At 42.9% G+C, this 85,686-nt stretch carries 82 protein-coding genes, 1 tRNA gene, 5 riboswitches and 1 other annotated feature; of the genes, 55 read left to right on the top strand and 28 right to left on the bottom strand.

Annotated elements, in window-relative coordinates:
* The first annotated feature begins 37 nt into the window (after positions 1-37).
* The 6 genes from TV75_RS18910 (at position 38) to TV75_RS18885 (ending at position 8,900) form a co-directional block, all read left to right on the top strand.
* A tRNA-Glu gene (locus TV75_RS18910) sits at positions 38-109 on the top strand.
* Positions 110-956: 847 nt separating this feature from the next.
* Complete coding sequence (gene glgB / locus TV75_RS18905) at positions 957-2,819, top strand: 1,4-alpha-glucan branching enzyme (protein ID WP_374054712.1); 1,863 nt, start codon at positions 957-959, stop codon at positions 2,817-2,819.
* Positions 2,820-2,835: 16 nt separating this feature from the next.
* A complete protein-coding gene (locus TV75_RS18900) occupies positions 2,836-3,993 on the top strand; it encodes a glucose-1-phosphate adenylyltransferase (protein WP_044340367.1) in 1,158 nt (385 codons plus the stop codon).
* 41 nt (positions 3,994-4,034) lie between these two features.
* Positions 4,035-5,063: a sugar phosphate nucleotidyltransferase gene (locus TV75_RS18895; protein WP_044340366.1), complete on the top strand. Its 1,029-nt coding sequence runs from the start codon at positions 4,035-4,037 to the stop codon at positions 5,061-5,063.
* Entirely contained in the window at positions 5,060-6,505 is a 1,446-nt protein-coding gene (gene glgA, locus TV75_RS18890) for a glycogen synthase GlgA (protein WP_044340365.1), read from the top strand. Before TV75_RS18895 ends, glgA begins: the two co-directional genes overlap by 4 nt.
* Positions 6,495-8,900, top strand: a complete 2,406-nt coding sequence (locus TV75_RS18885) for a glycogen/starch/alpha-glucan phosphorylase (RefSeq protein WP_044340364.1) — start codon at positions 6,495-6,497, stop codon at positions 8,898-8,900. Before glgA ends, TV75_RS18885 begins: the two co-directional genes overlap by 11 nt.
* Before the next feature lie 33 nt (positions 8,901-8,933).
* Here the strand turns inward: TV75_RS18885 and TV75_RS18880 are convergent, their stop codons facing one another.
* A complete protein-coding gene (locus tag TV75_RS18880) occupies positions 8,934-9,698 on the bottom strand; it encodes a TraR/DksA C4-type zinc finger protein (RefSeq protein ID WP_437176723.1) in 765 nt (254 codons plus the stop codon).
* 113 nt (positions 9,699-9,811) lie between these two features.
* Positions 9,812-10,735, bottom strand: a complete 924-nt coding sequence (locus TV75_RS18875) for a 1,4-dihydroxy-2-naphthoate polyprenyltransferase (RefSeq protein WP_156142533.1) — start codon at positions 10,733-10,735, stop codon at positions 9,812-9,814.
* A 305-nt stretch (positions 10,736-11,040) separates the two neighbouring features.
* Between TV75_RS18875 and TV75_RS18870 the strand changes: the two genes are divergently transcribed.
* From TV75_RS18870 to TV75_RS18840, 7 genes are all read left to right on the top strand, one after another.
* Positions 11,041-12,447 carry an isochorismate synthase gene (locus TV75_RS18870; protein WP_044340361.1) on the top strand — a complete coding sequence of 469 codons (1,407 nt, stop codon included), beginning with the start codon at positions 11,041-11,043 and terminating at the stop codon, positions 12,445-12,447.
* On the top strand, positions 12,440-14,179 hold the full coding sequence (gene menD / locus TV75_RS18865) for a 2-succinyl-5-enolpyruvyl-6-hydroxy-3-cyclohexene-1-carboxylic-acid synthase (protein ID WP_044340360.1): 1,740 nt from the start codon (positions 12,440-12,442) through the stop codon (positions 14,177-14,179). The genes TV75_RS18870 and menD overlap by 8 nt, the downstream gene beginning before the upstream one ends.
* Positions 14,176-14,985, top strand: a complete 810-nt coding sequence (gene menH / locus TV75_RS18860) for a 2-succinyl-6-hydroxy-2,4-cyclohexadiene-1-carboxylate synthase (RefSeq protein WP_044340359.1) — start codon at positions 14,176-14,178, stop codon at positions 14,983-14,985. Before menD ends, menH begins: the two co-directional genes overlap by 4 nt.
* A 15-nt stretch (positions 14,986-15,000) precedes the next feature.
* Entirely contained in the window at positions 15,001-15,819 is an 819-nt protein-coding gene (menB, locus tag TV75_RS18855; RefSeq protein ID WP_044340358.1) for a 1,4-dihydroxy-2-naphthoyl-CoA synthase, read from the top strand.
* A gap of 97 nt (positions 15,820-15,916) precedes the next feature.
* Positions 15,917-17,407: an o-succinylbenzoate--CoA ligase gene (locus TV75_RS18850; protein ID WP_044340357.1), complete on the top strand. Its 1,491-nt coding sequence runs from the start codon at positions 15,917-15,919 to the stop codon at positions 17,405-17,407.
* Positions 17,391-18,503, top strand: coding sequence for an o-succinylbenzoate synthase (gene menC, locus TV75_RS18845; protein ID WP_044340356.1), 1,113 nt, complete (start codon positions 17,391-17,393; stop codon positions 18,501-18,503). The genes TV75_RS18850 and menC overlap by 17 nt, the downstream gene beginning before the upstream one ends.
* Positions 18,504-18,581: 78 nt before the next feature.
* Entirely contained in the window at positions 18,582-18,953 is a 372-nt protein-coding gene (locus TV75_RS18840) for a VOC family protein (protein WP_044340355.1), read from the top strand.
* A 53-nt stretch (positions 18,954-19,006) separates the two neighbouring features.
* Here the strand turns inward: TV75_RS18840 and TV75_RS18835 are convergent, their stop codons facing one another.
* The 5 genes from TV75_RS18835 to yidD form a co-directional block, all read right to left on the bottom strand.
* Positions 19,007-19,729 (bottom strand): 3-ketoacyl-ACP reductase, encoded by a 723-nt coding sequence (locus tag TV75_RS18835; RefSeq protein ID WP_044340354.1) that lies wholly within the window; start codon positions 19,727-19,729, stop codon positions 19,007-19,009.
* A gap of 122 nt (positions 19,730-19,851) precedes the next feature.
* The gene (locus tag TV75_RS18830) at positions 19,852-20,883 is read right to left on the bottom strand and encodes a cytochrome d ubiquinol oxidase subunit II (protein WP_044340353.1); all 1,032 of its coding nucleotides are present in this window, start codon (positions 20,881-20,883) and stop codon (positions 19,852-19,854) included.
* 24 nt (positions 20,884-20,907) lie between these two features.
* Entirely contained in the window at positions 20,908-22,266 is a 1,359-nt protein-coding gene (locus TV75_RS18825; RefSeq protein WP_044340352.1) for a cytochrome ubiquinol oxidase subunit I, read from the bottom strand.
* 555 nt (positions 22,267-22,821) lie between these two features.
* Complete coding sequence (locus TV75_RS18820; protein WP_253275571.1) at positions 22,822-23,838, bottom strand: metal ABC transporter solute-binding protein, Zn/Mn family; 1,017 nt, start codon at positions 23,836-23,838, stop codon at positions 22,822-22,824.
* A 141-nt stretch (positions 23,839-23,979) separates the two neighbouring features.
* Positions 23,980-24,225 carry a membrane protein insertion efficiency factor YidD gene (gene yidD / locus TV75_RS18815; RefSeq protein WP_044340351.1) on the bottom strand — a complete coding sequence of 82 codons (246 nt, stop codon included), beginning with the start codon at positions 24,223-24,225 and terminating at the stop codon, positions 23,980-23,982.
* Between the two features lie 230 nt (positions 24,226-24,455).
* Here yidD and TV75_RS18810 point away from each other — a divergent pair, with 230 nt between their 5' ends.
* Positions 24,456-24,929, top strand: coding sequence for an S-ribosylhomocysteine lyase (locus TV75_RS18810; protein ID WP_044340350.1), 474 nt, complete (start codon positions 24,456-24,458; stop codon positions 24,927-24,929).
* Between the two features lie 40 nt (positions 24,930-24,969).
* On the opposite strand, the gene ytzI is transcribed toward TV75_RS18810, so the two are convergent.
* Both ytzI and TV75_RS18805 read right to left on the bottom strand, forming a co-directional pair.
* Positions 24,970-25,143, bottom strand: a complete 174-nt coding sequence (gene ytzI, locus TV75_RS21985; RefSeq protein WP_156142531.1) for a YtzI protein — start codon at positions 25,141-25,143, stop codon at positions 24,970-24,972.
* Between the two features lie 707 nt (positions 25,144-25,850).
* Positions 25,851-26,096 (bottom strand): DUF6154 family protein, encoded by a 246-nt coding sequence (locus tag TV75_RS18805; RefSeq protein WP_044340349.1) that lies wholly within the window; start codon positions 26,094-26,096, stop codon positions 25,851-25,853.
* Between the two features lie 229 nt (positions 26,097-26,325).
* On the opposite strand from TV75_RS18805, the gene TV75_RS18800 reads away from it, so the two are divergent.
* The 3 genes from TV75_RS18800 to ytkD all read left to right on the top strand — a co-directional run bounded on the left by TV75_RS18800 (position 26,326) and on the right by ytkD (position 27,680).
* The gene (locus tag TV75_RS18800; RefSeq protein WP_253275570.1) at positions 26,326-26,715 is read left to right on the top strand and encodes a phage holin family protein; all 390 of its coding nucleotides are present in this window, start codon (positions 26,326-26,328) and stop codon (positions 26,713-26,715) included.
* A gap of 56 nt (positions 26,716-26,771) precedes the next feature.
* Positions 26,772-27,110 (top strand): hypothetical protein, encoded by a 339-nt coding sequence (locus tag TV75_RS18795; protein ID WP_044340347.1) that lies wholly within the window; start codon positions 26,772-26,774, stop codon positions 27,108-27,110.
* Between the two features lie 96 nt (positions 27,111-27,206).
* On the top strand, positions 27,207-27,680 hold the full coding sequence (gene ytkD / locus TV75_RS18790; protein WP_044340346.1) for an RNA deprotection pyrophosphohydrolase: 474 nt from the start codon (positions 27,207-27,209) through the stop codon (positions 27,678-27,680).
* Here the strand turns inward: ytkD and TV75_RS18785 are convergent.
* The 3 genes from TV75_RS18785 to TV75_RS18775 all read right to left on the bottom strand — a co-directional run bounded on the left by TV75_RS18785 (position 27,670) and on the right by TV75_RS18775 (position 30,300).
* Positions 27,670-28,470: an ABC transporter permease gene (locus tag TV75_RS18785; protein WP_044340345.1), complete on the bottom strand. Its 801-nt coding sequence runs from the start codon at positions 28,468-28,470 to the stop codon at positions 27,670-27,672. The genes ytkD and TV75_RS18785 overlap by 11 nt on opposite strands.
* On the bottom strand, positions 28,451-29,227 hold the full coding sequence (locus TV75_RS18780) for an ABC transporter ATP-binding protein (RefSeq protein ID WP_044340344.1): 777 nt from the start codon (positions 29,225-29,227) through the stop codon (positions 28,451-28,453). The genes TV75_RS18785 and TV75_RS18780 overlap by 20 nt, the downstream gene beginning before the upstream one ends.
* 71 nt (positions 29,228-29,298) lie before the next feature.
* Positions 29,299-30,300, bottom strand: a complete 1,002-nt coding sequence (locus tag TV75_RS18775) for an ABC transporter substrate-binding protein (RefSeq protein ID WP_044340343.1) — start codon at positions 30,298-30,300, stop codon at positions 29,299-29,301.
* A gap of 222 nt (positions 30,301-30,522) precedes the next feature.
* On the opposite strand from TV75_RS18775, the gene TV75_RS18770 reads away from it, so the two are divergent.
* Complete coding sequence (locus TV75_RS18770; protein WP_044340342.1) at positions 30,523-31,305, top strand: alpha/beta hydrolase family protein; 783 nt, start codon at positions 30,523-30,525, stop codon at positions 31,303-31,305.
* Between the two features lie 44 nt (positions 31,306-31,349).
* Positions 31,350-31,592, top strand: a complete 243-nt coding sequence (locus TV75_RS18765) for a DUF2584 domain-containing protein (protein ID WP_044340341.1) — start codon at positions 31,350-31,352, stop codon at positions 31,590-31,592.
* Between the two features lie 39 nt (positions 31,593-31,631).
* Here the strand turns inward: TV75_RS18765 and TV75_RS18760 are convergent, their stop codons facing one another.
* Positions 31,632-31,964: a hypothetical protein gene (locus TV75_RS18760; protein WP_044340340.1), complete on the bottom strand. Its 333-nt coding sequence runs from the start codon at positions 31,962-31,964 to the stop codon at positions 31,632-31,634.
* 131 nt (positions 31,965-32,095) lie between these two features.
* Positions 32,096-32,282: riboswitch (cobalamin riboswitch) on the top strand.
* A 168-nt stretch (positions 32,283-32,450) separates the two neighbouring features.
* Here TV75_RS18760 and TV75_RS18755 point away from each other — a divergent pair.
* The 8 genes from TV75_RS18755 to TV75_RS18720 all read left to right on the top strand — a co-directional run bounded on the left by TV75_RS18755 (position 32,451) and on the right by TV75_RS18720 (position 40,993).
* Complete coding sequence (locus TV75_RS18755; RefSeq protein WP_044340339.1) at positions 32,451-32,972, top strand: hypothetical protein; 522 nt, start codon at positions 32,451-32,453, stop codon at positions 32,970-32,972.
* Positions 32,973-32,992: 20 nt separating this feature from the next.
* Positions 32,993-33,931 carry an ABC transporter substrate-binding protein gene (locus TV75_RS18750; RefSeq protein ID WP_044340338.1) on the top strand — a complete coding sequence of 313 codons (939 nt, stop codon included), beginning with the start codon at positions 32,993-32,995 and terminating at the stop codon, positions 33,929-33,931.
* Between the two features lie 218 nt (positions 33,932-34,149).
* Positions 34,150-34,842: a copper homeostasis protein CutC gene (locus tag TV75_RS18745; RefSeq protein WP_044340337.1), complete on the top strand. Its 693-nt coding sequence runs from the start codon at positions 34,150-34,152 to the stop codon at positions 34,840-34,842.
* A gap of 81 nt (positions 34,843-34,923) precedes the next feature.
* Positions 34,924-35,040, top strand: a riboswitch (TPP riboswitch).
* 148 nt (positions 35,041-35,188) lie between these two features.
* Positions 35,189-36,946: a phosphomethylpyrimidine synthase ThiC gene (gene thiC / locus TV75_RS18740; protein WP_044340336.1), complete on the top strand. Its 1,758-nt coding sequence runs from the start codon at positions 35,189-35,191 to the stop codon at positions 36,944-36,946.
* Complete coding sequence (locus tag TV75_RS18735; RefSeq protein ID WP_044340335.1) at positions 36,924-37,121, top strand: hypothetical protein; 198 nt, start codon at positions 36,924-36,926, stop codon at positions 37,119-37,121. The genes thiC and TV75_RS18735 overlap by 23 nt, the downstream gene beginning before the upstream one ends.
* 95 nt (positions 37,122-37,216) lie before the next feature.
* A riboswitch (SAM riboswitch) is annotated at positions 37,217-37,327 on the top strand.
* Positions 37,328-37,396: 69 nt separating this feature from the next.
* A riboswitch (cobalamin riboswitch) is annotated at positions 37,397-37,581 on the top strand.
* Positions 37,582-37,734: 153 nt separating this feature from the next.
* Complete coding sequence (gene metE / locus TV75_RS18730) at positions 37,735-40,035, top strand: 5-methyltetrahydropteroyltriglutamate--homocysteine S-methyltransferase (RefSeq protein ID WP_044340334.1); 2,301 nt, start codon at positions 37,735-37,737, stop codon at positions 40,033-40,035.
* Positions 40,036-40,154: 119 nt separating this feature from the next.
* Positions 40,155-40,337, top strand: a complete 183-nt coding sequence (locus tag TV75_RS18725; RefSeq protein ID WP_044340333.1) for a hypothetical protein — start codon at positions 40,155-40,157, stop codon at positions 40,335-40,337.
* Positions 40,338-40,426: 89 nt separating this feature from the next.
* A complete protein-coding gene (locus tag TV75_RS18720) occupies positions 40,427-40,993 on the top strand; it encodes a biotin transporter BioY (RefSeq protein WP_044340332.1) in 567 nt (188 codons plus the stop codon).
* A gap of 41 nt (positions 40,994-41,034) precedes the next feature.
* Here the strand turns inward: TV75_RS18720 and TV75_RS18715 are convergent, their stop codons facing one another.
* Positions 41,035-41,823, bottom strand: a complete 789-nt coding sequence (locus TV75_RS18715) for a GNAT family N-acetyltransferase (protein WP_044340331.1) — start codon at positions 41,821-41,823, stop codon at positions 41,035-41,037.
* A 232-nt stretch (positions 41,824-42,055) separates the two neighbouring features.
* Here TV75_RS18715 and TV75_RS21980 point away from each other — a divergent pair, with 232 nt between their 5' ends.
* Entirely contained in the window at positions 42,056-42,205 is a 150-nt protein-coding gene (locus TV75_RS21980) for a lmo0937 family membrane protein (RefSeq protein ID WP_156142529.1), read from the top strand.
* Between the two features lie 52 nt (positions 42,206-42,257).
* Here TV75_RS21980 and pckA read toward each other — a convergent pair whose 3' ends face one another.
* Positions 42,258-43,847 carry a phosphoenolpyruvate carboxykinase (ATP) gene (gene pckA, locus TV75_RS18710; protein ID WP_044340330.1) on the bottom strand — a complete coding sequence of 530 codons (1,590 nt, stop codon included), beginning with the start codon at positions 43,845-43,847 and terminating at the stop codon, positions 42,258-42,260.
* Positions 43,848-44,176: 329 nt separating this feature from the next.
* Positions 44,177-44,321: riboswitch (SAM riboswitch) on the top strand.
* Positions 44,322-44,532: 211 nt separating this feature from the next.
* Here pckA and metK point away from each other — a divergent pair.
* The gene (metK, locus tag TV75_RS18705) at positions 44,533-45,735 is read left to right on the top strand and encodes a methionine adenosyltransferase (protein WP_044340329.1); all 1,203 of its coding nucleotides are present in this window, start codon (positions 44,533-44,535) and stop codon (positions 45,733-45,735) included.
* A 228-nt stretch (positions 45,736-45,963) separates the two neighbouring features.
* Here the strand turns inward: metK and TV75_RS18700 are convergent, their stop codons facing one another.
* Positions 45,964-46,479 (bottom strand): gamma carbonic anhydrase, encoded by a 516-nt coding sequence (locus tag TV75_RS18700; protein ID WP_044340328.1) that lies wholly within the window; start codon positions 46,477-46,479, stop codon positions 45,964-45,966.
* 85 nt (positions 46,480-46,564) lie between these two features.
* On the opposite strand from TV75_RS18700, the gene TV75_RS18695 reads away from it, so the two are divergent.
* From TV75_RS18695 to TV75_RS18680, 4 genes are all read left to right on the top strand, one after another.
* Positions 46,565-47,368, top strand: coding sequence for an alpha/beta hydrolase (locus tag TV75_RS18695; protein ID WP_044340327.1), 804 nt, complete (start codon positions 46,565-46,567; stop codon positions 47,366-47,368).
* Positions 47,369-47,382: 14 nt separating this feature from the next.
* Positions 47,383-48,456, top strand: a complete 1,074-nt coding sequence (locus tag TV75_RS18690) for a tetraprenyl-beta-curcumene synthase family protein (protein WP_044340326.1) — start codon at positions 47,383-47,385, stop codon at positions 48,454-48,456.
* Between the two features lie 344 nt (positions 48,457-48,800).
* The gene (locus tag TV75_RS18685; protein ID WP_437176722.1) at positions 48,801-51,176 is read left to right on the top strand and encodes an immune inhibitor A domain-containing protein; all 2,376 of its coding nucleotides are present in this window, start codon (positions 48,801-48,803) and stop codon (positions 51,174-51,176) included.
* Between the two features lie 111 nt (positions 51,177-51,287).
* A complete protein-coding gene (locus tag TV75_RS18680; RefSeq protein ID WP_044340324.1) occupies positions 51,288-52,289 on the top strand; it encodes an LLM class flavin-dependent oxidoreductase in 1,002 nt (333 codons plus the stop codon).
* A gap of 47 nt (positions 52,290-52,336) precedes the next feature.
* Here TV75_RS18680 and TV75_RS18675 read toward each other — a convergent pair whose 3' ends face one another.
* Positions 52,337-52,909 carry a class I SAM-dependent methyltransferase gene (locus TV75_RS18675; RefSeq protein WP_044340323.1) on the bottom strand — a complete coding sequence of 191 codons (573 nt, stop codon included), beginning with the start codon at positions 52,907-52,909 and terminating at the stop codon, positions 52,337-52,339.
* Positions 52,906-53,871, bottom strand: coding sequence for a TIGR01212 family radical SAM protein (locus TV75_RS18670; RefSeq protein WP_082051356.1), 966 nt, complete (start codon positions 53,869-53,871; stop codon positions 52,906-52,908). Before TV75_RS18670 ends, TV75_RS18675 begins: the two co-directional genes overlap by 4 nt.
* Before the next feature lie 201 nt (positions 53,872-54,072).
* Here TV75_RS18670 and TV75_RS18665 point away from each other — a divergent pair, with 201 nt between their 5' ends.
* The 3 genes from TV75_RS18665 (at position 54,073) to TV75_RS18655 (ending at position 55,868) form a co-directional block, all read left to right on the top strand.
* Positions 54,073-54,366: a YtzC family protein gene (locus tag TV75_RS18665; RefSeq protein WP_044340369.1), complete on the top strand. Its 294-nt coding sequence runs from the start codon at positions 54,073-54,075 to the stop codon at positions 54,364-54,366.
* Complete coding sequence (locus TV75_RS18660) at positions 54,363-54,527, top strand: hypothetical protein (protein WP_044340322.1); 165 nt, start codon at positions 54,363-54,365, stop codon at positions 54,525-54,527. Before TV75_RS18665 ends, TV75_RS18660 begins: the two co-directional genes overlap by 4 nt.
* A 153-nt stretch (positions 54,528-54,680) precedes the next feature.
* Entirely contained in the window at positions 54,681-55,868 is a 1,188-nt protein-coding gene (locus TV75_RS18655; RefSeq protein ID WP_044340321.1) for an MDR family MFS transporter, read from the top strand.
* A gap of 343 nt (positions 55,869-56,211) precedes the next feature.
* Here the strand turns inward: TV75_RS18655 and TV75_RS18650 are convergent, their stop codons facing one another.
* Positions 56,212-56,721 carry a cupin domain-containing protein gene (locus TV75_RS18650; RefSeq protein WP_044340320.1) on the bottom strand — a complete coding sequence of 170 codons (510 nt, stop codon included), beginning with the start codon at positions 56,719-56,721 and terminating at the stop codon, positions 56,212-56,214.
* Positions 56,722-56,894: 173 nt separating this feature from the next.
* Between TV75_RS18650 and TV75_RS18645 the strand changes: the two genes are divergently transcribed.
* The 3 genes from TV75_RS18645 to TV75_RS18635 all read left to right on the top strand — a co-directional run bounded on the left by TV75_RS18645 (position 56,895) and on the right by TV75_RS18635 (position 60,668).
* The gene (locus TV75_RS18645) at positions 56,895-58,256 is read left to right on the top strand and encodes a sigma-54 interaction domain-containing protein (protein WP_044340319.1); all 1,362 of its coding nucleotides are present in this window, start codon (positions 56,895-56,897) and stop codon (positions 58,254-58,256) included.
* Between the two features lie 297 nt (positions 58,257-58,553).
* Positions 58,554-59,876 (top strand): GntP family permease, encoded by a 1,323-nt coding sequence (locus TV75_RS18640; RefSeq protein WP_044340318.1) that lies wholly within the window; start codon positions 58,554-58,556, stop codon positions 59,874-59,876.
* 15 nt (positions 59,877-59,891) lie between these two features.
* Positions 59,892-60,668, top strand: coding sequence for a 3-hydroxybutyrate dehydrogenase (locus TV75_RS18635; protein ID WP_044340317.1), 777 nt, complete (start codon positions 59,892-59,894; stop codon positions 60,666-60,668).
* A gap of 98 nt (positions 60,669-60,766) precedes the next feature.
* On the opposite strand, the gene TV75_RS21975 is transcribed toward TV75_RS18635, so the two are convergent.
* Positions 60,767-60,916, bottom strand: coding sequence for a hypothetical protein (locus TV75_RS21975; RefSeq protein WP_156142525.1), 150 nt, complete (start codon positions 60,914-60,916; stop codon positions 60,767-60,769).
* A gap of 304 nt (positions 60,917-61,220) precedes the next feature.
* Positions 61,221-61,442 (top strand) — a binding site (T-box leader).
* 91 nt (positions 61,443-61,533) lie between these two features.
* On the opposite strand from TV75_RS21975, the gene leuS reads away from it, so the two are divergent.
* Together leuS and TV75_RS18620 are read left to right on the top strand one after the other, a co-directional pair.
* A complete protein-coding gene (leuS, locus tag TV75_RS18625; RefSeq protein WP_044340315.1) occupies positions 61,534-63,948 on the top strand; it encodes a leucine--tRNA ligase in 2,415 nt (804 codons plus the stop codon).
* Between the two features lie 289 nt (positions 63,949-64,237).
* Complete coding sequence (locus TV75_RS18620; protein WP_044340314.1) at positions 64,238-64,552, top strand: rhodanese-like domain-containing protein; 315 nt, start codon at positions 64,238-64,240, stop codon at positions 64,550-64,552.
* A gap of 61 nt (positions 64,553-64,613) precedes the next feature.
* On the opposite strand, the gene TV75_RS22420 is transcribed toward TV75_RS18620, so the two are convergent.
* Both TV75_RS22420 and dacB read right to left on the bottom strand, forming a co-directional pair.
* Positions 64,614-64,997, bottom strand: a complete 384-nt coding sequence (locus TV75_RS22420; protein WP_253275569.1) for a D-alanyl-D-alanine carboxypeptidase — start codon at positions 64,995-64,997, stop codon at positions 64,614-64,616.
* An 11-nt stretch (positions 64,998-65,008) separates the two neighbouring features.
* Entirely contained in the window at positions 65,009-66,127 is a 1,119-nt protein-coding gene (gene dacB / locus TV75_RS18615; RefSeq protein WP_253275568.1) for a D-alanyl-D-alanine carboxypeptidase/D-alanyl-D-alanine endopeptidase, read from the bottom strand.
* Positions 66,128-66,654: 527 nt separating this feature from the next.
* Here dacB and TV75_RS18610 point away from each other — a divergent pair.
* Complete coding sequence (locus TV75_RS18610) at positions 66,655-66,837, top strand: sporulation protein Cse60 (protein WP_044340313.1); 183 nt, start codon at positions 66,655-66,657, stop codon at positions 66,835-66,837.
* Positions 66,838-66,885: 48 nt separating this feature from the next.
* Here TV75_RS18610 and TV75_RS18605 read toward each other — a convergent pair whose 3' ends face one another.
* Positions 66,886-68,148 carry an NAD(P)/FAD-dependent oxidoreductase gene (locus TV75_RS18605; RefSeq protein ID WP_044340312.1) on the bottom strand — a complete coding sequence of 421 codons (1,263 nt, stop codon included), beginning with the start codon at positions 68,146-68,148 and terminating at the stop codon, positions 66,886-66,888.
* 199 nt (positions 68,149-68,347) lie between these two features.
* On the opposite strand from TV75_RS18605, the gene TV75_RS18600 reads away from it, so the two are divergent.
* Complete coding sequence (locus TV75_RS18600) at positions 68,348-69,967, top strand: putative polysaccharide biosynthesis protein (protein ID WP_044340311.1); 1,620 nt, start codon at positions 68,348-68,350, stop codon at positions 69,965-69,967.
* A gap of 138 nt (positions 69,968-70,105) precedes the next feature.
* Here TV75_RS18600 and TV75_RS18595 read toward each other — a convergent pair whose 3' ends face one another.
* Positions 70,106-70,330: a hypothetical protein gene (locus tag TV75_RS18595; RefSeq protein ID WP_082051358.1), complete on the bottom strand. Its 225-nt coding sequence runs from the start codon at positions 70,328-70,330 to the stop codon at positions 70,106-70,108.
* A 172-nt stretch (positions 70,331-70,502) separates the two neighbouring features.
* Here TV75_RS18595 and TV75_RS18590 point away from each other — a divergent pair, with 172 nt between their 5' ends.
* Positions 70,503-71,207 carry a pseudouridine synthase gene (locus tag TV75_RS18590; RefSeq protein WP_374057060.1) on the top strand — a complete coding sequence of 235 codons (705 nt, stop codon included), beginning with the start codon at positions 70,503-70,505 and terminating at the stop codon, positions 71,205-71,207.
* 204 nt (positions 71,208-71,411) lie between these two features.
* On the opposite strand, the gene TV75_RS18585 is transcribed toward TV75_RS18590, so the two are convergent.
* Positions 71,412-71,633, bottom strand: a complete 222-nt coding sequence (locus TV75_RS18585; protein ID WP_044340309.1) for a DeoR family transcriptional regulator — start codon at positions 71,631-71,633, stop codon at positions 71,412-71,414.
* Positions 71,634-72,367: 734 nt separating this feature from the next.
* Here TV75_RS18585 and pepV point away from each other — a divergent pair.
* Genes pepV through TV75_RS18570 form a run of 3 tightly spaced genes read left to right on the top strand, consistent with a single transcriptional unit; the run spans position 72,368 to position 74,942 of the window.
* Positions 72,368-73,774, top strand: a complete 1,407-nt coding sequence (gene pepV, locus TV75_RS18580; protein ID WP_044340308.1) for a dipeptidase PepV — start codon at positions 72,368-72,370, stop codon at positions 73,772-73,774.
* A 21-nt stretch (positions 73,775-73,795) separates the two neighbouring features.
* Positions 73,796-74,650: a D-amino-acid transaminase gene (dat, locus tag TV75_RS18575; protein WP_044340307.1), complete on the top strand. Its 855-nt coding sequence runs from the start codon at positions 73,796-73,798 to the stop codon at positions 74,648-74,650.
* 13 nt (positions 74,651-74,663) lie between these two features.
* The gene (locus tag TV75_RS18570) at positions 74,664-74,942 is read left to right on the top strand and encodes a hypothetical protein (RefSeq protein ID WP_044340306.1); all 279 of its coding nucleotides are present in this window, start codon (positions 74,664-74,666) and stop codon (positions 74,940-74,942) included.
* 73 nt (positions 74,943-75,015) lie between these two features.
* Here the strand turns inward: TV75_RS18570 and cysK are convergent, their stop codons facing one another.
* A complete protein-coding gene (gene cysK, locus TV75_RS18565; protein WP_044340305.1) occupies positions 75,016-75,945 on the bottom strand; it encodes a cysteine synthase A in 930 nt (309 codons plus the stop codon).
* Between the two features lie 166 nt (positions 75,946-76,111).
* On the opposite strand from cysK, the gene thpR reads away from it, so the two are divergent.
* The 5 genes from thpR (at position 76,112) to TV75_RS18540 (ending at position 81,704) form a co-directional block, all read left to right on the top strand.
* Positions 76,112-76,672: an RNA 2',3'-cyclic phosphodiesterase gene (gene thpR / locus TV75_RS18560; RefSeq protein WP_044340304.1), complete on the top strand. Its 561-nt coding sequence runs from the start codon at positions 76,112-76,114 to the stop codon at positions 76,670-76,672.
* Positions 76,673-76,686: 14 nt separating this feature from the next.
* Positions 76,687-77,655, top strand: coding sequence for a nuclease-related domain-containing protein (locus tag TV75_RS18555; RefSeq protein ID WP_044340303.1), 969 nt, complete (start codon positions 76,687-76,689; stop codon positions 77,653-77,655).
* A complete protein-coding gene (locus tag TV75_RS18550) occupies positions 77,652-78,605 on the top strand; it encodes a diacylglycerol/lipid kinase family protein (RefSeq protein ID WP_044340302.1) in 954 nt (317 codons plus the stop codon). Before TV75_RS18555 ends, TV75_RS18550 begins: the two co-directional genes overlap by 4 nt.
* The gene (gene pulA, locus TV75_RS18545; RefSeq protein ID WP_044340301.1) at positions 78,599-80,743 is read left to right on the top strand and encodes a type I pullulanase; all 2,145 of its coding nucleotides are present in this window, start codon (positions 78,599-78,601) and stop codon (positions 80,741-80,743) included. Before TV75_RS18550 ends, pulA begins: the two co-directional genes overlap by 7 nt.
* Positions 80,744-80,930: 187 nt before the next feature.
* Positions 80,931-81,704, top strand: a complete 774-nt coding sequence (locus TV75_RS18540) for a phosphotransferase family protein (protein ID WP_044340300.1) — start codon at positions 80,931-80,933, stop codon at positions 81,702-81,704.
* Positions 81,705-81,708: 4 nt separating this feature from the next.
* Here TV75_RS18540 and TV75_RS18535 read toward each other — a convergent pair whose 3' ends face one another.
* Positions 81,709-81,987 (bottom strand): YtzH-like family protein, encoded by a 279-nt coding sequence (locus TV75_RS18535; RefSeq protein WP_044340299.1) that lies wholly within the window; start codon positions 81,985-81,987, stop codon positions 81,709-81,711.
* Positions 81,988-82,228: 241 nt separating this feature from the next.
* On the opposite strand from TV75_RS18535, the gene trmB reads away from it, so the two are divergent.
* Positions 82,229-82,873, top strand: coding sequence for a tRNA (guanosine(46)-N7)-methyltransferase TrmB (gene trmB, locus TV75_RS18530; protein ID WP_044340298.1), 645 nt, complete (start codon positions 82,229-82,231; stop codon positions 82,871-82,873).
* Positions 82,874-83,015: 142 nt separating this feature from the next.
* Positions 83,016-83,858: a YtnP family quorum-quenching lactonase gene (locus TV75_RS18525; RefSeq protein WP_044340297.1), complete on the top strand. Its 843-nt coding sequence runs from the start codon at positions 83,016-83,018 to the stop codon at positions 83,856-83,858.
* Between the two features lie 93 nt (positions 83,859-83,951).
* Here TV75_RS18525 and TV75_RS18520 read toward each other — a convergent pair whose 3' ends face one another.
* A complete protein-coding gene (locus TV75_RS18520; RefSeq protein WP_044340296.1) occupies positions 83,952-84,266 on the bottom strand; it encodes a PepSY domain-containing protein in 315 nt (104 codons plus the stop codon).
* 262 nt (positions 84,267-84,528) lie between these two features.
* On the opposite strand from TV75_RS18520, the gene TV75_RS18515 reads away from it, so the two are divergent.
* Positions 84,529-85,602, top strand: a complete 1,074-nt coding sequence (locus TV75_RS18515) for a M42 family metallopeptidase (RefSeq protein WP_044340295.1) — start codon at positions 84,529-84,531, stop codon at positions 85,600-85,602.
* The last annotated feature ends 84 nt before the right edge of the window (positions 85,603-85,686 follow it).

Raw genomic sequence — 85,686 nt, 5'->3', positions numbered from 1 at the left:
CGCGAGGGTTCAAATCCCTCCTTCTCCGCCATATTATGGCCCATTGGTCAAGCGGTTAAGACACCGCCCTTTCACGGCGGTAACACGGGTTCGAATCCCGTATGGGTCATCTGAAAAAAGACTATCATTTTGATAGTCTTTTTTTTATTGTATAAAGAAGAATTGGTGGTCATTTTATTAAAAATAAAATGAAAATATGACTAAATAAAGAGATTTAGTTGAATATGAAGCCAGATCGGGGCTAGATTAATCGGTTTTACATGAGAAAGCATGCTTCTACTTCTGTACGAGGGATATATTATCGACATTGACCATTATATTATCGACTTTCCGCCATATATTATCGACATTGACCATTATATTATCGACTTTCCCCATTATATTATCAACTTCTACACTCCTCTTTTCAGTTCACATTTTAATTACAATAAAAGGAGGATACGAGGGAACATTAGTCAGTGATCTTCAAAGAGTAAAAGGCTTATACCACCTTTTAAATTTCTCCATTATTCATATCCAGTATTCCATCACCTAACCCCGATTCCTCCAAAGATTACACTATGTAGGGGTTCTCCATTATTGTACTTTAAGACAGGTTTCATCCATCCTAAGAATGCAAATGCCAGATCTATTATCCATTATTAATCACCCCTCCATTCGACACCGCCCAGGCCTCCCACAACAAACCAAAAACCATACAAAATACCGGAATCCTTCTGCTTTTTCATCAAATTTCACTTTTTTTAATTAAAAAACTTTCGACAAATTTCGCTATGGATTCAACACGATTCCCCTATGTTCTTCCAATGTAAACCCTATCATTTAGTAAGACTTTCCAATAGTGTACCTTTTTAATAAATGTATGTAGGAAATTGTCGTAATTGAGCGACGATAATAAAAAGGATTTTGATGAAGTTGAAAGAAAGTAGTAAGTAGATTGAAAAAATGTAGGTGAGATGATGAACGCAATGACCATATCAGATTATGATGTTTTTTTGTTTCATGAGGGAAATTTGCAGCAGGCCTATCAGTTTATGGGTTCACATGTGAGAAGAGATTCCACAGGGACCTATACAGAATTTTGCGTTTGGGCACCGAAAGCAAGACATGTTTCATTGGTTGGATCTTTTAATGATTGGAATGGGACCGGGTATGAACTTACAAGGCGGAATAACGAAGGTTTATGGACAATTCGCATTGATGGGGATCTATCGGGAGAAACGTATAAGTACGAGATTACGACTCTATCGGGATCCAAGAAGCTGAAGGCGGACCCCTATGGATTTGCTTCCGAGAAGCGTCCAAATACTGCAAGCGTGGTGTATGAGCTGCAGGGATTTTCATGGGAAGATGAGGAGTGGCTTGAACATCGAGCCAGTTCGACGGTCTATGACAAGCCTATGGCGATTTATGAAGTGCATTTAGGCACATGGAAAAAGAAAGCGGGGAAGTTTCTTTCTTATAAGGAATTGGCACAGCAATTGATTCCTCATGTGAAAGAACAAGGATTTACACATATTGAGTTGCTGCCTGTCACGGAGCATCCGTTTGATCGTTCTTGGGGGTATCAAGGTACTGGCTATTATTCTCCGACTAGTCGCTATGGCTCACCTCATGAATTGATGGCGTTCGTGAATGAATGTCATTTACATAATATTGGCGTGATTTTGGATTGGGTCCCTGGTCATTTTTGTAAGGACGCTCACGGGTTATACGAATTTGATGGTTCTTTTGCTTATGAGTATGGAGAGGAAAGGGATCGTGAGAATTATACCTGGGGAACGGCGAATTTTGATTTAGGTAAGGGAGAAGTGAGAAGCTTCCTGATTTCGAATGCCCGTTTCTGGATGGATCTTTATCATATTGATGGATTCAGGATTGATGCAGTTGCCAACATTATTTACTGGGCTAACCAGGGAGAGCTTGCTCCCAATGAAGGAGCCATACAGTTTTTGAAAAACTTGAATAAGGCAGTGTTCGAGTATGATTCTTCGATTCTGATGATTGCGGAGGATTCTACAGACTGGCCTCAGGTGACGTCTCCAGTTCATTACGGAGGACTTGGCTTTAATTATAAGTGGAATATGGGATGGATGAATGACGTCCTTAAATATATGGAAACAGACACGTCTGAAAGAAGGCATGTACATTCTCTTATCACATTTTCATTGTTATATGCGTACTCAGAGAATTATGTGCTTCCCTTTTCCCATGATGAAGTGGTGCATGGGAAGAAGTCATTATTGAATAAAATGCCAGGTGATTACTGGCAGAAATTCGCTCAATATCGTCTGCTCCTGAGCTATATGATGGCTCATCCAGGGAAAAAGCTTCTGTTTATGGGAAGTGAACTTGCCCCGTTTTCAGAGTGGAAGGATTTAGAGGAAATAGATTGGCATTTATTGGATTACGAATATCATCACAAATTCAACTCATATTTTAAAGAACTTATGCATTTATATAAAGGTGCTGAACCATTATTCCAAATGGATCATCGTTCAGAGGGATTTGAATGGGTGGATGTGGATAATAGGGAGCAGCAGATTTTCTCTTTTATCAGGAATGGGAAAGAGGAGGGTGATCATCTTGTGGTGATCTGTAATTTCAGCCCTCATGTGTATCATCAGTATAAGGTGGGAGTCAATAAAGTTTCTTCTTATGAAGAAATTTGGAATAGTGATGATGAACGATTTGGCGGATCACATCAGGTGAACCCTATGCCTCTTACAGTACACAGCGAGCCGTACCATGGAAGAGAAGGATATGTGGAAATGACGATTCCACCATACGCAGCCGTTTATTTAAAACCAATAGATTGAAAGGGGAGAGAGCAAGATGGCAAAAGGTAGATGTGTGGCCATGTTATTAGCAGGTGGAAAAGGGAGCCGTTTAAGCTCATTGACGAAGAGTCTGGCGAAACCAGCCGTACCGTTTGGAGGAAAATATCGCATTATTGATTTCACATTAAGCAATTGCACAAATTCAGGGATTGATACGGTGGGTGTCCTTACCCAGTACCAGCCATTAGTATTAAATTCTTATATCGGAATCGGAAGTGCATGGGATCTTGACCGTAAAAATGGGGGAGTCACCGTTCTGCCGCCTTATGCAGAATCATCTGAGATGCGCTGGTATACAGGAACGGCCAGTGCCATTTATCAAAATATGAATTACCTTGAGCAATATGATCCAGAGTATGTACTGATACTTTCAGGAGATCACATTTACAAGATGGATTATAGTAAAATGCTCGACTATCACATCGAGAAGAAAGCGGATGTCTCTATCTCCGTCATTGAAGTAGGCTGGGATGAGGCGAGCAGGTTCGGTCTGATGAACACGAATGAGGATATGAGAATTACTGAATTCGAGGAAAAGCCGGCTTTCCCTAAGAGTAACCTTGCTTCTATGGGAATCTATATTTTCAATTATTCTGTACTGAAGGACTATTTGGAGATGGATGAGCGTAATCCTGATTCCAGCCATGACTTTGGGAAGGATGTTATTCCTTTACTGCTTGATGAGAAGAAAAAGCTGATGGCCTATCCGTTTAAAGGGTACTGGAAGGATGTCGGAACAGTTAAGAGCCTATGGGAAGCGAATATGGACTTGATTGATGAGAAAAATGAGCTGAATCTGTTTGATCATGACTGGAGAGTGTATTCGGTGAATCCGAATGAGCCGCCTCAATATATTTCTGAAGAAGCACTTGTTGAGGGGTCCCTTGTGAATGAAGGGTGTACGATTGAAGGGACGATTCGTAAATCCGTCCTGTTTCAAGGAACAACGGTAAAAAGAGGAGCACATGTAAGCCGATCAGTCGTCATGCCGGATGCAGTCATTGGGGAAAACGCCTATATCGAGCAGGCAATCGTACCGTCGAATGTCAAGGTTCCGAACGGCCTGTGCATCATGCCGGAAGAAGGATCGGATGAAATCATCCTGGTTACGGAATCATTCATTGAAACACTACTGGAACAAGAAAAAGTGTAAAGGTTAAAGACCCACATTACAACTTAAGAGGAGGAAGTGTTTTGAAAAATTCAATGCTTGGCGTTATTGATGCTACTAGTTACTACGATTCGTTGGAGGATTTACTGTTACATCGTTCATTAGCTGCTCTGCCGATTGCAGGGAGATACCGCTTGATCGACTTTGTACTCTCCAATATGGTGAATTCAGATATTGGCTCCGTTGCGATTTTCCCTAAGTTTCAATACCGTTCCCTTATGGACCATCTTGGATCAGGGAAGAACTGGGATCTGAACCGGAAGCGTGACGGGTTGTTTTTCTTCCCTGCACCAGGATTAGAGGCGAATGAAGAGGGTGTGGGTTCATTTAATCACTTCGCCCATCACTTGGACTATTTTTATCGCAGTACCCAGGAATATGCATTGATCAGCAATTGCTTTACCTTATGCAATATCGACTATCAACCGGTGCTAGAACGCCATATCCATATCGGTTGTGATATAACGGAAATGCGTCATAACGGAAACTCTTTAGATATGTACCTGGTGAAAACGTCTACACTCATTGATTTGATAGAGAAGCGACGTGAAACAGGCTATACGTGTATGCAGGATGTTGTGGATGATATGGATAGCGGCTTTAAGGTGTGCGGCTATGAGCATGAGGGATTTGTTCAGACGATTGATTGCATTGAAGAATACTATGATGCCAGCATGAAACTTTTGAATCTATCTTATTGGAAAGAGTTGTTCAAAAAGGATTCACCAATCTACACGAAGGTGAAGGATGAGCCGCCAACACGCTACACTTCAGCTGCAAGTGTGAAAAATAGTATTATCGCCAATGGATGCTTCATAGAAGGCCAAGTGAAGAATTCTACCATGTTCAGAGCGGTCAAGGTAGGAAAAAATACGATGATTTCGGACAGCATCATTATGCAGAAGAGCCAAATTGGAGATAACTGTGTACTAGAGAATGTAATCTTAGATAAAGATGTGAGAATCGAGGATGGCGTCAAGCTTATCGGAGATCCAAACAATCCAATAGTCATTCGCAAAGGGATGATTCAAGGAGCGCTGATGAATTCGTGAAAGTGTTATTTGTAGTATCTGAGTGTGTCCCTTTTATTAAATCTGGAGGCTTGGCAGATGTTGCAGGCGCTTTGCCTAAGGAATTAAGGAGTTTAGGGACGGATGTCAGGGTGATCCTGCCTAAATATGGTGGGATCCCTCATGAGTTTCGTTCAAAAATGAAAAAGAAGAAAGAGTTCTTCGTGTCAGTTGGCTGGCGGAATCAGTATTGTGGAATTGAAGAGTACAGTGAAAATGGTGTAACGTATTATTTTATCGATAATGAATACTATTTTAATCGGGATCGTTTATACGGGTATTTTGATGATGGTGAGCGCTTTGCGTATTTTACGAGAGCGGTGTTGGAAAGTATCGCTGTTCTTGATTTTTATCCAGATGTGATTCATTGTCATGACTGGCACACGGGAATGGTTCCATTTTTATTAAGAACCGAATACCAGGAGAGACCGGGTTATTCGTTTATCCGCAGTGTGTTCACCATTCACAATCTTCAATTTCAAGGGATTTATCCTAAACAGGTGATGACTGACTTATTAGGCATTCACGATAAGTATTTTCATCACGAATACCTTGAGTTCTATGGAAATATCAATTTTATGAAGGGCGCTTTGATTTCGGCGGATTTTGTTACCACGGTGAGTCCTACATACAAAGAGGAGATTCTGACGCCATATTACGGGGAAAAGCTTCATAATATCCTGGGACAGCGATACAACCAATTATTAGGTATTTTAAACGGTATTGATGATGAAGTGTACAATCCTGATGACGGAGAGTTTCCTTACTTTAGCGGCAACCTTCATGGAAAGAAGAAAGCGAAGCTTCACCTGCAAAAAAGCTTGGGATTAGAAGAAAATGAAGGAATCCCTCTTGTGTCCATCATTTCAAGGTTAACGAATCAAAAAGGGCTTGAACTAGTAAGAGGAGTATTTCATGAAATGCTCCAGGAAGAAGTTCAATTTGTCCTTCTGGGAACAGGGGATTGGGAGTTTGAACAATTCTTCAGGGAGATGGAATGGACGTATACGGATAAGGTCAGGGTACAAATCGGATTTAATGAGGACCTGGCAAAGCAGATCTATTCTGCCAGTGATTTGTTCCTGATGCCTTCTAAATTCGAACCGTGCGGACTGGGGCAACTGATTGCCATGAGATATGGAGCCCTGCCGCTTGTCCGGGAAACGGGGGGATTGAACGACACAGTTGAATCCTATAATGAAGAAACGAAGACAGGAAACGGTTTTTCGTTTAAGAACTTTAATGCCCATGATATGCTCTACACCTATCAAAGGGCTCTATCGTATTTCTACGAAGATCCGGAAACATGGAATCATATTGTACGAACTGCAATGAATAAGGATTATAGTTGGGCACAATCGGCCTTTAAGTATAATCAACTATATGCTGACCTGGTATCAAGGAGTGAAAGCCATGTTTTCTGATCCAATTGAATTTAAAGAAATGTTTCTGAAGAAGCTTGAAATGATGTATGGGAAGACCTTTCCTGAGTCTACGAGTCAGGATCAGTTCTTCACATTAGGTCACCTTATAAGGGAATACATCTCGATGAACTGGATTCATACGAATGAGCAGTACCGGTTCAGTAAACAAAAGCAGGTGTATTACTTATCGATTGAATTTCTCTTGGGACGCCTGCTTCGCCAGAACCTGATGAACTTAGGAATCTACGATATTGTGGATAAGGGATTAAAGGATTTAGGTATTGACCTTGCTGAAATGGAAGAGGTTGAGCACGATGCGGGACTAGGAAACGGTGGCCTGGGGCGCTTGGCTGCATGTTTCTTGGACTCATTAGCTTCCCTTAATTTACCTGGACATGGCTATGGGATCCGTTACAAGCATGGATTGTTTGAACAAAAGATCGTCAACGGTTTTCAGATGGAGCTTCCGGAGCAGTGGCTGCGTCATGGGCATGTATGGGAGGTTCGAAAGTCAGATCTTACCGTCGAAGTGCCTTTCTGGGGAAAGGTGGAATCCTATACGGAAAATGATGTTTTGAAGTTCCGTCACGTGGATGCAGAAGTAGTAGCGGCCGTACCTTATGATATGCCTGTAGTAGGATATGAAACGTCGACGGTTAATACTCTTCGATTATGGAGTGCTGAACCTGCTGCTTATAAAGCCGGGAAAGATATGATGAAATACAAGCGTGATACTGAAGCGATCACAGAATTTCTTTATCCAGACGATACCCATGATGAGGGAAAGATCCTGCGTCTGAAACAGCAGTATTTCCTTGTATCAGCGAGCATCCGTTCCATTCTTGATTCCTATCTTTACCGGAATGGTGACCTGAAGGAACTGCATGAGAATATATCGATCCATATCAATGATACTCATCCGGTCCTTGCGATACCGGAACTGATGAGGGTCCTTCTTGATGAGTATTCCTTTGAATGGGAGGAAGCGTGGGAAATCACGACGAACACATTCGCCTATACGAATCATACAACTCTTTCGGAGGCACTGGAAAGATGGCCGATCCGTATTTTCAAGCCGCTGTTCCCCCGCATCCATATGATTGTGAATGAAATCAATGAGAGATTCTGTCAGGAGTTGTGGAAGGAGTATCCCGGTGAGTGGAAGCGGATAGAGGATATGGCGATCATCTCCCATGATGAAGTGAAAATGGCTCATTTGGCTATTGTAGGAAGCTTTAGTGTGAATGGAGTAGCCAAGATTCATACAGAAATTCTAAAGCTCAGAGAAATGAACTTATTCTATCAATATTATCCTGATAAATTTAATAGTAAAACGAATGGCATTACCCATAGAAGGTGGCTGCTGAATAGCAATCCGGCCCTTTCGAACTTGATAACCTCTTCCATCGGGGATGGGTGGATCAAAGATCCCGATAAGTTAGCGGATTTGAAGGACTATCATCATGATACGGCGTTTCTTAAGGACCTTCATGATGTGAAACAGGAAAATAAACGGAAGCTCGCCGATCGAATATTTGAAAGCAATGGAATCATCGTCGATCCCTCTTCGATTTTTGACATTCAAGTGAAGCGGCTCCATGCGTATAAACGCCAGCTGATGAATGTTTTACACATTCTCCATCTCTATAATCGCTGTGTGGAAGATCCGAGTTTTGATTTTCATCCGCGAACATTCATTTTTGGTGCGAAAGCATCACCGGGTTACTACTATGCGAAGAAAATCATTAAGTTGATCCACTCTGTAGCGGATCTGGTGAATGACCACCCGCTTGTAAAAGGGCGGATTAAAGTCGTATTCCTGGAAAACTACCGGGTATCATTAGCTGAAGAAATCATTCCCGCAGCTGATCTGTCAGAACAGATTTCAACAGCCAGCAAAGAAGCATCGGGTACAGGAAATATGAAGTTCATGATGAATGGTGCCTTGACCATTGGAACATTGGACGGGGCGAATATTGAGATTCTTGAGCAAGTGGGGAAAGACAATATCTTTATATTTGGATTAACGGCTGATGAAGTAATGAAATATCAGCATCACGGTGGATACTATGCCATGGAGTATTTCCACTATGATACCCGTATTAAGAAGGTGTTGAATCAATTGATCGATGACACACTTCCTGATGCAGGCGACCATTTTGAAACCATTTATGACTCCTTACTGACTGAGAACGATCAATTCTTTGTTTTAAGGGATTTCGATTCCTATGTGAGGGCTCACGAACAAGCAGGAAAAGCGTATGAAAATAAAGAGCATTGGTCCCGAATGTGCTTACAGAACATTGCCAATTCCGGCTATTTTTCGAGTGACCGGACGATTGAGCAGTATGCGAAGGATATATGGGGCATTACACAGGGCAGTTTAATAAAGTAGAAAAAAGCTTGGGGAAAGTTCCCCCAAGCTTTTTTATTTGTTTTTCTTATCAGAAATATAACTGTCGCCATCTTTATACGGAATGTCGCCCAATGTGGATTCCATATTGTTTTCATCCAGCATATCCTCATATTCTTCATGAGTCTTTGAAGGATATGCCTTGCGATTGGAGCCTTCCATGTCGGTTCCGACAAAGGATTCGAAATCCTCGGTAAATCCTTCTGAAGTGTCCTCATCCTGATACAATTCCGAATAGTCTTCATAATCACCTTCGAAGTCAGAAGGTGTTTCGGATGTGCCGAAGCGTCCTACTTCCTGAAAGCTGTCTTGATCATCCCGCACATTTCCGTCTGTTTCATGCCTGAATTCGTTATCAACAGGCGGCTGCAGTACATCTTCCTCTACGGGTCTATCCTGAGGTGTCGATTGTTCAGGTGAATGATCTTTACAATAAAGTGTTGTTGGAATGACTTCCAAACGCTCATAAGGAATCTCCCCACCACATTCTTTGCATTGTCCATAAGTTCCTTGTTCGATCGCCTCAAGGGCATTGTGAATTTTATTTAGTTCAAGTTTGGCGTGGTCATCTATGGCGAAATCCTTCTCTCGTTCATATAACTCTGTTCCCATGTCGGCAGGATGGTTATCGTAAAGGGAAAGTTCACCTGAGTTATCACGTTCATTTGTATGGTGAAGATTATCTAAATCCTGATGAAGATGTTCCTGAAGCTGTTTTTCCTGTTGAACCAATTCTTGTTTCAGTGTCTGTTTTTGGCTGTCTGTTAGCAATTTCTTCACATCCTTCATTATGTTCGCTTAAATAATGTACTAACCATACTTTATCCGAAAGTGGGGTTGTTAAAACATAAAAAAAAGCCGAACCCTAAATGAAGGGGGCGACTCACGTTTTTTTACAGCATATAAGCAAGTAATAGTCCAATGGATAGCAGGAATCCGAAGATGGTGTTTGTTTGTGCGGTTGCTTTCATGGCGGGCATCATTTCGATCGGCTGTGATTTGCCGATGAATCCTGTCGTTGCCTTGACGGCTTTCGGAATGCTTAGAAAGGCAACAAATAGCCAAGGTGATGAAACGCCTGCAAGGACCAAACCGATAATCCAGCCATAGGATACGACAAACATGCCGCCCAAAAGGATGATCGCTCCTTTTCTTCCTAAAAGGATTGCGATGGTTTTTCGGCCGTTCTCTTTATCCCCGTCCAGGTCGCGGATGTTATTCGCTAATAGAATGGCGCCGACTAAAATGGATACTGGAACAGACAATAGAATGCTGTCACCATTGATATATCCAGTTTGAATGTAGAACGATATGAGTATGATCACAAGTCCCATAAAAAAACCGGCTACAATTTCCCCAAAAGGTGTGTAAGCAATTGGCATAGGTCCGCCAGTATAAAAGTACCCTGCTGCCATGCACACTATACCTATGAGTGCAAGCCACCATGTGCTATTAAGACAAATATAAATTCCTAATAAAAGTGCGATTCCGTACAGTGAAAAAGCAAGGTTTATGACCGTGGATGGCTTAACCCCGTTCCGGACGATTGCTCCGCCGATACCGACAGAATGCTCTGTATCCAAGCCTCTTTTATAGTCATAATATTCATTGAACATATTGGTAGCAGCCTGGATGAGCAAGCAGGCAATGAGCATGGCTGCAAACAGTGATAAACTGACCTTGGTAAATTGCAGAGCTAGTACAGTCCCCAGTAAGACAGGTACAAATGCAGCTGTAAGAGTGTGTGGCCTTGTAAGCTGCCACCAGATCTTCCACCCTTTATCTGATTCCAACACGTTGGATGCTTGTTGTTCCATCATATTCTCTCCCTTACGCAATAAGGAATTTTTCAGAAAACATTACAATTCCTTTACAGATTAAAGTGTAGGTAAAGGGAAGAAGACTGTCAATCATTTTTTAAAAATCTGTGAAGGTGCTATTTTCCAGTAATTGAGGACTTTTACAACGCTTTTGGTTTCTCAAAAGGGGAAAAAGGGTTTATTATATATAATAAGGATAAATATTGTTAACATGTCTTAAACTTCGTTGACACACCTTAAAGACAGGTGTATCTTAAAATAAGTTTGAATATCGTACGTGATTTTTGTTTGGGGGAATTCAATTGGTTACCATCCATAAAACCAATATTGAAAAAGCATATGATACAGCCAAAATGAAGGCTAAACAATTACATCACCCCGTCCTTCTCAGCATAGTGGAGGAAGTCGATGCAGTCGATCCTCTTTCTTTTTATTATGGAGGAAGCTCTTTTGTTGGTGAGCGTTTCCTATGGAAGGACCGTGATCATACCATCTCGCTAGTAGGGCTTGGAGCGGCTCATATACTGTCTACGAATGAGATTGAAGAACGATTTTTTACGGTAGAGAAAGAGTGGAAGCGCTTAATTGAAGAGTCTGTCGTTTTGACCGGGGAGGAAATTGCAGGCACAGGACCTTTGTTATTTGGCGGCTTTAGCTTTGATCCGCTTAAATCTATCGGAGAAGAGTGGGGGCAATTCTCGAACGGAACGTTTCAATTACCTATGTTCATGCTGACAAAGCCGGGAAAAACCAATTATTTAACGGTTAATTTCATTTGTCATCCCGATGAGGAAGAAGCCCTATTCTATGATCGTATCAGAGTCAAGGATGAACTGCTTGCAAACGCGAGGATGCCTATTATTCCTGAGCAGCCCCAGTGGCTGCAAAATCGGGATATGAAGCCTGAAGAATGGAAGGATTCTGTTCAAAGTGTGGTGAGCCGTTTAAAACAGGGTGAAATGGAAAAGGTAGTGCTTGCCAGAAAATGTGAAGTGTCGTTTGATGCGCAAGTGTCATCTGATTTTGTATTGGATAATTTGTGGAAGCAGCAGCCGGACAGTTTTGTCTTCAGCTTTGAAAGGGAAGATAGCTGCTTTATCGGAGCTACGCCCGAACGCCTCGTGAAGAAATCGGGGGAAGAAATTCTTTCCACCTGTTTAGCAGGCTCGATTGCCCGCGGGGAAACGCTGGAGAGTGATGAGAAGCTGGGCGAAGAGCTCCTTGAGGATGAAAAGAACCGTTATGAGCATCAGCTTGTGGTGGAGAGCATTCAAGACGCTCTTGCACCTTTATGTGAAACATTGACGATCCCATCTTCGCCTCAGTTGATGAAGCTGAAAGACATTCAGCATTTATATACGCCTGTCATTGGACAGGCGTCTGAACATACATCTCTTATCAATCTGGTGGAAAAATTACATCCGACACCTGCATTGGGTGGGGTACCAAGGGATAAGGCATTGCATGTGATCAGGGAAGAGGAGGACATGGATCGCGGTCTGTATGCGGGTCCTGTCGGCTGGATCGATGCTTATGGAAATGGTGAGTATGCCGTTGCCCTTCGCTCAGGTCTTCTTCAAAGGGATAAGGCTTATTTATATGCAGGATGCGGGATAGTGGCAGACTCTCAGCCTGAAAGTGAATTTAAGGAAACACAAATGAAATTTCGACCGATGCTAAGGGCATTAGGGGGAAACATACATGATTGATGAACATCAGCAGAATTTAACACATTATTTAGCGGCTTTTATTGAAGAATTAGTTGGAAATGGAGTAGACGAAGTAGTCATTAGCCCTGGCTCTCGATCTACTCCTTTGGCGTTATTATTTGCCCATCATCCTAATGTGAAAACATATGTTAATGTAGATGAACGATCGGCTGCTTTTTTTGCATTGGGAATCGCGAAAGTAAAAGAAAAGCCGGTTGTCCTTCTCTGCAGTTCGGGAACTGCAGGGGCCAATTACTATCCAGCTATCATTGAAGCCCGTTATGCCAAAGTGCCGCTTATTGTCCTGACGGCCGATCGTCCTCATGAATTAAGAGAGGTGGGGGCACCGCAAGCCATTCATCAGATTGATCTTTACGGGAAACACGTGAAATGGTCAATTGACATGGCCCTGCCGGAAAATCTCCCATCCATGATTCAATATGCACAATCATCTGCTGTCAGGGGTGTAGCCGTATCCACAGGTCATCCTCAAGGACCTGTCCACTTTAATTTTCCTTTTAGAGAACCTCTCATACCCGATCTAAACCAGGTTGAATTTTCAAGGGACACACCTTTGAAAAGAGTCCATCAGGGAGACCGGCAATTATCTCCGGATCTAAAAGAGGAACTTCAGGAGGAATTGATGAAGTCCGAGCGTCCCCTTGTTGTATGTGGACCAGGGTTAAATGGGGATGCTGCACTTCCTATTGTGCAATTTGCAGAGTATTATGGTCTGCCCGTTGTGGCTGATCCTCTTTCCTTTATCCGGAGTGGAAACCATTCAAAAGAAAATATTATTGATGCCTATGATACTTTCTTAAGGATTGATGAATTGAAGGGTACATTGAGACCCGATCTCGTCATCCGTTTCGGTGCTATGCCTGTATCGAAAGCCCTTATGATTTTCCTGAGGGAGTTGCCTGAAATCCCGACTTGGATCGTTAGTAAGTCTGAGGAATGGCAGGACCCAACGGCTAAAGGAACGAATTATATTTATTGCGAGGAAAAATGGTTTTGTGAGAGCTTTATGAATCAAGAATATACAAGTAATCACGACTGGTTAAATCGTTGGTTGGGTGCAAATAACGATAGCAAAGATCTTCTGTTAAAAGGCCAACATGAGTGGGATGAAGGGGTAGCTGTACATCAGCTGGTACAGCACCTTCCTAAGGGAGCGACTCTTTTTTCAAGTAACAGTATGCCTATTCGTGATCTTGACACCTATTTCTTTACAAATGACCGTTCTCTTCGCATCTTTGCGAATCGGGGGGCTAATGGAATTGACGGAGTGGTATCTACTGCTCTTGGCATGAGTACAAGAGCACGGCCGATGTACCTATTAATTGGGGATTTGGCATTTTTCCATGATCTAAACGGTTTATTGATGGCCAGGAAATATCAACTCAATATGACGATTGTTGTGATGAATAATAACGGCGGAGGAATCTTTTCTTATTTACCGCAGGCGAACGACCAGAATCATTTTGAAGACCTTTTTGGCACCCCGATGGATTTGGAGTTTGTCCACGCAGCCAAGCTATTCGGCGCGGGTTATTTCCATGTCACTTCACAGGAGCAGTTTTTTCCGGCCCTTCAGGAAGCTGATCAAAGAATGGGAATCAACATCATTGAGGTCATGACGAACCGTGAAGAAAATGTAGCAAATCATCGTAATTTGTGGGATTTTGTTTCCCGGGAAATGGTGAAGAAATTGAAGGGTGAAAATCAGTGATCCTTCAAGTGAATGATATTCGTTATTTTGTAGAAGTTAAAGGAGAAGGAGAGCCTTTGGTTTTTCTTCATGGATTTACCGGGGATACGACGACATGGTCACGGATCACCGATCGGTTATCTTCCACCTTTACATGCGTAAGCATTGATTTGATCGGTCATGGCCGCACAGAAGCCCCTGAGGATTTCTCACGTTATACAATGGATCATGTATCAAATGATCTTGATTCCATTTTGTCTGCATTGGAAGTAGACCAGGCGATCTTCATCGGCTATTCCATGGGTGGTCGGACGGCCCTTCACTTCGCCATGAGGTATCCTCAAAAGGTGAAGGCCTTGATTCTCGAGAGTGCCTCTCCCGGATTGAAAACGGGTGAAGAAAGAATGGAACGGCGGAAAAAAGACCATGCGTTAGCCGACAGGATCATGAGAGAAGGAATGGAAGCCTTCGTCGACTTTTGGGAAGAGATTCCCTTGTTTGCTTCTCAAAAGAGACTGAATGATGAGGAACGTGCCGAGATTCGGAAGCAGCGCCTGGGTCAGTCCCCTTTAGGGTTGTCCAATAGCTTAAAAGGAATGGGGACAGGGGCTCAAGACTCATGGTGGGACAAGTTGGCCGGGCTTTCTATACCAGTCCATTTACTTGTCGGAGAGATGGATCAGAAGTTTGTTCAAATTGCAAAAGAAATGAAAAAGCTTAATCCGGACTTTCAAATCACGACAATTTCCAACACAGGTCATGCAATTCATGTGGAAGAACCGCGAAAGTTTGGTACAATAATAGAGGAACTATTGTTAACTACATAAAGGAGGAACAAACCAATGGCTTTTGAATGGGTTTCAGAAAGAAATTACGAAGATATTTTGTACGAAACATATAATGGAATCGCTAAGATTACGATCAATCGACCAGAAGTTCGTAACGCATTCCGTCCTAAAACCGTCATGGAATTAATCGATGCATTTGCATATGCACGCGACGATTCCAAGGTGGGTGTCATCGTTTTAACGGGTGCCGGTGAGAAGGCATTCTGTTCAGGCGGAGACCAAAGAGTGCGAGGACATGGCGGATATGTCGGGGAAGATGAAATCCCACGCCTGAATGTATTGGACTTACAGCGCCTGATCCGAGTGATACCTAAGCCGGTCATCGCCATGGTGGCAGGTTATGCGATCGGGGGAGGACATGTCCTTCACGTCGTATGTGATATTACGATTGCTGCTGACAATGCAATCTTCGGGCAAACAGGTCCTAAAGTAGGAAGCTTTGACGCAGGTTACGGTGCAGGATATCTTGCACGCATCGTAGGTCACAAGAAAGCAAAAGAAATCTGGTACCTGTGCCGTCAGTACAACGCACAAGAAGCGCTTGAAATGGGTCTTGTCAATACAGTCGTTCCATATGAGCAGCTTGAAGCGGAAACGGTTCAGTGGGCATCAGAGATGCTTGAGAAAAGCCCGACTGCCCTTCGTTTCTTAAAAGCTTCATTCAACGCAGATACAGATGGATTGGCAGGTTTGCAGCAGCTTGCAGGTGACGCTACACTACTATACTACACAACGGAAGAAGCCAAGGAAGGCAGAGACGCATTCAAAGAAAAGCGTAAACCGGACTTCGGACAATTCCCTCGTTTCCCTTGATCTAAGGTGGCCTGATGAATCTAATTTGGATTCATCGGGCTTTTTTAAAATAAAAATTGTAAATAGCATAAACAAGAAAGGAATGGAGAATCACAGGATGACTACACAGCAATTGCCTAACTGGCTAAAACAAAGAGCATTCTTAACCCCTGATCGGATGGCAATAAGTAATGGTGATGTGGAATATACCTTCGGGGAGCTCTGGGAAAAAGCAATCCACATCGGTGAGCAGCTTCATACCATAGTGAAATCTTCTGCACATCCGTTTGTAGGACTCATGATTAAAAATAAAGTGGAATCTGTGTTGGTCGTTCATGCCATTCAACAGCTAGGATTCACAACTGTACTATTAAATAACAAACTAAGTTCCAAGGAATTATCTTTTCAGATACAGGATATGGAGTTAACAACAGTCATTTATGAAGATGAGTTTGAAGGGAAGTTGTCTTTTCTAAAGGAAGGCGTTGATGGGATCCCATTCTCTCAAGTGTTTCAAACACCACCTACAAGCTTTAAAGTAAAGGATTATTTTCAGTTAGACCAAGCATGCTCGGTCATGTATACCTCGGGTACGACCGGAGCCCCAAAAGGAGTTCTTCAATCATACGGAAACCATTGGTGGAGTGCAATTGGATCTTCTTTGAACCTGGGAATAAGTGAAAATGATGCCTGGCTTTGCTCGGTTCCCCTCTTTCATATCAGCGGATATTCGATCCTTATGAGAAGTGTGATTTATGGGATGAAGGTACGACTGTTTGAAACCTTTGACGTAGCAGGGATTAATCAGGAGCTTGAAAGTGGAAGGGTCACGATCATGTCCGTTGTGAGCAATATGCTCCAACGTTTAATCAATGATATGGGGGACAGAACGTATCATCCGGATTTCCGATGCATGCTGTTGGGCGGGGGACCGGCTCCACTACCATTACTTCAGGCGTGTAAGGAAAAAGGAGTCCCCGTCTTCCAAACGTATGGAATGACTGAAACGGCTTCACAGATCGTGACGTTATCCCCTGAATACAGTATGACGAAGCTTGGTTCCGCCGGGAAGCCCCTCTTTCCTGCCGAATTAAGAATCAAGAATGAACACGGTGCAGCCCGGGCAAATCAAGAGGGTGAAATCCTGGTAAAGGGCCCGAATGTCACGAATGGATACTACCGAAGAGAGGAAGCCAATGCGAAAAGCTTTGAAGATGGCTGGCTCCATACAGGGGATATCGGTTATGTAGATGAAGAGGGGTTCTTATTTGTACTGGACCGGCGATCAGACCTCATCATTTCCGGAGGGGAAAATGTGTATCCTGCAGAAATTGAAAGTGTGCTGATGGGCTGTGACGGTGTGAAGGATGCCGGAGTGGCAGGAATTCCAAATGACACGTGGGGGCAGATCCCCTGTGCGTTCATCGTCAAGAAAGGGCATCTTACAAAAGAAGAGATCTTACACTACTGCAGCGATAATCTGGCGTCGTATAAACAGCCGAAAAAAATAATCTTTGTGGAAGAGCTGCCACGGAATGCATCGAATAAACTCCTGAGAAGAGTGCTCAGGGATCAATGGGAAAAAGGACTGTATGACAATGAAGATTAAAAGCATTACGCTTCACATCATATCGATGCCATTGAAAAAACCATTTGTGACCCACCTGCAAACCGTCGAAGAACGGGAAGGGATCATTGTAGAGGTTCAAGATGCCGACGGATTGATTGGACTTGGAGAGGGAGTTGCTTTTTCCACACCTTGGTATACAGAAGAAACCGTTAAAACATCCTATCATATGCTTAAAGATGTATTAATTCCATTAATGATCAGCAGCCCTTTTCAACACCCTAAAGAAATCGGAAAAAGATTCGAGGCCGTGCGGGGAAATTCAATGGCTAAGGCTGCCCTTGAAATGTCTTTATGGGATCTCTATGCCAGACAGCAAAACGTCCCTCTCTGGGAAATCATAGGGGGAACGCGTCATGAAATTCTTGCAGGTGCAGTTGTGGGGGCAAACTCAATGACAGAAATGATCGAGCAAGCCGAGGTCCTCGTACAAGAAGGGTATCAGCGATTAAAGCTGAAAATTTCTCCTGGAGCGGATGTGGGGATCGTAAAAGAATTGCGTGACCATTTTCCTTCAGTTTCTCTTCTGGCAGATGCAAACTCAGCTTATACCCTTGAGGACAAAGCCCGGCTTAAAACGCTGGATGAGTTTGGTCTTGAGATGATCGAACAACCCTTGGGAGTTGATGATTTAGTAGAACACTCTCTATTGCAGAAGGAGCTGTCGACTCCTATTTGTTTAGATGAAAGCATCGTAACCCCTCATGACATGAAGAGTGCCATCCATTTGAATAGCTGCGGAGTGGTCAATATCAAGCTGGGTAGAGTCGGTGGGTACACAAGTGCTTTGGAAATTTACCGGTTGTGCCAGGAGAATTCCATCAAAGTATGGTGCGGTGGCATGATCGAGTTTGGGGTTTCCCGGGCACATAATCTGGCCCTCGCCACTCTCAAGGGATTCTCGATTCCCGGGGATATCTCTTCCTCCTCAAAATATTGGGAAGAAGATATCATTACTTCTCCTATCGTGGTGAAAAATGGTGTGGCGGATCGTTTGGCTGGTCAGGGGATAGGTGTGGCGTTGAACAGAAAGCGATTGAGTGAAGTGACCAGGTATAGTGAAACGTTTAATGCATAGTTGTCTTTCATAAGGTACTTATTTATACTTGACCTACAACCGAAATAGTTGAATGATCAATTTTCTGGAGGGGGAAATATGGAACTAGGGGCTTTCTCAGTAAGTTTAAGTGTTAAAGACATAAAGAAATCAAAAGCGTTTTACGAAAAACTTGGTTTTCAAACTTTGGGAGGGGACATTGCCCAAAATTGGCTTATCATGAAGAATGGAAGCACTGTAATTGGTCTGTTCGAAGGAATGTTTGAAAAGAACATTCTGACCTTTAATCCTGGCTGGAATCAAAATGCCGAAAATCTTGATTCATTTACGGACATCCGGGACCTTCAAAAGCAGCTGAAAGAACAAGGGGTAAAAGTATTGACTGAAGCAGATGAATCAAGCGAAGGGCCTGCAAGTTTCACGATTGAAGATCCTGATGGCAATCCGATTCTTGTGGATCAACACAGGTAAAGATAAGATTGAAAAAAAGCTCAGAGCTGATTCTGAGCTTTTTCTTATATTTATTAAAATGGATTTGTCGCCCATTGGAGAGACTGCTTGATAAAGATGCGAGGGTGTAATTTCAGTTGCGAAACCATATGTTCCGCTAAATCCTCCGGCTGCATGTATTTTTCTTTGTCCACTTCATCAAGCTTATCGCCAAAGGTAAGATCCGTTGCCACGAGGCTTGGGTTCAGAGTCATGACACGGATATTATGTGGACGCACCTCCTGCATCAACGCTTCGCTCATCCCTTGAACGGCAAATTTCGATCCACTATAAGCCGTGCTTTTTGCCGTACCTTTCAATCCGCTGCTGGATGAAATCATAATGATGTCTCCGCGGTTTTTCTCTATAAGCTGGGGCAGAACGGCACGCGTCACATGATAGGTACCAAAAACGTTGACTTCAAAGGTTCTCTTCCAATCTGCAGGATCGATGTCCAGAAATGATCCGTACGTTCCGATGCCAGCATTATTGACCAGGATATCTGCTGGACCCAAATCATCTTTTAGTTTCGAAATGGCTTTTTCCACCTGCTCCATATCTGAGATATCAGCTATAGCCACACTGGCTTTCACACCCAGAGATCTCGCTTCCTCTGCCACTTGTTCCAGGGTATTTTGTGTACGTGCGATCAATCCGACATGAACTCCTTCTCGGGCAAGCTCCAATGTCGCTGCCTTTCCAATTCCCCGGGCAGCACCCGTAATATAAGCGATTTTACCCGAAATTGATTGCGCCACTTTGAATCATCCTTTCCAATCTGATTTCTACCGTTAGTGTAAGGCTGGGGGAGTGGATAAGCAAATGATTGATATAATGAATGTAGAAAAATAGCTCCGAGAGTCTCGGAGCTATTGTGCATTCATTCACTTTTTTGTCTCAAATATCGTTTATCATTCATAAAAAGACTCCAAAAGTAGACAAAACCGGGAAATAGGATGATGAATCCGACAATATAGGTGATGAATACGGCCCTGAAAGAGTTAGGGTCCGTGAAGCCGGACTGGATCGTGACTTCCGGATAGATGATATAGGGCAGATGGGCTTTACCGTATACATAGCTTGCCAGTACATATTGAAATGTCACGGCAATGACAGCGACACGGGGCATACCCTTCATGCCTTCTTTATTGGTGGGAAGAAATAATGCTCCCCCGGCAACCAGGAATCCGATTAAGGAGACCCATAACAGAATCTGATCTTCCATCATTCTTTCATAGATCCATGACGCCTCATTTTTCATGGTGAACATAATGAAGAACGCCATCACGACAGAGATTGGACCGATGATCATCGCATCCCGCCTATACACTTTAAAGGCTTCAAATTCCTTGGAAGCTTTGGAGTAGTCAGCAAGAAGTAAGGATGAAAGAAATAACGTACTGGCAACGGCAAATCCGAAAAAGGCATATTCATGCGGACTTGTAAACAGCTTCCCAAGAAGAAGGGTTTGTCCGTCTTCAAAATCGATGTAAGGTCCGTGAGAGATGGGAAGAACGCTTATGAGCAGACCTGGAATCAGCAAGCCTGTTATTCCCGTTACATAGGTCAGCGGCTTTCTGTAATCGTCTGCCACGTGGGAGAATACCAGAAATGCACTTCGAAGAGCCAGGAGCAGCAGGATTAAACTTCCCGGAATGAGCAGCACCGTTCCTAATGAATAGGCAGCACCAGGAAACATACTATACACTGCCACTACCAGGGCAACAATGAATGTATTCGTCACCTCCCAAGTAGGCGACAGATACCGGTTGGCGATATTGGTGGCTTTTGTTTTGTCATGATTAATGTAGATCATCGACCAAAAGCCGGCTCCGAAATCCATCGTTGCCATGACGGCATAAATAAAGACGAAGCCCCATAGTATCGTGATGGCAATCAATGCTTGTGTCATAACTTCACCTCCGATTCTTGCTGGTTATGTGGATAGGGGAATATCCTTGTTATTTCCTTCGGCTTTGTTGATGTCCTTTTCAGGCGGATTCCGTTTGAAGTAATACAAGAGAACGAGAACCACGGACACGGCCAAAATCGCATAAACCGAAACGAACAGAACGAACAGTACGGCTAAGTTTCCTGTAGTGGTAACCGAGTCCTCTGTACTGAGAATACGGTAAATCGTCCAAGGCTGACGGCCTGTACAAGCGAAAATCCATCCGAATTCGATAGCTAAGATCGATAGGGGGCCACCCGCTACAAATGACCACATCAACCATTTTGGGAACCGGTCTTTCTTTAGTAATTTGTTCCATACGTAGGCAATGAGGGAAAGTAAAATGAGCAGCGATCCGATTCCCACCATCGCGTTGAATAACGTATGAACGAAGAGAGGCGGCCAATATTCCTCAGGGAAGTCGTTTAAACCGATGACCTCCGTTTCGAAACTGTTTCCAGCAAGGAAACTCAGGGCCCAGGGGATTTCGATCCCCCATTTCACTTCCTTCTCCACAGGGTCCGTGAAACCTCCAATCGCAAGGGGTGCATGGGTCTGGGTCTCAAACAATCCCTCAGCCGCCGCCAGTTTCTCAGGCTGATATTCATGGAGCATCTGAGCCGATTCATGTCCATTAATCGCTGTGAAGAAGGAGAAGACGCCCCCTACCAATAAACAAATCATGAGGGATTTTTGATGAAACTTATAAATTCTTGACCCAAATGATGTACGGAGCATCTTAAACGCAGAAACTGTAGCAATCGTAAACGACCCCACAACATAAGCAGATAGTGCTACATGCCCCGCCGTTACGAAAAAGCTTGGATTGAAGAAAGCTTTCCAAGGATCCACATTGGTGATTTCACCGTTCACCATCTCAAATCCAGCAGGCGTCCCTTCAAATGCATGCACATTCGTGATTAATACAGCTGAAGCAAGTCCACCGATGGCGACCAGGACAAGACTCACGATTCTCATCCAGGGAGCGATCCGATTCGCCGCATACACATAAATAGACATAAATAATGCTTCAACAAAAAAAGCATAGATTTCGATTTGGAACGGCAGCGCCATCACCCGCCCGATAACCTCCATGAATCCTGGCCAAAGGAGCGACAATTGAACACCGGCAATCGTCCCTGTCGGAATCCCTACCCCGAGCAGAACGGCGAACGCCTTGGTCCAGCGTTTTGCCATCACGGAATAGTCCAGATCATTCGTCCTCTGATACATGATTTCTGCAACAAGGATCATTAAAGGAATACCAACACCAAGTGTGGCAAAAATGATATGAAAGGCCATCGTTGTACCAAACAAGGAACGAGCAATTACTAATTCATCCATTCTCATGTCTCCCTTACTAGTCTTTAACATTTCCTTATTGTCCACTTAATGGAAAATAATATTCATGATTTTTTGTAGAGGTTTGATTGATGATCTAGAATGCTGCAGGAGAATGTCGATTTTTGAAAGTTGATAATTTAATAGGGAGAGTCGGGATGATATGTGGGTGAAAGTCGGAGTCGATAATATAAGGGTGAAAGTCGATAATATACGGTCCAAAGTCGATAATATAGCAGAAACTTTAAGATCAAATGCGGCTTAGCGCCCTGGGAATCTATAATATTTAATGCATAAGAATTGGATTTGAAAATAAAATGGAAATTTTGAAAATAAATGTCTCAATTTTGAAAATAAATTCTGAAAATTGAAAAGAAGTTGACCGGATTTGAAAATAAAATGGAAATCTGTCCACTCAGAGAGTCTTAAAACCGTCAAAAGTTGATAGGATGCTTGATAATTTTATGATTTTTCTTGAAAAGTATCTTTTTATAAGGAGTTTTTAATCGAAAATATTTAAAAAAGAGCAGCTAAGCAGCTGCTCTCTTTCAAAAAGGTCTATTGTAGTGCCTGTTTCAATGTCTCGATGTTCTTCTCCATAAGTGAAAAATAGTCTTCATCATTCTTTCTGTCTTCTTCCGTAAGAACAGAAAGATTATGAAGGGTCAGGGCTTTTGCACCCAATTCGTTTTGTACGACTTCTGTTAGACGGGAAGAGACATTTTGTTCAAAGAGGATGTATTGAACATTATCTTCTTTGCCTTTTTCAATGATCTTCTTAAGTTCTTGCTGCGATGGCTCATCAGCCGTATTCAATCCGGCGATGGCTTCCTGGTGCAATCCGTAGCGTTTTTCCCAATAGCTATAAGCGGCATGAGAAACGTAGAAGGTTTTCTTTGGCGCATTGTCTGCCATGTCTTTAAATTCAGCGTCCAGGGCATCTAAATCTTTCGTTAATGCATCGAGGTTCGCTTGGAAATCTTCCTTATGTTCCGGCATTTCTTCTGAAAGTGTATCTGCAATGGTTTTCGCCATTTCCTTAGAGTACACAGGGTCTAACCAAAGATGAGGATCAACGTCATGGTTGTGCTCATCCGCATGCTCTTCACCATGCTCATCTGAATGTTCATCTGCGTGATCATCTTCATTATTTACATCTTCTTCATGCTCTTGATGTTCTTCAGCACTTTCATCACTATGATCTTCTTCATGATTTAATTCTACGTGTTCACTGGTCGGCACGACGACTACATCTTCGTTCTCCAGAATCGATTTCGATCCGTCAACGAATCCTTCAAGTCCCATTCCGATGTAGAAGAAAACATCTCCATCAGCCATTTTAATCATATCTTTCTGAGAAGGCTCAAACGTATGCTCATCGGCACCTGGAGGGTAAATGCTTTCCACATCCACATGTTCCCCACCGATTTTTTTCGTGAAATCCTCCAGTGGATACACAGTAGTGTACACTTCCAATTTATCTTTCTTTCCAGCCTCTTCCTGCTCAGAAGAGGTTCCGCAAGCGGACAATACTAAAATCAATAATAAAAATAAACTCATACGAATATAGTTCAAGAGGAATCCTCCTTTAAGTGTAATAGTTTGATAACTGTAATGATTACGATTTAGCACAAAGGTTATTTTACTACCGTTATGGGGAATAAGCAAGATATATGGTTAGTTTTTTTAAAAAAAAGACTACCTCCCGATATGGAGCTAGTCTGAATCACTCATTTTTTTAGATGGCCATTTTTCTGGCACGTGATCAATTCCACCAGGATGAAAAGGGTGGCATTTCAAAATCCGCTTTAATGTTAACCATCCTCCACGTAATGCACCGAACCGACTCACTGCCTGTACGCCATAATGGGAACAGGTTGGATAAAACCGGCAAGTGGGAGGCTTGAGAGGAGAGATGACCCGTTGGTACACCTTGAATACAAATAACAAGAACCTTTTCATAACACGTCTCCTGATTGATTTTCTTTTACTATATCAGAACTGTATAGGGGATTAAAATGTTTTTGACTGACTGTTCCCCACAATCGGTTTTTCTTCCGTTTTTAAAAAGGTTATCATGACTGATTTCCAATTAGAAAATACGGGTATTTGTTTTTAATTCAGATTAAGTTGATGAAATAACTATGAATTTACGTTATACTATAACTAGAAACTAAATGGGAGTGATTTTAATGCCTTCAGTAGAAAGCTTTGAATTAGATCATAATGCAGTGAAAGCACCATATGTGAGACATTGTGGTGTCCATAAGGTAGGTAGCGATGGACTTATCAACAAGTTTGATATTCGTTTCTGCCAGCCAAATAAACAAGCGATGAAGCCTGACTCCATTCATACACTTGAGCATTTATTAGCCTTCACCATCCGTAAATATGCAGAGCCGTTTGCTCATTTCGATATAATTGATATTTCTCCTATGGGATGCCAGACAGGCTACTATCTAGTCGTCAGCGGAGAGCCTAAAGTGGAAGAAATCATCGACCTCTTAAATGATACGATGAAAGAAGCGGTCGAGATAGAGGAAATTCCGGCAGCCAATGAAAAGCAATGCGGCCAGGCGAAGCTCCATGATTTAGAAGGAGCAAAGAAGTTAATGAGATTCTGGCTTAGCCAAAGCAATGAAGATCTAAAGCAGGTTTTTGCATAAATAGAAATAAATCCACCGTCAGCATAGGACGGTGGATTTATTATTTGTCTTGATTTTCATCTTCTGGCTTCATCTTCTCCAAGTGAGGATTATCTTCAAGTGGATCTACTGTATGTTTAACCGCTGTATATGCTTTGGAAGTCGTAAGGGCACTCACGAAAATCACTAAGATACATATAGCAACGGCAATGATCAGGACAAGAGTTACTGACATTATGCAACCCCCTTTTTTTCACTATTTTACCATATAAGATGGGGATGTTCATGGACGAAAATCAACATTTTTATGACGTGAATACGCCGTTTTAGTTATCTTCGGTATCCTCAAAGGTCCATTTCATTTTTTATTAGTATGTACAAGCTTCGAAAAACAAAACGAGGGGGATGTTACCATGGATGTGACTTCAATGATGGGTAAACAAGTTGGAGAGCTTCAACAGACGCTTGAATAAAAAGTCAGATGGCGGCACAAACGGCTTAAGCTGCGGTAGTGATGAAGGAAATGTAGGTGCGTCAGCCTGCGCCGCATCTATAAAGGACATGTCCTTGATGCGAGGGGATGAAAATAAAAAAAGCCTGGTTCCGGGAATGTCCGGAACCAGGCTTTTTTATTGTGGGAAGTTTTCCCGGAAATGCTTGTCATCTCTGTTCAAGCCGCCTCCGCTATTCGATTTGTCCAGCTCCGGCGGCTAGGCCCTCGAGGTCATTTCTGAAAAATCCCCAAAGGCAAAGAACGCCTTTAGGGATTCCCCAGAAATGCTTGTCGGGCCTGTTCAAGCCGCCTCCGCTTTTCGATTTGTCCAGCTCCGGCGGCTAGAGGCTCGAGGTCATAAGTCAAGTACACCAAAAAGGCAAAAGGCGCCTTTCCGGTGTACTCGCCTTATGCTTGTCGCCTCTGTTCAAGCCGCCTCCGCTTTTCTTTTAGTGCAGGCTCTTTTTTTCCAGTCTCACTCGCTCTTCGCTGTTGGACCATTTTTCTTTTAGTGTTTCGAATATGTATAAGCGGAAGAAGTATTGTAGTTCTTCTGTTTCCATTTCTTGAATAAGTTCCAGGAGCTCGTTCCTGGAGGTGTCTTCTAAGATTGTAAGGGCAATGAGGTCTAAGTCTTCGTCGGTACCTTTGATCCTTCCACGGTACATTTCATAAATCTCTTCGATCAACTTCATGCGCTTCACCTCCCTTTCGTTTCATTTTAACATGAACGTTTATGAATTACTCTACATATTATGCTAGGACAACTCTTATTTGTCTTTACCCTTTATAAGACTTATTAACCATGTGATGTAAAACGGTCTTTACTCACTTTTGGGCAAAAGGTGCTTTAAAAGACGGTAAAGTCCTGGTTACCCATTCGCATGTTACAAAGCCAACCATTAGAAAAAGGAGATGCTTTATTTGGAAAAAAGTATGCTGTTCGTTGGATCGGGCCTGGGTGCAATGATTCTAAATTTATTTGGAGAATGGAATTCACTGTTGACTATATTGTTAATTGCCGTGATACTGGATTATTTCACCGGGATGATTGCAAGTGGGATCGAAGGAAAGTTATCAAGCAAATTCGGTTTGAAAGGGATTGGCCGGAAAGTGCTGATATTCGCACTTGTCACGGTTGCCCACCTTATTGATACTATACTAACAAATCAGCACTTTATTCGTAATGCGACGATTATTTTTTATTTATGCAATGAAATGATTTCAATCATCGAGAATGTCGGGAGAGCGGGAGTCCCCGTGCCGGAGTTTCTGCGGAAGGCCGTAGAAGTGCTGAAGAAGAAATCGAAGTGAATAGAATTTCGTCAATTGAGGAAAATGAAGGGTAAGTACAGTGAAGGAGTGGGAAGATGAACGAAGAACGACATGACTACTATATTGAAGTGGCCACCGGTGAAATATCAAGAAGCTCGACGGATTCACCCTGGAACTTTAAGATATCGGCAACGGATGAAGAAATCACCCAGCTCCGGGAAGTGTTCGATTCCAATCACTCAGTCGATTGGCAGAATTTCTACCGGGCTCACGTACCCTATATTCAGTATCATTATGATCGTCAGAATGATGCGTACGATGAAAACCTGCATCTTGTGTATGAAATGATTCATAAATTGGGCGATGACGAAGCCAAGAAATTTATTGAGAGTATGGGGATCTTAAATACTCAACCACATGAGGATCCTCAATAAGAAATAAAAGTGTTGGTTCAGGAGAGATATCTGTGGACCAATGCTTTTTATTTGTGGTTAGATGAAAGAAAGTGTGTACGGATGAGGTGAAGTCAGATGGAACAATTTATCGATGAAAATGGGAAGCGGGTGGAATTATCCTTTGAAAAGGGAAGGTTTCAACAAGAATCATATCATGTGTTAGTCCTATGCCGCTACAAAGAGGCATGGTTGTTGACACGGCATAAAAAAAGAGGGATGGAGTTCCCGGGAGGAAAGCGGGAAAGAGGAGAAACCCTTGAAGAAGCTGCAGTACGTGAAACATATGAAGAGACAGGGGGAGTGATCAACCACCCTTTATTTATAGGGGAATATAAGGTATATGATCACTCGCCATTTATCAAAACCATTTTCTTTTCTCAAGCCGAAGAGCTCATTAAAAAAGATGATTATCTGGAAACAGAAGGGGCCGTCCTTTGGAGCGGTAATTTCTCCAGCATTCATGACGATCCTTCCTTTAGCTTTATCATGAAAGATCAAGTGGTTGACCTGGCTCTCAAAAGAATAAAGGATCTTAACCTTATGACTTGATCAACTTCTTTTCGAGCTGCTCGACCAGCTTATACATAATGGTGGCGAATACGGCAATGACAAGCAGGGATAAGAGGACAAGGGTGAAATTAAAGACTTGGAATCCATAAATGATCATATATCCAAGCCCCTTGGCAGAGACAAGGAATTCTCCCACGATGACCCCGACCCATGATAAGCCCACGTTTACCTTCAGTGTCGAGATGATGGTCGGGAATGAGGAAGGGAGAATGACTTCTTTAAACATTTGCCCCCTTCTTGCTCCGAAGGTCTGCATCACCTTTAAATAATTCGGGTCAACTTCCCTGAAGGAAGTGTATACAACAATCGTGGTGATAATGACGGAAATGACGGTACCCATGGCTATGATGGAAGTGAAGCCCGGCCCCAACCCCACGATTAGTATCGGTCCGAGAGCTACTTTCGGCATGGCATTCAGGATCACAAGATAAGGGTCCAATACTTTAGAAAGAAATGGTGACCACCATAATAAAGCGGCTAAAAGGGTCCCAAGTAAGGTCCCGAGAATGAATCCGATGATGGTTTCAAAGAGTGTGACAGAAAGATTGGCCAGAAGGCTTCCGTCCCCGAGTTTTATGAGAAACAGCTCATATATTTTTGAGGGTGAGCTGAAAATGAGGGGATCAACCCAGCTGTTCCGGCTCGCGAGCTCCCAGAGAGAGAAGAATACAAGGAAAATAAGAGCTTGATAAAACCAGACCCATCGCTGCTCTTTCTTGAGTGATTGAATGTATTCCAAGTGTTTTTGTTTAATCGACTCGTGATTCAAGTTTTTCAAGCTCCTTCCAGATGGTTTGGAAAAATGCCGGGAATTCTTCGTGATTCCTGACTTCAAAAGGCATTAATTCTGTTAACGGTGTCGGGACCTCGAATATGGTGTGAATACGTCCTGGCTTGGATCCGAATAGAATGATGCGGTCACTCATGGAGATGGCTTCCCCGATATCATGAGTGACAAGAATGGCTGTTTTTCCAAAGGACTTTAATGTGGAAAACACCAAGTCCTCAAGCTTCAATTTGGTTTGATAATCAAGGGCAGAGAATGGTTCATCCAAAAGGAGTAGTTGAGGTTCTGTGATCAGTGTACGAATCAGCGCGACTCTTTGTCGCATTCCCCCGGACAGCTCCCGAGGATACAACGTTTCTACCCCCTCTAACCCCATCTCAATTAATAAATCACGTGCTTCTTTCCTCTTTTCTTCTGTCAGGGTCCCCATAATGGTCAGCCCTAAAAATATATTCTCTTCTATGGTTTTCCACGGAAACAGATAATCCTGTTGGAGCATGTAGCCGAGCTTCTTTCTCATTCTTCGGATAGGTTGATTATTTAATAAAATCGTTCCTTCGGTCGGCTGTATGAGTCCTGCAATAATGGAGAGTAAAGTGGTTTTCCCGCATCCACTCGGACCGATAAACGACACAAACTCACCTTCTTTTACATCCAATGAAATGTTTGAGAGGGCATGGGTGGCCGTTTTTGGCGAAAAGTAGGTATGATGGATGGATTCTAACGATAGAAAGTTCACTGCATTTCAGCCTCCATTTTCTTTTTCTATAAGTGAAGGGCTGACATGTGAAGTCAGCCCCATACTTGTTGCTACTTTGCTGCTTTTTCAGCGATAGACGTATTCACTAACGTTTCATGATCAACAGACTCTGGAAGCTCTCCCGCTTCATCCATGATGTTTTGGAGATTGTTCCACTCTTCTTCGTCAAGGATTGGATCTGTCGCAAAGGATCCTTGTGATTTATAGCGATCGACAACCGTTTCAATCAGTGCAGGCTCAGTGTCTTCAAAATAGGGCTCAATCACCTTGGCAATGTCTGCTGCACTATTTTCCTCCACCCATTGCTGGGCTTTGAATAATGCTTTCGTGAATTTTTCAACCGTTTCTTTGTTTTCTTTCATATAGCTGTCTTTGGCCATGAACGTTGTATAGGGAACGTGCCCTGATTCAGTTCCAAAGGAAGCCACGATATGCCCTTTTCCTTCTTGTTCAAAAATGGACGCCGTTGGTTCGAATAGCTGTACATAGTCCCCGGTACCAGAAGCAAAAGCACTGGCGATATTCGCGAAATCAATGTTTTGGATCAGGTTCAGATCGTTTTGCGGGTCGATGCCGTTCTGCTTCAGCACAAATTCCCCTACCATTTGCGGCATGCCGCCTTTACGCTGTCCAAGGAAGGTGGAACCTTTTAATTGATCCCATTCAAAGTTTTCCACTTTTTCACGGGAGACGAGAAACGTTCCGTCGGTTTGGGTTAATTGAGCAAAATTGATGACCGGATCATTCGAACCTTGTGCGTGGACGTAGATGGAGGTTTCTGAACCGACCAGGGCGATATCAGCACCGCCGGATAGTAAGGTGGTCATCGTTTTATCTCCACCCCACGTTGTTGTCAGTTCAATGTCCAGTCCTTCTTCTTTAAAGAATCCTTTTTCGATTGCGACATATTCAGGGGCATAGAAAATCGAGCGGGTAACCTCTGCTACACGAACCTTTTGTACGACTTCTTCTTTTTCTCCACATGCTGTTAACCCGATTGTTAACATGACCATGAGCAACACGGCAAAGCCACTTCGAAGCCATTTTTTCATTCGATATTCCTCCTTTTAGCTTGTGAAACTTGTTTAACGATAGAATGGGGGATGAGTGCATCTATCTCTCTTTGCCTTGTTTATCTTTATATATAAGAAGGGTAGGATGGTCATAAAGGCTGCGTCCCGTATCACCTGTTGATGATGAGATTTGCTAAAATATTCTATGTAGAGTATAAAAAATGTGTGAATACCCAATGCACGTTTTGAAAGGAAGAGAATATGAAAAACGGAACGATTGTGAAGAAAACATTGTTTCCTTCACCTAATCCACATGTGGAACTATATGAAATCACCTATCTATCCGGTGGCCTCCGTGTGAAGGGCTTAATGGCTGAACCTGTCGGGGGAGGAAAGTATGATGGTTTCCTCTATTTAAGAGGGGGGATCAAAGGAGTCGGGATGGTCCGGCCGGCGAGAATCGCTCAATTCGCTTCTCACGGTTTCATTGTTTTTGCCCCTTATTACAGAGGAAATCTCGGAGGGGAGGGAAATGAGGATTTTGCGGGAGATGATCGTGAAGACGCCATTTCCGGTGTTGAATTGCTCAAACACTATCACAGGGTGGTCCATGACCGGATCCATGTGTTTGGCTTTTCCCGTGGAGGGGTTATGGCGTTACTGACAGGCATCGAGCGCAGGGACATCACCTCTGTTGTTACATGGGGAGGGGTTTCGGATATGTTCTTGACATATGACGAACGGAAGGATCTCAGGAGGATGATGAAAAGAGTCATAGGGGGAAGTCCCAATAAAGTTCCGGAGAGATATGAATGGCGTACGCCCCTTTACGAATTAGAAAACCTTGAAGCTCCCGTATTGATCATTCACGGTGAAAAGGATCAGAACGTTTCTGTGGAGCATGCATATAGATTAGAAAAAAGGCTGAATGATCTGAATAAATCTGTGTCGTCCCACTACTTTAAAGAATTTACGCATTACTTCCCTCCTCGAAAGAACCAACAAATCGTCTCCATGCTATGTACATGGATGAAAAATCAATAGGCAGTGGTGTATGATTAAATAAAAAAGGATTGAGGTCAAGCGAAATGGGCATGGGCTTAGAATTAAACACGATGATCGTGACCAAGGGAAAAGAAGCGAGGAAAGAAGATAATCTGTTTGAACTGCTTAAAGACGGATACCGCCTTTACCCTATGCATATTCCCATAGAGGTAAGAAAAACGAAACACAGTGACCCCAGTGGTTACGGCAGCATAGAAAAGATGGAGTGGACGGATGAGAAAACGAAGATCATGTATCGATTGATTTCCTTGAATTCCACGAACTAAATAAAGGATGGCTGTAAACATTCGCTTACAGCCATCCTTTTATTGTATTTCCTCATATAAAATATAGCGATTATCCTCTGTCTGGGCGATTAAATAGTGGCTGTGATCTTTCACGCTATAGATGGGTGTCCCTTTTTTTAATATATTGGCCGAAAAATCACTTTCGGGGTGATATTGACTATCAATCTTTTCTTTAATAGATCCAAGCTTTTCATCCAGGACCAGCTTCTTCTCTTCAGAGACCTTCACATATTCCTTCTTGTTCACCACCATCATATCCCCGTATCCACATAATTCATGGGATGCAGTTTCTTTGTCTCCGCATGCACTTAATAAGAATACGCATAATATCAAAACAATCAATCGCTTCATGTTTTTCCTCCTTAACATTTCTTCACATACTCAAAAGATATTCAAGCTTGTACGCCAACATGTTTGTTTTTTTGTGTAAAACTTCTTCATCTTTCACATGGAAAAGATGGTATAATGTTCCTTAAGTGAATAAACCCACGCAGAAATTAGGTGCTGATCTTTAGCATAAAGGGAATTCGGTGTGAGTCCGAAGCTGTTTCCGCAACTGTAAGTGCTGACGAAATAAGAAGAAAACCACTATTTGATCATTCAGATGGGAAGGTTCTTAGAGTAGGCTGACGCACGAGCCAGGATACCTGCCTATTTTCCATCGTATTATGCTCTTCGGAAGTTAAGGGTATGGTGCGGCTTTTTAGCATCTCTTTTTTTATATGGATGACAACTGCCGGCCAATATTCTTGGGTGGTTTTTTTGTGTTTATGTAAACCTCCCGGAAGATACGATAGGTGCTTCACAAACATCATTCAGAAAGGAGGAAACTTACATATGGCAAAGGATTTCCGCTACTTATGTTATCCCTATATGCGTGAATCTGTTTCAACCGTCGATTTCGAAATCCGGACCGATTCACTGTCGACTAAAATCGGACTGGCATCATCATTGGCTGGGCACTTACCGGAAGTACGCGATGATTTACTGTATTTGGCTGAGATGGCGTACCACCTCAATGGCTCGGTGCGGGGAATGACAGCCATCAAGGAAGAGGACTTGAATAAATTGAGTCGAATGTACGATCGTTATGTTTTCGAAGTAGAGGAACGAATCCAAACCTTTGTCCTTCCACAAGGGTCGACAGCTGCATGTGTGCTTCATACCTGCCGCAGTGAAGCAAAAAAGTCAGTCCGTGCTTTACATAAAGTCAGTACTGAGATGAAAGTGGAGAACATTTTATTTAAATACGCTCATTTACTGGCAAATGTCCTGTTCGTGATGGCCGTGTATGTGAATAAATGTGAAGGGATTGAAGAAATTCCTTTTGAGAGTAAATCGTATATAGACAAAATTTAGAGAAGCGGGGAAGACGAAAGATGAAAAAGTCATGGTTAAATAGTTTACTACTATCGATCATCCTGGTTGTTTTCGCAGGATGCAGCAACGGGGAAGAAGCTACATCCCAAAAGGAAGTTAAGCCTGAAAATGAGCCTTATTCTGTTAAAGATGACAGGGGGGAAGAAATAACCTTTGATGGCGTGCCCGAAACCGTTGTTTCGTTACAGCCAAGTAACACTGAGATTCTCTTTGCAATAGGAGCCGGGGATAAGGTAGTCGGGGCAACTGAATACGACAACTATCCTGAGGAAGCGAAAGAGATTAAAAGAGTATCGGATTCCATGACAGTCAATGCGGAAGAGGTCATTGCGTTAAAACCTGATGCTGTCATTGCATATACCACTGGAGATGATGCCGGAGTGAAGCAGCTTGAAGAGGCGGGATTAAACGTATTCGTCATTCAATCTGCCCAAACCTTCGAAGATGTATATGGGGATATTGAACAGATTGCAACGGTAATGGGAGTAGAGAAGAAGGGGAACGAATTGGTGGATAGTATCAAGGAACAGATTTCAGATGTGAAAGAAAAAGTAAGCACGCTAAAGGAAAAAGAACAAGTATATTTTGAAATCAGTCCCTCTCCTGATATTTATACAGCAGGAGCAGAAACGTTTCAGCAGGAAATACTGGAAACGGCTGGGGTCGAGAATATGTTTTTAGACCAAAAAGGCTGGGTGAAAGTAGGCGAAGAAGAAATCATTAAACGGAATCCTACTATGATTTTAACGACTGTGGGGTATGTCGATGAGCCGACAGCCGAAATCAAGTCCCGGGAAAGCTGGAAAGATGTAAATGCAGTGAAAAATGATCAGGTTCATTTTCTGGACTCAGATATTATGTCAAGACCGGGACCGCGTATTGGAGAAGCCGTTGAGTTAACAGCAAAAACGGTGTATCCGGATTTATTTTCTGAATAAGATTGAATGGGAGATGGGGAAGACAATGATTTGCAAGAGGAATCATTGTCTTTTTCTGATAGATTGTTATTTTTATAGGATTTGTAATGCAAACGAACTAGTATTGTCTTTTTAAATAACAACACATTTTTGCGGGGAAATCCTTTTCATCACAAGTTCAACAATCTTCACCATTGTGATAAAGTTAACGTAACATCATCACGTTAGGAGAATTCAACATGAGCAAACTGGAAGTTATAGTCTTGAATGAGGAGGATGCCAAAGTTGCAGAAGCATCCGGAGCAGATCGACTTGAATTGGTGTCTGCCATACATGAGGGAGGATTAACACCTGATTTTCATGTGATAGAAAAAGTATTAAGTACCGTTTCGATTCCTGTTCAGATTATGATCCGGTTACATAGTAAATCTTTCTCGTATCAGTCTGATGAATTGCATACCATGGTCGAACAAGTTAGAACGATAGTTGAAATGGGAAGCCGTGGCATCGTCTTTGGCGCATTATCACATGAAGGTAAGCTTGATTCCCACGCTTTAATGGGGATCGTACAAAGTGCGAGGGGTCAATCGATTACTTTTCACCGCGCTATCGACCTATCTGATGATCCAGTAGCCTTATGCAAGGGAATATTCCATTCAGGATTGAACGTTGATCGAATTCTCACATCAGGCGGAAAATCTGAAGTGAGTAAGGGACTGGATACGATTGGTGAAATGAGGGAAATAGAGAAAATGGGTGGTCCCATCATCATGCCGGGTTCGGGTTTAACTGTGGATAATATAGGCGGAATACACAGCAAGCTAAAAGCAAGAGAATATCATGTAGGATCAGGTGTCCGTCATAATGGGAGTTATGACTTCGGGATAGACCCTGAAAAGGTAATGGAAATCAAACGTGTGATCATGTCCTAATTTGATTTGTTACTATACGACTATTGGAAAAAAGAATGAATCATGGTAAAAATAGTATGTAATACAATAGAATACTATCAATATTTCTACTAGGGGAGTCCGATATATTGCTTGGACTGAGAGGAGAACGCATAAGTTCTTTGACCCTTTGAACCTGATCTGGATGATACCAGCGTAGGGAAGTAGTACGGAAGCGTGTATTTGAGTTTTGAGGCGCTTACTACTTTTTGACATTTCGGGTTCTGATGATTCAGGACCCTTTTTTGTGTCTTCATGTCCTTTTGTTGAACAATGGGATGCCTGACGCAGTAACTTCTAAGATCCAATCAAAAGGAGGAGAAGTTAAGTGGCAATCGAGTTAAAAACGCAATTTAAAAACAGTAAAAAAGTATATGTCGTAGGTTCAAGGCCAGACATACTTGTACCGATGAGAGAAATTAAACTGAGTAGGACGAATGTTTCCTTGGGCGTGGAAGAGAATGAACCGGTTCGTGTATACGATACAAGCGGACCTTATACAGATGAGCGTTACCAAGTCGATATTCATAAAGGGTTACCTTCCGTTCGTACAGAGTGGATTCAAGAACGTCAGGATGTCACGGCTTACCCGGGACGTGAAATCGAACCGGAAGATAACGGCTATAAAGGAGACGACCCCCGTGCAAACGTAGAGACCTTCCCTACTATCAAACGTACCCCAATGCGGGCAAAAATGGGTCGTAATGTGACTCAAATGCATTATGCGAAAAAAGGAATCATTACACCGGAAATGGAGTTCATCGCTATCCGGGAAAATGTTGATCCTTCATTTGTAAGAGAAGAAGTAGCAAATGGCAGGGCCATCATTCCTGCTAATATCAATCATCCTGAATGTGAACCGATGATCATCGGCCGTCACTTTCATGTGAAAATAAACGCGAATATCGGAAACTCTGCCGTATCATCTTCCATTGAAGAAGAAGTGGAGAAAATGACGTGGGCAACTCGTTGGGGTGCCGATACCATAATGGACTTATCAACAGGGAAAAACATTCATACAACAAGGGAGTGGGTCATTCGAAACTCCCCTGTCCCTGTTGGCACGGTACCGATCTATCAAGCACTTGAAAAAGTAAACGGAATTGCTGAGAATCTTACTTGGGATGTGTACAGAGATACATTGATTGAACAGGCGGAGCAGGGAGTTGACTATTTCACCATTCATGCAGGTGTATTATTGCGGTATATTCAGCTGACGGCTGAACGTACAACAGGCATTGTTTCCCGTGGAGGTTCAATCATGGCACAATGGTGTCTTGCCCATCATAAAGAGAACTTTCTTTATTCACATTTTGAAGATATATGTAAGATCGTAAAAGCCTATGATATCTCCGTTTCCTTAGGAGATGGTTTAAGGCCCGGATCAATTGCTGATGCGAATGATGAAGCACAGTTTGCCGAGCTTGAAACATTAGGCGAGCTAACCAAAATCGCTTGGAAGCATGATGTACAGGTGATGATTGAAGGCCCTGGTCATGTACCGATGCATATGATTAAAGAGAATGTGGATAAGCAAATGGAAATCTGTCATGAAGCACCTTTTTATACCCTGGGTCCATTAACGACAGATATTGCACCGGGTTATGATCACATTACTTCTGCCATAGGGGCTGCCATGATCGGTTGGTTTGGAACAGCCATGCTGTGCTATGTAACACCGAAAGAGCATCTGGGATTACCGAATAAAGATGATGTGAGAGAAGGTGTCATTGCTTATAAAATCGCAGCACATGCAGCGGATTTAGCAAAAGGGCATCCAGGGGCGCAAGTAAGAGATAATGCCGTTTCTAAGGCTCGATTTGAATTTAGATGGAATGACCAATTTAATTTATCCCTGGACCCGGAACGTGCAAGAGAGTATCATGATGAAACACTTCCTGCAGAAGGGGCAAAAACGGCCCATTTTTGTTCAATGTGTGGACCAAAATTTTGTTCAATGAGAATATCACATGATATAAGGGGAATGAAGGAGAATGGTATGGATGACGCTAATAAGGAAATAGAAAAAGGATTGAAAGAAAAATCGAAGGAGTTTGTGGAAAATGGATCAAACATCTACCGATGAACCTCTTTCTCATGTACTCAAATTGAAGAATGAGATCGTAAAGCTCAATCATAGAGTCATCCAACTCGAAAAAGAAGTGAAGAGTATTCAGGAAAACTGCAGGCATGTCTTCTATGAAACGAATGTAACAAGATCTTGTATCAAATGTCATTATGTAGAAAGTACCTATTATTAGAAACGTGTAAGTGATTGGTTAAATTTCTTTTGACAGCTTATATGTGCCGTGCTACGATTATTACAAATTTCGGAATAGTAAATGAATATTTATAACTCTTATTGAGAGAGGTGGAGGGACGGGCCCTGTGAAACCCGGCAACCATTCAACAGATGTGTTGAAAAGGTGCTAATTCCTGCAAAGCGCTTTGCTTTGGAAAATAAGAGAGGATTCTCATAAACATGAAGCCCTCTCTATCGCAAGAGAGGGCTTTTCGTTTTTATGAAAGAAAAATTAAATAGATAAATGCAATAGGTGCTGAGTCATGCTCAGCTAAAAGGGAAGACCGGTGAAAATCCGGCACGGTCCCGCCACTGTAATGGGGAGCGACTTATCATTCAACCACTATTTCTGCTGAAATGGGAAGGGATAAGGAGCTGTGAACCTAAGTCAGGAGACCTGCCTGTTGTATGCGCTTATGCTCTACGTGGATATAGAGAGGGGTGAGGAATACGTGTTGAGAATACCAGATTGTCTCAACTCAAGTTAGTGATGCGTAGGAATCTCTCTTTCATTTGAAAGGGAGATTTTTTTGTTGATGACAACCATATCAAGTATAAGGAGTGAGGATTGAATGAGTAAGGTGATCAGTTCGAATTTAGGATATCCAAGGATCGGTGAAAAGCGTGAATGGAAAAAGACGCTGGAACAATTTTGGGCAGGGAAGATGGAAAAGGATTCCTTCTTACATCAAATCGAGGAAATACGAGTCAACCATTTGAAGAAGCAATTGGATCGGGGAATTGATTTGATTCCGGTTGGAGATTTCAGCTCATATGATCATGTCCTTGATACTGCCGTTATGTTCGGCTTGGTTCCCGAGAGGTTTCATTATAGTGGAGGGAAGGTCTCTCTTGAAACGTATTTTGAAATGGCTAGAGGATCAAAGGACGCGGTGGCACTGGAAATGACAAAATGGTTTAACACCAACTATCACTATCTCGTGCCTGAACTTGGTGGGATCGTTCCCCAGTTGGTGGAAAATCGTCCCCTCCATTTTTTTAGAGAGGCAAAAGAAAAACTGGGTATAGAAGGAAAACCGGTTATCTTAGGTCCGTTCACTTTTGTGAAATTGTCCAAAGGGTATGATAACAGGGACTATAAAACCATCGTTGATCAATTTGTCCCTCTTTATGCTGAAGTATTACGTGAATTACAGGAGGAGGGTGTAGAGTGGGTACAAATGGATGAACCGATCTTGTGCACATCCATCGGGGATGAAGAGATGGATCAATTTAAAGAAGTTTATCAAACACTTAAAGAATTCTGCCCCGGGTTAAAGATCATCCTTCAAACCTATTATGATAGTTTGGAAAGGTACCGGCGGGTGTTAGCACTCCCAGTAGACGGCATAGGGATAGATTTTGTGCATGATCGTGGTGAGAACTTGGCGGCGCTGAAAAGATTTGGTTTTCCTAAAGATAAATTCTTGGCTGCCGGCATTCTTGATGGCAGGAATATTTGGAGAAGTAATTTTGCTGAAACTCATTCGCTTCTATCGCTCATTGCAGAGTATGTTCCGAGTGATCGCTTGATCATACAACCATCATGCAGTTTACTTCATGTACCTGTAACCTTGCAGAATGAAGAAACAATTGGTACACCTCTCATTGACGCCTTATCATTTGCTGATGAGAAATTACATGAAATCACAATTTTAACAAAGGGGATTCGTGAGGGAGTCGAGACAATAAAAGATGAGATCGCACAAAGTGTAGAGGCGATTAAGAATTTAAACGAATCACCCCTGCGCAATAATAGGGAGGTGCAGGAAGAGGTTGAGGAATTGCATCCCGATAATGTAGGGAGAAAGGATCCTTTCCATATTCGTAAACTGGAACAGGCGAAGTACTTTTCATTACCTTTTCTACCTACCACTACAATAGGAAGCTTTCCTCAAACCCAGGAAGTAAGAAGGCAAAGGTTGAAATGGAGGAAGGGAGAACTTTCTGATGGGGAGTATCAACAATATATTCATGCGGAAATAAAACGCTGGATTGAAATTCAGGAACAAATAGGCCTTGATGTGTTTGTACATGGGGAATTCGAGCGGACGGATATGGTTGAATTCTTTGGTGAGAAATTAGAAGGTTTTCAATTTACGAAGTTTGGATGGGTACAATCATACGGTTCCAGATGTGTGAAGCCACCACTCATATACGGTGATGTGAATTTTAAAGAACCGATGACGGTTAAAGAAACCGTATATGCTCAATCATTAACCGCTAAACCGGTTAAAGGGATGTTAACGGGCCCGATCACGATTCTAAATTGGTCATTTATTCGAAATGATCTATCACGATATGAAGTAGCGAATCAAATCGCACTTTCTCTCCAAAAAGAGATAGAGGAATTAGAAGCCAATGGGATTCGCATGATACAAGTCGATGAGCCGGCACTTAGGGAAGGTCTGCCTTTAAAGAGTGAAAATTGGGAGGAATATCTAAAGGCTGCCGTTTATGCTTTCAGGTTGGCCACTTCAACTGTACAGAAGCAAACCCAGGTTCACACACATATGTGCTATTCGGATTTTGAAGATATAATAGATGCCATCAGTGATCTGGATGCTGATGTCATCTCGATTGAAACATCAAGAAGTCATGGGGAATTGATTCATGTTTTCGAAGATTATACGTATGATAAGGGGATAGGTCTCGGGGTATATGACATTCACAGTCCACGGGTCCCGAAACGTGAAGAATTAATCCGCAATATATTTCGGGCTCTAGAAGTACTGGATCCCCATTTATTCTGGGTCAACCCGGATTGTGGTTTGAAAACCCGTGGGATTGATGAGACGGTCTTAGGTCTTAAAACCATGGTGGAAGCTGCGGAACAAGTGCGTGAAGAGGTGCTGCTTAAAAATGAAAGATAATAGACGGGAAACGAAGAGAAATATGATCGAGTGTCGCTGTACGCTCGTTTGATCCACCTTTACAGAACGCAGGGCGCAGGTGAAAGGAAGTGCGTCCTGCTAATAAGGAGAGAAAGAAAATGCAATACATAGCCATAGGGAGGATCATTCAAGTATTAAATGAACTTCACCCTAATCGTACCATCCTGTACCTGGTGAGCGATAAGGGAATAGATGAGTTTCTCCAAGGGAGGATTTCATTAAAAACAGCTTTAGAATGGCAGGCTAAAGAAAAGATATGTAATGTTTATGCTCCCAGTTAAAAAACGAGAGGGAAGAAAAATAAGCTTCCCAAAATCCTTTCAATTGTGTTAACTTAATATTATACATAGTTTACATACGCAAGGGGGATATGAAAGTGAACGGAGAAAAACTAAGGGTGATCATTCACTGCGCCATCTTTGCTGCCATTACGGGAATTTTCGCTCAAATCGAGATTCCGCTGCCACTTGTTCCAATCAGTGGGCAGACACTGGCAGTGGGAATAACAGCGACGATTCTTGGAAGCAGGTACGGTGCGTTTGCCATGGTATGCTATGCAGCCCTGGGAGCCGTCGGTGTTCCTGTATTTGCAGGCTTCAGTGGAGGGGCACAAGTATTAGTCGGGCCGACTGGAGGCTACATTTTCGGTTTTATCGCAGCGGCTTTCTTTACAGGCTTCATTCTGGAAAAAACGAAATTCACCATTCCAATGGCGATGATTGCCAATACAGTCGGGATGATCATTACATTGATCCTGGGTACCATTCAACTGAAATTTGTTGCGGATCTTAGCTGGAATCAGGCAATGGCAGCAGGTGTATATCCATTTATCGTAGTTGGGCTTATTAAAGCGTTCCTTGCAAGCTGGATTGGAATCACCGTTAGACAACGTCTGGTTCAGGCTAAGTTGATCGGGAACCGGAAAGTAGCAGCATAGTGAAAAAGTTGACTCTTTGTCGGGAGTCAACTTTTTTATGATTAAAATTTATACATAGACCAATATCCTATATCCTTGAAACCGATGCGCTTATAAATTTTCCCTGCTTCGGGGTTATCATAGAATAAGCACAATTCTTTACCTTCTTCTAGTACGTCACGACAAAGCTTCGTCATGCACTCTGTCGCGTATCCTCTTTTCTTGTACTCCGGATGGGTACAAACAGCCACTATCATCGCTGACATACTGTTTTCAGCGGTTGTGGATGCGGAAGAAACAAATTTTCCGTTTTCTTCAACGTAATAGCTTCTGGAAACTCCGGCTTCCATGCTGTGTTTTCTTTTTTCTACGCTAAAATCCCCGCCGCTGAACTCAGGTATGCTGTTCAACAGATCCACAAGTTTAGGAATAACAGTGAGGGTAGCCTCTTTCACATTTGGAAGGTCTTGTCGATCCATTGATTCGGTGTTGTCGCATTTCGCATAATACATATGTCTTTTTGATTTAACCTCTCTGGATAAAAACGGTTCAACCTCAGTGACGATCCGTTTTAAACCTGAAACGATGCTGTAGTCTTCATGTCCATTAATGATAGCGGCGAATCCTTCAGCATCAAATTCATCCATTGAAAACGGAATGAAATTTTCACGGTACTTAAGTAGAATGCCTCTTAAATTTCCTTCCTCATCGAAGTCGCCCCAGATCTTCTGGAAATCCTGTTCATACCCAAAGGCTTCAATGTCCCCGATAATAAACAAATTCTCAGCCGGCTGCCGATGAATGAGCTGCTGGCAAATATCATGATCCTCTTCTGTAAGCTGTCTGATCATTTTGATTCCCCTCCGTAAATTTTAATCATTATCATACCAAAATTAGAAATATTTAGTAAAGTATTATTTTTAGGAAAATTTAAATGAGAGCAAGAATGTTTTGAATAAATTCAGAGGGACTAACAGATGTTACTAATAGCTGCATAATTTTTAATGGAAATACCATGTATGGTTTTAAATGGACCGAAATAGGGAATCTTAGCATCAATCACAGTTATTAGGAGGGAAACTCATGCTTTGGACCATTATTGGAATTCTTTTAGTCCTTTGGTTGCTTGGATTGATTTTTAAAATCGGGGGAGCCATCATCCATATCTTACTCGTTATTGCCATTGTAGTATTTTTATTTAACAGAATCACCGGTCGAAAAAAAGGATTATAACCATAACAAAGGTCCGTCCCTCAACAATGAGGGACGGACCTTTGTATATAGACTATTTAACGGACGGGCCGCCTTTTAGTTCGATTTCAGATGGTACGTTCGAGAATTTCTTGAAGTTCTCGTTGAATTTATGGGCAAGTTCTTTTGCTTTCACTTCATATGCTGCTTCATTGGACCATGTTCTTTTTGGTTGAAGCACTTCGTCCGGAACACCAGGAACGTGAACAGGGATGTTCAGACCAAAGATGTCGTCCGTTTCTGTTTCAACGTGAGTCAGTTCGCCTTCAAGGGCTGCTTGAACCATGGCACGAGTGTAAGATAACTTCATGCGGTTACCAACACCGTATTCTCCACCAGTCCACCCGGTGTTCACCAGGAATACCTGTGCACTGTGCTCATCGATTTTCTTACCAAGCATCTCGGCATAGCGAGTTGCAGGGAGTGGCAGGAATGGTGAGCCAAAGCATGTTGAGAATGTTGCTTGTGGTGAAGTGATTCCGCGCTCTGTACCTGCAAGCTTGGATGTATACCCGCTTAAGAAGTGGTACATTGCTTGTTCTTTCGTCAGTTTGCTGATTGGAGGTAATACCCCGAATGCATCTGCCGTTAAGAATACGATGGTATTTGGATGTCCTGCAACACTTGGTTCAACGATGTTTTCCATCGCTTGAAGAGGGTATGCAGCACGAGTGTTTTCAGTTAATGTGTTATCCTCATAATCCGGGATGCGGGAATTGTCATCAAGGACGACATTTTCAAGGACAGAGCCGAAACGGATGGCATCGAAGATCTGTGGCTCTTTCTCACGTGTCAGGCCGATACATTTCGCGTAGCAGCCGCCTTCGATATTGAAAACACCGTTCGGAGACCATCCGTGCTCATCATCTCCGATTAAACGGCGGTTAGGGTCTGCGGATAAAGTCGTTTTCCCAGTACCGGATAAACCGAAGAACAATGCCACATCGCCTTCGCGACCTACGTTTGAAGAGCAGTGCATGGAAAGGATATCGGATTCAGGGAGCACGTAGTTCATGACAGAGAAGATCGATTTCTTCATTTCACCTGCATATTCAGTACCACCAATCAGGACAATTCTTCTTTCGAATGATACAATGATAAATGTTTCAGAATGAGTTCCGTCAACTTCGGGATCCGCCTTGAAGTTCGGAGCAGAAACGATTGTGAATTCTGATTGGTGACCCTTTAGCTCTTCTTCTGTTGGGCGAATGAATAATTGATGAGCGAAAAGATTATGCCAAGCAAATTCGTTGATCACCTGAATCGGCAGTCTATGTTTTGAGTCGGCACCTGCGAACCCTTTGAAAGAAAATACTTCTTCTTTTTCTTTTAAGTAATTGATCACTTTCGTATATAGTTTATCGAATGATTCAGATGAGATGGGTTGATTGACAGATCCCCACTCAATCTTATCCTTCGTGGATGGTTCTTCAACTATAAATTTATCCTTAGGAGAGCGTCCTGTGTATTTACCAGTTTCTGCTCTGACTGCACCTGATGATGTTAAAACGCCTTCATTACGTTGAAGGACTTTTTCAACTAGTTGGGAAACAGATAATTGTTCCTGAATGTTTTGACCGTTAAGTAATTCTGTTAATTCATTAGACATGCTCACTGAATTCATTAGAACCCTTCCTTTATATAAATTTATTTAATGGCATCGCTTACTTCTCAAAAATAGTATAACACAATCAAGCTATTAGTCTATACTATTTATTTAATTTTATAATGTGTCTTCATTTTGTCACATTTTTCGTCCAAATACAGCTTGTTTCTTCTTATTTATATGAAGAAAAAATCTAAATGTTTAGCCTCATTACCCCATTAGGTTATTTTAATCGAGAAAAATGGTTGGAAGTCTTATAGAGAGGCTAAAAGATTGGTTAAACCTGTCACTCGAAAAAAAGTTGACACCTCTAGTCCTAAACGTTATCATTGTTCCTTGAACGGATACTCTTATCCTGAGCTGGTGGAGGGAGCAGACCCTATGAAACCCAGCAACCTGCTAAATAGTGAATGGATCCTTTCTGTCTGAAACGATCCGATTAAGCGAAGGTGCTAAACTGAGGCAAGGTCTATGAACCTTGAACGATAAGAGAGAAAAGGCGCGGCTATGATCTGAAACCTTTCCTCTATTGCTTTAATCATGAGGAAGGGTTTTTTCTGTTTATAGTGGATCAAATGCACATAATTCATGATTTTTTTATAAAAAAACCATGTTTACTTCATACTACTTAGGGAATGAGTACCGTATCTGTTTAATGTTTTGTTAGATCAAAGTCTAACAAATAGCTTAAGGAGGAACCTTGATGTCAACTAAACGTCGTCTGTTTACATCTGAGTCCGTAACCGAAGGACATCCAGATAAAATTTGTGACCAAATTTCTGATTCAATTCTTGATGCAATTCTTACCAATGATCCGAATGCCCGCGTGGCATGTGAAACGTCTGTTACAACGGGTCTTGTTCTTGTTGCAGGTGAAATTACAACAAGTACGTATGTCGATATTCCAAAAATCGTTCGCGAAACGATCCGTGAAATCGGCTACACTCGTGCGAAATACGGCTTTGATGCTGAAACATGTGCAGTACTTACATCCATCGATGAGCAATCTGCTGATATCGCTCAGGGTGTAGACCAGGCGCTTGAAGCCCGTGAAGGTCAAATGACGGATGAAGAAATCGATGCAATCGGTGCAGGTGACCAAGGGCTAATGTTTGGATTCGCTTGTAATGAAACGAAAGAGCTTATGCCTCTTCCGATCTCACTTGCACACAAAATCTCCCGTCGCCTGACTGAAGTTCGTAAAGAAGAAATCCTTCCTTACCTTCGTCCGGATGGAAAGACGCAAGTAACCGTTGAATACGATGAAAACGATAAGCCGGTCCGTATCGACACGATCGTTATCTCTACTCAACATCACCCTGAAGTGACGCTTGAGCAAATCCAGCGCAACTTGAAAGAATATGTCATCGACCCGGTTGTACCGAAAGAACTGATCGATGGAGAGACGAAATATTTCATCAACCCGACAGGCCGTTTCGTTATCGGTGGACCACAAGGTGATGCAGGACTTACAGGACGTAAAATCATCGTTGACACTTACGGCGGATACGCCCGTCACGGTGGTGGTGCATTCTCTGGTAAGGATGCAACGAAAGTGGACCGTTCAGCGGCGTATGCAGCACGTTACGTAGCGAAGAACATTGTGGCAGCGGGACTTGCTGAAAAATGTGAAGTTCAATTAGCGTATGCAATCGGTGTTGCTCAACCGGTATCGATTTCAATCGACACATTCGGAACGGGTAAAGTATCAGAAGACGTATTGATTGATGTTGTCCGCAACAACTTTGACCTGCGCCCTGCAGGAATCATCAAAATGCTGGACCTTCGTCGTCCGATTTACAAGCAAACAGCTGCTTACGGACACTTTGGCCGTAACGATCTTGATCTTCCTTGGGAGCGTACAAACAAAGCTGAAGCATTAAAAGCAGAAGCATTAAGCGAATAAGAGAAGATATAGATAGAAAAGACCAACACTTATCAGGGTGTTGGTCTTTTTTTTTCGATAGGGGTCGGCGGTGGGGAGTTTATTTTATTGCGTGGAATGGCAGATATACCCCGACTTTGCTAGATATATTCTGAAAACGGTAGATAAATCTGAAACGGGGACCTTCATACAAGAAAATCTTCCATGAGTATTCTCAGGAAGGATGGGGTATCCCAAGTATATAAGAAGTTAAAATGGTTTGATGCTCTTATAATATTGTCCTTTTTCCGCGTATTCCCTGGAAATGCGCTTCATCTCGCTAATGTCATGTTCGTTCAGCTCTCTTACCACTTTTGCTGGACGACCGAATGCCAGTGTATTGGGAGGTATGACTTTTCCTTGTGGAACAAGGCTTCCTGCCCCGATAAAGGCTCCTTCTCCAATTTCAGCATTATCGAGAATGATCGATCCCATGCCGATTAATGCTTTTTTTCGGATTTTGCAGCTATGTAGAATCACCCCATGGCCGACGGTTACTTCATCTTCAAGAATAAGAGGGTTATTTGGACTCTGATGGAGTATGGAATTATCCTGTATATTTACTTTATTACCGATTTTCGTTGGAGCGACATCCCCTCTTATAACGGTGTTAAACCAAATACTGGACTCTTCACCGATCTCCACATCCCCAGAGATGGTCACATAATCAGCAATGTAAGCCGAATCAGAGATGACTGGTTTTTTATCATAATACGGATAGAGCATTTTTTACTACCCCTTTCAATAATATTTACTATAATAAATGGTAGCAGAATTCAATCAATTAGAGAACTATAAAGGAGGATTTGCCATGTGGAAATGGGAAACAGATCAAGAAGCAAAAGCAGTCATCGTCATCATCCATGGAGCAATGGAGCATCATGGCAGGTACGGTTGGCTCATTGAAATGTGGCGTGCAGCAGGCTTCCATGTCATAATGGGGGATTTACCGGGTCAAGGCATGACCTCAAGAAGTAAAAGAGGACATATCGATTCCTTTGATGAATATATAGTGGAAGTGAAAGATTGGGTACAGGCAGCTTATCAATTTGAATTACCTGTATTTATGATTGGTCATAGTATGGGGGGACTTGTCGCCGTCCGCATGCTTCAGGAATCCCATGTGAAACTGGCTGGTGTAATATTGTCCTCACCTTGTTTAGGCTTGGTCACTACGCCTGCTAAACCTATCGAGCTTTTGTCCTACGGGTTAAATAAAATTGCTCCTATGGTTAAATTCCCATCAGGGTTAACCATCGATATGGCAACAAGAAATGCAGATGTCCGTGAAATCGACAGCAATGATTCACTTTATATCACCAAAGTGTCTGTACGCTGGTACCGGGAATTGGCGCATGCGATAAAATTAGCTTTTGTTAATCTTGATAAGATGCCTGACGTTCCATTACTTGTCCTGCAGGCCGGTGACGACAAAATCGTGGATAAAAGAGCAGTGAAGAAGTGGTTCAACGAACTGTCCTTATCTGAAATGCATTACAAAGAATGGCCGAAATGCTATCATGAAATCTATAATGAACCAGAACGAGAAGATATATTTGAGTACTCCAAAATTTTCATTGAAAGTCGCTTGAAAGCGTTAGGTTACATTTTGTAAAAGAGGTGGTAAAGGTGTCCATTCCAAGTGATCCCTTTTCGTTAATGACAAGAGTATACCGAAATGTTTTTCCGATTGTTCATAAAGAGTTAGATGAGTGGAAGAGGCGTGCAGAAGCGATCCCCAACCAAGAATTGAGAAACCAGGCCCTTTCAAGTATTGAGCATAAAACGTTTCACTGTGAAGGTGGATCGATTCTATCACTTTTGGCACTGGATAAAAAACAGGATACAATCCGATTTATCGTTGCTTATCAAACGATAAGTGATTATTTAGATAATCTGTGTGATCGAAGTGTTTCTCTTGATCCAGAGGACTTTACCCTTCTTCATCAATCCATGAAGGATGCCTTGACAGTGGACGCTGTGCCTGTCAATTACTATGCATTAAGAGCAGATCAGGATGACGGGGGGTATCTCAGGGATCTGGTGCTTACCTGTCAATCCGTTCTTGCAAATCTAAGTCATTACGACAGCATCAAGGGTGATCTTCTCGAGTTGTGTGAATACTATTGTGATCTGCAGATACATAAACACGTGAAGAAAGAAGAGAGAGTGGGAAGGCTTCAGAATTGGTTTGAAACACACCGGTCGAACCTCCCTGAAATGAATTGGTACGAGTTTTCCGCCTGCTCAGGTTCGACCCTCGGTATATTCTGTTTAGTATCATACGCCTGTCGCAGCGATTTTAAGCCGTCCTACACAGAGAAAATAAAAAGCGGATACTTTCCGTATATTCAGGGCTTACATATCCTTCTCGATTACTTCATCGACCAGGATGAGGACCTCGAGGGGGGAGACTTAAACTTTTGTTTCTATTATGAGGACGATGAGCACTTAAAAGGTCGGCTCCTTCATTTCTTGCAAAAAGCAGATGAACATACCCACGGTCTGCCGCACGCTCACTTCCATCGTTTGATCAACAAAGGACTCATTGGCGTTTACCTGTCAGACGAAAAGGTAAGCAAACAAGAAAAAGTACAATCCTTCTCCAAAGAGTTCATCGGACAAGCCGGCTGGATCACCAGATTCTTCTACATTAACGGAAAAATCTACCGCAAATGGAAGAACCGTAAAAAAACATCCTGAATAAGAGGGACAGACCTTTGACACCAGTGTCGAAGGTCCGTCCCTTTTTTTGTCTATTGCATCAAACTTAAGTCGTATGAGTAATTTCTAAATCCGACCTTTTATACCATATTTATACAAAGTTTATTCGTTGATTTTCATCAGATCGCGACAATTTACCCATCCGTTCATTCGTGGAATTTCATACTATTTATCTAAAAAACTATTATTTCGTAATACTAAATAACTAATGTATTCTGAAAATATTTACTTTTCAGAATAATGGAGTATATTTTAATTAGTGTAAAAATTTAGTACAGAAAAAAGAGGGGGAATACTGTTTGAAATCACGTAAAGTATTAACAATGGCCATGGCTGCGGCATTAAGTGTAGGGGCATTTGCTGTACCTGCATCAGCTGCAACCACAGTGCCTGAAAATGTGTTAGCAAAGCCAACGGTGAAACACGAACATAAGCATGGAGGGCCTTTCGATTTAGGGATTGCGAATGACGAACGCCTGATTGAAATGTTGAAAAAAGACGGGAAAATCAAACAAAATGCGACACCTGCTGAGGCTGAAAAAGCACTGCAGAAGTTCTTGAAAGCGAAAGCGGATTCTGCTGAAAAAGAAGCAGGAGAATTACATGAAAATGAAGCTTCTGAAAAAGTTAAGCTTCAGAAACAAATGAAAGACAATGATTTGACAAATGGAAAAGGAAATAAATTGGGACAAGCCAAGAAGAATTCACCAGAGTCTGTGAAAGAAGAAGCGTATGACGGTGAAATGCGTACGGATAAGGTATTGGTACTTTTAGTTGATTATCCGGACAAGCCACATAATTCTATGACAGCTGATGAAACAGATATGTACTACGAAGGTGAAGATGCTTATTCCCGTGAGCACTATCAGGATATGTTGTTTGGTACAGGCGGTTGGACAGGCCCTGACGGTAAAAACTATGTTTCCATGAAGCAATACTATGAACAACAGTCGGGTGGAAGCTATTCTGTTGAAGGTGAAGTTGCTGGTTGGTATACAGCGAGTAAGCCTGCAGCTGAGTATGGTGGCAACTATCCTACTGAAGACGATAGTGATGTCAATGCACGCGGCCTTGTAAAAGAAGCGTTGGCGGCGGCGGCGGCAGATCCAACCGTAAACATTGCTGATTATGACAAATGGGATCGTTACGACCTTGACGGAGATGGAAATTACCTTGAGGCAGACGGGCTGGTTGACCACTTAATGGTTATTCACTCTGGTGTCGGTGAAGAAGCTGGTGGTGGATCGTTGGGATCAGATGCAATCTGGTCTCATCGCTGGAATCTTGGCGGGGTTCATGCTCTTCCGGGAACTGAAGCGACAGTTCCATATTGGGGTGGAGCCATGGCTGCTTATGACTACACGATCGAACCTGAAGACGGTGCTGTCGGAGTCATGGCCCATGAATTCGGACATGATTTAGGCCTTCCGGACGAATATGATACTCAGTATACCGGCGCAGGAGAACCGGTCAGCTACTGGTCCATCATGTCAAGCGGAAGCTGGGCTGGGGACATTCCTGGGACTCAGCCTACCGGATTCAGTCCTTACATGAAGGAAATGCTTCAAGAATCAGCCGTTGTTGATAATGAAGGGACAGAAGGTAACTGGTTAACTGGATCTGAAATCAATTTAGAGAACGTTACTAATGAAGGAACGGTAGCATTACTTGACGAAGCAAACACAAAAGGAACAAACAACGACGTAGTGAAAGTCAATCTTCCACAAAAAGAAACAGTCATCAATGAGCCTGCTAGCGGTGAGTATGAGTACTTCTCTGGAAGTGCTGATGACTTACACAATTATTTATCGACTACTGTGGATTTAACGAATGCTACATCTGCAAAGTTCAATTTCAAGGCTTGGTATGACATTGAAACGGACTGGGATTATGCATATGTAACGGTGAACGGTGAGCCGGTGGCAAGTGATATTACGACCGATACTAATCCACATGATTCTAATCTTGGAAATGGTATCACTGGTTCTTCTAACGGCTGGATTGACGCTTCTTTCGACCTTTCAGCTTATGCTGGTCAAGAAGTTGAAGTTGCCATTGAGTATGTAACGGATGCTGCCGTTTCGAATCCAGGATTCTATGCAGATGATCTTTCTGTAGTAGTCGATGGACAAGAAGTATTGTTTGATGACGCTGAAGGCGACGCTAAATTCAATTTAGACGGCTTCACGAAAAACGACGGTATCAAACGCTCCGAACACTACTACCTACTGGAATGGCGCAGCCACAACGGTGTAGATGAAGGTCTTGCCAACATCCGCCGTGGTGCGAGCCTAATGCAATTCGACGATGGTTTAGTGGTATGGTATGTCGATAAGCAATTCAGTGAAAACTGGACTGGCGTTCATCCAGGGGATGGATTTGTCGGCGTAGTGGATGCAGACCAAAGTACAAACTTCTGGAGTGATGGAGCTGTGGCTGGTACACGCTACCAAGTACATGATGCTGCGTTCAGTTTGAACAAATCAGAGAAAATGTTCCTGGACTATAGCGACCTTCTTGGAATCACTCTGAAAGACAATAAAACTGCTCAAAATCCATTATTCGACGACAGTGCGGATTACAGCAACAAAGGATTGATAGACGCTGGACGTAACGTACCGAACTACGGATTGAATTTCCGTGTAACAGGAGAAAGTGCTGACGGTACAGTCGGTAAAGTGTTGATCTACAAAAAATAAGTAAGTAAAGGGTGACTGCCTTCCTGGCAGTCACCCTTTAAGCATGTTAGTGGACATTTTTTACTATGGAATTGATAATAATACTCACATCAATAAAAGGAGATGTCCATTTTGACTATCAAGCTAAGTATTTTAGATCAGTCACCCATTTCAGAAGGAATGAGCCCTCAAGAGGCTTTACAACATACAGTACAATTAGCTCAGCATGCCGAAAAGTTGGGATTTGAACGTTTCTGGGTATCAGAGCATCATGATTCAACGGGTCTTGCCGGATCTTCACCAGAGGTCTTGATCGCTCACCTTGCACAGAATACATCAAAAATCCGTGTCGGTTCCGGAGGGGTCATGCTTCCTCATTACTCTTCATACAAGGTAGCGGAAAACTTCCGATTGCTTGAAGGGTTGAATCCGAATCGGATTGACTTAGGCCTCGGAAGGGCACCTGGCGGAATGCCGATGGCAACGATGGCCCTGCACGACGGAAAGCCGAGGGACGTCAATCGTTATCCGGAACAAATCGATGACCTCCTTGGATATTTGACGGATTCCTTACCAGACACACATCCGTACCAAGGTTTGACGGCAGCCCCGATGATCGAAACGATGCCGGAAGTATGGATGCTCGGTTCAAGTCCATCCAGTGCGATGCTGGCGGCACAAAAAGGATTACCGTATACCTTTGCACAATTTATTAATGGGGAGGGCGGTCCCCAATATACGCAGGCTTACAGAAATAACTTTGTTCCTTCCAAGTATCTGAAGGAGCCCAAAAACATCGTAGCCGTGTTTGCCGTCTGTGCTGAAACGGATGAAGAAGCAGAGAGAGTCGCATCCAGCATCGACTTAGCGATCCTTATGATCGAACAAGGCATGCGTTCAAACGGGACACCAAGCCCTGAAAAAGCGGCAGCTTATCAGTACACGCCTTTTGAAGAAATGAGAGTCCGTGAAAATCGCAAACGCATGGTCGTCGGAAATCCTAAAAAAGTGAAAGAACAACTACTTTCACTCAGTGAACAGTACCAAACTGATGAAATCATGCTCGTCAGCATCACATACGACTTCCAGGACAAACTTAAATCATTTGAATTAATCGCAAACGAATTGTTATAAAAAATAGGGACGGACCTCAAAAAGGTCCGTCCCTATTTTTACTTTTTTCATCTCTTCTCCAATGCCACAATGAATGGAGGATTATTCAGCTGATTTATGAATTGGTATCTCAGGACATGCACATAGTTTTGATCCAGTCTTTCAACGTAGCGAAGGAGGTAATCCCTCTCTACGGCACCCTCAGGATGTCCGTGATAAATGACAAGGACGAGAATCCCTTCAGGTGCCATCATTTCCAGGATCTGGTTCAAGGCGAGTATCGTGGTCTTCGGACGGGTAACGATCTCCTTGTCACCGCCTGGTAAGTATCCAAGATTAAATACTGCCCCCGTCACTTTCCCGTGATGCAATGGAGGAATGACGTTCATAACAGTCTCGTGACCTTGGTGAAAGAGTGTCACCCGGTGAGCAAGATCATGGGTGATGAGCTGTTCCTTCGTGTTTTCGATGGCTTCCTCTTGAATATCAAAACCGTATACCCGTCCGTTTTCTCCGACTAACCGGGCCAGGAATAAGGTGTCATGTCCGTTCCCTAGTGTAGCGTCTATAGTAATGTCTCCCGGTTTCACAGCCCGTTCCAGAAGCTCTCTTGCAAAAGGTAAGATTCGATCTAATTTCATGTTTTCACATCCACTTTATAAAATTTTCCCTGCCAGCTGTCCCGGCGTTTTAGTTCATCGTCAATCGCGTTCAATACATTCCATTTATTCACGCTCCACATCGGTCCGATCATCAGGTCGATAGGTCCGTCCCCGGTAATGCGGTGAACGATCATCTCCGGTGGGATGACTTCCAGCTGATCGCAAACCAATTTCACGTAATGATCGAAATCCATGAAGTCAAGCAGTCCTTTTTCATATTGCTTGACCATTGGAGTTCCTTTCAGTAAATGCAAGAGGTGGATTTTGATTCCCTGGACGTCAAGTTTGGCCACTTCACGTGCTGTTTCCATCATCATTTCTTCATTTTCTTGAGGCAGTCCGTTAATAATATGGGAACACACCCGTATACCGTGCTTTCTTAATTTATTGACGCCTTCGACATAGCATTGATAATCGTGGGCCCGATTGATCAATCCGGCGGTTTTTTCATGAACGGTTTGAAGTCCCAGTTCTACCCATAAATAGGTTCTTTCGTTCAATTCAGCTAAGTAGTCGACTACATCGTCAGGAAGACAATCCGGACGGGTAGCGATAGAAATACCAACAACGCCCTCTTGTCCGAGAACTGATTCATATTTCTCTCTCAGCACATCGACAGGTGCGTGAGTGTTCGTGAATGCTTGGAAATACGCCATGTACTTCCCATCTTTCCACTTTTTGTGCATTCTTTCCTTAATATCATTGAATTGTTTTTCTAAAGAGTCGACCCTGCTTCCGGCAAAATCACCAGAGCCTGCAGCACTGCAAAATGTGCATCCTCCATGGGCGACGGTGCCATCCCGGTTCGGGCAATCGAAGCCTCCGTCCAGGGCAACCTTAAAGACCTTGTGTCCAAAATGGTTTCGCAAATGATAGTTCCACGTATGATATCGTTTGGTATCTGTGGCATATAGAAATGGGTTTGTCCCGATGACAAACACCTCCTAGTTTTCAATGTGTGTAGCAGTATGTATGACGCTCAAAAAGATTTTAACATGAACACCGGGTCAAATGTATCCTGCATAAAGAAATAGGCGAAGATTACCACTTCTGAAACGGGCAATCAGGTTCAAACTAAGGTGGAGGAGAGTATGGATAGGACCTTCCTCTTCTTTATTCCAAACGTCAAGGAGGTAGTCGGAATGGCCACAAGAAATTCGATCGATGAATGCATTCAAAAGTGTGAAGATGCCATTCGTTACGCTCAAGAACAATATAAATCAGGGTCACAGCAGGAGCATTATCATGATGTAGAATATACTCAAGCCATGCAACAGCTTGAAGCAGCGGTGAATGATGTAGCTCATTTAGCCAATAGTGCGAACTCTCAACAGCGTGAACAATTGCATCGCATGAGACTTCAGCTTCAAAACATGCAAAATGAAATGATTTTGTTAGATCACGATCCAAATGTAGTAGGAGGTAAATTACATTGACCACACGTTCTGACAAAAAAAACCCTGAACAAAAAACCAGGAGTGACTTCCGCAATCTTGATACAGAATTCGGGGCTGAAAACAATCCTGTTAAAGCTGCGAAAAAGCGATACGAAAAAAAGGGACAGCCTGTCAAGTCCGATCATCATAACGGAAAATGATTGTCTAAAGCTAGGTGCTATTAATGGTGGCACCTAGTTTTTTTAATTTGAAAAAAGGACATCCATTTTAAGAAATAATTCTTGCCCCCTTCCACAAAAAAGAGTAAAATCCTTTTGGGACTCGAAATAAAAGGGTGGAAAGGGGGCAGAATCATGCCCAAATCATTATGGTTGCTTGTCATTGGAATGATGGTGAATGTGACAGGTGCCTCTTTTTTATGGCCTCTTAATACAATTTATTTACATGAGAATTTAGGGAAATCACTTTCTGTAGCGGGAATTGTGCTGATGATCAACGCAGGTGCGAGTGTCATTGGAAATCTGATCGGGGGAACACTCTTTGATAAGTTTGGTGGATATCGTTCCATTCTATTGGGAATTTCCATTACCTTAACTGCTTTGGTAGGGATGAATATTTGGCATGGCTGGCCACACTATGTTGTCTTCTTGACGATTGTCGGATTTGGCTCTGGAATCGTATTTCCTTCCATGTATGCCATGGCAGGTTCGGTTTGGCCGGAAGGTGGACGGAAAGCATTCAATTCTGTCTATGTGGCGCAAAACATTGGAGTTGCCGTTGGAGCCGCACTAGGTGGGTTCGTCGCCTCATTTTCCTTTAACTATATATTCTTAGCGAATCTTAGTATGTATATCGTCTTTTTCTTCATTGCCTTATTTGGTTATCGAAACATTTCCATTAACGGTCATCAAACATCTGTGTTGAATGAGTCTAAGATGATAAGGGATACATCGAAGCTGAAGGCCCTGCTCTTCATTTGTGCGGCCTATTTATTATGCTGGGTGGGCTATGTTCAATGGCAATCCACTATTGCGACGTACACTCAGGAAATCAATATTTCCTTGAAACAATATAGTTTACTGTGGACGATCAATGGAGCGTTGATTGTGCTTGCGCAGCCACTACTATCAAAAGCCATCAAGCGTTTTGAACATAATTTAAAGCTTCAAATCATGATTGGGACGATTATTTTCATGGTTTCGTTCGGCGTGGCTTCGATTGCCGATCAATTTCAATGGTTTGCGATCGCGATGGTCATTATGACGATTGGTGAAATGCTGGTATGGCCGGCTGTCCCTACGATAGCCAACTCACTTGCTCCAAAAGGGAGAGAAGGGTTCTATCAGGGAATCGTGAATAGTACAGCAACAGGAGGAAGAATGATTGGGCCGTTTATGGGAGGAGTATTAGTGGACCTATTCAGCATGCAGGTGCTGTTTATGACGTTGATCGTTTTCTTCATGGTCTCATTAGTGATTACGAGTCAATATGATCGTCCATTGAAAAAGAAAAGCGCTGTGTCCGTATCAGTTCAACAATAAAGAAAACCCCAATGAGAAATCATTGGGGTTTTTTCCATATAAAAAGGGCTCCCGTTTCCTACGGAAGCCCACTTGCAAAAAATTGAGGCGGGAGATCAGCAAACGCCACATCGTTTGTTGTCACAAGGACGTGATCCCCGACTTACACAATTCAGCTCATCGCTATAATAGAATAGCATAGGACTTATAAGAAAACAAGACTATTTCAATAAAATAATCTAATCACTTAGATTACAGGAAGTTTCAGAATGATTTATAGTCGTTTCTAAGAAGTATTACAATAAAGGAATAGGAATGGAAAAAATCGAATAATAACGTAATCAACTGGATGCAGAACGTTAGCTTAATCCAATTTCTTGAGCCAATATTTTATGAGTGGACCCGTTTCTCCAAACACAGGGTCCAACGTCGGACGCAGAACGCTCTTAATTTCAATCAATACACTGGGCCGTTCTCGTAATGAACCTTTTTTCAAATTATAATCGTCACCGTTCGGATAGGCTCCTGCGACTTTAAAGTCGGGACTTGCGGATAATTTCTTATGTCCGGTTCCGGCTGGGAGGACGATCACATCACCTTTATGGACCGTCACTTCTTCGCCCATTTCACCGCCTAATTGAACCGTTGCCTCACCTTCCATTACCCCTAATACTTCATGTGCATTACTATGGTAATGGTGGTAATCATATATGCCATTTGTCCAACTATTGAGCCATTGATTCCGGTTGAAGAGCTCTTCGGCGCCATTAGGATGATCAAGTGCATTCCGGTATATGAGTACGGGAAGGTCCGGGTTATTCGGGATGATTCCATCGTCTTCGAAATAAAATATTTTCAGTTCTGCGATTTTCATCCTTTCATTCCTCCATTCATTGTTAAGAAGTTTCCCTAATACCGTATAGATTAAACCGAATCTCTACTGGAAATTGAAATGATTGGAAAACGGATTCATTTTCGAAACCCTGGTGAGTGTATGTGCTACTATAGATATATATGTTCTCTTGCAAAATAGAGGAGGAAATGGAAATGGGAAGCTTATTAAAAAAGGTATCCGTCGAAATGATTGAAATCATTCTTGAGAACGCTTTCGAATGGTTGGTCGTCGTTGATGATGAAGGCACGATTATCTACATAAATGACAATTACTGTCGCTTCCTTGAAGTTGAGCGGGATAAAGCGATTGGCTCGCATGTGACAAACGTCATTGAAAATACACGAATGCATATTGTCGCTGGCACCGGCAAAGAAGAAGTGGCAGATCTTCAATATATAAAAGGAAACTATATGATCGCCAATCGAATTCCGATCCGGATTGATGGAAAGGTGATTGGAGCATTTGGGTCTGTTATCTTTCGGGACACGAGTGAATGGATGCAAATGAGTTCTCACGTGAAGAACATGATGTCGAAAATTCAAAGCTATATTCAAGACATCAATACCGGAGTGAAATACTCGCTGAATGATATCATCGGTGAATCACCTGGCATGAATGAGCTGAAAGACAAAGCCCAAATGATCGCTCCCAGTGATATCTCCATCCTCATCAGAGGGGAAAGTGGGACCGGTAAAGAGTTGTTCGCTCACAGTATCCACCAGCTCAGTGAAAGGAGTGGACAACCCTTTATTAAAGTGAACTGCGCAGCGATTCCAGAGCAACTTCTGGAATCAGAGCTATTCGGTTATGAGGAGGGTGCTTTTACAGGGGCGAAAAAAGGAGGTAAGAAAGGAAAGTTTCAGCTGGCTCATAAGGGTACACTGTTTCTTGATGAAATTGGGGACATGCCCCTCAATATGCAGGCGAAGCTTCTAAGGGTTTTACAGGAAGGGGAGGTCGAGGCAGTCGGTTCAAACCGTGTTCAACATGTGGATGTCCGTATTGTTGCCGCCACCAACCGCCCACTTGAAAAGATGATGGAAGAAAAGCGATTTCGAAGTGATCTGTATTATCGTATTAACGTCGTTCCTTTTCAAATTCCACCTCTCCGTGAACGGAAGGAAGATATCGAGACATTGGCAGCTTTTTTCTTGGAAAAATCGACAAAATCCTCGGGAAAACGGATTCAAGGCTTCGAAAACGAAGTGATGCAGATATTTCTTTCTTATAGCTGGCCGGGGAATCTGCGTGAGTTAGAAAATGTCATTAACGCATCCACCTATTTGTCTAATGGAAGCAAGATTTCCCTTCAGTCCCTACCTTCTTATATGAAGGCAGGAAACTTGTATGACGTAGGATCCAAATCATTAAAAGAAATACTCGAAGAAACGGAGAAATCCGTGTTGGCACAAAGCCTGCAAACCCACCAGCACGATAAACGAAAGGTTGCAGAGTCTTTGGGGATAAGCAAATCAAGCATGTATGAAAAATTGAATAAATATCAGCTTCTATGATGTGGTTGTGCCGGGTGTCCGGAAATATGGAAAGTAGTCCATGTTTCCGGACTCTTTTATTTTTAGTACAAAAGTGTACATTTTGTGACTTAATGAATGAATTCGTCCAGAATCTCGGAATCCAAATAATATTTAAGTGTGGATATAAATGAGTTTGGAGTAATCTGAAAGTTGGCACAATTATTGCAAGGATTATGTTTGAAAGTATTTTATGGAAGGGAGAGTAGGGGTTTGAATAAAAATGTAAACGATTTCATTTGCAGGTAATCATCTTTAGAGAACAAAGGGGGAGATATCATGTTAAGCATGATCGGTCTTATTGGAGGACTCATTTTATTAATCTTTTTAACGATGAGGGGCATGAACATATTGATTGTTGGCCCTATATCGGCATTGTTCGTTGCGGTGTTAAGCGGCATGCCGCTCTTTCCACAATTGGCGGCTGAAGGGGAAGCGAATCTGGTAAGCAATTATATGTCAGGATTCACTAGCTTTGTCGCCGCCTGGTATCTAATGTTCCTGTTGGGTGCCGTGTTCGGAAAAGTGATGGAAGATAGCGGTGCAGCGGATAGTGTCTCCCGTTTCGTTGTAGAGAAAATGGGGATGAAATACGCAGTTCTGGCCATTGTTGCAGCCTGTGCCGTACTAACATATGGCGGCGTCAGTCTCTTCGTTGTAGCATTTTCTGTTTATCCAATGGCGGTTAGTTTATTTAAACAAGCGGATCTGCCGCGCCGTTTCATTCCTGCTGCCTTAGCATTCGGTTCGGTCACGTTCACGATGACCTCTGCCGGTTCACCGGAAATCCAAAACTGGATCCCAATTGAATATCTGGGGACGACACCTTATGCAGGCTGGGAAGTCAGCTTGATCGTCGCCGTGTTTATGGCAGTGTTTGGCTATTGGTGGTTGAAGCGTATGATCACAAAAGCGGTCAATAAGGGAGAGAAGTTCCATTCACGCGAAGAAGATCCTGTCATTGATGAAGGAAGACCTTTACCTAACCCGTTCATGGGATTGATTCCATTATTAGTCGTCCTTATTTTGGCTTTTTCATTCCACGATTCATTAAAACAATCCGCCCTTATCATTGCCTTATTAGGTGGTGTGATTTCGGCTTATGTGTTAAATCGCAAATATTTCAAAGGCTTCTGGGGTGCTGTTTCCGAGGGTACAGTAGGTGCATTGATCGCCATCGGAAATACCGCCGCCGTTGTTGGATTCGGAGGAGTGGCCAAAGCCGTTCCAGCCTTCAGTACAGCCGTTGATGTCATGACGAATATTCCTGGATCTCCATTGATCGGTGGAGCAATCGCCGTCAGTGTGATAGCAGGGATGACTGGTTCGGCATCCGGTGGTCAAGCGATCGCATTGCCGATCCTCGCACCTCACTATGTTGATATGGGCGTGAATCCTGAAGCCCTTCACCGGGTTGTGGCGATATCTTCAGGAGCACTGGATTCATTGCCGCATAATGGATATGTCGTTACGACGATCCGCTCGATCTGTAATGAATCACATGGAGAAGCTTATGGGGCGGTTGGTGCCGTTACGGTCATTGTCCCACTTATCGGTTTAGCTATAGCGATTCTTTTATTCTCATTTGGCCTAGGGATCTAAGAAAGGAGTATCATCATGGTTGAAAATAAAGTTGTATTCATAACAGGGGCAGCGCAGGGAATCGGCTACGAAATCGGAAAAGAATTCGCTGCTAATGGAGCAAAGGTCGTACTGACGGATTTACAGGAAGATGCCGTTCAGGGAGCTTCAGAGGCCCTTAAGGCAGATGGATATGAAGTTCTTGGATTGCGCTGTGACGTGACATCGGAATCCGAGTTGAAAGAAGCGATTACTAAAACGGTGGATCACTACGGGAAGCTCGATGTATTGATCAATAATGCAGGACTTCAACATGTATCCCACATTGAAGAGTTCCCGACTGAAAAATTTGAACTTCTCATAAAAGTCATGCTGACCGCTCCATTTGTCGCGATCAAGCATGCCCTGCCTCATATGAAGGACCAGGGAACCGGACGGATCATCAACATGGCATCCATCAATGGATTGGTCGGTTTCTCCGGCAAAGCAGCCTATAATTCTGCCAAACACGGAGTCATCGGCCTGACGAAGGTAGCGGCATTGGAAGCGGCACAACATGGAATCACCGTCAATGCGGTCTGTCCCGGATACGTGGACACTCCGCTGGTCCGCAATCAGCTGGGGGACCTTGCCAAAACACGCAATATACCGCTAGAAAGAGTGATAGAAGAAGTCATCTATCCTCTCGTACCACAGAGAAGATTACTCGATGTCAAAGAAATTGCAGACTATACCATGTTCCTGTGCAGTGACGCTGCCAGGGGAATCACCGGGCAGGCAGTCGTCCTGGATGGTGGGTATACGGTCCAATAGCTGGATGGAGGAGAAACGACCTTGTTGGAGGTCGTTTTTTTTTAGGTGAGGTTGATGTGACGGTGATATATGGTGAGGGTGGATTTGGAAAAAAAACGTTAAATGGCTGGATTATTGATGGGAACGGCCGGATTATCTTCGGTTTCGGCCGGATTTTTTGTCAAAACGGCTGAATTCTTCTCGAGAACGGCCGGATTCTTCGTCAAAACGGCTGGATTTTTCTCGAGAACGGCCAGGTTCTTCGTCAAGACTCCTGAATTTCTCTCGAAAACGGTCGGGTTCTTTGTCAAAACGGCCGGATTTTTCTCGGAAACGGCCCGGGTTCTTTGTCAAAACGACTGGATTCTTCCGAAGCGACTTAATTCTTCATGAAAATGGCCTGGATTTATGATTGGAACGGCTCGATCTTCAACAAAGAGGACAAAACTTTTTCCAAAAGCGTCACCTGTAATCCAAACCATTCAAAAAATTGACAAGAATCTCATCCATAAATCAATAATAGGCTTGCGCTTCAGTATATTTTTCCCTAAAATAGTGAATACATATAATTATATTGAAACGTTGATCAGGAGTAGTAATGAAGGTTTTCTGTTTTAGAGAGTTGACGGGTGGTGAAAGTCAACCAGAAGCATCATGAACTCGCCTGCTGAGTTGCAAGTGTGAACCATAGTAAGACTTGCCGTTTTCCGCGTTAAGGATGAATGAAGCTGAGTGCGCGTACACTAATGTGGGTGGTACCGCGGGAGAATGTTAATACAAACTCTCGTCCCAAATATTTTTTTGGGATGAGGGTTTTTTTTTATTTTTTTCAAAAAAGAAAGGGACTTTACGACCTTTCGAATGACAATTAAAGGAGGATCTCAATATGAGTTTTAATCATAAAAGTGTTGAGACGAAATGGCAGCAGTATTGGGAAGAGAACAAAACGTTCAAGGCGACTGAAGATGAAGGGAAGTCCAATTTCTACGCATTGGATATGTTCCCGTATCCATCAGGTGCAGGCCTTCATGTAGGACATCCGGAAGGGTTTACGGCAACGGATATCCTTTCCCGCATGAAGCGTATGCAAGGATACAATGTCCTTCATCCGATGGGGTGGGATGCATTCGGTTTACCGGCTGAGCAATATGCCCTTGATACAGGGAATGATCCGGCAGAATTCACACAAAAAAATATCGATACGTTCCGTCGTCAAATCAAGTCACTGGGATTTTCGTATGATTGGGACCGTGAAGTCAATACGACAGATCCGGGCTATTACAAATGGACGCAATGGATCTTCACGAAGCTTTATGAAAAAGGCCTGGCTTATGTGGATGAGGTAGCCGTGAACTGGTGTCCGGCCCTTGGTACAGTACTTGCCAATGAAGAAGTCATCGATGGGAAGAGCGAACGGGGAGGTCATCCCGTAGAGCGCCGTCCGATGAAGCAGTGGATGCTGAAGATCACGGCTTATGCCGATCGTCTGGTGGAAGACCTTGAAGAGGTTGACTGGCCGGAAAGCATTAAAGATATGCAGCGAAACTGGATCGGCCGTTCTGAAGGGGCGGAAGTGAACTTTACCATTGATGGTCATGACAAATCCTTCGATGTCTTCACGACTCGTCCTGATACGATTTTTGGTGCGACATATGCGGTTCTTGCTCCTGAGCATCCGTTTGTAGAGGAAATCACAACGGACGAACAAAGCTCGAAAGTGAATGAATACATCGATAAGATCAAATCGAAAAGTGATCTTGAACGTACCGATCTTGCAAAAGAAAAAACGGGTGTATTCACAGGCGCTTATGCGATCAACCCGGCTAACGGTGAGAAAATGCCGATTTGGATCGCAGATTACGTTCTAATGAGCTACGGTTCAGGTGCGATCATGGCCGTTCCTGCCCACGACGAACGAGATTATGAGTTTGCGAAAGAGTTCGATCTTCCAATCATGGAAGTGGTCGCTGGCGGAAATGTTGAGAAAGAAGCTTACACAGGTGACGGAGATCATGTCAATTCCGGTTTCCTTGATGGACTTGGGAAGGAAGAAGCGATTGCGAAAGCCATTTCCTGGTTAGAGGAGAAAAACATCGGAACGAAGAAAGTCACGTACCGACTTCGTGACTGGCTATTCAGCCGTCAACGTTACTGGGGAGAGCCGATTCCTGTCATTCATTGGGAAGACGGTACGACCACGACTGTTCCTGAAAGTGAGCTTCCTCTTGTTCTTCCAAAGACGACTGAAATCAAACCGTCGGGAACAGGTGAATCTCCACTTGCGAACATCAGTGAATGGGTGAACGTCGAGGATCCTGAAACAGGCAAAAAGGGCCGTCGTGAAACGAACACCATGCCACAGTGGGCGGGAAGCTGCTGGTACTATATCCGTTATATCGATCCACATAACGAAGAAGCTCTTGCCGATGCGAAGAAAATGCAAGAGTGGCTGCCTGTGGATACGTATATCGGAGGAGCCGAGCATGCGGTGCTACACTTGCTGTATGCCCGTTTCTGGCATAAGTTCCTTTATGATATCGGCGTAGTTCCGACGAAAGAGCCATTCCAAAAACTATTCAACCAGGGAATGATCCTGGGTGAAAACAATGAAAAAATGAGTAAATCAAAAGGGAATGTTGTCAATCCGGATGAGGTTGTAGAATCTCACGGTGCAGATACCCTTCGTCTTTACGAAATGTTTATGGGACCACTGGAAGCTTCCATTGCCTGGAGCACGAACGGCCTGGACGGCGCACGTCGCTTCCTTGACCGTGTATGGCGCCTGCTTGTTGAAGAGGATGGTTCAATTTCCTCTAAAGTGACGGATGCACCGAACAGTGCTCTGGACAAAACGTATAACCAAACTGTTAAAAAAGTGACGGAAGATTACGAAGGCCTTCGTTTCAATACAGGAATTTCCCAGCTGATGGTGTTCATCAATGATGCATACAAGGCTGATACACTTCCTAAGAACTATGTAGAAGGATTCATCAAGCTTCTTTCTCCGATCGCTCCGCATATGACGGAAGAACTTTGGAGCAAGCTTGGTCACGAAGGAACGATTTCCTACGAGGCATGGCCGACTTTCGATGAATCGAAGCTTGTGGACAACGAAGTCGAAATCGTCCTTCAAGTGAACGGAAAAGTGAAAGCAAAAGTCATGATCCCTCGTGATATGAACAAAGAAGATCTTGAAAAAACAGCCATGGAAAACGATGAAATCAAAAGCCAAATCGAAGGCAAAACCATCCGCAAAGTCATCGCTGTACCTGGCAAACTAGTCAACATCGTAGCCAACTAATAGTTGAGTATATTTCAATATACTATATATTTGAGGGACGGACCTTGAACAGAATCTGATTGTCAGGAAATGCTATCAATTGGGGATTCTGTATTTCACCAAGGTCCGTCCCTTCTTTCTATTTCGAGGGGACGGACCTCTATTTGGGCCGGTTTTTATTCTGAGATCGCTTTAAATCAGCATTCCACTGAGGTCCGTCCCTCTATTCACTGGTTTCGATCTGATATTTTTGTTTGGGAGACGGGCTTTGGTACAATTATGGTGAGTGAATGATGAAAGGAAGATGACAATGGAAACGATTAAAACGATTACGACTGATGAGTTGGAAAAGAAGTTGAAGAATGGGGAAGATCTGCTTTTAGTGGATGTTCGTGAAGATGAAGAAGTGGCAGAAGGGGTGATCCCGGGAGCGAAGCATATCAAGATGGGCGAAATTCCTGAGTCACTGGATCAGTTTGATAAAGACAAAGAGTATATCTTCATCTGCCGTTCAGGAAACCGCAGCGGAAATGTCGCTCACTACATGCAGGAGCAAGGATATAAAGTGGTGAACATGGAAGGCGGCATGATGAATTGGGCCGGTGAGACAGCAGAGAAGAAATAATGGGTTTTATGTGAAGCACGTTCCCTTTTTTAAGGGAACGTGCTTTTTAATTTAACCTATTTTAATCATGTTCTTTACTTGTATCATACTCAGCCAGTGCAACAGCAATTTTATCTTCAATATCCCTTAAGTTACTAGCCATAAAGTTATTTAAGATGATGGAGAATACAAGATCTTTTCCATCTTTAGTCGTCACGTAGCCGGAAAGTGAGGTAGCCCCCGTAATCGTTCCTGTCTTGGCTTTTACATTTCCTTCAGCAAGGGTTCCTTTCATGCGGTTTCTCAAGGTTCCTCCCTCTAACCGGTTACTTGCACCTGCAACTGGAAGAGCGTTCAGATAAACCGGATACCATTCCTCTTGTTGAACTGAGTAAAGTAACTTTGACAATTCATTTGCTGGAATATTCGTGACATGGGATATACCAGAGCCATCTCGAATTCTCATGGTATCTGTATTTAACCACGAATTGAAACGTAGTCTTCAAGCACTTCAAGCCCTTTTTCCCAACTACCATCATGATGAACGACCCGTCCCATTTCTTTCACCAATGTTTCAGCAATCGTATTGTTACTTAGCTTCATGAAGGGAACCAATAATTCAGAGAGTGGCATGGACTCTTTTGTAAACAGGACTTCAGCATCTGCCGGGGTTTCACCATAGTCACCCTGGTGTTGTTTGACATGGACTCCTGATTGTACAAGTGATTTCTTAAATAAGTCCAGTGCATAACCAGTAGGTTCCCAAAGCGTCACCCAAGACCGGGCAGTTGAACTATCGACCGGTATAGAACCTTCTACCACAATATTGTTGGACCCGTGTTCTCGGGAAACGCTGATCGATCGTGTTCCGCTTTCGATGGTTTTTGTTTTGTTAATGACGGTCGGATAGCTTGTCTCAGGAGAAAGTTTAATATCTGCTGGCTGTCCGGCTTGTGTAGGGGTAGTTTCAACGATGACGGTACCAGCATCATAATCCGTATCAGGTGAGGCTGTAAGAGCTGAGATTTGAGCACCGTAGTAATACGATTCATCATTCCAGATCATATCTTCAGAAAGCCTTACCGAGTTGTACCAACTTTCATCTGCAATGATATTCCCTTGGATCGTCTTGATATGATTGGACTTTAAGAATGCTGCCATTTTATCAAAATCGTCTTTTAAAAGGGTAGGGTCACCTTTTCCTTTTAGATATAGGTTTCCTTTCAAGACATTACCAACAATCTTTCCATCGGTTAATATTTCTGTTTTGAATGTGTAATCGGGCCCAAGTGTATGAAGGGCAGCAGCTGCAGCTGCAGTCAATAGCTTCATATTTGAGGCAGTTTTCAAACGTATATCCCCTAAGCGATCAAGAATAATTTCACCACTTTCAGCATCACGCACACTGACAGAACCTATAGCGCCATCTAAGCGTTCGTCTGCAAGTATATCGTGAATTTGCTGCTCTAGATCTGCATGATCAATTGATGCGTTTACTGTTGTAGGAGTCTCAGTTGAGTGCAAGGGGGTCAAGATGAGGGTGAAAAGAAATAAAATTGCTAGTAAACGATTCTTGCTTAATTGTAATTGATTCATTAAATCCCTCCTAAATGACTAATGTACTTATATTAAATGAAAATTGAGAAAATTATAATAAATTTGCAGTATTTATACAAAAAATGAATATATTGTCATATTTTAAGCTGATTAAATGGGATGGAATATGTATCCTTTCTCTTAGTGGGACGCTTGTAAGTCGGAGTGAAGGAGGTTGGGGGGCTTTTTTTGTTGATAGTGAAGAGATTTGATAACAATCAAGACACTATTAAGTGTTTCAGTTGAAATTAGGTGATTTTGAGCAGGGTTAATGTGAAGGTAAGGTATTTTATCAGCGAAATCGGAGGTATATCAGCGGAATATTTATTTTATCAGCGAAATCCGGGATATATCAGCGAAATTTTCATTTTATCAGCGAAATCGAAAATATATATCAGCGAAATCAAAAAACACCACACTACCCGTAACAAATCCGCCCTCACCCTCCAAAAATATTTCTACTGAATCGTTTGAAAACTCACTATTCTGACAATACTAATACCAAAAACGATACGGGAGGGGATTCCATGATCCAGGTAAAGGTCTTCGACTACGAGCATGAAAAAGATTTAGAGAAAGATATGAACCAATTCCTCAGTAAAATGGATGATAAAAAGATCGTCGATATTAAATACCACGTAGCGGCGATGTCGGAGGAAGTGGAGGACCAGATTTATTGTTTTTCGGCCATGGTCGTATATAGAAAATAAAAAGGTTGATCGCTCTGAATAGGAGGATCAACCTTTCTTTTTTTACTATCATACCTTCGCCGCATTCAACCCCGCAAGGCGTCCGGTTACGAGGGCGGAAGTGATGTTATAACCACCTGTGTATCCATGGATATCAAGCACTTCCCCGCAGAAGAAAAGGCCATTCATTTTTTTCGAAGCCATCGTTTTCGGCTCGATTTCTTTGATGGACACCCCTCCGCCCGTTACAAAGGCCTTATCGATGGATAGTGTCCCGTTCACATTGAAAGTGAATTGTTTTAAGAGCTTTGCGAAATGGCGGATTTTCTCTGAAGAGATGTGATCCCCTTTTTCATTGTGATCGATTTCTGCACGATCCAGTAAGAACAGCAGATATCGCTCAGGGACCAGCCCTTTGAAGATATTTTTCGCCGCTTTCTTCCCTTCTTCCTTTACCTGCTTGTTGATAGATTGGAAGAGCTGCTCTTCATTTTGATCAGGCATGGAATCGATCTGCATAGCGACATGTGTCAGGTTCCATTTTTTCATGGCCTTCACCACATATTGACTGCATCGGAGCACGGCCGGTCCGGAAATCCCTAAATGAGTAAAAATCATATCCATTTTATGCGTGATGATTTTCTTTCCCTTAGGGTTCAATACGCTTAAATCGACGCTCCTTAAAGAAAGGCCCTGAAGCTCTTTCTTTTTAATAAAAGGCTCGTCCGACGTAAGGGGAACTTCTGTCGGAAACAGATCCGTGATTGTATGACCGGCTTTCGTCGCCCATGGATATCCGTCCCCAGTGGATCCGGTATGGGGAACGGATTTTCCACCGACCGCGATCACGACAGCATTTGCAGTGATCGTTTCCCCATCTTTTAAGAGGATGCCGACCGTCTCGCCGTTTTCATATAACACTTCCTCGACACTTGTGCTTGTCCGGGTGTCGATCTTCAATTCCTTCATGCGCGTCAATAACGCTTCGACCACATCCATGGCCCGGTTCGAAACCGGGAACATTCTTCCGTGATCTTCTTCTTTTAGTTGAATACCAAGTTTCTCAAAGAAAGAGATGATATCTTCATTATTAAACTCAGAAAAAGCGCTGTATAAAAAACGTCCGTTCCCCGGGATATGTTTGATGATTTCCTCAACGGGGAGCCGGTTGGTCACGTTGCAGCGGCCGCCTCCTGAAATTGCGAGCTTTCTGCCAAGCTTGGTTCCTTTATCTACAAGAAGGACTTTCGCGCCGTTTTCCCCGGCTGCGATACTGGCCATCAGGCCGGATGGTCCGCCGCCTATGACGATGACATCGTATTTCTTTACCATAATTTTTCACCAACTTTACCTATTCGCTTCTTATTAAGAAGTTTCACCTTATTTTAAATGGGATAGGTTTTAAATACAACATTCGAAAAAAATTGTCATTCGATTCGTACAGTAGTAAACTACTGATAGTGTGTAAATTTCTGAGTTTGATTTTATTTTGTTTGTTTAACGGGCAACAAGATATATAGAGAGGGATACTATGTCATCTAAATTAATAAGAGGAACGTTTATCTTGACGTTAGGGACCTTTATTTCTAAGTTTTTAGGTCTTTTTTATGTTATACCGTTTGATGATTTGTTAAAAGGTCATGAAGAAGGGGCATCCCTTTATCAGTATGGGTATGTACCTTATACCATTTTTCTGACTGTGGCTACTGCGGGAGTGCCGCTGGCCGTTTCGAAATTTGTCTCAAAATATAATGCCATAGGGGAATATGCCGTAGGGCGAAGGTTATTTAAATCAGGCCTGGTGTTAATGACGTTGACGGGGATTGTATCATTCCTCATTATGTATGCATTTGCGCCGGTTTTTGCTGAAATGACGATTAAAAGTGACGAGCAGGTGATATCAGTTGCACAGGTAACAACGGTCATACGTGCGGTAAGCTTTGCACTGATCATTATTCCGTTTATGAGTTTGATTCGGGGATTCTTCCAGGGGCATCAATCCATGGGCCCGACGGCGGTTTCCCAGGTGATTGAACAGATTGTCCGTATTGTGTTCTTACTCGGGGGAATTTATGTTGTATTAAATATAATGGATGGATCAGTGACGACCGCCATCGCCGTAGCCACATTTGCTGCATTTGTCGGTGGACTGGCAAGTCTTGGTGCTTTGATTTGGTATTGGTTTAAACGAAAGCCTCATTTAGATGAGTTGTTAGAGGAAGATCGCGGTCAGGAAGAGATTTCATTACGATCGATGTACAAGGAAATCATCGCTTATTCGATTCCGTTCATTTTTGTGGGGCTCGCCAATCCATTGTTTCAACTGGTCGATCAGATCACCTTTAATACAGCGATGGCGGATATCGGAAACGCAAAAATCTCTGACCATGCCTTCGCCGTGTTAAACTTCTATACTCATAAGCTGGTGATCATTCCGGTGTCCTTGGCAACCGCCTTTTCCATGACGCTGATTCCTTTGATTACGACATCTTATACGAGCGATGACCGGAAAACAATGCGCAGAAACATCGACCAAACGTTTCAAATCCTATTGTTTCTAACCGTTCCGGCAGCTTTGGGAATCGCGCTTTTAGCTGAGCCGACGTATACAATGTTCTATCACAGCGACGAATTAGGAACGTCTATTTTAAGATCGTATGCACCTGTTGCGATACTCTTTGCTTTATTTGCCGTTACGGCAGCGATTCTTCAAGGAATCGACGAGCAGAAATTTACCATTTTCAGCTTGCTTGTCGGCTTACTTCTCAAGCTTGTCCTGAACATTCCGCTGATTCGCTTGTTCGAAACTCAAGGGGCAGTCATCGCCACTGTGATTGGATATGCGGTAGCGATTCTAATCAATTTATACATCATTAAAAAATACGCGAGATATCAATTCCGATTGATTATGAGAAGAACCATGTTCATTGGAGCCTTGAATGCCATAATGGCAGTGGTGGTATTGGTGCTATACAGTGTATTGGTCCAATTCCTTAATCCGGAGTCCGGATTCCAATCGATTATTCTCGTTGCAATCTGTGGAGGAGTGGGAGCACTCGTTTACTTCTACTTAAGCTTAAGAAGTAAATTGGCAGATCGATTATTCGGAGATAAAGTAACGAGAATTCGCAGTAAACTTCGCATAGGGTAAAGAAAAAGGGATGATACATGCCGATCATCCCTTTTTTTATTGAGAGTTTATTTAGTAGAGCAGGAGGGTTGATTTGCCCCCGTTATTTGAATGATTGCGTCGATTTCGACATTGTTGGACCATTAAAAAATCCGAATACTAATTGTTATAATATCCAAGCTGTCTTTCAAGTCGCTCTACTTTTCTTTCTAAGCGGTCGACTCTACGGTCCAGACGCTCATATTGTCTTTCGAGTCGGTCTAACCGGTCGTTGACGCCGCCATAACCTTGACCAGGAAACCCCGGATATCCTTGACCGCCGCCTCCAGGGAGTGGAATAGGGATCAATAGCCCACCTGAACCTTGTTGTCGATATGGATACATATGTTTCACCTCAAATATTTTTTTCATAGTTGCTTACCTTTAGTAGCCTATGTTAAGAATAGAAACATGAATGGGTAAGTGCCTATGGAAGGGTCAAATCACTAATAAAATCAGCATTGAAGAAAAAGAAATTAACATAAACGGAGCGTGAGTAATTTTGAGAATAGATAAAATGCTTGCCAATATGGGTTACGGCAGCCGGAAGGAAGTAAAGAAATTATTAAAGGATGGCGGTCTTCAGGTCAATGGAGAAGTCATTAAGGATGGAAAGGTACATATCAATACGGAGAAGGATACGGTGATGTTGTACGGAGAACAGGTCGAGTATCGTGAATTCATCTATCTTCTCATGAATAAGCCGCCTGGTGTAATCTCAGCAACTGAAGATGGACAGGATGAAACCGTCATTGATCTGCTTCAATTGGAAGATCAAATATTCAATCCTTTTCCGGTTGGACGACTGGATAAGGATACAGAAGGTTTCCTTCTCATTACGAATGACGGTCAATTATCTCATCAGCTCCTTTCTCCGAAGCGCCACGTTCCGAAAACGTATTTTGCCGTGATTGACGGGGAAGTGACGGAAGCGGACGTGGAAGCTTTCAAAAATGGAGTCACGTTGGATGATGGTTACGAAACTAAGCCGGGGAAATTAACGATTTTAAAATCCGGTATAACCTCTGATATTGAATTGACGATTACAGAAGGTAAATTCCATCAGGTGAAAAGGATGTTCGAAAGCGTAGGCAAGCGCGTCATGTATTTGAAGCGTTTGACGATGGGGCCACTTGAGCTGGATAAAGACCTGGAGCTTGGCGAATACCGTGAGCTGACGGATGAGGAAGTCACGCTCCTTAAGGAATACAAGCCGGAATAAACAAAAAACGGGGCAGCACCCTTTGGTAAAGGTGCTGCCCCGTTTCTTTTTTATGAAATTTTAAGTCCGCTATTCTTATTGTTCAGCTCCGGCGGCTAGTCCCTCGAGGTCATAAGCCAAGAACGCCAAAAAGGCAAAAACCCGCCTTTTCGGCAGGTTCGTCTTATGCTTGTCGCCTCTGGGCAAAGCCCTTCCGCTTTTCGTTTATGATGTCATCTTTACTTTCTTCTCCGTAGTTGTCCACTGCCCCCGACTCGGGCTCTGGACCAGGTCATTATAGGCTAACACGTTGAGATCTCTTTGTATGGTGCGAGGAGTAATGCCAAATTCGTCTACAAGATCTTGAGTTGTTACAGTACCCTTTTGTTTAATGTACATGTATACAGCTTTGATTCTAGTGAGCATACGATTGGTTGAAGGTTTCAAAGAACCACTCCCTCATCATTTTTCCGAAAGGCAAAGACTACATGCGACATTTGTGCACCTCACGTGCTACCATATGTACTATGCGCTTTAGACAACCCCTTTTCTACATATAAAGTTTACTCATAAGATGTCAGACAATTACATTGTAACCCTAATCCGACAAAATTTCTAGAATATTGTCCAAATTTACAAACAATTTACGTAGTAACTCCTGGCTGTATTCCTAAGATATGAATAAAATGCTAAATATATGTATTTTTATCTTATAAAGTTCTATTCGTATAGATGATTGCCATCTCACATGAGAAAGGAAGTAGTGGATTTGCGCTAGAGGACAAGTGTAGGAACAAAAACGTGGACCGTTCCTTTCCGCTCCAGGCACAAGATTCCCCGGGGAGGAAGTCAAGCCTCCTCGGGCTTTGCCCTGCGGGGTCTCGACCTTTCCTCTATTTCCCGCAGGAGTCAAGTGCCTTCCGCTACAATCCACTCTGTGCTTCTGAATTCGGACTGCCTAAAATACACAAAAATAAAAAAATTGTAGATACGTTGAGCGTTTGTTTCAAAAACAAATTATTTCATAGGAGCACCAAGTTAACTTCACGATCAGGCACACGCTGATTGACTGAGCCCTGCACTTACATAGTCATTCTACCGGATTCTCTCTGTTTGGATTTCCCCATGAAACAGTATAAAATGATAAGAGAAGTAAATACATATAGAGCAGGTGGAAATGAATGAGTATTAATTGGACGAATGAAGTAGAGAAGCGGAAAGACGATTTGCTGAAGGATCTGCAACATTTCCTGCAAATTAAAAGTGTGCTGGATGAAGAGAATGCGACTGAAGATGCGCCACTTGGCAAAGGGGTGAAGGAAGCTCTCACCTACCTGTTAGCATTAGGGGAGAAAGACGGATTCACTCCTAAAAATGTCGACCATCTTGCAGGGCATTTAGAATTTGGTGAAGGGAAGGATCTCCTCGGTATCCTTTGTCATGTGGATGTTGTGCCAGAAGGGGATGGATGGAGTGTCGACCCATATGGCGGTGAGATAAAAGACGGTAAGATTTATGCCCGTGGAGCGATCGATGACAAGGGTCCTACAATGGCTGCTTACTATGCCATGAAAATCGTAAAAGATCTTGATCCCGCCTTTAATAAGCGGATCCGGATGATCATCGGAACAGATGAGGAAAGTGACTGGAGATGTGTAGAGCATTATTTCAAAAAAGAAGAAATGCCTACAATGGGATTTGCTCCTGATGCCGATTTCCCCATCATCCATGCAGAAAAAGGGATTGCCGACTATGATTTAGTTCAAACAATCCCGACGGATGCGTCCCAACCGGGCATAAAAGTCCTGTCCTTCGAGTCGGGCCGCCGCTACAATATGGTTCCTGACTATGCAAAGGCGGTCCTTCTAGTGGATGAGGACCATACAAAATGGGTTCAAAACTTTGAAATTTTCACAAAGGAAGAAGATATCAAAGGCAACTATTACATTGAAAACGGAGAGCTTGTTTTTGAAGTTGAAGGTGTGTCTTCCCATGGAATGGAGCCTGACAATGGTAAGAATGCGGGCCTCTATTTAGCAGCTTACTTATCTCAGCTGCCTCTATCATCTCAAGGAGAAGAGTTCTTTACGTTCACGACAAAGCATTTCTTTAAAGATTCAAGAGGGATCCAGCTAGGCGTGAGCTATCGGGACGATATTACAGGAGATCTAACGATCAACGTAGGGAAGCTTCGCTATTCAGATGCTGAAGGCGGACGATTAGGATTGAATATGCGTTATCCTGTAACGTTCGAGATGGAAAAAGGAAAGGCGATCATTGAGAACATAGAAGGCTATTCAATCGAAAACTTTTCGGATAGTAAACCTCATCATGTGTCTAAAGATGATGAACTCGTTCAAACGCTGAAAAAAGTATATGAGGATCAAACCGGTGAAAGAGGCGAGTTATTAAGCATCGGTGGAGGGACTTACGCCAGAAGTTTAGAGGCGGGTGTAGCCTTCGGGGCATTGTTCCCCGGCCGTGAAGATATTGCACATCAGAAGGATGAATATATGTATATAGAGGATCTCCTTAAAGCAACGGCTATTTACGCTCAGGCCATCTATGAATTAGCATGTGAATCTTAAGAGAGACAAGGGGAGAGTAGTATGAATTCAGTATTTATTAATGGGGAAGTTGTGGATCGTGACAATGCAAAAATCGATATAGAGGACCGAGGGTATCAATTCGGGGATGGGATCTATGAAGTGATTCGCGTGTACGGAGGAAACACGTTCACGATGAAGGAGCATATGGAGCGGCTTTACCAAAGTGCTGAAAAGATGAAACTGGCTATTCCATATTCAGAAGAAGAACTGACTGGGCATCTTCTGAAGCTCATCGATTCCAATCAAGTGAAGGACGGGATCGTTTATTTACAAGTGACTCGCGGTGTGTCTGCCCGTCAGCATCATTTTCCTTCGGGAGATGTAATAGGGAGTGTCGTTGCCTATACGAAGGATTTTCCAGTTCCTTCTCAACAAATGGAGCGTGGTGTAACAGCAAAGCTTTTGGAGGATATCAGGTGGCTCCGATGTGATATTAAGAGCTTGAATCTTCTTGGAAACCTGCTGGCAAAGGAGGAAGCTGCTTCCGAGGGGCATTTTGAAGCGATTCTGCACCGTGGTGATACGGTAACGGAAGGCTCTTCTTCAAATGCATTTATGGTGAAAGACGGTGTCATTTACACACATCCCGCGACAAACTTGATTCTCAATGGTATTACGAGAAGAGTCATTGAAGGTTTATGCAAGGAAAATAAGATCTCTTTTCAAGAAGAGGCGTTCCTTGTACGTGAGCTTCTCGAAGCGGATGAGGTATTCATTGCAAGCACGACTTCAGAAGTAATGCCCGTCATTAAGATTGATGAGCAGACGATCGGCGATGGAAAAACCGGTCCTGTAACGAAAAGGCTGCAGGTACTCTTTAGTGAAAGAAAAAGGGAGCAAAGCCCGGTAAAATAGTTGGAGGCTTTACATGAGATTGATTTGTTCACAACCATTTATGAAGACAGAACGAAGAATAGAAGACAACCAGCAATTCACGGTAGAGACGGAGGAGCATCTTTATTTATATGTGGATCGAATCGAGACTCCTACGAAAAGTTTCACCATCAAGGACGTGATGGATGTGACAAGCAAGCCTTTGTCAGCTTACTATACTTTCTTGTATCTTCACACGATTGAAGGAGTATGGACGTTCGTTGTAAAGTCTTCTCCTGAACATTTCATCACCCAGTATCATAAGGTCAGATAATCATAAGAAAGAGGCTGCGCAGTCATGGGCGCAGCCTCTTTTGTATTGTCCGGCTCGATGAGCGGTTTTGTCATTAAAATCTAAACAGGTCGCTTGAAAGATATCTTTCTCCTGTATCACAGGCGATGCACACGACTACATCTTCGGGTGATAATTTCTTTGCCACTTCAATGGCTGCATAACAAGCGGCTCCTGATGATGGCCCTACGAGAATTCCTTCTTCGCTGGCCATTCTGCGGGCGATATCGTAGGCATGCTCGTCTTCGATTTTATGAATTTCATCATACACTTCCGTATTTAGGATATCTGGAACAAATCCGGGACTCGTCCCAACTAATTTATGCTTCCCTGGCTTTCCTCCAGAAAGAACCGGAGATCCCGCCGGCTCCACTACATGAACGGCAAGATCGGGGTAGTGCTCTTTTAACACTTCACCTGTCCCTGTAATCGTGCCCCCGGTTCCCGCAGTCGCAACAAATGCAGATAATGGCTTGCCGATTTCTTTCATGGCTTCGACAATCTCGAGAGCCGTCGTTTTCCTGTGGGCATCCGGGTTCGCATCGTTTTCAAACTGCATCGGCATGAAGCTGTTTGGGATTTTCTCTGTTAATTCTTTCGCTTTTTCAATAGCACCCGGCATTTTGTCATCTCCAGGTGTCAGGACTACTTCAGCTCCATATGCCTTCAACAAGTTAATACGCTCTTGAGTCATTGTATCGGGCATCACTAGGATAGCACGATATCCCCTTGCAGCTGCATTCATGGCAAGGCCGATACCGGTGTTTCCACTTGTAGGTTCTATGATGGTCGAGCCTTCTTTTAATAACCCTTCCTTTTCTGCTTCGACGATCATTTGAAAGGCTGCACGGTCCTTCACACTTTTACTCGGATTATAGAATTCCAATTTAACATACACATCCGCCCCATCAGCAGGATTGAGGCGATTCAATTTGACAAGGGGGGTGTCCCCGATCAATTCAGCAATATTTTGTACAACTTTCATGTTCAACTTCCTTTCAGAAAACGTTTCTTATACTATCGTACTAATTCAGATAAATCTTATCAAATAAATGCGCTTTGTATTTCATTTTTATTGCATTTCTCCCTGGTCATTCTCTCTCATGACACATTTTGCTAAAATGGTAGTAACAAATGAAAGGACGAGTGATATGTTGAAAGCTCACTATTTCTTTGCTCTTTCCCTGTCTCAAGAAACGAAACGCCATATCCAAAAGTGGACGCAGCCCATGAAGGATGAGAATTTCTTTAAGAACTGGGTGCACCCACAGGATTATCACCTTACACTGGCCTTCTTGGGGAGTGCGGATGAACTTCAACCCGTGATCCATAAAGTAGAGGCTCTCGAGTGTTCTGCTTTCCCTTTAACCCTTGATCACTTCGGCATCTTTGGCAAAAGTGATTCACCCAGAATACTTTGGATGGGTGTTCAGCCATCAGAAGCATTACAACGGGTTCGGGACCGTGTGTATAGTTCGTGTGAAGAAGCGGGCTTTCAATTAGATAAGAGACCTTTTTCTCCGCATATCACAGTAGGGCGAAAGTGGAATAATGCTTTCCCGTTTACAACCGAATGGTTGAATACGTTTCAGCCGACGCATACCCACTCCTTTACAGCAGGAGAAATTGTGTTATTTCAAACTCACTTAGATAGACTCCCGAAGTATGAAGCCATTTACACGAAATCATTACAGGCAAATCGACCGTCATGAAAGGATAGATTCATATGGCACAGCTGATTAAACTTCAAGATTACGTTTCCAGGTACGAAATGGATTTATATAGATATCCTTCCCAATTTGTCCGATTAAAAAAGCAGCAATGGGAAAAAATGAAACAACATTGGGAAAATGGTGATCATCCCCCGGTTACACCAATCATTAAGGATGAAGTGCAAGAAGAGGAAAGGAACTCCATGAAGGAGAAGCTCTTTTCACTCTTTATAAAGAAAGATCCTGGAGAAGAGGAGCAGCCAATTTCTACTGAGGGGAATGATGATGAAATTGAAATTGAAATGGATTCACACCAAGATATCTCTACAGAGGAAGAATTAAAGGTTTCCTTCCTGGACCTTGTATTTGATTTTCAGTTGAGGTGGGCAAGCTCCACGCTTATGGAGAAGTCCTATGTGGATAACAGCTATCATTATGACGAGCGGTTACGCTATTTGCTTCAGCGCTTCCCGGATAACATATTCGTGATGTACAACCCGGTTCTGAAAATTAAACATGCACCAGTAGAACTCGAAACCATTCTGATCACGCCGACAGGAATCTGGTGTTTGACCTTTCTTGAATTTGAGGAAGGAACCGCCTATATAGGATCGGGCGAACGATTCTGGTTGAAAAAATGGGGAGATGTCGAGACAAAGGTATTAAACCCTATAATCGGGCTCAGGAGGATGGAGAGCATACTCCATCAGATCATCCAATATGCAGGAGTGGAGCTCCCTATCTATAAAGGTGTAATAAGCAGGAATGGATACATAGATTACCCACAGGCTCCAGGGGGCATCCAGTTTCTGGACAAGCGGCTGCACAACGAATGGTTCCAGCAGCAGCGCTCAAGCTCTTCTCCAATCAAGAGTGTGCAGCTGAAAGCGGCACAAGCCATCATGGAGTATTGCCAAACTACTTCTTTCAAAAGACTTCAGTGGGAAGAACAAGCTGTTGGATCAGATGAGAATCAACAATGAAAACGATTTTTATCGTGAATCCTTCTGCAAAGAATCATCATTCCTTATCTTCCTGGAATCGATTTAGTCAAACCATCGACATCCCCCATGAAATTTTTGTGACGGAGCAGCCCGGGGACGTAAAGAGCATTGTCGCAAGTAAGGTCAACCAATTTCCTGAGGACTTGCTCCTTGTAGTGGGAGTCGGTGGAGATGGCACCATGAACTCTGTGGTCAATGGAACAATCGGTTTTGACAAGGTCGTTATAGGGTATATTCCATCAGGAAGTGGTAATGATTTTGCAAGAGGCTATAAATGGCCTAACAATCAAAAACAAGCATATACCTTAATAAAGCAAGGATTACAAAAAGAGGATATCGTGCTTCTGGATTCTGGGCAATATACCATGAACAGCGGACCAAATGGGCATTTCGTGAATAATATAGGAATAGGCTTTGATGCCCAAGTTGCCCGGAAGGCCAATCGTTCTTCATTTAAAAAATGGTTGAACAAATGGTCCCTTGGGCAGCTGATCTATCCTATCCTTCTTTGTAAGGAAGCGTTTACGTTTAAACCTTTTACTCTTTCGATAACAGTCGATGGAAAAGAACAGCGGTTCCACAAGGTATGGTTTGTGACGATTTCGAATCAGCCTTTTTTCGGGGGAGGTATGAAAATCGCCCCGCAGGCCTGTCCGCGAGATGGATACATTGATATGACTCTCGTCCACGGGTTATCGAGGTGGAAATTACTCTTGGTCTTTTTATCCGTATTCTTCGGAAAACATACGGCTTTCAAAGAAGTCAGCACGTGTTCGGGAAAAAGGATGACAATTCAGTCGAGTCAGGATGTACCTGTTCACGCAGACGGAGATACAATTGAAGAACTAAAGAAGGCTGATGAATTGAAGGTGCATGTTCTTCCAATGAGTTGGAAAATGTTAAACAGAAGTGGGTGGCAGAAGTGTTAGTCATTAGCAGGCATTACGATGCGTTTTTAGATACATTCAATACGATTACAATGATTCTTCCGTACGATTATCATGAAGGTAATTCCAGTCACTTCTCCCTGATGAAGGGAAGTGAAAAAATAGCTCTTCACATTGAAGAAAAGATTCCCTTGAATGATGCCATGAAATATGTCACGACGATCCAGGGTGAAAAGGTAATCTTAGGTGAAATGTATGAAGTGGTAGATGAACATAACACAAAGACAGACCTGCAGATCGGGGCGGTCATTAGAACAGAAGAATTTGATCAACGCTATTATTACGACGGGGATGACCTTGGTGTTACATACCAAGAAGGGTGCACCGTGTTTAAAGTATGGTCTCCGACGTCAACAGAGGTAAGATTAAAACTGAAATCCCCTGATGATGAAGAAATCCAGTATCCTTTTACGAGAGTCGAGAACGGCGTATGGGAATGCAAGGTGAATACGGATGTAGATGGGTATTATTATACGATTCTAACGTGCATTAATTTAGTGTGGGATGAATCAATCGATCCATACGCTAAATCCGTTTCATACGGTAGTGAATGGGGACGTGTGATAAACCTGGATAAATGTGAGGCACTTTCCTCTCTTCCGCCATTATCATCCCCTACGGATGCAGTCATTTATGAACTGAACATCCGGGATTTCTCAGCTCAAAAAGAAAGCGGAATGAAATACAGGGGAAAGTATCGTGCTTTTACAGAAAAAGGGACTTCTACTCCAAGAGGATTCAGCAGTGGGATCCAGTATCTGAAGGAACTGGGGATCACCCATGTTGAACTGCTTCCTGTAAATGATTTCGATGGCGTAACGGATCACCCTGAAGATAAAAGCTACAATTGGGGATACAATCCTTTGTTTTTTAACGCACCGGAAGGAAGCTACAGCTTAAAACCTGAAGATCCCTATGAGCGAATCAATGAACTGAAAAGCGTGATTCGAAGCCTTCATGAAGAAAATATCAGGGTCATACAGGATGTGGTGTATAACCATGTTTTCATTCGGGAGAATTCATCTTTCGAAAAGCTCGTGCCAGGATATTTCTTCCGTCATGATGAAAATGGCTTACCGTCAAACGGCACTGGAGTGGGAAATGACTTTGCGTCAGAACGCCTGATGGCCAGGAAGTTCATCGTTGATTCGATTCTTTATTGGATAGAAGAATACGGTGTCGACGGCTTCCGTTTTGATCTCATGGGAATTCTTGATATTGAGACCATGGCGACAATCCGTGAAGAAGTGGAGAAGGTCTTGCCGGGAGCGATTCTAATAGGTGAAGGTTGGGACCTGAATACGCCTCTGCCCACTCATCAAAAAGCGAACCTGCGTAACGCCCATCAGCTTCAAGGAATCGGTCAATTCAATGATTGGTTCAGGGACACCATTAAAGGAAGTACCTTTAACTTATATGACAAAGGATTTGCCCTCGGTCACGGTCATTTGGAACAAAAGGTAGAACTCGTCCTGACGGGAAGTGTCGGGATGAAAAGTGGAGAAAGAGGACTCTTTAAAGAACCGACCCAATCGGTCAACTATGTGGAATCACATGATAACCACACCCTTTGGGATAAAATGAAGGCTTGTTTAAATGAAGATGAAGAAACCCTTATGGATCGCCATAAATTGTCAACGACGATGGTGCTGTTATCACAGGGAATCCCTTTTCTTCATGCAGGACAGGAGTTCTACCGAACGAAAAAGGGCATTGAGAATAGCTACAATTCTCCAGTGGAAATCAATCAATTAGACTGGATTAGAAGAGAAGAATATGATGATGTGGTCCAATACGTTAAAGCGCTGATCCAAATCCGTAAAAGTCACGGCGCCTTCCGTTTCCATAAGAGCGGCTTGATCCGGGAGCATGTGGAAGTATCCCATAGCATTGAAAATCTTGTCGTCGTTCATTATCGGAATGTACACCCATATGGTCCGTGGAATGAGATCTTCATGGTCTTTCATTCTGATACGAAAAAATGTGAGTATTCTCTTCCGGAAGGAAAAGATTGGATTTGTTTGTCAGATGGTAATCGGGCAAATGTAAAGGGTCTTTATGAGGTAGAAGTGCCAACCATAACCCTTGAACCCGTCTCTTCCTATGTATTTGTAAGGTAACAGTTCATTCCAGTGCTTGACGAAAACGCAAGATGACGATAAAATCTTAAACAGATGGCTATTGATTGTATTGCCCAATAGCTGTCTTTTTTATTTTATAAAACCTTTTTTACAATTAATAATTGAATTTAAAAATATCGTAAATGAACATATAAACATGACAAAGGACCAATAGAAGGTGAATATATTGGAACACTTATTTGACCAAGATTGGGAAATAGTCCCCGCAGGCGGTGCAACCGGAGAAGCGTTCTTTGCTCAGTATCAAGAGCAGAGATTATTTCTTAAACGTAATTCTTCTCCCTTTGTAGCTGTATTATCAGCAGAAGGAATTGTGCCTAAGCTAGTTTGGACTAAAAGAATGGAAAACGGGGACGTCATAACGGCACAGCACTGGTTAAATGGGAGAGAACTAAAGCCTGAAGAGATGAAGGATGAAAGAGTGGCCAGGCTCCTCAATAAGATTCATTCCTCTAAGCCGCTTTCAACAATGCTTGAACGCTTGGGGAAAGAGCCGTTTCAACCCGAGCATATGCTCACGGAAGTGGAAACAGGCTTAGAATTCGATCTTCTTTCATTACCAGTTATCAGAGAGGCGCTCCTGTTTCTTCAAAAAGAGCTTTTGGATGTTCAACAAGAGGAGTATGTGGTCTGCCACGGAGATGTTAATCATAACAACTGGCTGCTGTCTGATTACAACCAGTTGTATTTAATTGATTGGGATGGGGCCATGATTGCAGACCCGGCCTTTGACGTAGGTCTGTTATTATACTGGTATATCCCTGAGGACCAGTGGGAAGGCTGGTTAACTCAATACGGCGTTGAGTTAACCGATAACTTAAAGCTGCGAATGAAATGGTACGTGGTGGCACAAACGATTTTATCCATTCAGTGGCATAAAGGAAAAGCTCGATTCCACGAGATGAATCATTGGATTGAATACCTGCACAAGGTGATCTGATTTATTAAGAGTAGCTATTCATATCCGTAACCCATTGGGACAAGTTTTCTTGATTGGTCGTAATATGGTTCGATAAGTCGGGTGAGGATATCCCGCTTTGACTGTACTGATAAATTTCCTGCAGGACAGGTTTTACGTTTTCATGAATATCAGCGTTAACCATCAATGACTTCACCAATCGTTCAACTTGCTCACATTCAGATACCGAACCGCAGCAATCCGCACTGTGATTGCTTAAGATATCTGATAATAACTGCATTTGATTCTGTGAATTTAAAGGCATAGAGTACACCCTTTCATTTTCGTCTCTCAAAGATTTAAAGAAAACACGTACTTTTTCAGCCCTTCAAAATGACCAGACCCGAAAAAGGAATTCACTAATAGTGTGTGAATTCCTTTTTCAATTATGCGCACTTTTTGAGGGACGGACCTCTGAAGGTGTGGTGATTTGCTCTATTTTGGCTCTTGCACAGGAAGGATAGTCATGGTATGTTTTTTTCGATAATAAAAAAAGAGGTGTCTACATGCGTTTACGTAATAAACCGTGGGCTTCTGAGAAAATCAGTGACCATCCACAGTATGTGGTGGCAGAACCCCAAGAGATAAAAGGTCAATGGAATAAAGAGTTCGGTAATGAAAATCCTATCCACATCGAGGTAGGAACAGGAAAAGGTCAATTTGTCACGGAAATGGCCAGAGCCAATCCGGACGTTAATTATATTGGAATCGAATTATATGAAAGCGTCATTGTAACAGCTCTTGATCGTTTAATCGAAGCTGAGCTTCCGAACGTAAAGCTGTTAAATGTCGATGCAAAGAATCTGACTGAATACTTCGCATCAGGAGAGGTAAGCAGAGTGTACTTGAACTTCTCTGATCCATGGCCTAAAAACCGTCATGAAAAGCGCCGATTGACGTATAAGGACTTTTTGAAGCTCTATGAAGATGTGTTGATCAAGGGCGGAGAAATCCACTTTAAGACAGATAACCAAGGCCTATTCGAGTACTCATTAAAGAGCTTCTCATGGTACGGCCTGCATCTGAATTTCTTGAGTCTGGACCTTCACAACAGTGAGTTCGAAGGCAATATCATGACAGAATACGAAGAAAAGTTCTCAGCCAAAGGACAAAGAATCTACCGGGTTGAAGCAAAATATCAAAATCAATAATTCAATGCTAAAACAGCTTTGCGATCTCGCAGGGCTGTTTTTTTATATTTTCATGAGTGTTACCAGCCACCTTAAGCATCCACCTATAAGTTGTCCATAAATTCTGATAAAATAAAAGGGTATGAACAAAGGAGGAGTCATAATGGAAACGATGAAAGTTGGAGATCTAACGATACACTGGCTGAATGGAGGCGTCACTCACATGGATGGGGGAGCTATGTTTGGAGTGGTTCCGAAGCCTCTTTGGTCAAAAAAATATGCTGTGAATGATTTGAATCAAATCGAATTACGAACCGATCCCCTCTTTTTCCAATGGGCAGGCAAGAACGTATTAATTGAATCCGGTATTGGTAAAGGGAAGCTGAATGATAAACAAAAGCGCAACTATGGAGTGCACGAAGAGTCGGATATCGAAGCCTCCCTGGAAGCTCTGGGCTTGACGCCGGATGATATTGATGTGGTGCTGATGACTCACATGCATTTCGATCACGCATGCGGATTAACGAAATATGAGGGAGATGAGCTTGTATCTGTGTTCCCTAATGCAATCATTCACACCTCCCAGGTGGAATGGGATGAAATGAGAAATCCTAATATCCGTTCCCAAAATACATATTGGAAAGAAAATTGGGAAAGCATTCAATCTCAAGTCGAGACGTTCCAGGGAGAAAAGGAAGTCCTACCTGGAATCACAATGGTACATACAGGAGGTCACAGTGACGGGCATTCGATCATCCTTTTAGAGAAAGACGGAGAGAAGTTCATTCATATGGCGGATATCATGCCTACTCACGCACACAAAAATCCACTCTGGGTACTCGCTTACGATGATTATCCGATGACGTCCATCAATGCCAAAGAAAAGTGGATCAATCAAGCAATTGAAGGACAATACTGGTTCCTTTTCTATCATGATGCGGTGTATAGAGGGATAAAGTGGAATCGTGATGGAGAAGTCATCGACAAGGTACTGAGGGGAAAATAAACGCAAAAAGAATGATCCCGGGACTGTAAGTAAGTTTCGGGATCATTCTTTTATATTAACCGTTTGTCGTTCTGACCAGGCGGCTCGGCTTATCTATCCTAAAGGATAAACGTCGATAACCGTCCCCGTATACGCATCGGCTAAAAACTCATATTGCTCAAGCTCCCCGTTTTTTCTTCTGGATACGCCACCTTTATAGACTTTCGTGGTGAGGGAGTGCTTTTGATAATCTTCAGGCTTCATCCCGATCCAGGAGCCATCGATGTTCCCATCTTTTTTAAAAGATAGTTTAACATCCTTTAATACTTTTTCTGCAGAAACGAAGCTTGAGTCATCCAATTTTTCTTTAATGAAGTATCCGCCAACTGCTCCGATTCCGATTCCAATCATGAAAGATTTCCAATTCATCGTTTATTCCCTCCACAGGCATTGAGTATTTGAAATGTTTCTCTGACAAGGTTAGGGGGGGTTGATCAAACATCCCATCCGTTCTCAGGGGATCTGCGCCACCCTTTGCCATTCTCGATTATTTTCCATCTATAGGTACATTCTATCAAAGATATAATAAAAAAGAGAACTGCTTTTCTTCTCAATTGGTGGTAAGACGTTCGAAAGTTCTGTAAAATAAGATTATACATAAAGTAGATTTTATATAAAAGGGGCATATGACATGAAACAAGATACGTTGGAACTATTTAAAACATTGACTGAATTGCCTGGAGCACCTGGTAATGAGCATGCGGTACGTAAATTTATGAAAGAACAATTATCCAGGTACTCAGATGATATTGTGCAGGATCGTTTGGGTGGAGTGTTTGGAGTGAAAAAAGGCAACGGCCAGGACCCTGTTGTCATGGTTGCGGGACATATGGATGAAGTAGGTTTTATGGTCACGTCCATTACGGATAATGGAATGATCCGTTTTCAAACCCTTGGCGGCTGGTGGAGTCAGGTACTGCTTGCCCAGCGTGTTCAAATCATTACGGCTAACGGCCCTATTACGGGTGTGATCGGAAGTATCCCCCCTCACTTGCTGGGAGAAGAACAACGCAGAAAGCCAATGGATATCAAGAATATGCTCATTGATATCGGGGCGGATGACCGGGATGATGCACTTGAAATCGGGATTAAGCCAGGGCAGCAAATTGTTCCGATTTGTCCATTTACCCCTATGGCGAATGAGAAAAAGATTCTTGCGAAAGCCTGGGATAATCGTTATGGGTGTGGGTTGTCCATTGAGTTATTAAAGGAGCTTCAGGGAGTATCTCTTCCAAACACGCTTTATTCCGGAGCTACCGTTCAAGAAGAAGTAGGATTGCGTGGTGCCCAGACAGCGGCCAATATGATTAATCCCGATATCTTTTTTGCCCTCGATGCGAGTCCCGCAAATGATATGTCAGGGGACAAAAATGAATTCGGCCAATTAGGGAAAGGGGCTCTCCTTCGCATCCTTGACCGTTCGATGGTAACACACAGAGGCATAAGGGAATTTGTCCTCGATACAGCTGAATCAAATGATATTCCTTATCAGTATTTTGTTTCACAGGGTGGAACAGATGCAGGAAGAGTCCATATGTCGAATGAAGGGGTCCCAAGTGCAGTTGTTGGTATCTGCTCAAGATATATCCACACTCATGCATCCATGATCCATGTAGATGATTACGCCGCTGCCAAAGAACTGATCGTAAAGTTGGTAAAACAATGTGATCGTTCTACAATCGAATCGATCAAATCGAATTCATAATTGACTCATCTAAAAACAACGCTCTTTTCGCAAAGAGTGTTGTTTTTCAACCTACGTTCTGTAAGGCTCTGTCAATTAGTGAGT

Source organism: Rossellomorea aquimaris (assembly GCF_000935355.1).
Lineage (GTDB): Bacteria > Bacillota > Bacilli > Bacillales > Bacillaceae_B > Rossellomorea > Rossellomorea aquimaris_B.
This window is presented reverse-complemented; position numbering and strand designations above follow the sequence as displayed.

What these genes read in the sequence shown, in the direction of transcription:
- TV75_RS18700 (WP_044340328.1), bottom strand. Translation starts at nt 46,479, where the DNA reads ATGCTCTATCCGTATTATGATAAAAAACCAGTCATCTCTGATTCGGCT.
- TV75_RS18655 (WP_044340321.1), top strand. Translation starts at nt 54,681, where the DNA reads ATGCCCAAATCATTATGGTTGCTTGTCATTGGAATGATGGTGAATGTG.
- TV75_RS18735 (WP_044340335.1), top strand. Translation starts at nt 36,924, where the DNA reads ATGGATCAAACATCTACCGATGAACCTCTTTCTCATGTACTCAAATTG.
- TV75_RS18555 (WP_044340303.1), top strand. Translation starts at nt 76,687, where the DNA reads ATGGCACAGCTGATTAAACTTCAAGATTACGTTTCCAGGTACGAAATG.
- TV75_RS18885 (WP_044340364.1), top strand. Translation starts at nt 6,495, where the DNA reads ATGTTTTCTGATCCAATTGAATTTAAAGAAATGTTTCTGAAGAAGCTT.
- TV75_RS18590 (WP_374057060.1), top strand. Translation starts at nt 70,503, where the DNA reads ATGCTTGCCAATATGGGTTACGGCAGCCGGAAGGAAGTAAAGAAATTA.
- TV75_RS18685 (WP_437176722.1), top strand. Translation starts at nt 48,801, where the DNA reads ATGGCCATGGCTGCGGCATTAAGTGTAGGGGCATTTGCTGTACCTGCA.
- TV75_RS18610 (WP_044340313.1), top strand. Translation starts at nt 66,655, where the DNA reads ATGATCCAGGTAAAGGTCTTCGACTACGAGCATGAAAAAGATTTAGAG.
- TV75_RS18900 (WP_044340367.1), top strand. Translation starts at nt 2,836, where the DNA reads ATGGCAAAAGGTAGATGTGTGGCCATGTTATTAGCAGGTGGAAAAGGG.
- metE (WP_044340334.1), top strand. Translation starts at nt 37,735, where the DNA reads ATGAGTAAGGTGATCAGTTCGAATTTAGGATATCCAAGGATCGGTGAA.
- ytkD (WP_044340346.1), top strand. Translation starts at nt 27,207, where the DNA reads ATGGAACAATTTATCGATGAAAATGGGAAGCGGGTGGAATTATCCTTT.
- TV75_RS18745 (WP_044340337.1), top strand. Translation starts at nt 34,150, where the DNA reads ATGAGCAAACTGGAAGTTATAGTCTTGAATGAGGAGGATGCCAAAGTT.
- thpR (WP_044340304.1), top strand. Translation starts at nt 76,112, where the DNA reads ATGTTGAAAGCTCACTATTTCTTTGCTCTTTCCCTGTCTCAAGAAACG.
- TV75_RS18525 (WP_044340297.1), top strand. Translation starts at nt 83,016, where the DNA reads ATGGAAACGATGAAAGTTGGAGATCTAACGATACACTGGCTGAATGGA.
- TV75_RS22420 (WP_253275569.1), bottom strand. Translation starts at nt 64,997, where the DNA reads ATGAGAATTCGAGATGGCTCTGGTATATCCCATGTCACGAATATTCCA.
- TV75_RS18675 (WP_044340323.1), bottom strand. Translation starts at nt 52,909, where the DNA reads ATGAAATTAGATCGAATCTTACCTTTTGCAAGAGAGCTTCTGGAACGG.
- TV75_RS18650 (WP_044340320.1), bottom strand. Translation starts at nt 56,721, where the DNA reads ATGAAAATCGCAGAACTGAAAATATTTTATTTCGAAGACGATGGAATC.
- cysK (WP_044340305.1), bottom strand. Translation starts at nt 75,945, where the DNA reads ATGAAAGTTGTACAAAATATTGCTGAATTGATCGGGGACACCCCCCTT.
- TV75_RS18535 (WP_044340299.1), bottom strand. Translation starts at nt 81,987, where the DNA reads ATGCCTTTAAATTCACAGAATCAAATGCAGTTATTATCAGATATCTTA.
- TV75_RS18640 (WP_044340318.1), top strand. Translation starts at nt 58,554, where the DNA reads ATGTTAAGCATGATCGGTCTTATTGGAGGACTCATTTTATTAATCTTT.
- TV75_RS18715 (WP_044340331.1), bottom strand. Translation starts at nt 41,823, where the DNA reads ATGATCAGACAGCTTACAGAAGAGGATCATGATATTTGCCAGCAGCTC.
- TV75_RS18875 (WP_156142533.1), bottom strand. Translation starts at nt 10,735, where the DNA reads ATGGAACAACAAGCATCCAACGTGTTGGAATCAGATAAAGGGTGGAAG.
- pckA (WP_044340330.1), bottom strand. Translation starts at nt 43,847, where the DNA reads ATGAATTCAGTGAGCATGTCTAATGAATTAACAGAATTACTTAACGGT.
- menB (WP_044340358.1), top strand. Translation starts at nt 15,001, where the DNA reads ATGGCTTTTGAATGGGTTTCAGAAAGAAATTACGAAGATATTTTGTAC.
- TV75_RS18520 (WP_044340296.1), bottom strand. Translation starts at nt 84,266, where the DNA reads ATGAATTGGAAATCTTTCATGATTGGAATCGGAATCGGAGCAGTTGGC.
- TV75_RS18725 (WP_044340333.1), top strand. Translation starts at nt 40,155, where the DNA reads ATGCAATACATAGCCATAGGGAGGATCATTCAAGTATTAAATGAACTT.
- TV75_RS18600 (WP_044340311.1), top strand. Translation starts at nt 68,348, where the DNA reads ATGTCATCTAAATTAATAAGAGGAACGTTTATCTTGACGTTAGGGACC.
- TV75_RS18850 (WP_044340357.1), top strand. Translation starts at nt 15,917, where the DNA reads ATGACTACACAGCAATTGCCTAACTGGCTAAAACAAAGAGCATTCTTA.
- pepV (WP_044340308.1), top strand. Translation starts at nt 72,368, where the DNA reads ATGAGTATTAATTGGACGAATGAAGTAGAGAAGCGGAAAGACGATTTG.
- TV75_RS18515 (WP_044340295.1), top strand. Translation starts at nt 84,529, where the DNA reads ATGAAACAAGATACGTTGGAACTATTTAAAACATTGACTGAATTGCCT.
- TV75_RS18770 (WP_044340342.1), top strand. Translation starts at nt 30,523, where the DNA reads ATGAAAAACGGAACGATTGTGAAGAAAACATTGTTTCCTTCACCTAAT.
- TV75_RS18775 (WP_044340343.1), bottom strand. Translation starts at nt 30,300, where the DNA reads ATGAAAAAATGGCTTCGAAGTGGCTTTGCCGTGTTGCTCATGGTCATG.
- TV75_RS18635 (WP_044340317.1), top strand. Translation starts at nt 59,892, where the DNA reads ATGGTTGAAAATAAAGTTGTATTCATAACAGGGGCAGCGCAGGGAATC.
- yidD (WP_044340351.1), bottom strand. Translation starts at nt 24,225, where the DNA reads ATGAAAAGGTTCTTGTTATTTGTATTCAAGGTGTACCAACGGGTCATC.
- TV75_RS18595 (WP_082051358.1), bottom strand. Translation starts at nt 70,330, where the DNA reads ATGTATCCATATCGACAACAAGGTTCAGGTGGGCTATTGATCCCTATT.
- TV75_RS18755 (WP_044340339.1), top strand. Translation starts at nt 32,451, where the DNA reads ATGGCAAAGGATTTCCGCTACTTATGTTATCCCTATATGCGTGAATCT.
- dat (WP_044340307.1), top strand. Translation starts at nt 73,796, where the DNA reads ATGAATTCAGTATTTATTAATGGGGAAGTTGTGGATCGTGACAATGCA.
- trmB (WP_044340298.1), top strand. Translation starts at nt 82,229, where the DNA reads ATGCGTTTACGTAATAAACCGTGGGCTTCTGAGAAAATCAGTGACCAT.
- TV75_RS18765 (WP_044340341.1), top strand. Translation starts at nt 31,350, where the DNA reads ATGGGCATGGGCTTAGAATTAAACACGATGATCGTGACCAAGGGAAAA.
- menC (WP_044340356.1), top strand. Translation starts at nt 17,391, where the DNA reads ATGACAATGAAGATTAAAAGCATTACGCTTCACATCATATCGATGCCA.
- TV75_RS18760 (WP_044340340.1), bottom strand. Translation starts at nt 31,964, where the DNA reads ATGAAGCGATTGATTGTTTTGATATTATGCGTATTCTTATTAAGTGCA.
- TV75_RS18550 (WP_044340302.1), top strand. Translation starts at nt 77,652, where the DNA reads ATGAAAACGATTTTTATCGTGAATCCTTCTGCAAAGAATCATCATTCC.
- dacB (WP_253275568.1), bottom strand. Translation starts at nt 66,127, where the DNA reads ATGAATCAATTACAATTAAGCAAGAATCGTTTACTAGCAATTTTATTT.
- metK (WP_044340329.1), top strand. Translation starts at nt 44,533, where the DNA reads ATGTCAACTAAACGTCGTCTGTTTACATCTGAGTCCGTAACCGAAGGA.
- TV75_RS21980 (WP_156142529.1), top strand. Translation starts at nt 42,056, where the DNA reads ATGCTTTGGACCATTATTGGAATTCTTTTAGTCCTTTGGTTGCTTGGA.
- TV75_RS18840 (WP_044340355.1), top strand. Translation starts at nt 18,582, where the DNA reads ATGGAACTAGGGGCTTTCTCAGTAAGTTTAAGTGTTAAAGACATAAAG.
- TV75_RS18825 (WP_044340352.1), bottom strand. Translation starts at nt 22,266, where the DNA reads ATGGATGAATTAGTAATTGCTCGTTCCTTGTTTGGTACAACGATGGCC.
- leuS (WP_044340315.1), top strand. Translation starts at nt 61,534, where the DNA reads ATGAGTTTTAATCATAAAAGTGTTGAGACGAAATGGCAGCAGTATTGG.
- TV75_RS18620 (WP_044340314.1), top strand. Translation starts at nt 64,238, where the DNA reads ATGGAAACGATTAAAACGATTACGACTGATGAGTTGGAAAAGAAGTTG.
- TV75_RS18645 (WP_044340319.1), top strand. Translation starts at nt 56,895, where the DNA reads ATGGGAAGCTTATTAAAAAAGGTATCCGTCGAAATGATTGAAATCATT.
- TV75_RS18570 (WP_044340306.1), top strand. Translation starts at nt 74,664, where the DNA reads ATGAGATTGATTTGTTCACAACCATTTATGAAGACAGAACGAAGAATA.
- TV75_RS18795 (WP_044340347.1), top strand. Translation starts at nt 26,772, where the DNA reads ATGAACGAAGAACGACATGACTACTATATTGAAGTGGCCACCGGTGAA.
- menD (WP_044340360.1), top strand. Translation starts at nt 12,440, where the DNA reads ATGATTGATGAACATCAGCAGAATTTAACACATTATTTAGCGGCTTTT.
- TV75_RS18830 (WP_044340353.1), bottom strand. Translation starts at nt 20,883, where the DNA reads ATGACACAAGCATTGATTGCCATCACGATACTATGGGGCTTCGTCTTT.
- ytzI (WP_156142531.1), bottom strand. Translation starts at nt 25,143, where the DNA reads ATGTCAGTAACTCTTGTCCTGATCATTGCCGTTGCTATATGTATCTTA.
- glgB (WP_374054712.1), top strand. Translation starts at nt 957, where the DNA reads ATGATGAACGCAATGACCATATCAGATTATGATGTTTTTTTGTTTCAT.
- TV75_RS18665 (WP_044340369.1), top strand. Translation starts at nt 54,073, where the DNA reads ATGGCCACAAGAAATTCGATCGATGAATGCATTCAAAAGTGTGAAGAT.
- TV75_RS18805 (WP_044340349.1), bottom strand. Translation starts at nt 26,096, where the DNA reads ATGAAGTTGATCGAAGAGATTTATGAAATGTACCGTGGAAGGATCAAA.
- TV75_RS18810 (WP_044340350.1), top strand. Translation starts at nt 24,456, where the DNA reads ATGCCTTCAGTAGAAAGCTTTGAATTAGATCATAATGCAGTGAAAGCA.
- TV75_RS18695 (WP_044340327.1), top strand. Translation starts at nt 46,565, where the DNA reads ATGTGGAAATGGGAAACAGATCAAGAAGCAAAAGCAGTCATCGTCATC.
- TV75_RS18750 (WP_044340338.1), top strand. Translation starts at nt 32,993, where the DNA reads ATGAAAAAGTCATGGTTAAATAGTTTACTACTATCGATCATCCTGGTT.
- TV75_RS18605 (WP_044340312.1), bottom strand. Translation starts at nt 68,148, where the DNA reads ATGGTAAAGAAATACGATGTCATCGTCATAGGCGGCGGACCATCCGGC.
- TV75_RS18720 (WP_044340332.1), top strand. Translation starts at nt 40,427, where the DNA reads ATGAAAGTGAACGGAGAAAAACTAAGGGTGATCATTCACTGCGCCATC.